This is a genomic window from Pedobacter flavus, assembly GCF_036324285.1.
Taxonomy (GTDB): domain Bacteria; phylum Bacteroidota; class Bacteroidia; order Sphingobacteriales; family Sphingobacteriaceae; genus Pedobacter; species Pedobacter flavus.
In genome coordinates this window covers 656,249-771,591 of record NZ_JAZDQU010000001.1, presented here as the reverse complement: position 1 = coordinate 771,591, position 115,343 = coordinate 656,249, and the positions used below count along the sequence as shown (strand labels likewise).

Sequence of the window (115,343 nt, the reverse complement as noted above, 5' to 3'; positions counted from 1 at the left end):
TCGAGGTGAATTTAATGGCGTTGGATAATAAATTCTTTAAAATTTGGTCCAACCTTAATCTATCTGTCTCAATAACTGGATTTACCAAATCATCAATTTTCAATTCTAAATCAATCTTCTTATCATTTGTTAATGGTCTAAATACCTTCTCCAAAGAATTAACCACCTCGTTCAATTCTACAGGTTCAATCTCAATTTGCATTTTACCCGCCTCAATTTTAGATAAGTCTAAAATTTCATCTATTAAAGTCAGCAAGCCTTGTCCAGAGCTTTGAATAACAGAAGCATACTCTACATATTCCTTATCTAGTTCCTCATTATCTGCCATTAACCTACTCAACAACAGTATAGAATTTAATGGTGTTCTCAGTTCATGTGACATATTAGCTAGAAATTCCGACTTATATTTAGTACTTAACTCCAATTGCTCGGCTTTGGATTGAATTTCCTTGTTACGCTCAGAAATAATCAAATTTCTTTCCTCTAATAATTCTGAACGTTCTTCCAATTCCCTGTTTGCTTGCAATAATTCTTCTTGCTGCGCCCTTAACTCCTCCTCAGAAGATTGGATTTTATGCGTTTGAGCTTCAAGCTCTGCATTCATATTTTCTAAAACTGTATGTTGCGACTGAAGTGCGATAGTTTGCGCTCTCGTTTCTTCTAAAAGCTCTTGCAAGCGCGCTCTATTTTGAGCTACATTTATACCTAAACCAATTAATTCTGAAGTTTGAGAAAGGAAATCAATCTGATTTTTTTCGAAAGGTTTAATAGATCCCAATTCCATAACCCCCATTGGTTTTCCATTTCTTAAAATTGGAATTATAATTACGTTTTCAGGGACAACTGCTCCTAATCCATAATTTATTTTAAGTTCTTCTACTGGCAGCTCTTTAATTATCTTTATTTCATTCAAAACAAAACTTTGACCAACAATGCCTTCTCCAATTTTAATTTTTTGAGGCAATACATTTAAATCGGCCGCTATAAATCCTTCTAAATTAAGGTCTTCTTTTTCATCTGCTAGATACATTGCTGCCACTTCGGCTCCTGTATGTTTTGTTAGACTAGATAATGCATCTACAATTAAGTGGTTTAATGCTTTTTCGCCAACTAATGCTTGATTAATTTCTGCAATACCCGTTTGCATCCATTCTTTATCGGCAATTAATCCGAATGAATATTGTAGCGATTCTGCCATGTCATTTAATGTACCCTCTAAACTTCCAAGTAAGTCAGAATCTCCTTCATCGAGCCTTATGTCATAACTTCCTTGAGCAATTCTTTTTGCAATTTTATCTACCGCTTCAATTCTGTTTGCGATTTCTTCATTTTTACGCTTTAAGGCATTTTGCAATTCTATTCTTTTAGAAGCATCAGTAGTTACTTTATTATAAAAATATATGGTGATTATAAACGATAATAAAGCGACAAAGATTATTAGATATGGCGTAAGTTTTGCAAACCTATCCATTGCTTCTGTTCTGGATTTCAACAAGGCAAACTCAATATCATTCATTTCATCCATTATCCGATGTGCCTCATCCATTAATTTCTTCCCTTCAAATAGATGATTAGAAGTTATTTCCAGGTTTTTCTTTTTGGTTTCAACGCCTATTTCCAGATAATGAAATCGCTCATTAATTACCTTTTGCAAATCATAAGTTAATTTTAAAAGCGATTCATTGTCTTGAACAAGACCTCTAATATCACTCATGGATTGTTTAATTCTACTCTTAGCTTGATTATAAGGATCTAAAAACGTTTCAACGCCCGACAACAAATACCCTCTTTGCCCAGTTTCTGCGTCTCTAATTGAAGAATATATCTCGTTCAAATTATTTAAAACATCATTACTGTGCTTAACCATATTTGCATTCTTCAATAAATTTTGAATGCTGATATATGAAGAAATAGATGAAATTGCCAAAAAGAAAATGGATATTCCAAGTCCTATTCTAATATTTTTCTTTATTGAATCTGAACTCATTGTTAGAATTTAAAATGATTAATCGTTTTCTAAAACGGGGATAATAAAATAAAACTCAGCGCCTTCACCAGATTTGCTTCTAACGCCTATTTCGCCATTGTGGCGATTTATAATTTCTGAAGAAATATATAGCCCAATTCCTAAGCCTTGGAAATGGACTGAAGTTTCATCTACACGATAAAACTTATCGAAAACCTTCGATAGTTGGTCTTCAGATATTCCTATTCCAAAATCTTTAACTGAAACATGAAGCTTATTGTTTTCTATAAAAGATTTAATCTCAATTTTATGCTGCCCAGGAGAGTACTTAATGGCATTGGTAATAAAATTAATTAACACCTGCTCTATCCTCATCTCATCCCCATATACTAAGCCTTTCGAAGAAATGTCGACAATAAATTGGTAATGCGGATTATTGTGTTGCAATACTTCAATTACATTTTCTAAAAGTTTTGCGATATCAAAATACTTCTTCACAAACACCATTTTTCCAGATTCCATTTTAGATATATCTAATAAATCTGTAATTAAATCGTTGAGTTTACTTAACTGTTGATTTGCTTTTTCAATATGCTTTTTTAAAATCGCTGGATTTCCTTTATCTATACTTCTTTCGACCAATTGAATATAGCCTTTAACACTCGTCAGAGGGGTTTTGAGTTCGTGACTGGCTATACTGATAAATTCATCCTTTTTGTGCTCTGCTTTCTTGCGTATTTCTATTTCTTCTAAAAGTTTTTCTTGCATTTCGTTAAGCTTTCTACTTTGCTCGTAGATTCTATAAAACGTCTTTACTTTTAATAAGATGATATTAATATCCGCGGGTTTGGTAATGTAGTCTAACCCACCCGAAGAATATCCTTTAGTAATAAATTTTGTGTCGGTATTGGCGGCCGACAGGAAAATAATGGCTGTGTCTTTTGTTTTACTAATACCTGATAATGCTTCGGCTACTTCAAAACCATCCATTCCGGGCATCTGAACATCAAGTATGATTAATACATATTCCTGTATTAAAACCTTTTTTAGTGCCTCTTCTCCAGAAGAAGCTGTATCTACTTCAAATCCATGCTTTTCTAATACCTTTTTTAGTGATATTAAATTATCAGGGGTGTCATCAACTATTAATATCATGGATTTCTAATTAGTTTTCAAATGTGTTACCTTCAGTTAATTGGCCTGTTTCGAGTCCTTTTTTAAACCAAAACATCCTTTGTTCAGATGTGCCATGGGTAAAATTATCAGGCATTACTTCTCTTCCTGCATTCTGTTGCAGCTTATCATCACCAATTGCATTTGCGGCGTTCAATGCTTCTTCAAAATCTCCTGGATCTAATTTAAAAAGCTTTAATTTTTGAACATGATGAGCCCATATCCCTGCAAAAAAATCTGCCTGAAGTTCTAATTTAACAGAATGCTTATTATAATCAACTTCAGATAACCGACTTCGTGCTTGAGCTATTTTATCTGTAGTTCCTAATAGATTTTGAACATGGTGACCAACTTCATGTGCGATTACATAGGCTTGAGCAAAATCGCCCTGAGCGCCAAACCTAGAACTCAACTCTTCAAAAAATGATAGGTCGATATAAATCCTATAATCTGCCGGACAATAAAAAGGGCCTACCGCAGCGCTAGCGCCACCGCAGGCCGATTGTACCTGACCAGTGAATAGTGTTAATTTTGGTTGTTGATAAGTAATACCTTGACTCGCGAATAAGTCGGACCATACTATCTCCGTGGACTCCAATATGCCACTTACAAACTGTTTATCTTTATCTTCTGTTCCGTTGTTTGGTTCTTGAACGGTAGAATTTTGAATAGGAATATCTCCTAAAAAGGAAGTAAAATCTTGTCCGAAAATTAACCCTAAAATGATGATGACAACCCCTAAGCCACCACCGATTGCTAATCCCCCTCCTCGTCTATCATCTACATTATTACTTCCTTTTCCAAACCATTGCATAAACAGAACAATTAATCCTAGTTTAGATACTCAAGAGCTAAATTTATTCTCTTTTTTAACTCTTCAGCACCAATTACACTTGCAATATCGAAAACACCAGGACCAAACTTACCGCCTACCAACATAATCCTTAAAGGCAACATTAACTCTCCTGTTTTTAGGGAAAGTTTTAATGCTAAATCTTTAAATAAGTTTTCATACTCCAAGGAGGTTAATTCCTTATTTATTTCCTCTATAAATTGTTTGTAAAAGTTTGTTTTGTTTATGTCCCATTTTCCACTAACAGCAGAAAAATCGATATTACTAGGTGTAACAAAGAAGAAGCTAGATTGTTTTATAAAATCTGGCAACAAATTACATCTGTCTTTAATTAAATTAATTACGCTAATAATTTTCGATTTAGATTCCGTAATTCCTTGCTCTTTTAATTGTTGGTTTACCAATTCAAACAATTGATCAACATCCGTTATTTGTATCCATTGGTGATTATACCACTTTGCTTTTTCGAAGTCGAATTTTGCACCTGCCTTACTTACTCTTTCTATATCAAAATTTTTCACCAACTCTTCTAAGTCGAAAATTTCCTGTTCCGTACCAGCATTCCATCCCAACATAGCCAGCATATTTACAAACGCCTCTGGAAGAAATCCCATTTCTTTAAATCCTGTAGTTAAAGAGCCAGAAGCTGGGTCTTCCCAATTCATTGCAAAAACTGGAAAGCCTAATCTATCTCCATCTCGCTTACTAAGTTTACCATTTCCGTCGGGTTTTAAAATAAGTGGCAAATGAGCCCATTGAGGCATTTCATCTTCCCAACCTAAATATTTCCACAATAAAATATGTATTGGTGCACTTGGCAACCATTCTTCTCCCCTAAAAACATGGGAAATTTTCATGGCATAATCATCTACCACTACCGCCAAATGATAAGTTGGCATTCCGTCTGCTTTTAATAAAACTTTATCGTCTACAATATTTGTTTCAAATTTTACCTCTCCACGAATTAAATCATTAAACTCTACTTGCTCGTGCTCCGGAATAAAGATTCTTACAACATAAGGCTTACCTTCACTTAACCATTCGCTAACTTCAGAAGCACTCATAGTAAGGCTATTTCTCATTTTTAGCCTAGATTTCTGATTATAAACAAAATTAGGTTCTACTTTTCTAATTGCATCTAATTCTTCTGGGGTATCAAAAGCATAATAAGCGTGCCCAGCTTCAATCAATTGTTTTGCATATTGCAAATAATAAGGCTTTCTTTCACTTTGCCTATATGGACCAAACTCACCGGGATTTTCTGGACTTTCATCTGGTGTTAAACCACACCATTTTAAGCAATCCATAATATATTGTTCAGCTCCTTCTACAAACCTAGTTTGGTCTGTATCTTCAATTCTTAATACAAATGTACCATTGTGCTGTTTTGCAAAAAGATAATTAAACAATGCTGTTCTTACACCCCCTAAATGTAATCCGCCCGTAGGGCTCGGCGCAAATCTTACTCTTACTTTCTTTTCCATATTTGAATTCTCTATTACCTTTAATCCCGACTAAATCAGAAATTTAAATAGAGTTTAATACAAAGATAGATTTTTTACGGTTTTTACATTTGGTAATCGTAATTTGGCAATACAAAGTATGAATCCATATCAGAATAAACGAAATAGAAAGATCTTTTTAGCCATAATTGCCGCGGTAATTGGTGTGGCTTCTATTTTTTACACCAATTTCTTCGTTCAAAAGATGGAAAAACAAGAAGAGGTTCAATTTCAATTATGGGTTGAAATGGCAGAACAGCGAATGCAAATGGGCGAAGTTCCGCAGCTCGAAAATGTATTTTCTACCATTAAGAAAAACTCCAAACTAGATGTAATTGTAACACAAAAAGATGGTACTATTTTAACTTGGGATGGATTAGATACCACAAAAACTTTCTATAGTATAAACAACGATCCAAAAATCACCTATGATTCTCTTTATTTTGAGAAGCAATTGGTTAAAATGAAGAAACAACATCCTCCCAGAGAGTTAACAGGGATAGATGGCGATACTTTGTTAGCTTATTATAAAGACTCATTTATTCTTACCCAATTAAGGATATTCCCTTATATCCAATTGGGGGTTATTCTACTGTTTATTTTAAGCGCATATATCTCATTTAATTCTGCCAAACAATTAGAACAAGACCAAGTTTGGGTTGGATTAGCAAAAGAAACCGCCCACCAGTTGGGAACGCCCATTTCTTCGTTAATGGCATGGGTAGAATTAATAAAATCTAGGTATAATGCCGAAGGTGATCCACTAATTACTGAAATGGAAAATGATGTTCAAAGATTAGAGATAATTGCCGATAGATTTTCGAAAATTGGTTCTAAACCCATATTGGAAGACCACAATATTGCTGATGTAATTAAACACTTTGTTGGATATTATAAACTTAGAACTTCCGACAAAATAAGTTTTAGAATTAAAGGCGACGACCATGTTAGGGCGATGTTAAATATTCCTCTGTTTGATTGGGTAATAGAAAACTTGCTTAAAAATGCGGCAAATGCAATAGAAAATGATGGTATTATCACCATAAAAATAACAGAACTCCTAAGCCGAGAACAAGTAATTATCGACATTAGTGATACAGGTACTGGAATCCCTAAAAGTAAATGGGAAACTATTTTTGAACCCGGCTTTACCACCAAGAAAAGAGGCTGGGGATTAGGCCTTTCTTTAACAAAAAGAATTGTAGAAAAATACCATAACGGACAAATTTTTGTAAAGGAGTCTGAAATAAATAAAGGAACTACATTTAGAATAATATTAAAAAGCAGTCTACACTATGAACCCACCCATGCCCCACGAACAATCCAGCTGGAGTAATAACTATGTTAGTCTAGTTAAATCAGATGTTTTAAATACGCTTGAAAATCAGGCTACAGAATTTCCTGCATTTATTAAATCTATTGCTCATTTAGAAAATTACGCTTATGCACATAATAAATGGACAATAAAAGAGATGTTAGGCCATATAATTGATGTAGAGCGCGTATTTGCTTACAGAGCGCTTTGTATAGCCAGAAATGAAAAAGAAAACCTTCCGTCTATGGACGAAGATAATTATGTACTTGCAACAGATTTTTCACGTCGGACATTAATAGATCTATGCGAAGAATTTGAAGCCTTAAGAAAAGCTAATATGTATTTATTTAAGTCTTTTAATGATGAGGTCCTAAATAATATAGGAATTGCAGGCAATAATTCTATAAGTGTTAGGACTTTGATTTTTGTTAGTGCTGGTCATGTTATTCACCACATTAACATAATTAAAGAAAGATATTTAAATGCCTAATGTTTATTAAAACAAAAAAGGAGGTGAAAATTCACCTCCTTTTTTGTTTTATTTCTTTACCTTAATTGGTAGCATCACTTGTGTCTTATCCCAAGCGATATATAAATTAGCACCTTCTGGCGATTCTGTAAAAGTCATGGACAAAGCCTCCACCGGATTATCTAAATTTTGTACTGGAACGTCTGTCCTTAAATAATCCAATTTAGAATCATACGTAAACGCGCCCCATCTATCTATTCTCTTGTTTAAAATTAAAGTCCATTTAGTTGGATTAGGAATTGCAAAAAAGCTATAAGTACCCGCTTCTACAGTTTTTCCATTAATTTCAACAGGCTGATAAAATTTAATTTCCGTGTTTTCATTTGCTCCAAGTCGCCAAACCACATCAAATTTTTGCATTACTCCAAACACTTCACGTTCCTTTTTTTGAGGGCGTGAATAAACAATTTTTATTTTTGGAGTAGAATTATCATCGATATTAACATTAGGCGCTCTCAACGGAAAGTATAATATATCAGCAGGACTTGCGTCTAACTTGCTGTATTTAATTTCTAGAGGAGCCTGCGCAAAAGTACTATGCATGCATAGCATTGCTAATAACCCGATTAATAATTTTTTCATAATTTAAAGTTTAGTCTCTTTGAACAACTTTTCCAAGAAATGTTCCACCAAAAATCAGCCCTAAAATTCCGCCAAAAATTATCCAAAGGATATTAAAAGTAATGCTAATAGTTACCAGCATTCCTGCAAATAATCCTATTACATAATATAACCAGTTGTAGTTTTTCTCTGTATTTTCCATAATATATTCTGAAAATCAAAGTTAAGATTTATTTTTCTAACAATGAATTTTTGAAGTTAAAGCATTGAATATAATAATATCATCTTAATACACTTTGAATTTAGATAGCCTAAAAGTCTAAATCTCTTAGGCTATCTTTTTTATTTTTTTGTTTTTAAAGTTGTTTCAAATAATTTATAAATACGCTTATATTCATCTGTCCAGCTCGATGGTTCAGTAAAACCATGCGGCTCTACCGGATATACTGCCAATTCCCAATTGTCTTTTCCAAGTTCGATTAGTTTTTGAGACAATCTTATAATATCAGAGAAAGTAACGTTATCATCTACTACTCCATGAGCCATTAATAAATTTCCTTTTAACCCATTGGCGAAATTAATAGGCGACGATCTTTGATAAGCTAAATTATCAGTTACAGGTTCATTTAAAATATTTGAAGTATATCCATGATTATAATGAGCCCAATCTGTTACTGATCTTAATGCAGCTCCAGAAGCAAATACATCTGGTTCATTAAACATGGCCATTAAAGTAATAAATCCGCCGTATGATCCGCCATAAATACCCACATTTTTAGGGTTTACACCATATTTATCAACCAACATTTTTACACCATCAACATGATCCGATAAATCTTTCCCTCCCATATGTCTGTAAATACCTGTTCTATGATCGCGACCATATCCAGAACTTCCAGTATAGTCTATATCAATTACTGTGTATCCGTTATCGGCTAACAGATTGTGGAACATATATTCTCTAAAATAAGTGCTCCACCAATAATGAACATTCTGCAAGTAACCAGCTCCATGTACAAATACAACTGCTGGTCTGCTTGGATGAGGATTCGCTGCAAGATATACTCTAGCATAAACATCGCTTCCAAATCTATTTTTAAAGCTTACCATTTCAGGTTCACGCCAAGCATAGCTGTCGAATTCTTTGGTGGTAGATTGAGTGATTTTCTTAGCCACAGCATTAGCTTTGTTTTCCTGGATGTATAACTCTCCAGGCTTATTCATATATGAATAGTTTATAGCTAACCATTTTTCGTCAGGAGAGATAGTTACTTCATTACCGCCTTTCATGCTGGTAATTTGCTCCATATTTCCTCCATCAACCTTTAATTTATAAAAATGAGTTATTCCAGGATGCTCTTTGTTTGCTGTGATAAAAAATGTCTTTTTATCTTTTGATAGCTGAACGCGCTGAACTTCCCAATTTCCAGAAGTTAATTGCTTCTTTTCCTTTGTTACAACATTATAAACATATAAATGTGCATATCCTGTTGCTTCACTTCTATAATAAAATTTCTGACCATCAATCCAAGTGATTGCCCCATTCGCAACTGGTCCGCCTACCCATGCATCATCTCTTCTTCTATCAATTAATGATAACTTCCCTGTTTCTCCATCTAATTGAAGTATCCAAATGTCTTTGTTATCAACTGATCTTACATTTACAATACCCGCAGAACCATTTTCATTCCAGCTTACCGAAGAAAAACTAACATTTCTCAATTCATTTTTCTTTTGTCTTTCAGCTAATTGTGCAGGATAGTCTTTAACGTAATCAGGTAAATCTCTAATTCCTGGAATGTCTTCAACACGAATTTTGTATAAACTATCTTTAGCAACATTATAAACAAAGTTTTCTGAAGTAGAAGGCGTTTCTCCAACATTTGTTCTGCCATTAATATTTTCTACATATCCAGAACGAGTAACATAATTAGGAACGATTATATTTCTATTTCCAGTTGCTGGAGTAATTAATCTAAATGTTAAATACTTTCCATCAGGGCTCATCGCAATAGATGTTAAAGTTTTATCGTCTGTATAAATTGGCGTAATAACTTTTCCTGGAGTCATATTTCCAAACATCCCTCTAAACGCAGGTCTTTGTGGAGCCGCTTTTTTAAAATAATCAAACAATTCTAATTGTTGTTTATTTAACCATTTATCTTGTTCGGAAGTTTGAACTGCGCCTGATCTTGGGTTCGCAGAAGATCGTTTTCCTCTAATTATATTGGTTAATTGACTTAAAGCACCCGTCTTATGATCTAACATAAAAAAGTTATCGCCCCTTTGGAATAAAATTTCCCCGGTAGGCATAAATCTAGGATTCGACTCGCGCTCTAAAGTACTAAACAATTGGATTTCAGATTTACCTTTTGGAACAAGAAATAAATCTCCATTCTTCTCATAAACGCCAATAGACCCATCTTTATTGAAAATTATTGTTGGGTTATTGGTTGGCGTTTCAGTATAAACTACTGGTGTTGTTTCGCCAACATTCACTTTATAAGTCTGGTCGCGCTCCTTACCTTCCGGATTCCAAGTAAATAGTACACTTTTACTATCTGGAGTCCAGCTAAAATTTGATGGTGATATACCCATCCATTTAGGATCGCGCATTATTTTTTCAACGGTTAAAGGCGCTAGTTGTTGTGCATTAACATAAGAAGTTAATAACAACAGTGCAAAAAATATTCTTTTCATTTTATTATTAATTTGATGTACCAGAGGCTGTTCCACCTTTTTTACTTTCTACATTAATTGTGTATTTAGACCCGCCTTTTACAATCCATCGTACGGTTACATTTCCATTCCCAGGGATATTACTTACCTTGATGTTAGCTGGATCAGTCTTTTGCTCTGTAGTTATATTTAAATCTTTATTGGTTACAATCATAGCTGCAATTGGAGTACCCCCGCTTATTGAAACAATGTTTGGAACTTCAATATTGTATTTTAAATCTTGACTAGAGTGAGTAGGAATAATTCTCTCATTAAAAACCATTGCCGTAACTTCTTTTAAGCCTCCGCCAATATCCTTAACTTCTATTTGATCTACTCTTAGTTTAGGGGTATGGTACGCATGGTAAACACTAAATGCCATATTTCTATGCGCATCACTCTCTAATAAAAAGCCTGGATGTAACCTATTAAACGTTTTTTTGAACCCGCCAATCTCAATTTCACCATAGGTTGGATGATTATAAGTTTTCCAATCCACAAACGCATCTTTCATTAATAAATCTCTATCAAAATCGTATGGTGTACGCTGATCTGTTACATTTTTTGCATAATACAAATAATCAGTCCACAATTCATTAGAGAATGTATAAATACCTCTTCCTCCATAAAACCAGTCTAATTCTCCACCAAACACAGAATATAAGTCTTTATAAACTACAATATATCTATACCCTGGCATCATTTCTTCCCCTTTTTTACCCAATGCATCATAAACTCTAATATCTTGAGCATTATATGTCTCTACATCCTCAATTGCACCGGGGCCTCTTAAAATCATTCCGCCATTGTTATGGTAAGATTGTCCTGCAGCGATATTTGGATGTTTCATCACGAAATCTGCTACTGCTCTGTTTTCTGGGATAGAAAATGGATATTTATAAGCACCGCCTTGAATTGTATTTGGTTGCCAATTCCAACCCCAATCTCTATTTGGATCATAAGCACCTTCACCATCTTCATTTACAAATCCATCGCCATCGTTATCAATGCCTTCTTGACCTAACAACTCATAATCTCCTTTTTCACCTTGTCCTACCAAAATCATTCTTCTTGGATCAGTTGGGTCTACTTTATATCTTCCATTAGGGTTTTTTCTTCTCATAGTTGTGATATGTCCGTCGCCATCTAAATCGTCGAACCCATCTTCATTCATTAACCCATCTCTGTCGTTATCAATCGGAATCATTCCAGATCTTGGCGAGTTAGCCGTATTTCCTTTATGGAAAAAATTGTCTCTCGCATCCGGGTTAATTGTAGGGGCTATATAAAAAGTTTTATCCGCTAAAAGCTCTTGTACGTATTTATTGCCCGCATTAAACATTTCTACTAAATACCAAGCTGTATACATGGCAAATTCACTGCCTTGGATTTCATTACTATGAATGTTTCCATCTATATACATAGCAGGCTTTTTGTCTGCATTGCCCTTTTTTAAATCCGAAATAGTTAACACCCATAAATCTTTTCCTTGAAATGATTTACCCATACTTTCTAACTTTACTAAGTCTGGATGAGCCGCAGCCAATTTTTTAACAATATCTGTTATGCCTGCATAATCATAATATCTATTCCAACTTACGGTAACTTTAGGGTTTGGCGGACTACCTGCCGCTGCCAATATATTTTCAGGTTTCTGTGCAATTGCTTGCGATGTAATTAATGCACATCCAACTGCAGCTATTATATTTTTTAATCTCATGATAAATTCGCTTATAAATTAACTTCTATTGATTTACTACCAGATGATGGACTTCCCGCTTGTATTGCGAATTTTCCAGATCCTCTAACTAACCAGCTCAACTCTACATAACCCTTACCAGGTATTCCATCGAGTGTTTCCGCCTTTTTACCACTAATTATCGTTTGATTATTTGAAACTGTTGCTTTAACAGCTACTTTCTTTAAGAAATAACTTCTTTCACCAACTTTCGAAAGCGTAGGTAATGTTCCTGCATTCATAACTTTTACAGTAACCCTAGTAAGGCCTTCTCCTACTTTTTCTGTTTTTAGTGCAACTAAGTCAATTTTTGGCGCCATGTTTGCCAACTCCACCATAAAATTAGTGTGCTTGCTAACAATATCATTTACCATTGAATAAGGGGGATTATTCATAACAAATGGATCTATTCCTCCCACTTCTACTTCTTGACCAGGAAAATCTGGATGATTTACTTTTTTCCATTCAACAAATGTTCCTTGAATATTGTTAGAAGCTGCCCATCTTAAATAAGCGGCACCTAGATTATCATTTGTAAATGCTTTTTCGTTCTTTTCTGCATCTGGTTTAACTTTCGGAACCCACCATCCTGGTGTACTTAAGCTTAATCTGCCATAATGAAAATATGCCCATTGCGAAAAATCTCCATTTTCTGCTTGCGTTCTTGGCGCATCTTTATAACCTGTAATTTTATTATATCTTTCAGAAACTAGTGCATTTGCCTTAACATCTGCATCATACCACCCAGTTATAATTCTTTTAGAAAGTGCTGATGGATTAAAAGTTACTGGTGTAGATAAATTATTCATCGGTCCGAATGTAACTACCGCATAAACATTAAATAATTCGAACATTTCATCTAATAACGCTCTGTTTTCTTTTTCAGATACAGCATATTCTCCTGCGCCAGGTCCAAAATTCTTATAGTTATAAGAGAAGTTCTTATTAAAATGAATTCCGCCTTCGCCATCTTCATTAAACGATCCATCCTTGTCATTATCTATTCCCTCTCTAAATAATAAATATTTTCCAGTATCTCCCTTGGTTGGATCTGCCAAGACTAATGTTCTAGCATCATCTGGATTTAATTTATATTTCCCTGTAGGATCAACTACTCTTATCCAAGAAATTTTGTTGTCTCCATTTAAATCCTCAAACCCATCTTCATTCATTTTTCCATCTCTATCGTCGTCTGTAGGACGAGCATTCCCACTACGTTCAAATTTTAACTTAGCAAAATATTGTGCAGTAGCATCCGGACTCATATTAGGAAAAACATAGAAAGTATGTTTATCTAACAATTTTTTCACGCTATCTACTTTACTAGCTAATAATTGTTCCGCAAAACCTATTGCCATTTCAACGCCTAGAAGATGTGTTCCTTCAACCCCTCCTACTACGGCAATGGCTTGCTTTTCAGAAGTTTTTCCAGTACCAAGCGTAAGCATCCAAACTTTATTACCTCCTTCGGTTTCTATTAAAGTTTTTGCGGTGGCTAAATTTGGATAAGCCTTAGTTAAAGCTGATATCCGTTCAGATAAACGAGCATTACTACTATAATCTTGCTGATTTTGAGCCCATACAGAGCCGCATAACATCATCAAAACCCCAGTAGCTAGATTGTGAATTTTCATATAAGTTGGTTTATTTAAACCGCAATTTATATAAATTTCAAAGGATTTTAAATAACTGTATTTTAAAAGGTTATATAAATGTTACATCTTACCTGATAACTTCACCCAAATTATCAATATTTACCTGCTCTAACTCTAAATAATCTTGAGTAATTGCCGCAAATTCTCTTCTGGCAATTATTCTTTCAGCATTCAATTCGCCGTTAAATTTATAGGTTGATTGCCATTTCTTCTTAATTTCGGAAAGTAAACTCTCCGCAGATTTATTTCTGGTATAAGCGATGAGCTCAACTGTTTTCTTTATGGATAATTCTACCGCTTCATGGTCTTCTATCCAAATTTTGGCTTTATAGAAATAAGCTTTTAATGGTTCAGAAATTTCTTTTAACGAAACCGGTTTATCCCCTTCAAAATATGCCCCATTTTCATTTATACTAAGTTTTAAAATCCCCGTTTGTACTATATTCTGTATCGCTCTCCAATTATTATCACTTTCAAAAACATCTGAAATTGCAATTATAGGCGACTTAAACCCTAGCATTTCTCCTTGAACAGGCTTCAGTTTTGTAGAAGAAACTTTAACCTTAAAAAATGGTGCATAAGCTGCAATTACACCTGCTGCTCTCGCAATATCCATGTTTACGTCTTCAAAATTTAATAAAACTAAATTTTCATCTGTTTCAGGAATAAAATCTTTAAGAAGGCTATAATTAGATACTCCATCAACAAAATATCCGGCTACTGATGTTCTATACTTATTATCTTCATAATTTAATTTCTTGGAAACTGTTTTCGGACTATATTTTAATAATGCTGATAAATCTTCCTTAATACCATACAACAAAACTTCCGCGCGTACTGACCTCCCGTCTTTTAGCTTAATGTTCCATCCACTTCCTGATCGATCTACCTTGATCCAATTCACAGAATTGAGTACTTTCAAATTTTCAACAGAATCTAAAAGGCTTGGAATATTCTGATTATCTATATTTTTATTCTTATTAGTGTCTAGAATTCCTTTTACTAACCACGAGTTTAAACTCAGATCTTTTATTAAATCTTGGGCCGATAAATTATTTAAAATAATTGTTGAAACGCCAGACTTAGCCGCTTGAGTAGCTGCAGCTAGGGTAAATTGATCATTCCCTAATACCACAATCTGGGTTTTTAGGTTTTGAGCCTTCACAACATTAAAAACCAGTAAAAAGCAGAAGGAAATCAATAATCTTTTCATTTGTATATATTTGTATAAAAGCAAATTGCTCTTTATAAATTAATTATTTGCTATTGAGCCCCTCATTTAACCTAATTTAACAGCTTATATTTTATGATAGCCCGAATATTTGCAGCTCAAAATTCTAACAAATATAATTTACGTACAACTAATTCTAAAGAGCGAATTTTAAAGTTAGAAAAGCTAAAAAAGGAAATAAAATCGCAAGAAGATTCTATTTACAAAGCGCTGAGTAAAGATTTAAGAAAATCTTATTTTGAAGCTGCATTAACAGAAATTTATTTTGTTTATGGAGAAATAGATCATGCTATTAAAAATTTATCGGCTTGGATGCGCCCTAAATCTGCCGCTAGATTTCTACCCAATATCCTCGCCAAAAACAAATTATATTATGAGCCCAAGGGAAGCACCTTAATTATTGCGCCTTGGAATTACCCCTTCCAACTGGTAATGGGGCCATTGGTGTCTGCTATTGCCGCAGGTAATACGGTAATTGTTAAACCTTCAGAATTTAGCAAATACACCTCAGAGGTAATGCAACAAATCATAAATAATGTATTTAACGAAAATGAAGTTGCTTGCGTTTTAGGAGACGTTGAGGTTTCTACTGAATTACTCGGTTTACCTTTCGACCATATTTTTTTCACAGGAAGCACTCAAGTTGGAAAAATAGTTATGGAAGCCGCTGCCAAAAATTTAACCAGTTGCACTTTAGAGCTCGGGGGTAAATCGCCAGTGGTAATTACAGAAAATGCCGATATTGAAACCGCAGCCCATAAAATTGCTTGGGGAAAACTTATGAATGCAGGTCAAACTTGTATTGCGCCAGATTATGTGCTAATTCATGAATCACAGAAAGATTCATTTATAGGCGCTTATAAAAAATTCACCAAAGAAATGTTTTATAATGGCGACAATATTAACACAGCTGTTTATGGTAAAATAATAAATGAAAAAAACTTCGATAGATTGGTAGATTTATTAAATGAAGCCGTTGACGGAGGTGCTCGGGTTGACTATGGTGGTAAATTTCAAAAATCTGATTTAACGTTTCAACCAACCATTGTAACACAACTTAACGACCATCATAAATTATCTAAAGAAGAAATATTCGGCCCAATTTTACCCATTTACACCTACAAAACGTTAGAAGAGGCTGTAACAAAAATTAATAATCAACCCAAACCATTAGCCGCCTATTTCTTTTCTCAAAAAACTAAAGAAATAAATTACTTAATTAAATATACCTCTGCGGGTGGTACTTGTGTAAACGACGTATTATTACATATTTCGAACCCAAATGTGCCATTTGGTGGGATTGGTCCAAGCGGAATGGGTAGTTCGCATGGTGTTTATGGCTTTAAAGCCTTTTCACATGAAAGAACGGTTATGTTCCAATCAAATATTCATTTAACAAAAATGATTTATCCCCCATATTTGGGTAAAGAATGGCTGTTAAAATTATTAAAGAAGCTTTATTAAAATGTTAAACGATATGGATTTAGAACATTTAAAATACCCTATAGGCAAATTTAATATGCCAATAACCTTAGAAAAAGAGGTTATTGATGCCTGGATTAAAGATATTTCTGAACTTCCTACAATATTGAAAAAATTAGTTGCGGGCCTAAGCGAAAATGAATTTACATTAACATATCGCCCTCAGGGCTGGACAATTGGCCAGATAATTCATCATTTGGCAGACAGCCATATGAATGCTTTTATAAGAATAAAATTAGCCTTAACTGAAGAAAACCCTGTAATAAAGCCTTATTTTGAAGAAAAATGGGCCAATTTGCCAGACGTAAGCTTATGTAATGCTAATTATTCTATCCAAATTTTAGAAGGCCTTCATGCAAGATGGGCGATCTTGCTAAATTCATTATCTCCAGACGATTTAAATCGTACCTTCTATCATCCAGAACATGAATTAAATTTCCCAATTATTAATATTATCGGCATGTATGCCTGGCATAGTAAACATCATACAGAACATATAAAAATCGCATTAAAAAATAAGCCCTAACTTTTAAGATAGGGCTTATTTTAACCTTTTACTATTTCTTAGAGATTGTTTCTTTTACCTCTCCGCAATCGTACATCATACTGCCATAATATGGGTTCTGAACCGCTTTTACTTCATTTAACCAACTAGATTTTACCATTGGACAATATTGTAAGTAAATTTCAGAACTATTCATTTTTAATCCTTTAACCAATTTAATCATAGCATAAGAAACTGTTTTAAACGACTCTCTTTGATCTTTTAAAACATTATTGCTTGAAATTGGAGTTGCTCCTTTAATTAGTTCTGCAGATTGTTCATCCCAAAGTTTTTTCTGTTCACCTTTCAATTCAGCAGCAGGAAAAGCTTTTACAGCTTCCAAAAATTCTTTTGCATCAACCACTGCTTTATCTTTTTTATCATCTGCTAACGCATTCTTGGTTACCATATAATGATTAAGAATTTTATTGAACGCTGGCTTTGCATTTTTCTGTGCAAAAGCAGTTGTTATTCCAAATACTGTAAATAAGGCTACAGCAACCATTTTAATTGTTTTCATTGTTTGTTGATTATTTTAATGCATTAAAAAAATTAAACTCCGCCCTAATCATTAGAGCATCTTTACTAAATCTATTTGTCATACCACCAGCAATTTGAAACTTATACCCCAAATCTATCCTGGTTTTACTGTTAATAATAAACTGAACAGCAGGTGCTAAATCTAAATAACCTTTTCCGTTATCAACAGAAGTTTTTCCAAAAGCCTCAACATATAAATTAAAATTGGGCTGTTTATAGTTTTTATAAACAAATGGAAGTAATAAATATCCTGTTGATAAGCTATAATTTATATACTCTGAAGGCGTTTCTGCGGTATTAAACAATTTATCTTGACCATTAAAAGGCGCAGAGTAAGAAAGATTGGCTGATATAGCTAATTTATGAATCAATTGAGTAGCAACTACACCAAGCTGAGCTCCGCTATTATCGCCATCTAAATTTAAATCCATCGAATTTATTTTTCTGTCGCTATAACTTGCTTTAGCAAAAGCAGCCATTCTAAAATGGTTTTGAACTTCATCTATTGATAAAAATCTATACTTCGCGTATAAACTAAATCCATCAAACTGAAAGTTCTTATCCAGGTTAGAAAAATAAAACTGAGCATGAGACATTAAATTTTTATGATGTCCAATCATTATTTCAGGACTCAACCTATAATTTGAAGGGCCTGTCATAATCTCATTTGTGATTCTTACTCCAATTGCTTTTGATGGCATATTACTTGCTGGCTCTGAATAAGGATATAATTCTTGAGCATTGGCAATATGTGATAAACCAACTGCGATAATAGCAGTTAACAATATTCTACGTAGCATAATTTAAAATTAAATGCTTAAATGATAAACTCTAGTTTTTTTACCGTTCACCATTCCAGAACCAGTAACATATGCATCAGATTTTACCTGCTTAGCTTTTTTCTTAAAGTTAGCTGGCGATAAAAAATTCTTATCGATAACCTTCGCCGTAACTTCTCCATTTAGCTTTTTACTTTTCAAATTCTCAAACCTGTATACCTTGCCGTCTGTAATTAATTGCCCTTTTTCGTCCACTTCTGCATTTTTAAATACAAAATTGGCTGCTAAATTTCCTACAGAAAAACCAGCATCTTCTACCTTAGCAGAAATTAAATCAATATTTACTGATTGCCCTTTTTTAAAAGTTACATCAAATTGATTTTTGTTTAAGTCAACTTTAATTTGATCAATAAAGTCTAGTGTTCTTAATGATGTTTCTGTTGCCTGTGTACACATTGAACAGGTTAAACCATTAATTTGGATTGCAGCAGAAGTAATATTTTGTGCGTTAGTTTTTAATGCGCCAAAAACCAATAAAAAGCTTAATATTTTTATAAATTTCATGATATTCAAAAATTAAGATTAATAAATAAACCGTTCTCTTTTGAGAAAAAGGATTAATCTTAAATTCTGAAAACACAATTTACCACATAAATGTCGTTAGGCGGGACCCTGGGGGCGGTGTTTACCGTTAAAACAGCGTTGGGGTGATTAATTAGCGGATTTACAAACGATGTAATTGCCCAATCAGGAAGTAAAAACTCGTATACTGCTTTCTGGAAATTAATTTTAAATGATGCTTGATGATCATCTGAAACTTTAACTTCTAAAAGTTCAGTTTTACAACAACCATCATCAATGTTTTTATTTGCCAGTCCAGCGCACATTTTACACGGCTTAGCTGGTGCGTACAACGAAACTGAAGCTAACTTTCCATGACAATAATGCATATTAAAGGCCAATCCAGCCATACTAACCAAATAAATGATTAACATTATACGCGTTATGTTATGCTTTAACTTCATTATCCTGCAAAGTTATTATTAATTAACTATGCTTTACAAACAATTCTTGTAATTTGAATCTCATTAATTTCTGTTAAATTCGAATTTATTAATATAAAATCATGAAACTCTTTTTTTCTATCCTCCTGTCGGCATTAACAATCACTGTTTCTGCACAAAAAAAAGTAAAAACTTATTATGTAAGTATTGAAACCAATAAAGGAGCAAGTATTGTAAAACTCTATAATGAAACACCACAACATCGAGATAATTTTTTAAAACTTACGCGTGAAGGTTTTTATAACGGAACACTCTTCCACAGAGTTATTAAAAACTTTATGATCCAAGGTGGAGATCCAAACTCTAAAACTGCAGATACATCAGCTTCCTTAGGTAGTGGCGATGTAGGTTATAGAGTTCCTGCTGAGTTTAATGAAAATCTTTTCCATAAAAAGGGGGTATTAGCTGCTGCGCGCGATAATAATCCAGAAAAAGCTTCAAGCGGTGCTCAATTTTATTTGGTTCAAGGAAAAGTGTTTACCGACAGCACCTTAAACGCCTTGGAGACCAATAGATTGAAATTTAAAATTCCTGAATACCAACGAGAAATTTATAAAACATTAGGAGGTACCCCTCATTTAGATAGAAATTACACCGTTTATGGAGAAGTGGTTAAAGGCATTGAAATGATAGATAAAGTTGCTGAATCGCCAACAAAAAAAGGCGACAGACCTATTGAAGATGTAAAAATGACCGTTAGAGAGCTTAAAAAAAGAGAAGTTAGAAAATTGGAAAAAGAACTTCAATTAACTGCTAAAAACAACAATAAAAAGCCTTAATTTCTCTAATTTTACCACATGAAGATCATTTCCTATAATATAAATGGCATACGCTCTGCTAGTACAAAAAATTTATTTGGCTGGTTGCAAGCGACTAATGCCGATATGGTTTGTTTTCAAGAACTGAAAGCCCAGCCAGATCAAATACCGGAAATTATAGCCTTAGTAGAAAATTTAGGCTATCATCACTACTGGTATCCAGCGCAAAAAAAAGGGTATAGTGGCGTGGCAATTCTTACTAAGATTAAACCCATTCACGTTGAGTATGGTTGTGGTGAAGAATGGATTGATGCAGAAGGAAGAATAATTAGAGCCGATTTCGAAGACTTCTCGTTAATGAGCGTTTACATGCCTTCTGGCTCTAGTGGCGAAGACCGACAACAAAAGAAATTTGAATTTTTAGATTTCTTTCAGCCTTATATCTCAAATTTAAAAACTCAGTATCCCAATTTAATTGTGAGTGGCGACTATAATATTTGTCACACCGAAATTGATATTCATAATCCCAAATCAAATGCTAAATCTTCTGGTTTTTTACCTGAAGAACGCGCCTGGATAGATTTATTCATAAAAAATGGCTTCATAGATACTTTCAGGCATTTTAATAAAGACCCACACCATTACACATGGTGGAGCTTTAGATTTGGCGCAAGAAGTAAGAATTTAGGTTGGCGTATTGATTATCAAATGGCGACTAAAGAAATGGAAGACAGGCTAAAAAATGTTAGAATTTTACCAGATGCTGTACATTCTGATCATTGTCCTGTTTTATTAGAACTCAAATAAATATGCTGCTCTTTAAAAATATTAAATCCTTAGTAGGTGTACATACGGCTCAAACTTCCCTATTAAGAGGGGCAGAAATGAAAAATTTGCCTTTCCTAAGTAACGCTTGGTTGGCCATTGAAAATGGAAAGATCAAGGCGTTTGGAGAGATGAGCAATATGCCTTCAGAACAAAATTTTGAAGAGGTTATAAATGCAGAAGGTAAGTTTATTTTACCTACTTGGTGCGATAGTCATACCCATATCGTTTTTGCAGCTCCACGGGAAGAGGAGTTTGAGATGAAAATAAAAGGGAAAAGTTATGAAGAAATTGCTGCTGCAGGAGGAGGAATATTAAATTCTGCGAAAAAGCTTCAAATCGCAACCGAAGACGAGTTATACCATTCTGCAAGTAAACGATTAATAGATTTAATAAGATTAGGTACTGGGAGTATTGAAATTAAAAGCGGTTATGGTTTAACTACCGATGCCGAATTAAAAATGTTAAGGGTAATTAAACGCCTAAAAAACACTTTTCCTATTCCTATAAAAGCAACTTTTTTAGCTGCGCATGCCTATCCAGCAGAATTTAAAAACAATCACGAAGGCTATATTCAGCTTATAATAGACGAAATGTTGCCTAAAATAGCTGAAGAAAAATTAGCCGATTATATTGATGTTTTTTGTGAAAAAGGGTTTTTCTCTAATGAAGAAACGGAGCGCATTTTAAATGCAGGATTAAAGTATGGACTTAAGCCAAAAATCCATGTAAATCAATTATCAATTTCGGGCGGCGTACAGATTGGTGTAAAAAAACATGCTGTTTCTGTAGATCATTTAGAAGAAATGGATAACGACGCTATTAATTGCCTAGGACAGAGTAATACCATTGGTACTATTCTCCCTTCATGTTCATTTTATCTAGGCATTCCGTTTGCTAATGCAAGGGGTTTAATAAACGCCAATGCCGCAATTGCTATTGCTTCCGATTTTAATCCGGGATCTACCCCATCAGGTAATATGAATTTTGTGGTTTCGTTAGCCTGTATAAAACTTAAATTATTTCCTGAAGAGGCAATTAATGCTGCAACAATTAATGGAGCAGCTGCTTTAGAATTACAAAATGAAGTAGGAAGCATTGCAATAGGAAAATGCGCTAATTTAATTTTAACAAAAGAAATTCCATCATTAGCATTTATTCCTTACAGCTTTGGTCAGCCTCAAATTGATGCTGTATTCATTAACGGAAAAATTTACAATGGATAATTTAAAAATATTTAACGCTAAAGATATTGACGCCCTAATTTCTAAAAGAAATGGTGAAACTAAACTTGGCGAAACTATTGGATTATTTAATAAAATTCAAGATTTACATCAGTCTAACGCAAAATACATCCTACTAGGAATACCTGAAGATATAGGCGTAAAAGCAAATTATGGAATTGGAGGGACTCATACTGCATGGCCAGCTTTTTTAAGTGCATTTTTAAACGTTCAGGCAAACGATTTCTTGCCAACCGAACAAGTTGCCCTGTTGGGCGAAATAATGCCTCCTGAGGGCGTCAATGGCTCGGCTGAGGGCCTAAGGATTATAGTAGAGCAAATAGACAATATTGTTTATCCTGTTATTAAATATATTGTTAGCGCAGGTAAGGTGCCTATAATTATTGGGGGCGGACACAACAATTCTTTCCCTAACTTAAAAGGGCTATCTCAAGCAGTAAATAAAGCAGTAAACGTGATTAATATTGATGCTCATGCAGATATTAGACCCGTTGAAGAAGGCCGACATAGCGGAAACGGATTTTCTGCAGCATTAAATGAGGGATTTATAAACAAGTATTGCATTTTTGGCCTTCACCAGAACTATAATAATCAATATACTTTAAACCAAATTAATAATCATCCAAATATTAGCGCTGTATTTTTCGACAACCTATTAAAAGATAATTTGGATATTCCTACCGCTTGGCAAGACTTCACTCAAAATTTATATTCGCCATGTGCTTTAGAATTAGATCTAGACTGCATCTCAAATGTGCTTTCTAGCGCTATAACGCCTACTGGTTTTAGCTTAAACGAAATCAGGAAAATCATTCTTCAAAACAAAATAAAATTCTCTTATTTTCATGTGTGTGAAGGCGCATCAAAATTAGATAATGGCAGAAATGATGCAGGTATAGGAAAAACTATTTCCTATTTAATTAGTGACTTCATCAAAAATCAGAGCCAATTACATTAAAAAAAGAAGGTTTTATCGGGCGTTATGCAAGCATCTAATTTAACATCAAACTTAGATGTCTCCATAAATTTAGGGTATGGAGACGACTCCAAGCATAATCCAATTTTCTTGTTTACTTTATTATGCGCGAAAAACCGATCATAGAACCCTTTCCCATACCCAACACGATTACCAACTTCATCAAAAGCTAATAATGGAACAATAACCAAATCTATTGTTCCTGTATAAACTTCCCCGCCTTCGGGCTCCAAAATATTATACTTGTTTTTCTTTAAAACTGTCTCTTCTGTAAAGACATAACTTATCATTTCAAACGTTTCAAAATCTGATTTTGGGATCAGTATTTTAATACTAGGGTGATTAGATTTCAACCAATTAATTAATAGAAATGTATCTGGCTCTCTTTTTTCTAAGATGGGAATAAAAATATGAATCGTTTTTACCTCGCCCAAATCCAATTTTTGGAAATTAACTAGGAGCTGATGGTTTAAGCGTTCAAACGCTGAATCTGAAAGTAGCGTTCGATTTTTTAAAGCCTGTTTACGAATTTCTGCTTTAAGCATATTTTTAAAGTTGAGTTCTAAAATAGGCAAATTCATTATAAATGAAAAGGCTTCGGGAACCACTCCGAAGCCTTTTTCAACCTAAACCTAAACTAAACTATGAAAACTCTTATTTAACTCTTTCTACATATTCCCCTGTTCTGGTATCAACTTTAACTTTATCGTCTTGATTGATAAACATTGGAACTTTTATTTCAACACCAGTTTCAACTGTTGCATATTTTAATGCATTGGTTGATGTATCGCCTTTAACTGCAGGCTCTGTATAAGTTATTACTAATTCAACATGCGAAGGTATTTGAGCCATAATTGGTTCATCACTCTCAAAAGCAACGATCACATTCATTCCTTCTTTTAAGAAACGAACTGGATCTCCAAATAATGTTTTTGGAATATTAAATTGCTCATAAGTAGTGTTGTCCATAACTACCAAAAACTCTCCATCTTCATAAAGATATTGGTAATCATTAGTCTCAACGCGGCAAATTTCAACCTCTTCATCTGTTCTGAAACGATATTCAACCAATTTATTGGTTTTAACGTTACGCATACGCGCTTGATAGAACGCACGTAAGTTTCCAGGGGTACGGTGTAAAAATTCTTCAACACTTACCAACTCGCCGTTAAAGCGAAGAATATTTCCTGATTTTACGTCTGATGCTTTTGCCATTTTTACGATCAATTTTGCCTTTATTATAAGGCGTTATTTGATGGTGCAAAGGTAAAAACAATTTTTAAATTATACAATAGTTTTTTTTGAGATTTTAAAAACCTCATTCTAAACCACAATAGAGGGCTTATGATCTAAAATATTTATAAAATTGTGACAAAAGTAATACTCGTGTTCTTGGTTAGATGCAACAACAATCAGCTTATTTTTACCAAAGTCTTCGATAAGTTTTTGATACCACTCTATTCCTTGTAAGTCTAAATTTGCCGTAGGTTCGTCCAACAAAAGTAGGGGGGTATTTTCGAAACAGGCCAATGCCAATCTGGTTCTTTGGCGCATTCCTGAAGAAAAATATTTTATGGCTTTGTTCTTCGCTTTTTCTAACCCTAATAATTCAGGCAAATCATCAATAGATAAGCCCGGCATTAATTTTTTAAAACTAAAATGAAAACTTAAACATTCTAATAAAGTAAATTCCTCTATTAAATCTATATAAGGGGCAGTAAAACTAACTTGTTGATATAAATCCTCAACTTTTAAACGGCCATTATTATAAGAAATATTACCCTCCGAAAGACTCATATTACCAGAAATAACACTCAATAAAGTAGACTTTCCAGATCCATTTGGCCCTAATACAGCAATTTTATCAACCGCATTAAACTCAAATGAAAGATCTCTAAAAATCCATTCTTTATTAAATCTACGACCACATTTTTCGAGGGTAATTTGCATAATTAACCAGAAGTTCCAAATCCTCTAATAACGCCTCTATTTGAATTACGGATAAAATCGACAATTTCATCCCTAATTTCTGTCGGTTGAAATTCTGCTTCAATTATATCTAAAGCCTTGGTTACATTATTGTGTTTTACAAATAGAACGCGATAAATTTCTTGTATTTCGTTAATTTCTTCAGGAGAAAACCCTTTTCTTCTTAAACCTACAGAGTTTATCCCTACGTACGCCAAAGGCTCTCTAGCTGCTTTTACATAAGGAGGGACGTCCTTTCTTACAAGCGAACCACCAGTAACAAAAGCATGCGATCCTACGTGTACAAATTGATGTATAGCAACTAATCCCGCCAACACAACATTGTCTCCAATTATAACGTGTCCGGCAAGTGTTGTACTATTACTAAAAATACAATTATTTCCTACTACACAATCATGAGCAATATGCGTATAGGCTTGCAACAAACAATTGCTTCCAACAACAGTTTTATACCTGTCCTTGGTGCCTCTATTGATGGTACAACATTCTCTAATTATGGTATTGTCGCCAATTTCAGCTGTCGTTACTTCGCCATCGAATTTTAAATCTTGAGGAACGGCAGAAATTACAGAACCAGGAAAAATTCTACAATTCTTTCCAATTCTAGCGCCATCCATTATAGTAACATTAGATCCTATCCAAGTTCCTTCGCCAATTACTACGTCTTTATGAATTACGGCAAAAGGCTCTACCACTACAGTATCAGCTATTTTTGCTTGGGGATGTATATATGCAAGTGGTTGTATCATAATGTTAATCGTTATCTTTTACTTTTGTTATTTGAGCCATCATTTCTGCTTCAACCACTACCTTATCACCTACCATACCTATACCTTTCATCTGGGCAATTCCTCTTCTAATTGGCTCCATTAAATCGCACCTAAAAATTAAAGTGTCGCCAGGCAATACTTGAGCTCTAAATCGAACGTTATCTATCTTCAAGAAATAAGTTAAATAATTACTAGGGTCTGGAACACCGCTTAAAACCAAAATTCCGCCTACTTGCGCCATTGATTCTATTTGAATAACGCCCGGAAATACTGGAGCTCCAGGGAAATGTCCTTTAAAAAACTCTTCGTTCATGGTTACGTTTTTCACGCCCACAACATGGTTTTTACTTAATTCTAAAATTTTATCAACAAACAAAAACGGTTGTCTATGAGGCAAAATTTCCATTATTTGTTGAGTGTCTAATAATGGTTTTACAGTTGGGTCGTAAACCTTAACCGTTTTCTTGCTTTTCTCTTTACGTATAGCTGCTTTAATTTTCTTTGCAAATGCAACGTTTGCCGCATGGCCAGGTCTTGCCGCCATAATATGGCCCTTTAAATGCATTCCAACTAAAGCTAAGTCGCCAATCATGTCTAATAGCTTGTGGCGAGCTGGCTCATTTTGATAACGTAACTCCATATTATTTAATATACCTTGTGGCGCAACCGCGATGGCTTCTCTATTAAATATTTTTGCTAAGTGATCTAATTCTGCTTGTTCAACTTCTTTATCAACAATTACAATGGCATTATTTAAATCGCCACCTTTAATAAGGTTGTTCTTAAGTTGATATTCTAATTCATGTAAAAAACAAAATGTTCTACATGAAGCAATTTCTTTTTTAAACTCCGAAATAGTAGATATTCCGGCATGCTGACTACCCAAAACTGGCGAATTATAGTCGATCATACAAGTAAATCTATAATCGTCTAGAGGCATGCCTACAATTTCTACGCTTCTTTCAGGCTCCAAATAAGTGATGTTATGAGGAATAGAAAAATACTCTCTTTCTGCATCTTGAATTTGAATACCCACTGTTTCTATCGCTTCTACAAAAAGAATAGAGCTTCCGTCCATAATTGGCGTTTCTGGCCCGTTTAATTTTATTAAAACGTTATCTAAGTCCATCCCCACCAACGAAGCCATTACGTGCTCAACTGTACTTACACTTGCTCCATTTTGTGTGATTGTAGTTCCTCTTGCAGTATCTGTAACGTTATCGCAATCGGCATCAATTATAGGACTTCCAGGCAAATCTATACGCTGAAACTTAAATCCATGGTTTTCTGGTGCCGGACAAAATGTTAAAGTTACATTAACACCGGTGTGTAACCCCACTCCATCTACTGAAATTTCTGATTTAATGGTTTTCTGTTTCGTATTCATAATTCCTATTTTTTTCCTTTCAGCAACTCTTCTAGTTGTTTTATTTTTTCTTCAAGGGCTTCTATTCTTGCGTTAGTTGAAGGTAGTTTTTTAAAATATACTGACGATTTCATCCAATCTCTCAAAGGCTGAGCAGGGCTTCCTTGCCACTGTTTGTTTTCTTCTAATATGGAGGATTGAATTCCTGCCTGAGCTCCAATTTGTGTTCCTTTTGCAAGTGTAAGGTGTCCGGCAATTCCCACCTGTCCACCAATTACAGAATTGTTTCCAACTTTTGTGCTTCCAGAAACGCCAGATTGTGCCGCCATTACTGTATTTTCTCCCACCTCTACATTGTGCGCAATCTGAATTAAATTATCAATTTTTGCTCCTTTTCTAATGATTGTAGAACCCATTGTAGCTCTATCAATAGTTGTATTTGCACCAATTTCAACGTCATCTTCTATTATCACATTACCAATTTGGGCAATTTTGTGGTAAGTTCCGTTTGCTTGGGGAGCAAAGCCAAATCCATCGCTTCCGATTACTGTATTTGAATGGACGATTACGCGATTTCCAATTTCAGAATTTTTATAAATTTTTACGCCTGGATTAAAAATACAATCGTTCCCTACAACAGTATCTGCGCTAATGGTACAAGAAGAATAAACTTTAGTTCTTTCTCCAATAACTACATTTTCAGATATGGTAACAAATGGACCTATATATACTGAATCGCCTAGTTTTGCCGACTCATGCACAAAACTTAATGGATGAACACCTATATAATCATTGTGTCGGTTAATGGCCTCATCATATTTTTCCAATAAAATTGAAAAAGCACTATAAGGGTCATCAACTTTTATTAAGGTAGGTTTAAACGTTTGAGTGGGTTTAAAATCTTTAGAAATAATTACAACAGAAGCATTACTTGTATACAAATGATGCTCGTATTTTGGGTTGGAAATAAAACACAAAGAGCCTTCCTTTCCTCCTTCGATTTTAGAAAGTTCGTATACGACGGCATTTTCGTCGCCTTCAATTGTTCCGTTTAAGAATTGGTTTATCTGCTGAGCAGTAAATTGCATAGGACAAAGTTATCGGTTAATTTGGTAAGAACAAATAAACGACGGTTCTATATTCTTTACGCGGTTCAATTCTTAATACCATAAATGAAAATTAAGATAAAGTTATCTATTTGTTAATTAATCGCGGTAATATGTTCCCAAAATGTTTAATAAATATAACATTTTTTACATTTCTAAAACCTTTTAAGGCACTTTAAATATCTTTTTACATAGAAAATTGTGCTCGTTTGCGAATAAGGATTGTTGCATTATGCTTAATGTATATTCCTTAAAATTTCAACTAAAAAGCTGCCAATTAGACGGTTTAAAGCTTTCATCAATTTTCATTTTCAAAAATTGTAACGACGCTAAATTCGTTTTACGCAGAATCTCATTATTTATTAAGAGGCAGCCATCAAAAAGAGATTTAAACTCGAATTTATTAATTCCACTTTTCTTTATCCAAACTTCTATAATGAATGGCTTCAGCAATATGCTCTATTTCAATTTCTATGGATTGTTCTAAGTCGGCAATTGTTCTAGAGACTTTTAAAATTCTATCGTATGCCCTAGCAGATAACCCTAATTTTTCCATAGCATCTTTTATTAAAGCTTGCGCTTTGTCATTAATTAAACAGATGTTTCTGACTTGGTTTGAACTCATTTCTGCATTTGAGTGTACTTGCTCAAATTCCTTAAACCGTTGAATTTGTAATTCTCTTGCTTTAATAACCCGTTCTCGAATTGCCAAACTGGATTCAATATTTTGATTATCAGCAAGTGCTTCAAAGTTTACAGGAGTTACTTCTACATGTAAATCAATTCTATCTAGTAGTGGTCCTGAAATTCGGCTTATGTATTTTTGAACGATACCAGGCAAACAAATACAATCCTTTTCTGGATGATTAAAAAAACCACAAGGACATGGGTTCATTGATGCAATCAACATAAAACTTGACGGATAATCAATTGAAAACTTTGCTCTACTTATAGACACTTTTCTATCTTCTAGTGGCTGTCGCAATACCTCTAATACCGTTCGTTTAAATTCAGGTAATTCGTCTAAAAATAAGACCCCGTTATGTGCTAATGAAATTTCTCCTGGCATAGGGTGGGTGCCTCCTCCAACTAAAGCTACATCAGAAACCGTATGGTGTGGACTACGAAAGGGTCTTTCTGTAATTATTGCAGTAGATTCTGGGATTTTTCCTGCTACCGAATGTATTTTAGTAGTTTCTAAAGCTTCTAGTAAGTTAAGTGGCGGCAATATAGTTGGAAGCCTTTTTGCTAACATAGTTTTACCTGCACCCGGCGGCCCTATTAAAATGGCATTATGACCTCCTGCCGCAGCAATTTCTAATGCTCTTTTTATATTTTCCTGGCCTTTTACATCAGAAAAATCAAACTCATATAACGCTGCTTTTTTAAGAAATTCAGCCCTTATGTCAACTTTTATTGGTTCAAATATTTGCGTTTTTTTTAATAACCCAACAACCTCCAATAAAGAAGTCATCCCATACACTTTTAGTCCTTCTGCTATTCCTGCTTCCCTAGCATTCGCCATAGGCAAAATAAACCCCTTAAATCCAGAATCATATGCATGCATAGCAATAGGCAAAGCGCCTTTTATAGGGTGTATTCCGCCATCTAGCGACAATTCTCCCATAATAAAATAAGATTCAACATCTGCACCTTCTAATTGACCTGAAGCCGCTAAAATTCCAATTGCAATGGGTAAATCATACGCTGAGCCCTCCTTTTTTATGTCGGCCGGCGCCAAATTGAGTACTATCTTTTGCTTAGGCATTCTTAATCCAGACACCGTTATTGCGCTTTCCACTCGCCTTAAACTCTCTTTAACCGCATTGTCTGGCAAACCAACCATATAGTATTTAGTTCCTTTGCCTACTGTGGCCTCAATTGTTATTGTTCGGGCCTCAACGCCATGCACCGCTCCTCCAAATGTTTTTACAAGCACCGTTCATTTTTTTCTTAAAATTAACAAGACTTATTATTAAAGATTAAAAAGTATGGTTGAATAAAAACCAATAAAAAAGGCATAAAAAAACCCCTCAGAAATTCTGAGGGGTCATTTTAATTATTTATAAAGTTGATTAAACATCCATTTAAATGTTCCGTGTGTTTGAGATCTAAAGGTAATCTTTGGACCAAAAGCATACAGCTTGCCTTTTCCAACATTAGCTTCAAACGCCGTTATACCATCTTTTAAATAGTTTTGGCCCCAAGCCCATCCACTTCTTAATGGAGTTGATGTAGAAAACCAAGATAATGGCTTAATTGTTCCTTTGTTTATTGCCGCAGGCGATAATTTAAAGACAGGGCTATTGTCAAAATAAACATCAGTATTTGCATCCAACCCCCAGTTCGCTGTTTGCGATTGATCTACGCTTACGCTCAATACACTACCTGGTACATAATATTTTTCACTAGGTAATCTTCTTTCTTCTCCATTTACCATTTCTACAATAGCATTTGAAACAGGAAGTTGTAAATGAGCCGCTAAGTTAGTTGCGCTTCCTATGGCAACCACTTTACCTCCAGCCTCTAAAAATGCCTTGATTTGAGGAATAGATTTATCTTGTGATACTCTTCCTAATCTACTTCTAAATTCTGCCGGAATGGTTTCTGGAGCAGGACCAAAGTTTCTTGAAGGAGTTGCTGTAGCTGCAGCTGAATAAGCAGGGATTGACCCGTCCATAAAGATAATTACGTCAAATTTTGATTTTAAATTTCCTGCATCAATATCTGGCGCATAAATTATAGTCGCGTCAAAATTATGTTTCTCCATTATGAATCTTATCCAACCCGAATCCATTGAGCCTCCGTAAACATCCCAAACCGCAATTCTAGAAGGATTAATCTTTATAGCATTAGCTGGTTTTGCTCCCGCAATTATTTTCATTCCATATTTAGAATTAGAAAGTATAGTTTTAGAAGTAGGGGTGGCTGGAACATAAAAACCTCCATTTATTGGGTTTCTAAAAACTTCAACTCCCTTTTTCAACAATTCATTAACTACTGTAAAGCTTACGTTTGCTTCAGCATTTAATAAATATCCCGATCCGCTAGGTAGGGCAGGAGTGGTTAATTCTAACAACTGTCCGTCTGGATTTTTAACAAATGGCCCTGTAAAATCTTCCATTATTCTGTCGAATTTCACATTCATTAAGTAAGCTAAAGTCCATCCCGCAGCATCATAAGGTGCAGTAGGTGCCGCGCCTTCATATTTAAAATCGTTCGGATGGTCTTGAGGCTCGAACATGTCTAAAACATGTGGTCTAAATGCCTGAGATGTTGATACAATATAGCTTCCAGATGGGTATTTTTTATTGTTTACTGTAAATTCTGATGTTGCTTTATGAACTACTATTCCTGTTCTAATTAATGAGTTTAAAAAATGAACTGCAGATGGAAAATCAGGCTGATCTGCCGATATAATATAACCGCGAGGATCTCTTAATTCAGGCGCTTTCATTACTGTATCGAAATACTTCATGCTCATCTGAACTCTTCCCCCCGGATTATTGGCACTTCCTGCTTTCGCTGCTTCATTTATAGCATCGATTTTCTTAGGTGATAATGCCCATGTGTCTCTTTTACCTTTCTCAATTGAATTTAAGCCCATTTTATAAATGTTAAACAATAATTCATCGCTATAACGTTGAGCATAACTCAATACCGCATAATTTAGAGATATTGAATAGTCTATTGAATTTTGGAAATGCCATTTTTTTGGTAAAACCGGATTTGGCGAATCACCATTAGGTAATAATCTAGAAGGTACCAATGGAATTTCTGAAGGAGTTGGACTACCCGTAATTTCGGTTAATAATCCAATCATATTGTGAAAATAAGTAGTTGTTCTTAATCCACCATTATACCAAGTAGAGAATACAGAACCATTTCTTTGTGTGTATCCTGGCTTGTCTTCTGCGTTCATTCTATTGTGCATAGCTGCACCAACCGCGTCAATACTTGTCATTACCAACGGATCAAAAACATAATTATATGGATCTCTGTATGGAGGACCTGCTACAACTGTTCCAGCAGGACCCGTTTGGTGGTGGTTATACATGATTTGAGGTATCCACTCTACATATAATTGGCGAGCCATATTCTGCGTCTCTTTCAAATTAAGCATGAAAAAGTCTCTATTATTATCATGACCTGCATATTTTTGATACATTCTTGGAGGGCTGCTAATTGATCTCTTTTTTGGATCTGCTTCTCTCATGTACCAATTGCTTATTAATTCCATCCCATCTGGGTTAGCATGAGTTAATAACACAATTACATTATCCAATATGTTTTTAGTCTCTGTATCTTGTTTACTGGCTAAAGTATAAGCTAGTTGAATTAATTGATGAGCCCCAACCGTTTCGTTTGCATGCAATCCGCCATCAATCCATACTACTGCTTTTCCTTGTGCCGCTAATTCTTTTGCTTGATTGGGTGTTAATCCTTCCGCGCGAGCTAGTTTCTGCGAAATTTCTTTATATTTTGCTAAGTTTTTATGGTTTTCAGGCGAAGTAACAATCAGCATGTATTGCGATCTACCCTCTTCTGTTTTTCCAATATCAACAAGTTTTACCCTGTCAGACGAATTAGCAATTTTCTTAAAATAAGCCTCAGTTTGGGTATAATTGGCAAGATTATAATCATCTCCGATGTTAAATCCAAAATGTTCTTTAGGAGTTGGCACCTGGGCAAACAATTGCGCAGAGAAAAACATTGCTGTGCTAAAGCACGCAATCTTCAGTAAGTTTTTAAACTTCATAAGATTTAGAATAGTTATATGGTTTCAAATATAAAAGAGTTCTAGCTTTTTTTATGGCTGTGGTAAATTTGTTACGTGGAACTTCTTAATTTATAAATAAATATACATAAACATATACTATTGGCGCACTCAATAATAGTCCGTCAAATCTATCTAATAATCCGCCATGTCCAGGTAATAAACTGCCCGAATCTTTTGTATCGAAACTTCTTTTTAACATAGACTCTACTAAATCGCCTAATGTGCCAAAAGTAGAAATTATAATGGCCATACCTAGCCAACCCAATAAGGGTAATTGGTGAAACTGTTGACTAAATATATAGGCAACCAACATAGAAGTTAATATTCCTCCAAAGAAACCTTCCCATGATTTTTTTGGCGAATGGCGCTCAAAAAGCTTTCTTTTTCCAAACTTAACGCCAAATAAATAAGCGCCTGTGTCATTAGCCCATAACATGCATAAAAATCCTAATGGAAGTTTCCAATTAAAATCCCCTCCGTTAAATAAAAATCCTAATGCATGGAAAAAAATAAAAGGAATGGTTATAAAAATGAAACCTACAAATGTGTAAGAAATATTTCCGAAAGGAATTTTAGACTTTTTATATAGTTCAGTTATAAATACAGAAAAAACAATTGGAATAATTAGTAAAAGATATTTTAAGTCGAATTTTATATAAAAAAATAAGGCGCTTAGTCCAAAAACTAATACCGCAGCAATTAAACCAATAATAATATGAGGTCTTATTCCTGCTTTCTTTATTAGTTTGTAAAACTCAAATAAGGTTGCGGTACTCAATAGTAAATAAAATACGGAAAATACTTTGTCTCCTAATAAAAGCGAACCAACCATTATTATTAGAAAGAAAAAACCGGTAATAGCTCTGGTTTTCATTTGTTTATTGGATGTTATTGGTTAGTAAATACTGATTAGCGTTATCTACATCCTCCGGACTAACCATAACTTCTAATCTGCCAATATTATAGGCGCTAATTTTTTTATTTAATACCACAGCTGGAATTCCGGCTTCAATTAATCCCTGTTTCAATACTTCCGCAGAAAATTCATTATCTGTTTTATAAATCACTATCCACTGCTGCTCCATTTTTATTCGCCTTTAATTTTATATAATACAATATCACTCCTGTTGCTAAAAAACTCAATAAATATCCTATCCAGTTAAATTCTAGTTCAGATGTAGATTGGTCCAAAGGTAGGCCTTTACGGTCCAAATCCCATGCAATAATTACTGCCTCAGCATTATTTATAAAGTGGGCAAAAATTGCATACCACAAGTTTTTCGTCCAATAATAAAGATACCCAAATCCTGCACCCAATAATAACCGAGGAAAAAATCCAAGAAATTGGAAGTGAATAGCACTAAATATAATTGCAGTTAACCATATCGATATATGAGGATTTTTAAACATTCTGCCAAAAGTCCTTTGCAGACCACCTCTAAACATTAATTCTTCGCCAACTGCAGGTGCCACTGCAACTACAATTAAATTAACCCAAATATCCCATGAACTTTTAATATCCAAAAGTAAATAGGTGGTGCGCATGGCTTCTTTTTCTGCCCTTCGCATCCATTCTTCTAAAGAACTTAAAAATTCAGGCAGGTGTAAGTTCTGATTAAACTCTATTACCCATTCCATAAATGGCGTAGAGGCAATCATTAATATTAAAACCAAAAAACTGGTTTTTAAACTTAAGGGTTTGAAGGAATAAAACCCATTCACTGGAATTTTTTCTATCCAAGCAAGCGCTAAGGCAGGAACTAAAAATGTGCCTATACTGGTAGAAATAAACAATAAAATTTTAAAACTATTGGCGCTTAATTCTGTTGGAATACCGGTTAAAACATCATTAATAACAGGCTGTCCATAAATTCCAAATATTATACAAATAGCTAAAATTCCAAAAATGACCGCTCCGGTTAAGGATAATCCAAGTAAAGCCAAAATTTGCATTGGTGGACTGAGCTCTTCCTTTTTAAAACGTATTTGGTTCATTATTTGTAACTTTGTATTTATATAAAGCTGTAAGTTATAAAATGTCTGTAAAGATAGGAAATATAGATTTGGGTTCATTCCCATTATTACTCGCTCCAATGGAAGATGTGAGCGATCCGCCGTTTAGATATGTATGCAAAAAAAATGGTGCAGACATGATGTACACGGAGTTTATCTCGTCGGAGGGTTTAATAAGAGATGCAGCAAAAAGTAAACAAAAATTAGACATTTTTGAATACGAAAGACCAATTGGCATTCAAATTTTCGGTAGCGAAATTGAATCCATGCGCGAAGCAACAGAAATAGCAAGTCTTGCTGGCCCAGACTTAATTGATATAAATTATGGTTGTCCGGTGAAAAATGTGGCGTGCAAAGGAGCGGGGGCAAGTTTGTTGCAGGATATAGATAAGATGGTAAAAATGACCGATGCGGTTGTAAAAGCCACTAAATTACCTGTAACCGTTAAAACAAGATTAGGGTGGGACGATAACACTAAAAATGTTGAAGAAGTTGCAGAAAGACTTCAAGATGTTGGTATTCAGGCTTTAACGATTCATGGAAGAACACGAGCTCAACTTTATAAAGGAAACGCCGATTGGACCTTAATTAGGGAAATTAAGCGTAATCCAAGAATTAAAATTCCAATTTTTGGAAATGGTGATGTAGATAGTCCAGAAAAAGCGGCCGCTTGGAGAATGGAATATGAAGTTGATGGAATAATGGTAGGTAGAGCGTCTATTGGTTATCCTTGGATATTTAGAGAAATAAAACATTATTTCGAAACAGGAACGCATTTGGCTCCTCCAACATTAGAAGAGAGAATTGATGCTTGTAGAACGCATTTTGAAAAATCTTTACAATGGAAAGGCCCTAAATTAGGTGTTTTAGAAATGAGAAGACATTATGCCAATTACTTTAAAGGTTTTCCTGATTTTAAACAATATAGAATGTTATTAGTACAGGAGGATAATATTGAGGTAATTTATGAGTTATTAGAAAAAATAGCAGAAATATATAAGTATAACTATCCAACAGAAGCTATAGCTTATTAAGAATTGAGGTAAAAAATGGTATCAGCAATATCAGAAGGAATAAAAATATCTATTGAAACTATGTTTCAAGAACAATATTCTAATGCCGAAAATGACCATTTTATGTTTGCTTATAAAATTAATATTGAAAATTTGACAGATTTTCCAGTACAATTGATGAGTAGAAAGTGGTTTATCTTTGATTCAATTGGTGAAACAAGGATTGTTGAAGGAGAAGGAGTAGTGGGGCTAAAACCAATTTTAACCCCAAATGAATCTTATACTTATGTTTCTGGTTGCCAACTTAAATCTGAAATAGGCTCAATGAGAGGTAAATACTCCATGCTAAATCTTCACACTGAACGCTTATTTGATGTTGAAATTCCTGAATTTGAATTAATAGTTCCTTTTAAACTCAATTAATCCTGAGATCTTCCAAACAACATACTAGCATAGTATAAAAGGTTTCCTAAAGCGCCTAAAGCTGCTACTACATAGGTCATTGCCGCCCAACGTAAAGCATCATTTGCTTGTACAATTTCACCATTTGTAACCATAACATTCGGATTGGTTTTTAGCCAAGCCATTGCTCTGTTGCTTGCGTCAAACTCTACTGGTAAAGTTATTAAACTGAAAATAGTAATTATCGCTAATCCAATTACGCCTATTCCTAAAACAATTGTATTTCCTGTAAATCCAATTAACAATACACCAATTAAAATTACCCATTGAAGCAAATTAGATGAAATACTCACTATTGGTACCATTTCTGTTCTTAGTTGCAACCAATTGTAAGATTTAGCTTGTTGAATGGCATGACCACATTCGTGTGCTGCAACTGCGGCGGCCGCAACACTTCTTCCAAAATAAACATCTGTACTTAAGTTTACGGTCTTATTTGCAGGATTATAATGGTCTGATAATTGACCCTCTGTATTCATAACTTTAACATCATAAATACCATTATCGTGTAACATTTTCTCAGCAATTTCTTTCCCCGAAAGGCCATTGTTCAATTGCATTTCAGAATATTTGGCAAATTTGCTTTTAAAGCGCATTTGTACAAAAATGCTGATTATGAAAATTATAATAATAAATAGAAAATATATGCTCATTTCTTAAATTAATTTCTTTTATTTTCATAAATCAAAAAGCATACCTATTTCACTGTATCATTAATTTTTTACAATTTATAAATGAATCTATCCTATTCTTACTGGGAAAAAAAACAATTCTTTAACTACGACGCTGTCATAATTGGAAGCGGAATAGTAGGTTTAAACGCTGCAATTGAATTAAAAAAACTTCATCCAACGTTTAAAATTGCCATTTTAGAAGCTGGATTTTTACCCACAGGCGCAAGCACAAAAAATGCCGGTTTTGCGTGTTTTGGAAGCGTTTCAGAGCTTAATGAACAAGAAAATAATTTGGGTACACAAGCCCTGTATAATCTTGTTAAGAAAAGATGGAGTGGCTTAAAAAAACTTAGATCGTTATTAGGAGATAATAATATTGATTACAAAAATGAAGGCGGGTATGAATTATTCAAAGATTTTGAACTGGAAAAAAGTAAAAAATCCATTGAAAAAATAGATCATTTCAATTCCTTAATAAAAGACATAACAGGTGTATCAAATACTTTTGAATTAGATAATTCAGAAATTAAACAATTTGGATTTAAAGGTATTAGCACGCTGATAAAAAATAATTGCGAAGCTTCAATTGATACCGGAAAAATGATGTTTCAATTAATATTATTAGCGAAAGCTCATCAAATTTCAATCTTCAACAATTGTAAAGTAGAAAAAATCCAACAAAATGAAGTTGATTGTGATCTTTTAACCAATCATGGTCAATTTAAAGCTAATAAAGTTTTGGTTTGCACCAACGCATTTACCAAATCACTTCTTCCAAAATTAAATGTTGTTCCTGGCAGAGGTCAAGTTATAGTTACTAAACCCATTAAAAATCTTAAAATAAAAGGAACTTTCCATTATGATGAAGGTTTTTATTATTTCAGAAATATGGATCACCGCATCCTCCTTGGGGGTGGTAGAAATTTAGACTTTGAAAATGAAACTACTACAGTTTTCTCTAATACTTCTAAAATAATAACTGCATTAGAAACTCTATTAAGTGAAATAATTATTCCAGATACTCCTTTCGAAATAGAACATCAATGGAGTGGTATAATGGCGTTTGGAGATAAAATTGACCCTATAATAGAACAAATATCTCCTTCTGTTTATTGCGCGGTTAGATGTAATGGTATGGGGGTTGCAATTGGGTCTCAAACAGGTGCAGATTTAGCGCATTTAGTAAATAAGCATATTTAATTGATTAATTTTAGAGGATGGATAATAATATTTTAGGTTTTCTGGTTATCGGTATATTAGTTGTAATTATTGGTGTATTAGTTTATTTAGTCCAGAAAAAATTTAATGGAGGCGTACAAAATACTGATATTCTAACCATTGCAAACGAAGAACATTCAAAAGCAATACAATACGAAAGAGAAGAAAAATTAAGATTAGAAGATCTAATAATAGATTTAAGACATGCATTACAAGAAGAAAAACTAAATGTAATTAGGGCTCAATCGCATTTAACTGCTCAACAAGATAAACTTAAAGAACAAGAAGCACATATTTTAGAACTTAAATCAAAGCTAACGCTAGAATTTGAAAACATTGCCAATAGACTGTTAGAAGAAAAATCAAAAAGTTTTTCTGTACACACTAAAGAAAATATGGATGCTTTATTAAATCCATTAAAAGAAAATATTAAAAATTTTGAGGAAAAAGTAGATAAAGTCTATAAGTCGGAATCAGCTGAAAGAAGCAAATTAGAAGGCGCTTTGAAAGAAATGATGGAACAGACTAAGAGAATTCAATCAGATGCTAATAACCTCACTAAAGCCCTAAAAGGAGACAATAAAAAGCAAGGCAATTGGGGTGAAGTAATATTAGAGAGAGTTTTAGAGAATTCTGGCTTAGAAAAAGATAGAGAATATAGAATTCAAGCTAGTCATACTGATGAATCAGGCAGCAGATTACAGCCTGATGTTATAATAGATTTACCTGATGCAAAAAATATAGTTATTGATTCTAAGCTTTCTTTAGTAGCTTACGAAAGATGGGTTAATAGTACAGATGAGGTAGAAAAAGCTGTATATATTAAACAACATATACAATCTATTAAAAGCCATATTGATGGTCTTTCTGTTAAAAAATATCATAATTTACTTGGCATTAATTCGCCCGACTTTGTTCTATTATTTATGCCAATTGAATCGAGTTTTAGTATTACCGTTCAAAATGACCAAAACTTATTCTCCTATGCGTGGGATAAAAAAGTTGTTATTGTTAGTCCAACAACCCTTCTTGCAACATTAAGAACCATTGCTAGTATTTGGAAGGTAGACCGACAAAACAAACATGTTTACGAAATAGCTGCAGAAGCAGGCAACTTATATGATAAGTTTGTAGGCTTTTTAAAAGATATGGAAACCGTAAGCATAAATTTAGAAAGAGCTAATAAATCGCATCAAGAAGCACTTAAAAAGCTACATACGGGCTCTGGAAATATTACAGGTAAGATTGAAAAAATCAAAAAATTAGGGGCCACTGCAAATAAACAAATAGACCCCTTATACTTAGAAAATAATGATTAGTTATTTGCCTTAAAAGCATTCCAACCCTGTGCTTTTAATTCATGAACAACATTAGATTTTGAAATCATATTTAAACCTCTACTTTTCTCTGTTATATGTCCAATGATAGAAATATCTACATCATTTTTAATTTTTTCATAATCTGATTGTTTAATAGTAAATAACAATTCATAATCTTCTCCACCATTTAGTGCACATACTGTAGGATCTAAACCTAACTCCCTAGCTGTTTCGTAAGTCATAGGGTCTATAGGTAATTTATCTTCATAAATAGTACATCCTTTATCACTTTCCGTACAGATATGGAATAATTCTGAAGCTAAACCATCAGAAACATCAATCATAGATGTAGGTAATACTTTAATTTGATCTAAAATAGCAACAATATCTCTTCTAGCTTCAGGTTTTAATTGTCTTTCTATTATGTAATCTTTACCTTCTAAATCTGGTTGTATTTGAGGATTTTCTAGAAAAATTTGCTTTTCTCTTTCTAATATTTGCAAACCAACATATGCCCCACCTAAATCACCCGAAACACAAATTAAATCGCCTTCATTAGCACCATTTCTATAACAAATACTATCTTTTTCTGCATAACCTATACTCGTTATACCTATAATCAAACCTTGTTTACTTGAAGATGTATCTCCACCAATTAAATCAATATTATATTTATTACATGCTAATTCAATCCCTTTATATATCTCTTCTACGGCTTCTAATGGGAATTTGCTAGATAATCCTATCGACACTATAATTTGAGTTGGTACACCATTCATGGCGCATATATCGCTTAAATTCACTTGCACTGCTTTAAAACCCAAATGCATTAGTGGGACATAAGCTAAATCGAAATGAATTCCCTCTAACAATAAATCTGAAGATATTAATACTTGCTTATCTTTAAAATCTAAAACAGCTGCATCATCACCAACACCTTTTATACTGGATTCATGTTTTATTTTAAAATTTTGAGTTAAATGTTTTATTAATCCAAATTCTCCTAATTGAGAAACATCTGTACGCTCTTTATTTTCAAACATATATCTTTAATTTTTTATCAATTTTAAAATAGTTTCAATTTCAGGATCTTTCTTTATTATATCATCCTCTAAAGAATGTTCTACGTAAATATCAGGAATAATACTTCTTCCATCATATTCACTTTGTGCATTTGGAACTATTTTATATAATCCAAATTTAAGCTTTAAACCCGAATAAGGGAGGGTTAAAGTCGGAATAATACCTGCAGATATTTTATTAAATCCACCACCACCTTCTGATCCTACAAAAATACCTCTATTTATACCCTTAAGATTGGCAGCCAGCAAAGTAGCTGCAGAAAAACTTAACCCATTGGTTATTATATATAAATTCCCTTTAAAGTTATTTTTATTAGGTTTAGATATATTTAGTTCATTAATCTTCACTAAATATCTATCCTCCTTTTTATTTATAAATAATTGATTATAAATCCATTGAAATGGAATTGATAGTTTACTTTTTAAATTATCATCACTAAAAATAAATCTACCTTTAGCTTCTACAGTACTTAAATATTTAAAATTAGTAGCTGTTAAATAGGAAAATAATTTTCTACTATCATTTAAATTTCCTCCACCATTATCTCTTAAATCTAAAATCAAATTTTTTATTTCAGACGCCTTAATTTCTTTGAATGTTTCATCAAAGAATTTATCAAAATTTGAATGTTTAAAAGAGAAACTTTTTACTTTCAAATATCCAATTCTAAAGTTTGAATCTAATAACTTATAATCTAATAAATATTGATTATTTTCATCTAAACCCTTATATTTTAAATATTTGAATGTTTGGGTATTTACAATCTGATTTTTAGTTTCAGAACTATTTTTAAGATAATTTTTTGCAACTAAATCAGATTTTCTAATTAAAATATTCTTTATTTCCTTTCCATTTGAAATATCTAAGAGAAGAGAATCTTTTTCACTATAAATTGAATAATACCAATTAGAAAAATTTCTATTTAAAATAGAATATTTATAGGTCATATTATATCCATCAGCAGAAATATAACTGTTTAAATTCTTAATTATTTCTGAGGTTGGAATATTATTAATGGCCAATATTTCATCACCAGATTTTATTAAAGTATCTACTATTTTAAATCCTTTAAAAAATAGCTTATCATTTTTAACTATAAAACTATAGTTATTTAAAATCCTTTCATTTCCAATTCTTTCAATAGAATATTGATCTGATTTTCTAATAGATGGAATTAATAATTTAGTATGTCCGCATTTTATAGAAGCAATTATAGGTGCTAATTTTAAATAGAAATCCTTTGTATTTAATGGTTCATTAATTACCGTTTTTAAACTATCTATTTTAAAATTTAAATTTTCAGGAGTAATGTACCAATTAATTCCTGGGTGCTTTTTTTCTAAATTTTTAAAAACAAAATCTATATCCTTTCTTAAATCTTCTGGACTATGAAATTGGGCAGATATTTTATAATTATATTTTGATTTTGTTATACATGAACTAAATAAAATAATAATTATAAACAATAAATATCTACTGTAACCATACATCTAAAGACCTAATTTAGCAGAAATTTCAAGCATTCTTTCAATAGGTTTTCTTGCTTGATTAATAATGTTTTCGGGTACTATAATCTCTGGAATTTCATTCTTTAGACATAGATATAATTTTTCTAAAGTATTTCTTTTCATATAAGCACAATCATTACATGCACAATTATTATTGGGTGGTGCAGGAATAAATACTTTTCCAGGATTTGCTTTTTCCATTTGATGAATTATTCCACTTTCAGTAGCTACAATAAATTCTTTAGCATCATTATTTATAGTATATTTTAATAATCCAGTTGTAGATCCAATATAATCCGCCATTTGTAATACCGATTCTTCACATTCTGGATGTGCAATAAATTTAGCATTTGGATGTCTTTCTTTTAATTTAGTAATTTTCTCTCTCGAAAAAATTTCATGTACCATACATGCACCATTCCATAAAACTAAATCTCTACCTGTTTTTTTTGCTACCCAAGCACCTAAATTTTTATCAGGTCCAAAAATAATTTTCTGATCTTTTGGTAAACTTTCAACTATTTGGACCGCATTTGTACTTGTACATACTATATCACTTAAAGCTTTTAATTCTGCTGTACAATTTACATAGGTAATTACTACATGATCAGGATAATTTTCTTTAAATTTTTTAAATAAATGAGGCGGACAACTATCAGCTAAAGAACATCCAGCTTTTAAATCTGGTAATAAGACTTTTTTAGATGGGGATAAAATTTTTGCTGTTTCTGCCATAAAATGAACGCCAGCAAATACAATTATAGATGCATCTGTTCTTGCAGCTTCTTGAGACAATCCTAAACTATCTCCAATATAATCTGCAATATCTTGAATATCAGGTTCTTGATAATAATGAGCTAGAACAATTGCATTTTTACTTTTCTTTAATTTTTCAATTTCAGCAAAGAGGTCTAATGTAGGATCAATTTTTTCATCAATATATCCTTTCATTTTTAACTCTTCTGTATAATCCGTTTTCAACATCTCTATAATTGATAATTTATTATTTTAAATATTTATTTATTGTTTATTAGGGTGTTAATAATGTGTATAATTTCTATACAAAAAATTTGTTCTAACAATTTATCAATACTTTATTAACAATTTATCAATATTATATTGATTTATAAACCTGTTTTTCAATTAAATGTATTTACAAGTTTTTTTTGTTAAGAGTAAAATGTTAATTCTTTTAGTAACCCTAAAAAGTTAATTACTTATGCAAAGTTGGTTAAAAATTAATTAAAAGATTGTGGTAAGTTGGCATTTTGACTTAGATTTAAACATTCAAATTTTTTTATTCATTTTATTTGTACAAAATATTAACACTTTTTAGTGTGTTATTAACACCATAATAAACAAATGAGGTCTACAGATTTTTTAGTTATAGGTTCGGGAATTGCGGGTTTAAGTTTTGCACTTAAGGCAGCTAAGCATGGGAAAGTATTAATTATTACCAAATCTAATGAAGATGAAAGTAATACTAAATATGCACAAGGGGGAGTTGCTGTGGTGGTTGATAAAGACGATTCATTTGATAAGCATATAGAAGATACTTTAATTGCTGGTGATGGTTTGTGTGATAAAAAAATTGTAGAGCTGGTGGTTAATGAAGGGCCTAAGAGAATTCAAGAGATTATAGATTATGGTATAAATTTCGATAAGGACGATTTTGGTGTATACGATTTAGCTAAAGAGGGTGGTCACTCTGAGCATAGAGTTCTACATTATAAAGATATTACTGGTTATGAAATTGAGCGTGTTTTATTAGATCAAATTCATGCTAATCCTAATATTGAAATTTTAACGCATTATTTTTGTTTAGAATTAATAACACAGCACCATTTAGGCAAACTTGTTGATAAAAAATCTGATAATATTTCTTGTTATGGTGTTTATGCTTTTAATACTGAAAAGAATGATGTTGAAAAGATTTTATCTCCTAAAATAATTATGGCTTCTGGTGGTGCAGGGCATGTTTATGCTGCTACAACTAACCCAGTTATTGCTACAGGAGATGGTATGGCAATGGTTTATAGGGCTAAAGGTAAAATTAGAAATATGGAGTTTATTCAATTTCATCCAACTGCTTTATATAATCCAGGTGAATATCCTTCTTTTTTAATTTCGGAAGCTGTAAGAGGTTTTGGTGGTGTGCTTCGTAGGAAGGATGGCTCAGAATTTATGCAAATCTACGATGAAAGAGGTTCATTGGCACCACGAGATATTACGGCTAGGGCTATAGATGCAGAAATGAAATTATCTGGTGATGAATTTGTGTATTTAGATATTACCATGCGCTCTAAAGCAGATATTTTGCGCCATTTTCCTAATATTTATGCTAAATGTTTATCTATTGGTATAGACATTACAAAAGATTATATACCGGTTACACCAGCTGCTCATTATATGTGTGGTGGTATTTTGGTTGATGAATATGGTAGATCTTCAATTAAAAATTTATATGCTTGTGGTGAGTGTTCTTCAACGGGTTTACACGGTGCTAATAGGTTAGCTTCAAATTCACTTTTAGAGGCTACTGTTTTTGCTCATCGAATTTATGAAGCTTGTTTAAATGATGAAGCTTTTACTGTTGATAATAATTTAATTCCTGATTGGGACTCTCATGGGGTTGCTCAAATTAATGAAGAAATTTTAGTTACGCACAACTTACGTGAAACTCAAAAAATTATGGGTGATTATGTAGGTATTGTAAGGTCAGATTTTAGGCTTGATAGGGCTAGACGTCGATTATTTTTATTGTATGAAGAGACAGAAAGTTTCTATAAAATGAATAAAGTTTCTGTAAAACTATGTGAATTAAGAAATGTAATTCAAGTTGCTTATATGATTATTAAATCGGCCATGCTTAGAAAGGAAAGTAGGGGATTGCATTTTACTACCGATTATCCAAACCACGCTCAAGAACTTAAAGATACTTTAATATAAATTATGCCTGTTATTTTACCTGTTAAGGGTGTTTACCCTACTATTGGAAATGAATGTTTTATTGCCGAAAACGCTACAATTGTAGGCGATACCGTTATTGGAAATAATTGTTCAATTTGGTTTAATGCCGTTGTTAGAGGCGATGTAAACAGTATAAGAATTGGAAATGAAACCAATATTCAGGATGGAGCTGTAATTCATGCTACTTATGAAAAAGCATCAACTACAATTGGAAATAGAGTTTCTGTAGGCCATAATGCATTGGTTCATGGCTGTATAATTGATGATCATGTTTTAGTTGGCATGGGTGCAATTATTATGGATAATGCACATGTAGAATCGTTTTGTATTATAGCAGCCGGCTCTGTAGTTTTAGAGAAAACGGTTTGTGAATCAGGTTATTTATATGCTGGCACCCCTGCTAAAAAGATTAAGCCTTTAACAGAAGATCAAATTAATTTATTAAAGAAATTGCCTGATAATTATAATTTATACGCGAGTTGGTTTAATTAATTTTTGGAATATTTATAACTTCTTTTACTTCCCAATTAGGTCTAATTGTAAAGCCTCGTGGGTCGAACCAAATAGTTTCAGGCTGGTTGAAACTTTTTAATATTCCTGTATCCCATTTTTTATTAAGGTTTTCATCGTAAATTATTCGGATATAATATTTACCGACTCTTATTTGGTTATAAATTATAGTAGTATCATTTGTTATATAGTCTGATTTGATTAATTCTTTATCTGCATTTATCATTTCAACTATATAGCCTTTGTTTAAGCTGTCAGTGGTTTTGTAAGTTATGTCTATTCGCCCATAATCTTTATTGAGTCCGCGCTCAAACTTTTTAATGGTTCCTTTATTATTATAATTATAAATTGACTTAAAAGCACCTTCATTTATGAGAAGCTCGTATTTCGCTTTTTCTTTCCATGGATAAGAAATATTTACGCGAGTGGGATTTAATGTATCATAATTAGTTTTATAATTAGTGATGGTTAACGAATCTTCTTTTAATACTAATTTATCCTTGTTGATTGCTACAATGGGCAAATCGAATGTTAAGATTAAGTCTGTGTTTGGATGCAATAGAAAGTCGTTTAAGAGGTTAAATTTAGGTGTTAAAGTACTCGAATAGGTATCTCTTTTTGCTCGAAGCAAGTTAACGGTTTGTAATATAGTGTCCTGTTCTTTTATAGCTACTTTAATAGAATCAAATGCAATTTCCTTAACCCAAATTTTAGCTGTATCTATTGTTTTATTGAATAGAACGATTTTAGTATCGTTTAGATCTTTTGGATCTATAATATTTATAGACGGTTTATTTATTGTTCTATTAAACGTAAGGAAAATGGTTCCATCGTTATTTATTTTTCTATCTATATTCCTAAATAGGATAGGAGCTTCTTTAAATATTTTAAGATTTATATTTTCTTGATTTTTATTTAATGTAATTGCGGAATTTAAAAAACCAATTTCTTCTACGCCTTGTTGATATAACCTATCTGCGTTATTATCTTGTAAAGCATATATTTTATATTTGTCTTCTCTTAAATTATTTAGCCCAAATCTTCCTGCTGTATCAGTTTTTGTAAATATTATAGGTTTCTTTTTACCAAATAGACTGTCTTGTTTTTCAGGTAATACAAATACTAATATTTCTTTTTCAGGTAAGGCAGTTGTTGCGCTGATTACTTTTCCAGAAATACTTAATGAATCTAGTTCATCGCCCGTTGCAAAAACATAAGTAAAGTTTTTTAATACGTTAGTTTCATTAACATCTGCAATAGCATTCCCAAAGTTTATTGTATATGTTGTGTTTGGAAGTAAGGGTTCTTGAAAAGTTAATTCTAATTCTTTTCCTTTTTGTTTTAATACAGGAATATTTTCGATCTCCGGAGAATAAGTTATTTCTTTGAATTCATTTTGAAGTTTGAAATATTCGTCGAATAAAAAAGTGATTTTTTTAGAATTGAAATTCGTGGTTAAATTTTTTGGATTTACGTTTAACAATTTTGGTGGATCTACATCTTTTGGTCCGCCAGTAGGTGGCTGAACACTTGCACATCCATTAAACAACATAACCATTACGATGAACACCATTCCCCACCCGCTTTGACGCGATTTAAGGCGATTTAAGACATTTTCTTCTGTTTTTGAAGAAAACCATTGTCGACCGACAGATCGTTGATTCTGTGAGTCCTTTTTGTGGCTAGGTTTAATCGCGTTGAAATTTAACATAATATGTTGATTTTCAATTATTTATACTTTTATTTCGACAAATGTACCATTAGAACAGAGATATCTGAAGGCGAAACCCCCGAAATTCTACTTGCTTGACCTAAAGTACGCGGTTTTATTCTATTTAATTTTTCTCTAGCTTCTTTTGAAAGAGAATTTAAAATTGAGTAATCAAAATCTGGACGAATATTTCTGTCTTCCATTTTTTGCATTTTAGCAATTATTTCTTTTTCTTTTTCAAAGTAGCTTTCGTATTTAATTTTTATTTCTGCTTGCTCTATGGTTTCTTGGTCATAATTATTTAGAAATTGATTTAAATTATCACTAATACTTCTAAGATTATTTATTCCAACCTGTGGCCTGCCTAATAGATTAATATATTTTACACTTTGATTTATTTCTGCAGAACCTTGATTGGTTAGCATTTCATTTGCTTCTTGCATAGTAATGCTATGTTTCTTACAGAAATTTATAATTTCATCTGCTTCGCTCACTTTTCTCTGAACTCTTTCTAATCTTTCGTCAGTTATTAATCCTAATTCGTGCGCAATAGGGGATAGCCTGATATCTGCATTATCTTGTCGCAATAATAATCTATGTTCGGCTCTAGAAGTAAACATTCTATACGGCTCTTCTGTTCCTTTAGTTACAAGATCGTCTATTAATACGCCAATATAGCTTTCAGATCTTTTTAAAATTAATTCATGTTTATCATTAATTTTTTGATGAGCATTTATTCCTGCTATAAAACCTTGACTAGCGGCTTCCTCATATCCAGTAGTTCCATTTATTTGACCTGCAAAATATAAGTTTTGGATAAGTTTGGTTTCTAGTGTTAACGATAATTGTTGTGGTGGAAAGTAATCATATTCTATTGCATAACCAGGCCTAAACATTTTAACTTTTTCAAATCCTGGTATTAATTTTAAAGCTTCATATTGTATTTGTTCTGGAAGAGAAGTTGAAAATCCATTCACATAAATTTCACATGTATTCCATCCTTCTGGTTCTACAAAAATTTGGTGTCTATCTCTTTCTGCAAACCTGTTTATTTTATCTTCAATTGAAGGGCAGTACCTCGGGCCTAAACCTTTTATTCGGCCAGTGAACATTGGCGATTGTTCAAATCCTTCTTTTAGTTTTTCATGAACTTCATGGTTGGTATAAGTTATCCAACAGCATCTTTTTTCTGTAGGTAGTTCAACGTCGGTATATGAAAATTTTCCAGGATTTTCATCGCCCCATTGTTCTTCCATTTTAGAATAATCTAACGATCTTCCATCTACTCTAGGAGGGGTTCCAGTTTTCATTCTTCCTGCTTCAAAACCTAGTTCTACTAATTGCTCGGTTATTCCTGTTGCTGCTCTTTCTGCCGCTCTTCCTCCACCTAATTTTTTTTCACCAATATGGATAACGCCATTTAAAAAAGTACCATTAGTTAATATAACGCTCTTTGCATTTATTTCCATGCCAAGGGAAGTTTTCACGCCAGTAACCACATTATCTTTTACTATAACAGAGGAAACCATGTCCTGCCAAAAGTCTATGTTTTGTGTTTTTTCTAGGGCCAATCTCCAGGTTTCAGAAAACCTTTTTCTATCAATTTGTGCTCTCGGACTCCACATAGCGGGTCCTTTTGATAGGTTTAGCATTCTAAATTGAATGGTAGTTTTGTCCGAAATTATCCCCGAATAACCACCCATTGCGTCAATTTCTCTAACAATTTGACCTTTTGCTACGCCGCCCATCGCTGGGTTGCAACTCATTTGCGCTATGGTTTCCATGTTCATGGTTATGAGCAAAACTTTTGAGCCTAAATTGGCCGCTGCCGCTGCCGCCTCACAGCCCGCATGACCTGCGCCTACCACTATTACATCGTATGTATTAAACATTTTTATTTTTCCTTTCCACGTGGAACATTAATTTTTTATGCGATTTAAGGCCGTTAATTTGGCCCTGTATTGCGCTATATTGTTGTATATATTTGGCAGATATATTAGATTAATTTTCTTGTTTTTCTAATAAAAATATCCATCTTTCTTCTAGCTCTTGTAGCTTCTTTTTGCCAAGTTCTAGAGAATTAATTAATTCATTTAACTTTTCTAATTCTGCTGGAGGATTAGAAATTTCTGCTGTTATTTTTTCGTTTTCTAACCCAATTTTATTTATGCTTTCTTCAATTTCTTCTAACTCTTTTTTCTCAGCATATGTTAATTTTTGAGTTGTATTTTTTACTCTAGTGTCTGATTTTTGTCCAGCTTTTTCTTCTTCCAAAAGCTCATTTCTATATTCAGAATAGTTGCCATTAAAAATATTTACCTTGCCGTTTCCTTCTAAAATAAATAACTGATCACTCATTTTATCGAGTAAATATCTGTCGTGAGAAACAAGAATTAACACCCCTCCAAAATTTTCTAAAAAGTCTTCTAAAACATTTAAAGTGTCAATGTCTAAATCGTTAGTAGGCTCATCCAATATTAAAAAATTTGGATTCTGCATGAGTACCCTCATTAGTTGTAATCTCTTTTTTTCTCCTCCACTTAATCGCTCAACTAAGCCGTGTTGTTTCTTCGGTGGAAACAAAAATAAAGTAAGAAGGGCAGAAGCAGATATAGTTTGGCCATCCGCCATTTGTATAAATTCTGCTTGAGATTTTACAACATCTATTACTCTTTCTTTAGGGTCAAAATTTAATCCGCCTTGTTTGTAGTATCCATAAACGGTTGTTTCGCCAATGTCTACTGTACCAGAATCAGGGGCCAAATTATTCGTGATAATATTTAATAAGGTCGATTTTCCTGTCCCATTTTTACCCGCAAGTCCAATTCTATCGCCCTTTTTAAAAGTGTACGAAAAGTTATTAAGGATGTTTTTTCCTTCAAATGATTTCGATACCCCATTAAGCTCTAAAATTTTGCTACCCTGTCTGCTCATCTTTACATTTAATGTAACCTTTTGATTGTCAGACCTTTGCTTGGTTTTGTCCTCTAAATCATAAAACGCGTCAATCCTAGATTTAGATTTAGTTGTTCTTGCTGCAGGCATTCTGCGCATCCATTCTAATTCCTTTTTAAGAAGATTCTTGTTTTTTTGAAATACAGCATCGTCAATGGCTTCTCTTTCAGCTTTCTTCTCTAAATAATAAGCGTAATTACCTTTGTAATTAAATACTTTTCCTTTGTCTAATTCAATTATTTGATTACAAACGTTGTCTAAAAAATATCTATCGTGGGTTACTAATAATATGGTTTTGTTTCCTGTAGTAAGTAGTTTTTCTAACCATTCTATTGTGTCAATATCTAGGTGATTGGTTGGCTCATCTAAAATATACATATCAGGATCTTCAATTAACAATTTTGCTAATGCTAACCTTTTTTTCTGTCCACCAGATAGTGTGCTAATCTTTTGTTGTAAATGTTCAATTCCCATTCTACTAAGAATGGTTTTTATTTGATGCTCGTATTCCCAAGCATCGTTTTCTGTTAAGGCGGTATATAAATTGCCTAATTTAGTTTCATCTGGATGTTCAGATTCAATTAATTCTTCATATTCTCTAATAAGCTGTTGCTTCATATTGTCCATGGAGAATATGAAGTCGCTAATAGTAGAGCCTTCTTCAAATTTTGGATCTTGGTCTAGTATGCCAATTCTAGTGTCTTTATTTTTAACAATTTTACCCTCTAAAGGTTCAAATTTGCCAGCTAATAATTTCAATAAGGTGCTTTTTCCTGCACCATTTATTCCAACTAGCGCAACTCTTTCACCTGATTGTATGCCTACCGTTAAATTTTTAAATAACCATTCGTTATGGTAAGAATGCCCGACATTCTCTGCCGCTATTAAAGTGCTCAAGGATATATTTTTTAGATTGTTATAACGTGCAAAAATACGTATTTAATCTTTTCCTATTGAAATCTCTCTGTAAACCTTTTAAGGGGCTTAAAACGGGGAGAGATTAATTAAACATAATTTAACTAAAAAACCCCTTATGTCATCCAACATAAGGGGTTTATAACTAAACTAAACTAAAACTAAACTAAATATGGTTCTCTTAAATGTATTATTTTCCTAAATTTTGTAAATCGTTCTCATCTAAAATTGAAGCGTATCTTGTATTTTTTGAACTGAATGAGATAGATTCAGAATCAAATTTGTTTAAATTAATGCTTGCTAAATTTTGAACGCTAGATCTATAGTTTAAAGACGATCCTTCTAAGTATAGAACTGAATTTCCATTCATTTTTGTAGACAATTCAATTGTATTTAAATTTAAAGCGGCTTTTGAGTTGTTTTTTAAGTTAATATCTAAGCCTAAAGCACTTATTTTACCAATATTGCTGATACTCGCATCGTCTGAAGCAGTAATTTTTGAAAGTTTTTTAAAATTTACTACTACGGTTAAAGTTTCGTCATCATAAGAACTGATGTTTAAAACGCCATCTTTAGTTTGTACTAAAGCATTGTTTTCGTAATAATTATTGTAAACCTGTACTTTTTCTTCGTTAGACTGCACTAAAATGATTTCAACATTTCCAGAAACATTTAGGGCGTTAAAATTTTTTACTTCTTTTAATACAGTTACTTTATTTGATGCAGATGCAGTTGTTAAAGTTAAAGCTGTTAGAGCAATTGCGATGATTGATTTTATAGAAGTTTTCATATTGTTATTTTTAATATTTTTTTGTGATTGTTTGTATATATGACCATGAAAACAATAAAAGGTTTCATTGAAAATCAGGGTATTATACCATCCAAATAGGTTTATCGACGAACAGCCATTTTTTTTAGACGAAAAAAATTGATTGTCGACGAATGCCTATTAGAATATTAAAAAACGAATGTTCGCTTATAAGAAATGAGATAATTCAGAAAGACTTTGGTCTTCTGCTTGGGTCATTAAAGCTTTGTCTTTTGGTGATTTATCTAAATGACCCATTAAATGCAATGCGCCATGAATCATAACTCTATGTAGTTCTGTTTCGGGTTGAATAGAAAGTTTATCCGCATTGTCTTTTATTCTATCTATGCTGATAAATATATCCCCAAATATATGGTTTGTATTAGAAATGGGATTATTGTCAAATGTAATTACATCAGTGTAAGTATCATGATTTAGATACTGCTGATTCATTTTTAAAAGATATTCATCTGAGCATATTATATAATTTAAGTCTTTTATTGCATAGCCTTTGTTTGTGGCAATATGCGTTATCCAGGCCCTTAATTTTGCTTTATGCTTAACTATATAGTCGGTTTCTTCTGAAAAGAAGTGGATTTTTGATGAAGACATTTTGTAGTTGTTTTTAAAACTATTTAATAAGAGTTATCTTTTTTGAAATAAAATCCCCCAAATTTAAGTGTATTTTTTCAATTAGGTTATCTGCAGGTTACCTTGGCGTTGATAATTCTATTGTAAATTAAATAAAACGATGTTTTGGAGAAAGGCTATCTATGTCTCATTTATTTCAACAATAGATGAGTGAGCGGGGACAGATTTATAGGGCTAAAAAGCTTATTTGTGAAAAAAAGAGCAAAAAAAAACCCCGAAATCTCGGGGTTTTGCACTGATTAAAAATAATTATAATACTTGTACTTGAACGGCATTTAATCCTTTTCTGCCGTTTTCTACTGCATAAGTTACTTTATCATTTTCTCTGATTTCATCAATTAAACCAGTTTGGTGTACGAAAATGTCTTCACCACCATCTGCTGGTACGATAAAACCAAATCCTTTTGTTGCGTTGTAAAACTTTACTGTTCCTTCTAACATTGTAAATAAAAATTAAGACTGCAAGTTACAATAATATATTGATATTCAGTTTTTTTATTTTAAAATATTATAGCTTTTAAGATTAATAGCGCTAAAAATAATTTAAAATTATTTACGCCCAATTAAATAAATTTCCACTTCCGAAGCATGAGGCCTCCCTAAAGTAGTCCCAGGGATTACTTTAAAGAGATTTTTTATATAAACATCAGCAATTCCCTGTAGGAGTTTTTTCCTAGAAGCTTCAGCATCTTTTAATACACCATAAACTTTATTAATTTTTATATTTCCTCGCTCATCAATAATTGCTGTAAACAAATAATCAAACTTTTTATAAGACTTATTTATGGTGATTTTATATTTAGGCTCCATGTATAAGCTGGAGTGATTTTTCCCGTCAACTTTGCTCACTTTATTTTCAACAGACGCAGAAACTGTATTTACTTTTGGTATAAATTGTACAATGTTGCGTGCAGCAAATGGAACTTTCTCGCCTGTTTTTGGGTCTAATTTCTGAATAAGTTCATTTATAAAAAGGGTATCTTTTTTGGTAGGCTTTTGTAAAGCAATGGGGTTGGTTTTTAGTTTATTAAAAATATAGTCTCTAGAGTAAAAAGTCATGTTTACATCAGATAAATAGCCTTGCTTTACTTCGTTATTTCTTACTTCTAATCGTTGAAAGACCAAACTATCTTGATGTATTGATTTAACCCTGAAAAACTCAAAAACCATGTTAAATACGTTATCGTGGTCGTGTAAAATCGGGAAGGTATGCCACCTTGCTCTTTCAGAACTAAATGCCATAACAGAGTCGTTTGACTGAAAGTTTAATATCCATAACGGCTCTAATTGAAACCCCGAAGTGTCAAACGACAAACCATTGCTAAAACGGCGTTTAACTTCAAAGTATTCTTTGTTTTTGATGGTTGTAAAATCGGGTACTGCTATTGTGTCTTCTTTCCGGTCGCTATTATTCTCTGAACAGCTTATTAAAAAAAGACTAATAAAAATTGTAGCAAAAAATGGAATTCGTTTTAACTTCATCTTAATTTTTCTTTAATAGGATAACGTTTGCAACTTTTCGTTCGCCTTCATGATCCCATTTTTTATTATCTGAAGGATAATTTACTACCCCATTTTCCTGATTATTATTTAACCAAAGGGTAGTAGAACCGCCGCCGTCTAAGTTTAAAGCATCTTCAGAACCCAACCATTTCATTAATAAAGTTAGCTCGTTTAAGCTCATTCCAGCACTATTTTCGTGTCTGCCATCAACAGTTAAAAGGATTACGTTCCCATTTTTTTTAACACCAACGACTGTTCTTGGGTGTCTTGCTGTAGTAAATGAGCTCTTATCTAATGCTTCAACTGAGTTTTTATAGATTAATAGCGGTCCCGAAACCATAATGTCACTTTCTTTTAATTCCTCTTCCCAAGTCAAAGTATTATCCCATTTTTTTATAGCAAGTCTTCCTTTATCAATAGTTATGGCCGCCTGCTGATGCCTTGCGCGTTGATTATTATCTAATTTATTTGAATTTATAAGTTGACCATTTGCTCGAATATAGTCAACAGAACCTCCATTTTTTATATCGAAAAATGTCCCATTTATAGCTAAAAGCGCATTGTTTTTTATTCCAAATTCACTGGTTTTATATAAAGTGCCTGAATCTGCGCCTAAACTCAGTTTAACCTTTTTTCCTTTGTTTTTAATTTCTACAAAACTTATGTATTGGTTGGCATTAAACAAGGAATTATTACTAAAATGATAGGTTTTTAAACGAGTATGGGGTGCAATTTTTTGAGTTTTCCATTTTGCATTAACTATATTAAGCGAGTCTATAGATTGAGCAACAGCTAATCCAACAAAAAACAGTAGAATATTAAACGTTAAGACAAGTTTTTTCATTTTTTTAAAATATCTGCTAAAGATAACTTTACAAGAATAAATTTTATAAATGATTAATATTAATTATTAAAAAACTATGATTTTAAGCTATAATTGTAATTCAATAACGATATAGTTTATGTGGATAAAGTATAAGTATCCGTTGTTTTTTATGTTGTCTTCAATTTTTTTGATGACTTCCTGTTCAAAAACACTTTATGTTTCTAAAAATTTAAAGCAAATGATTGAAAAATCAGACACTTTAAATAAATATCAAGCGGGTTTTGCACTATATGACCCTCAAATGGGTAAATATATTTACACTAAGGATTTACATAAATATTATACGCCCGCCAGCAATACAAAGCTTTATACTTTTTATGCGAGTTTAAAAATGCTCCCTGAATTTATTCCTGCTTTAAAATATGTTAAAAGAGAAGATTCACTCATTTTTTGGGGTACAGGAGATCCTTCATTTTTGCAAGGAAAATTAAAAGGGAAGGAAGCTTTTAATTTTTTGAAAGAGGCGCCTGAGAAATTATTCTTTTCGCCAACACGTTATACAAGTTCGTTTTATGGAGCAGGATGGCAATGGGATGACTATAATGATTATTATCAGCCAGAGATAACTGAATTACCATTGATGGACAATATGGTGACGGTAAGAAATGTGAACAGTAAGATTCAAATTCAACCTAAAATATTTGCAAAAGATTTTATGGCTGATTCATCGAATAAAAGGCCATTTAAAATCGTAAGGGATTTTGATCAAAATATTTTTAATTATCCAAGCGATCCCTCAGCCCCAATTTCTCCAAATTTCACTCAACAAATCCCTTATAAGACGAGCACTGTTACAACGCTAAATATATTACAAGACACTTTAAATAAAGAGGTAGGCATTATTAATTTACCGCTACCTAAAGAGGCAAAAGCCCTAAAAGGGATGTCCAGGGATAGTATTTTAAAAGAAATGATGTTGCCTAGTGATAATTTTATAGCCGAACATTTATTGTTGCTCTGCGCAGATCAATTGGGAACAGAATTAAATACAGCTAAAGCGATAGATTATGCACTAAAAAACTATTTAAATGATTTACCAGATAAACCTATTTGGGTAGATGGGTCTGGATTAAGTCGTTATAACTTGTTTACGCCGGCTGATAATATTCATATTTTAAAAAAAATTATGGAGTTATACCCTAATGTGGATGAGCTGTTTGCTTTACTTCCGGCAGGAGGATATAGCGGAACATTAAAAAATGCTTATCCTGCAACAAAAAACCCTTGGGTATTTGGTAAAACCGGGACAGTTTCTAATACACATAATCAGAGCGGATATATTAAAACAAAAAGTGGCAAAATATTACTTTATTCCTTTATGAATAATAATTTTGTGCTACCAACATCTGAAATTCGAAAGCAGATGGGTAAGATCGTAACCTACATACATGAAAAATATTAAAATTCTCATTTTTGTTGTCCTGGCTTATTTGCCATTTCAAATATTTGCCCAAGATTTAATTGTTTATAACAGTAAATATTTATCTAAACCAGATTCAACTTTGGTGTTTATGCCTAAAGGAAAATCAAAGGCAGATCAATTACCGTTGGTGTTTATGCTGCATGGGTATAGCGGAACTTATAAACAATGGGACGCTATTTCAAATGCACAAAATTATGCCAATGAGTATGGTTTTATTGTGGTTTTGCCTGATGGATTGTATAATTCATGGTATTTAAATAGTCCATTATTAGAGAAAAGTCAGTACGAAAAATTTTTTATTGAAGAGTTATTTCAAGACATCATTGCAAAATATACACCTAACCAAAATAATATATTTATAACTGGATTGAGTATGGGCGGACATGGCGCATTAAGTATATTTTTGAACAATTTGGATAAATTTAAAAGTGGCGGAAGTACTAGTGGCGCGGTAGATTTAAGAACTTTAGGTAGTAAATACGGTATTGATGTTTTACTTGGGAAAAACGCTTCAGAAGAATTATTGAATTCTTTTTCTGTTATAGAAAATGTAAAAAAATTAGCTGGAACAGATAGGACATTCATTTTTGACTGCGGTACAGAAGACCAGTTTTATAAAATGAACAATGAACTTAAGATGCTGTGTGACCAATTAAAGATAAAAGCAACGTATATTAGTCAGCCAGGAGGTCATAATAGAGCTTATTGGGCAAAATCTATTAGGCAACAAATGAACTTCTTTAAAACGCTTATTTAAGCATCTATAATCCATTTAAAATGAAAAAAGTATTATTAGTAGTTATCGCTTTATTTTTTGTCCAATTTTCGTTTGCTCAAAAATTAACCGTTTATATTGTAAGACATGCCGAAAAAGACATGTCGAATACTACATTAAAAGATCCAGAATTATCGTTTGAGGGAAAGCAAAGAGCTTTAGAATTAAATCGTATTTTGAAGGGCAAAGGCATAAATGACATTTTTAGCACCAATTATATTAGAACAAGAAATACAGCTGGTCCATTAAGAGATTATAGAGGGTTGCCTTTACATTTATACGATGCTACTAAACCTGCAGATTTGGTTAAAACCATTAAAACGGAATATGACGGTAAAACCTTATTAATAGTAGGCCATTCTAATACAGTTTTAGAACTTATCGAAGCTTTTGGGGGTAAAAAACCTTTTGAAGAAATTCCTGAAACGGTTTATGATAATTTATTTAAGCTAACTATAAATGGCGATAAAATATCGGTGAGCACTTCTAAATACGGTAAAAAATCGATTGAAGAAAATTAGAGTTTTTCGAAAGGAATATCCATTAAGGGATAATTTTTCCAACCGATAAAATCAAAATGCCACCACTCATTTTCTAAGACCTTAAAACCATTACTTTCCATAATTTGAATCAGCGTAGTCCTGTTTTTTCGGGCTATGGCTGATACAGGTTCATAATCTGCGGCCGCAGCAGCTTTAAAACTGTCGTAAGGCGTAGGCATAATCAATTCTTTGCCTGTTTTTAAGTCAATTAAGGTTAAATCTATAGCGCATCCTCTATTGTGCTTTGAGCCAAATTTTGGGTCAGCTACAAAATTTTTGTCCTTACTTTCATTGTAGAAGGCTATAGTGATGCTATAAGGCCTGTAGGCATCAAATATTTTTAGTCCTAATCCTTTTTCTTTTAGCTTTTTTTGGATTATTAGGAGTCTTTCTGCAACAGGTTTTCTGGCAAATGCTCTAGCCTGCTTATACATCTCTCTTCCCATAAAGTTGTCCTTAGTGGCATATTTTATATCAAGAACAAGGTCTGGTATAAACTTTTTTAAATCTACTAAGGTTGTATTTGGATTCGTTTTTATAGATTTTAAATAGATTTCAGGCCCTTCAACATACAAGCCATACGGATTTTGAGAGGTTTGAAACCCAAATAAAATTAGAGAAGCAGTTAAACTTAAAAAAAGGCCTATTTTTCTCATCTTGAGGACACCATTAATAGTTCTAAATCTTTAAATGGCAAATTGTAAAGTGATGCAATATCTTTATTAGTTATATGTCCTTGATAGATATATAATGCATCTCTTATTCCTGCATTATTCCACACCACATTGTTTAATCCACCCATTTCACCAATGTCTAATAAGATAGGACAAAAGATGTTAGTAAGAGCATAAGATGCGGTTCTTGGGACTCTTGAAGCAATATTTGGCACGCAATAATGAATCACATCATATTTTCTAAATACAGGATGGGTATGATTTGTGATTTCGGAGGTTTCGAAACACCCACCTTGATCAATACTGACATCAATAACTACAGAGTTAGATTTCATTTTGCTTACTGTTTCTTCAGAAACAACACAAGGGCTTCTGCCGTGTTCTGCTCTAATGGCGCCTATAACAACGTCGCAACGTGTAATAGCTTTTTGCATTACGATGGGCTGCATTACGGAAGTAAAAATGCGGCTATTTCCTAAATTATTTTGAAGTCTGCGTAATCTAAAAATAGAATTGTCAAATACTTTAACTTCTGCACCTAAAGCCAAGGCGGTTCTAGCGGCATATTCCCCTACTGTGCCTGCCCCCAAGATAACAACTTCTGTAGGCGGCACACCCGTAAATCCACCCAACATAAGACCTTTGCCTCCGGTTACATTACTAAGGTATTCTGCAGCAATTAAAATAGATGTTGAACCAACAATTTCACCCATGGCCCTAACAACACTTAAAACATTTCCTTCGTCGCGTAGATTTTCGAAGCACAAAGCATTAACTTTTTTCTTCATTAACGCTTTTAAGTAAACATCCTTCATGGTACTAAATTGTACCGAAGAAATTAGCGTTTGCTTGGCATGAAGTAATTCTATTTCTTCTAAAGTAGGTGGAGCGATTTTAACTATCACATCGCTCTGAAATACTTCTTTTTTATCAAATGATATAATGGCGCCTTGTTCAGAATAATCTTGATCTGTGAAATTTGCGCCAATTCCAGCTTCTGATTCTATTATAATCTTATGACCATTATGTATTAACAATCCTACGGATAAAGGGGTTAAAGCTATTCTATTTTCTTGAAAGGAGATCTCTTTTGGAATGCCAATTGTTAAGCTGTTCTTTTTTCGTTGCACTTCTAACAACGACTCTTGTGGCTGCATTAAACCTTTTTGTGCTATTGCAGCTATTCCATCGCGTAAACCTTTTGACATGACTTAGAATATTTTAGTTATATGAAGTTAAGCATAAAAAATATAACCGATGTTTTTTGAAGAGAAATACCTTTAAGATGAGGTTTTTATAAACTCAAATGTTCTTGAATGTTCGCCAGTAATTGTAATTTTTACCTCAACATAGGTGTCGGGGAGCAACGGTTTAACTTTTTCTGCCCATTCAACAAAACAAATACCTTCTCCAAAAAAGTATTCTTCATAACCTATATCGTATGCTTCATTTAAGTTTTTAATCCTATAAAAATCGAAATGATAAATTGGCCCTTTATCTCCAAGATATTCGTTTACAATAGAAAATGTGGGGCTGCTAACTACATCTAATACACCTAATAAATCGCATACAGATTTAATAAAAGTTGTTTTTCCTGCGCCCATTTGCCCTTCTATAACAAAAAAAGATGCTTCTGGAGCAAATTCAATTAATTTCTTCGCTACCTCTGGTAGTTCGCTTGGGTTTTGAATGTTTAATTTCAATTTATTTATTTGAATAAGTTACAACTGGGATAAGCATTTCTTCTAAACTAATTCCTCCATGTTGGAAAGTATCATTATAATAATTAGCAAATTGATTGAAATTGTTTTGATACACGAAATACTTATCTTCTTTAGCAAAAATATAATTTGAACTGATGTTAATTTTCGGAAGATGAGCTTCATGTGGATTCTTTATTAAAAAAACTTCTTTCGAATTAAAGTTCAAATTTCTGCCCTGTTTATATCTTAAATTGGTGTTTGTAGATCTATCCCCAATTACTTTACTCGGACTTTTAACCCTGATGGTTCCATGGTCGGTCGTTAAAATTACTTTAACTTTTTTCTGCGCTAACTTTTTAAGTAAATCTAAAAGAGGAGAATGCTCAAACCACGACAAGGTTAATGACCTGTATGCAGCGTCGTCATTAGCCAGTTCCTTTATCATTTGCATATCAGTTCTAGCGTGACTCAGCATATCAACAAAATTATAGACTAATGCGTTAAAATTGTTTTGCATAAGGTTGTTAAACTGATCACAAATTTCTTTTCCTTGATCGAAGGTTAGGATTTTATGATAGCTAAACCTACATTCCTTTTTCAGTGTTCTTTTTATTTGTTCCGATAGAAAAAACTCCTCATGTAAATTTTTACCACCTTCATCATCATCATTTTGCCAGTGTTTTGGATACTTTTTTTCCATTTCTAAAGGCATTAATCCTGAAAAAATAGAATTTCTAGCATATTGGGTTGCTGTAGGTAAAATGCTAGTATAAGTGTCTTCTTCTTCCAATTTAAAGTACTCCAACATTAAGGGATGAATAACTTTCCATTGGTCGTATCGTAAATTGTCAATTAAAATAAAAAATACAGGCGTTTGGTTATTGATTAATGGAAACACTTTTTTGCGCAAAAGCTGATCAGAAAACAATGGAATATCTGAAGTAGATTTATCCATCCAATGCATATAGTGCTCTTCAATAAATTTTGAAAACTGCGCATTGGCTTCTGCTTTTTGCATGGTTAATATTTCATGCATTTGTGGGTCGTCTAATTTTTCTAATTCTAGCTCCCAAAAAATCAACTTTTTATAAACCTCAACCCACTCATTATAATTTAGATTATTGTTAAGTGTGACGCCTAATTTCCTGAAATCTTGTTGATAAGCCATCGAGGTTTTTTCGCCTACTAATCGCTTGTTATCAATTAACTTTTTTATGGTTAATAATACCTGTTTCGGATTTACAGGTTTAATTAAATAATCATCAATCTTGGAACCTATTGCGTCCTCCATTAAATTTTCTTCTTCACTTTTAGTGATTAAAACAACAGGGATATCGGAACGAATATTTTTTATAGCAGAAAGCGTTTCAATGCCACCCATTCCAGGCATATTTTCATCAAGAAAAACAAGATCAAAATTATCCTTACTAAACGCTTCTAACGCATCGTTACCATTTGTGAATGTGGTTACGGCATATCCTTTTTCATTTAGTAATAATATATGTGGTTTCAACAAATCTATTTCGTCGTCGGCCCAAAGTATTCTCGTTTCTTGCATTTTTTAATAGCTAATTATTTTAAACAACCGCTAAGTTTTTTTGTGTGAATAAAAATAACAATTTTTGTACTACTCACTTATCTTATTATTGTGAATAAAAAGAAAATTATAAACGATCCGGTTTATGGTTTCATAACCATACCAACAGAACTAATCTATGATTTAGTTTCCCACCCTTATTTTCAACGCCTAAGATACATTAAACAACTAGGAATGTCTCATTTAGTTTACCCGGGGGCTATTCATACTAGATTTCATCATGCTTTAGGCGCTATGCACTTAATGGGGTTGGCATTGGATGTTTTAAAGAGTAAGGGGATTGCCATTACGGCCGAAGAAGAAGAGGCAGCTCAAATAGCTATTTTATTACATGATATTGGGCATGGACCGTTTAGCCATGCGTTAGAACACACCTTGGTAGAAGGTATTCATCACGAGGCTATTTCTAATCAAATGATGAGAGATTTAAACGCACAGTTTAAAGGGGCTTTAAATACAGCAATAGAAATTTTTGAAGGTAAACACCCTAAGAAATTTTTGCAACAATTAATATGCGGACAACTCGATTTGGATAGGTTAGATTATTTAAATAGAGACAGTTATTTTACTGGGGTAAGCGAAGGTGTTGTGAGTTTTGACCGAATAATTAAAATGTTTAATGTTTTTGAAGGTCAGTTGGTTATAGAAGAAAAGGGGATATATTCTGTTGAGAATTTTTTGATATCGCGCCGTTTAATGTATTGGCAGGTTTATTTGCACAAAACAAGTACTTCTGCTGAAGAATTAATGGTTAAAATCTTAGAGAGAGCAAAATTTATTGCATTGAGTGGCGAAGAAATATTTGGCTCACCTGCGCTTCTTCATTTCTTAAAGGAAGAAGTAACGCCAGAGCAATTTTTCACCAATCCAAATCATTTATATCAATTCTCGCAATTAGACGATCAGGATATTCATGCTGCGGTTAAAGTATGGGCATCACATTCCGATAAAATTTTATCTATGCTTTGTAAGATGATTATTTCTAGGAATTTATACAAAGTAGAAATGACCAATACAAAGCCAGATGCTCAGCGTATAGAGCAATTAAAACACAATATTGCGTCTGCTTTTGGAATTACTATTGAAGATGCAGATTATTTTGTTTTTTCTAATAAAATCACCAATAGAGCTTATAATGGCGATGTGGGAAATATTTTTGTTTTGAAAAAGAACAATGAAACTTTAGATATTGCAAAAGCATCTGATTTAAATAATTTACAGTCGTTAGATAAAGCAGTAACTAAGCATGTTCTATATTATGCAAAGGTATAATTGAGGTTATTCTGAAGCTAATTTTTGCATCATAGAAACGAATTTTTTATTGGAATAATCTGCCGCCCCTGTCCCTCTATAAACAATTCTGTTTTGTTTATCAATTACGACAGTTGTAGGCAGTGTTCCGTCGAAAATATAGTCAGGGATTGATGAGGTTATATTATAAACCGGAAGATCCATTTTGCGCTTAGCTAGAAAATTTTCGGCTTTGCGCAACTTATTATCAGCATCGATGGTAATAAAAACAATATTTTCATTGGATTTAAATTGGTCGTACAATTTTTGGATATAAGGCATTTCTGCAATACATGGCGGACACCAGGTGGCCCAAAAATTAATAAAAATCACTTTCCCTTTTTGAGACTCTAAATTAAAATTTTGTCCTTTCGAATTTCTATAAGTAATAGCTTCTGAGAGCACTAAAGGTTGTTCAATGGGTTGTTTTGGCGATAATATACCGATATTAATTAATGCCGTTAAAACCAAAGCTTTTGCTGATGGAACAAAAAGCATCAATCCTGCGAAAACAATTAATAATACATTGATAATATTTCCCCATTTTTTATTCTTTTTATTTTCCATATCAGCTTTAAAATGATTTTAGGTCAAATTTAACATTAATAAGACACAAAGTTGGTCACATAATAGACACAATAACAGCAGTTTATTGCGTATCTTTGCAAAATTAATGGAATATCAAGTTCATACTTTTTTAAATGGAATAAGGCTTTTATTTGTCCCTAGTGCTTCTGCAATTTCTCATGCTTGTTTCTTGGTTAAGGCAGGAAGTAGACATGAAAGACCCGAAGATTTAGGTGTAGCTCATTTTATTGAGCATATGCTTTTTAAAAAGACAAAAAAGAGAAATACGAATCAAATTCTAAACAGATTAGAAAGTGTAGGAGCAGATTTAAATGCTTATACCACAAAAGAATATACTTGTTTGCACGCGTCTTTTTTAAAGCCGTTTTTAGATAGGACATTAGAGTTATTTCAAGATGTTTCCTTTAATTCTGTATTCCCTGAAGATGAAATTATTAAAGAAAAGGGTGTTGTTTTAGACGAATTGGCATCTTATCAGGACCAACCGGAAGAAGCAATTTATGATGATTTTGAAGATTTATTGTTTAGTAATCATCCGCTTGGGCATAATATTTTAGGTACAATAAACTCTGTAAAGGCATTTAAAAAAGAGAATTTAGAGCGTTTTATAAAGGAAAATTATAGAACCAATGAAATGATTATTGCTGTATCGGGCAACTATTCATTTAAAAGAGTAGTGGCGATTGCCGATAAATATTACGGCAGTTTACCCGCAAATGAAGGCATAAGACATATACCACAAAAACATACATCAGAAAGCACCAATATTTTATCATTAAAGCCAATTTCTCAGGCACACATTGTTTTGGGCACTTCGGCTTATGATATTTACGATAATAAAAAACCAGGACTTTTATTGTTGAACAATATGTTGGGTGGAAATAGCATGAGCTCTATTTTAAACCTGGAAATAAGGGAAAAGCACGGTATAGCTTATACAATAGAATCTGCTTATTCGCCGCTTAGTGATACAGGGTTATTTACCGTTTACTTTGGTACAGAGCGCGAAAAAGTAGATAAAGCCTTAAAATTAATTTATAAAGAGTTTAAAAAACTTAAAAGTCAAAAACTATCTGAAGTACAGCTTAAGAAGGCTAAAAGAAAATTTATTGGTCAAATTGCCTTAGGCGAAGAAAACAGAATGGGGTTATTAGTTTCTATGGCAAAAAGCTTAATGGATCATGATGTAATTGATTCATTAGAAGAAGTTTTTAAGAAAATAGAAGCGGTTTCTAATATAGAGTTGTTAGAAATTGCAAATGAAATTTTGGATGAAGATCGTCAAACTAGGCTTATCTTTTCTCCTATTGATTAACATTTTTGTATTTTTGTAAGTCGTAAATGGCTTCTTTAAATCCAATTATTTAACACATAAAATGAAATTACCTATTGTAGCATACGGTGATCCGGTATTAAAAAAGAAATGTTCTGATATTGATAAAGATTATCCAAATCTTTCTCAAATAATTGAGAACATGTATGAGACAATGTATAATGCAAGTGGTGTTGGTCTTGCTGCTCCACAAGTTGGTTTACCAATTAGACTATTTGTAGTAGATACACAGGGTTTTGAAGATGAAAAGCCATTTAAAAAGACTTTAATTAATGCTCAAATTCTTGAGGAAAAAGGTGAAGAATGGGCTTTTAACGAAGGATGTTTAAGTATTCCAGACATTCGTGAAGATGTTTGGAGAAAGCCTAATGTTCTAATTCGTTATTTTGACGAAAACTGGAAACTTCATGAAGAAGAAATTACTGGGATGGCTGCGCGTGTGATTCAGCACGAATACGACCATATTGAAGGTAAATTGTTTACAGATAGATTGCCTTTGTTGCGTAAAACGATGTTAAAAAGCAAATTGGACTCTATTTCTAAAGGCAAGGTGAATACAGATTATAAAATGAAATTCCCAGCGATTAACAAGAAAAGAAGCTAAATTCTATTAATTTTCCTTCCTGTTTTTATCTCCATTCATTATAGATTGGATTAATTTGCCCCAAGCAAACGGATTTAATAGCGGATTGGTTTGGACCATGTTTTTGTTTACCGCCCTATTATGCTCAAATCGGTTATTCATATTGGCGATTTCGCCAGCATCTAAAGGCAACGTTAAACTGGCATTTCTGAGGTTTTGAGGTAATAGGTTTTTACGTGCAATTTCCAAATCATCATCCGCAATTTTCATGTTTAAAAAATTGTGAGTGAATTCTTCTACCGTTGCCCACGGATAAACTCTAACCGCTTGAATAACATATATTTCTGATTTCATTTTTATCATTAATGTATGCTTATTGTCGGTATTGTTTTCTGGAACAACAGCGGTTTGGGGTTTGTATCCAATCGCAGTAAACGTTAATGTATCTCCAGGTTTTGCAATAAAAGAAAAATAACCTTGATAATTTGCAGAATAAACAAGTTTATTGCCACTATTTGAAATAGTTACATAGGGAACAACGTTATTGCTGTCGGCATCATGAATAATGCCTGAAACCTGAATCAAATTACTTTGAATTCGGTTTACTTGACCAAACACGTTTAAACCAATTGTTAATAAAGCTAATACGATTATATATCTCATTACTAAATTAAGTCTCTATGTTGAAATGCATCAACTATAGTTACAAAACTACTTCTAAAAGGCCTATAGAATAGTTAAATTGTGTTAAACTATGACGGGTCTGTTAAATTTACAGCTATTACAGAATTAATTTCTGGAACAGCTTTTTTTATGGCTTCTTCAATACCTGCTTTCATAGTCATATAGCTCATTTTGCAAGCGCCACAATTTCCTAGCAAACGTAATTTCACCACATTATCTGAGGTAATCTCTTCAATAGCCACATCGCCACCATCGGCCTTTAAATAAGGTCTAATTGTATCTAAAGCGTTTTCAACTGCTACAGTGAGGTTCATTTTATTTTTAATTATTTATTAAATATACAAATATTTTAAGTTATTCCCCAGCATTTCTAATGGCCACTTGTTGAGCCACTTTTCCTGCGATGTCTAAAAATGCTTTTCCTTGAATAGAATCTGGCATTAATGCTACCGGATTTCCTTTGTCGCCACCTTCTGTGATGGTCTCCATTAATGGGATTTCTCCTAAAAATGGCACATTAAAGGTTTCAGCAAGCTTTTTACCTCCGTCTTTTCCAAATATATAATATTTATTTTCTGGTAATTCTGGTGGGGTAAAATAAGACATGTTTTCTACAACACCTAGGATAGGAACATTCATTCCTGGCATTTGAAACATTAATAACCCTTTTCTCGTATCTGCTAATGCAATTTCTTGTGGAGTTGTAACAATAACTGCACCTGCAATTGGATAACCCTGAGTAATAGTAATATGGATATCTCCCGTTCCTGGAGGTAAATCCACAATTAAATAATCTAATGCACCCCAATCGGCATCATTAAACAATTGTTTTATTGCGCTAGAAGCCATGGGGCCTCTCCACGGAACTGGTTGATTTGGATCTGCAAAAAAGCCAAGAGACAAAACCTTTACGCCATATTTTTCGGGAGGTAAAATTACTACTTTACCATTTTCTAACTCCTTGGCACCTGGTTTTTCATCTTGAAGATCGAACATCATTGGAATGGATGGCCCATATATGTCGGCATCTAAAATTCCAACTTTAGCGCCATTTGAAGCTAAACTTACAGCTAAATTTCCCGCTACAGTCGATTTTCCTACCCCTCCTTTTCCAGAAGAAACTAAGATTATATTTTTAATTTCAGCCAAATTTGACTGATTTAAAGATTGAGTTACTTTCGCAGTAACTTGAATGTTAATATTTGCGTCGGCATCAACAAAATGTTTTACAGCATTTATACAGGCATTTTTAAGCATATCTTTCATTGGACATGCAGGTGTGGTAAGTTCCAGTGTGAAATTAATTTCACGACCATTTATTACCAAATCTTTGATCATATTTAAAGAAACCAAATCTTTCTTTAAATCTGGATCTTCAACGTTGCTTAAAGCACTTAAAACTTGTTCTGATGTTATGTTCATTTCCCCAAAATTAACAAAACTAAAGGATTTAATAGATTGGTTATTGGGTTTTTGAGTAATTTTAACACGAAACTAACATTTAACTGTTAAGTTTAAAGAATTTATTGAATATGCGTTTTAGAAATATAGAGATACCGCCAAAGTATATAAAAATTTTTGCCTGGATTGTAGGTGGCGTTTTCGCCCTATTCTTTATTGCCGCAATAGTGGTTTATTTTAAAAGAGAGGCATTATTAAAGGCGGCGTTAAATAAGGGCATTTCAAAAGCAAAAAATGAATATGGGTTAAATGTTACCATTAAAAAGGCAGGATTTTCTGGACTATCTACTGTTAACTTTCAAGAAATAACTGTTGTGCCTTTTGAGAGAGATACGCTAAGTTCTATAAAAAGGTTAAGTGTTGGTGTTAAGCTGTTTCCTTTATTATTTGGTAATGTGAAGTTGTCTGAAATTAATTTGGAAAACGGACTTTTAAATGTTGTATTTAGAGATAGCACTTCAAATCTTGATTTTTTAAAACGTAAAAAAGCAAAGACTAATTCAAACAAGAAAGTTGAATTGAGCGATTTAGCGCATAATTTTATGAATCAAATTTTATATAAAATCCCCGACGACATGGAGATTAAAAATTTGGTTTTTAAGTTAAATGATAACGATTCGGCCCATGTTAAACTAAATTTAGTTTCTGCAATCATAGATAACGGGGAGCTGAACTCAACTATACTTGTGAATGATAATTATGCTAAATGGCATTTAAATGGCGACTTAGACCCAGGAAGTCAGAAATTAGAAATTAAACTTTTTGCAGATAATAAAGCGGTTGAATTACCCTATATAAACAACAAATTTAACGGTACTTTTAGTTTCGATACGGTTTATACCAAGCTAGAGAAGGCTAGGTATAAAAGTGGAGATTATGTTATTTCGGGGTCTTGGGCAATTAAAAATCTAAAAATTAATCAACAGAAACTCACAACAAAGGATATAATTTTTCCAGACACCAAAATTGAAGCAGATGTTTTTGTGGGGCCTAATTATATTGGATTAGATAGTACCTCAAAAATCATTGTTAATAAGGCTGTTTTTACACCATTTATTAAATACACTTTAAATCCGAGCAAAATTTATGAGTTTAAATTTCGAATTGATGAACAGCCTGCTCAAGAGATTATTAATTCATTTCCTGTTGGGTTGTTTGAATCGGTAGATGGGATGCAGGTTCAAGGCAATATAAAATATAATCTGGAATTTCTTCTGGATGAAAAAATGCCTGATAGCGTTAAATTTATTTCAACCATAACACCTGTTAATTTTAAAATTTTAAAGTGGGGAAAAACAGATCTTCAATACCTTAATAGCAATTTTATTTATACGCCTTTTGAGTTCGGAAAGCCTATGAGAAGCATAATGATTGGGCCAATGAACCCAAATTATGTGCCGATAGGTGAAATTTCAGACAATTTTAAAAATGCCATATTAACTTCAGAAGACCCTTCATTTTTTAGACACAACGGTTTTGTTGAAGAGGCTATAAGAACATCGATTGCGGTTAATTTTAAAGAGAAAAAATTTAAAAGAGGAGGAAGTACGATTTCAATGCAGCTTGTGAAAAATGCATTTTTAAGCAGACACAAAGCATTGTCGCGTAAAGCCGAAGAAATTTTAATTGTTTGGTTAATAGAATACAACAAATTAGTCTCTAAACAAAGAATGTTGGAGGTTTACTTAAATATTATTGAAATGGGTTATAATGTCTATGGCATAGGGGAAGCATCGCGACATTATTTTGGTAAATCACCAGCTGAATTAACCCAAGGAGAAGGCATATTTTTAGCGAGCATCGTTCCTAAACCTAAAGCCTCACTGTATAAATTTAATAGCGATGGATCATTAAAACCTTATATGTTAGGTTATTTTAATTCTATTGGAAATTTAATGTCGAGGAGAGGTTTTACATCTGCAGATTCCACTGGGTATGGGTTTTATTCTGTTAGACTTAAAGAAGGATTACGCTATTTATTACCTAAAGATAGTGCCGCTATAGACACTTTGGCAACTGAAGATGAAGAGGGTTTGCTGCCCTTATTAATGCAAGATAATTCCAAAAAGCTATTCGATAAATTATTTCCATCTACCAACGATACGCTTAAAAAACAACCCGCTACAGCAGATACAACAAAGACTAGGAAACAAATTAGACAAGAACGTAGGCAGGAGCGAAAAGGCGGAGGCTAAAAATTTAAAATATAAATTATGAATACCATACAAATTGAGGATAAAAACTTCGAATTAATGATAGAATCGGATCCAATTAAAAAAAGGATTCTTTTGTTGGCCATACAAATTGGTGTAGATTATGAAGATAAATGCCCAATATTTATTGGTGTATTAAATGGTAGCTTTTTGTTTATTGGCGACTTAATGAAGGATATTACTATTGGCTGTGAAATAGAATTTGTAAAAGTTTCTTCTTATGAAGGCGATCAGTCTACAGGAAATGTAAAACAATTAATAGGGCTTCCAAAGAATATTAAGGGAAGGGATATTATATTGGTAGAAGACATAGTTGATACGGGCAAAACGTTAAACTTTTTAATACAAGTAATAGAAAAGGAGCAACCAAAATCTATTAATATTTGTACACTTCTTCATAAACCTAATGCAACCGTAACGTCTGTGCCAGTGTTAAAATATGTTGGTTTTGAAATCCCTAATGATTTTGTTGTAGGTTATGGGTTAGATTACAAGGGCTTAGGGAGAAATATACAAGGTATTTATAGGGCAATTGGAAAAACAGAATAATTCTCATCTTTCATAAATTTTTAAGAACTTTACGGGTTAATAATATTACACATGACAATTCACAAAGAGGGATATACCACCATCGCATTAACAGTCTTATTTATTTTTATTTTAAACGCATTTATTGATTATAAATTCGGAGACTTAGCGGTGTTGCGCTGGATATTTTATGTTCTTACTTTTGCTTTGTTTGTTATTGTTTTACAATTTTTTAGAAACCCTAAAAGAGAATTTAATAGAAACGATGCAGCGGTGATAAGTCCTGCTGATGGAAAAGTTGTTGTAATTGAAGAAACTGAAGAAGGCGAATATTTTAAAGACAAAAGATTACAAGTTTCTATTTTTATGTCGCCTATAAATGTTCATATCAATAGATATCCTGTATCTGGAACGGTTAAATTTTTTAAATATCATCCTGGAAAATATTTGGCTGCTTGGAACCCAAAATCGTCTACAGAAAATGAGAGAACTACTACTGTAGTTGAAACGGCAAATGGAACACCTGTTTTATTTAGACAAATTGCAGGGGCATTGGCCAGAAGAATTGTTTGGTATGTGAAAGAAGACGATAAAGCTACTCAGACCCAAGAATTTGGATTTATAAAATTTGGATCTAGAGTAGATTTATTTTTCCCAATCGGGACAAAAGTAAAAGTAGAATTAGGACAAGTTGTAAAAGGCGGAATCACTGAAATAGCCGATTTAGTTTAAAAACTAAATCAGCTCTTTTAACGCGATTTCAAAAGCCTTTTCAGAAATGCCTGTCCATTTATCTGTTGTACTTCTAACGCGCTCTAGCGCGGTCTTAATAGTCTTAGAGGCGTCATTAAATACTGCTTCGTCAGACATGTCGACGTGGTTGCCCATTAAATAAGCAAATACCCTAGCCATTCCACAATTAGAAATAAAATCTGGTATAACTGCTAAATTTTTATCGGCATACTCCATAATTGGACCAAAGAAAATTTCAGGATCTGCGAATGGAACGTTTGCGCCACAAGCAATAACCTCTAATCCATTGGCAACCATTTGATCAACTTCGTGATTTTGAACTAATCTAGAAGCTGCGGCAGGAATAAATATTTCTGCTTTAGTATTCCAAATTTCCTTATTTATCTCTTCAAACGACATTAAGTTGTCTGCTACTAATGTGTTGTTCGATCTATTATTAAATAAGACAGTAATTTCTTCAAAGCTATATCCTTCTGTATTGATTACTCCACCAACACGGTCTATAATTCCTACAATTTTAGCGCCATTTTGTGCTAAGAAATACGCGGCAGCAGCGCCCACATTTCCCCATCCTTGAATAATTGCGCGTTTGCCTGATATATTACTTCCCCATAAATTATAGAAGTGCTTTACAGATTCGGCTACGCCATAACCCGTAATCATATCGGCAATTCTATATTTTTTGTCTACATCTGGCGAAAATTTTTCGTTTTCAATAATTTTTGAAACGCCATATCTTAACTGACCAATTTGTTGAATTCTTTCATTCTCACGCGCCTGAAAGTGCCCATTAATTACCCCTTCTTGAGGATGCCAAACTCCTTGGTTTTCTGTGAAAGGAATAACTTCATGAATTTCATCAACATTTAAGTCTCCACCTGTACCATAATAATGTTTAAGCAATGGAGTTACAGCTTTAAACCAACGTTTTAGTACTTCTTTTTTTCTAGGGTCTGCTGGGTCAAAATTAATCCCCGATTTTGCGCCACCAATATTCGGTCCAGAAACGGTAAATTTCACTTCCATTGTTTTGGCCAATGATTCTACCTCTCTTTTATCTAATCCTTTACGCATTCTTGTGCCGCCACCTGCTGCTCCACCTCTCAAAGAATTTATTACTACCCATCCTTCTGCTTCTGATTCCTTGTCTTTCCATTCAAAAACAATTTCAGGGCGTTTTTCTTCGTATTTTTTCAGTAAATCTTTCATTATTTAAAGTTTGGTTACATATAAACAAAAAAACCTCCCCAACTTGCATTGAGAAGGCTAATATTTTTTGAAGAGTAATTAAACTCTTTTAGATTTGATACGAGCTGCTTTACCAGTAAGTGCGCGAAGATAAAATAATTTAGATCTTCTAACTTTTCCATAGCTATTAACTTCTACCTTTTCAATGTTAGGTGAGTTAACAGGAAAAATACGCTCAACACCAACGCCGTTAGACATTTTACGAACTGTAAAAGTTTCGTTTGCGCCAGAGCTGTTACGTTGTAATACAACGCCTTGGTAAATTTGAATACGTTCTTTATTTCCTTCGCGGATTTTATAGTGTACGCTCACTGTATCTCCAGATTTGAATGCAGGAAATTCACTTGTATTAATTGCCTGTTCTTCAACAAATTTTACTAAATCCATGATATTAAGGTGTTAAGCCGATTTTTTTATCTTTAAAATCGGACTGCAATATTAGGAATTTTTTTCCAAAAATAAAAGGGAATTTTATTTTTTTCCACATTCTTTTAGAATTCCACATTTTAAAGCTTTTAGAATGCTCAAAATTTGAAGATTTGAGCGTAATTCTTACTGTTTTTATTTTAATAAATCAGGACGTCTTTTTTCTGTGCGCTTTAATGCTTCTTCATGCCTCCATTCACTAATTTTTGCTTCATGACCGCTCAATAGTATTTCTGGTATTTTATTTCCGCGCCAATCCGCAGGTCTAGTATACACTGGGGCATCTAGTAATCCTGCCATAAAACTATCTGATAATGCCGATGTTTCATCGTTTAAAACACCTGGTATTAATCTTATTACCGCATCAACTACCACTGCTGCGGGTAATTCTCCACCACTTAACACAAAATCACCAATAGATATTTCTTGGGTTACAAATAGATCTCTTATTCGTTGGTCTATTCCTTTGTAATGACCGCATAAAATCATTATGTTTTCTTTCAATGAAAGGGTGTTGGCAATAGATTGATTAAAGGTTTCTCCATCTGGCGTCATAAAAATAACCGCATCATACTTTCTTTCTGATTGAAGTTTTTCAATGCAAGCTGCAAAGGGCTCAATACTTAAAACCATGCCACTACCACCCCCATAAGGATAATCGTCTACACTTTTTTGCTTATTAGTGGCATAATCCCGTAGGTTATGAACATGTATTTCAGCTTTTCCCTTTTGTTGTGCTCTTTGTAAAATAGAATGCGCAAAAGGACTTTCTAATAATTGTGGGAGCACGGTTATAATATCAAAACGCATTTAACAAAGATAAGTCAAATTTATAGATACTGTAAATTGATTTTGAGTTCAGTTAATCTATGTCTTCCAATACAAATAGTTGTTCTACAGCTACGCCAAATACTTTTGCGATTTTTAGTGAAAGTATGGTCGACGGAACGTATTTGCCAGATTCAATTGTGTTTATTGTTTGTCTGGAAACATTTATTAATTCTGCGAGTTCTGCTTGCGTTATATTTTTAATCGCCCTATGTACTCTTATGTTATTTAACATACTCGTCCTCTCTTCTCAATTGATATAAACTAAACTGAAATTTAATGATGAAAACAATCAATATGGTGAATATATTGTAAAATATTACCCCCAAAAATGTAGTTCCATAGAAACAAAGACTAATCACTACTAGGATTAGGTAACTTATTAATACCGACCATTGCCAAGATTTTAATCGTAAGTATGAAATGTATTCATCTTCGTTTTTTTCTTTTGAAAAAGCAATGACTAGCAAGCTTAAGATCACGCCAATTAGGGCTAGTTCATTGGTTAAATTGTAATCATTAAAGTCTAGAAGCCCCTGATTTTTGTTCGTGTAAAGTTGAAATCCAGGAATTTTAAATTCTTTAAATATTACTGCCGTTCCTAATGCTGCAAATACTAAAAGGGAAATCCAACCTATCACCTTGTAATAACTTGGAAGTAAAAGTTTGTTTGACATAATGTAAAGTTTGTTTGACAAATATAGGTTTAAAAATTTATTTGTCAAGTTTGTTTTACATTTTTTTTAATAACTTCTAAAGAAAACCGCCTAAGCGATATGGAAACGAAGAAATAAATAAGATTATTTATCCAGATAAAGGTCTATAAGACCATCAGGTAATTCAACATATAAGACATTTTCTTCGTCGTCAATTTCCAGAATAAAATCTTCATTTAAAGGGAATAGAATTTCTTTTTCTTTGTATAAAACTGTTGCTACAAATTGCTGTGGATATTCTATAACCTCTAGTATTTCACCAATTTCACCATGATTTTCATCTGAGACTAAAAAGCCCTTAAGGTCTTTAAATTCGAACTCATCGTCTTCTCTAACAGGCATTTTGGTTAATGGTAAATAAGCTTTTTTCTTAACTAATTTTTGGGCGTCATCAATATGCTCTATATCGTCAAAATAAAAAAGAGCCGTACTGTTTGGATAGACTTTTAATTTTGAGACAAAGAAAGGCACTAATTTTCCATTGATATCCACAAAAAGTACATCTAGCTCTAAATCTTCATAGTTTTCGAATTCGAAAAACAATTGAATTTCACCTTTCAGCCCCTTAGTTTTTGTAAAATAACCAATATAAAATGCCTCTTCTTGTTTCATGTTGTTGTAAATGCTTTAAAATAAAAATAGCGCACCGAAACGGATGCGCTATAGTATAAGATTCTTATAAGATTAAGCTTCTTCAGTTGCGTCAGCAGCAGGAGTTTCGTTTTCCGCTACAGGTGCATCTTCAGCTACAGGAGCGTCTTCTGCAACAACTTCTTCTTCTGCTACTTCTTCAGCAGGAGGAGTGTTTTTTGCTGCAATTGCTGCTGCTCTTTCTTCTTTTTTCTTAGCTTCTGCTGCTAATGCAGCTTTTTTAGCTTCAGCTTTAGAAGAACTTAAGTTTTCTTTTTTGTTTTGAACTGATCCTGATTTGTTCTCTAACCAAGCTTCAAATTTAGCGTCTGCTTGTTCTTGAGTTAAAGCACCTTTTTTAACACCACCTTGTAAGTGTTTTTTGTAAAGGATTCCTTTGTAAGAAAGAATAGCGCGACAAGTATCTGTAGGTTGTGCACCTTTGTTAACCCAGTCTAAAGCTTTTTCGAAGTTGATATCGATGGTTGCTGGATTGGTGTTTGGATTATAAGAACCTAAACGCTCAATAAATTTACCATCTCTTGGAGAGCGAGAATCCGCTACTACCACATGGTAAAAAGGTTTGCTCTTTTTACCAAATCTTTGCAATCTGATTTTAGTTGCCATTTAATTTTTAATTTATGTATTCAACATAGTTCCCGGAGCTTCATGCTGCGGGGCTGCAAAGTTAATCATAATCCTTATTAATTAAAAGTATTTTTAATAAAGTTTTTTGCTGAGTAATTTACTATCAGCAGTTTGTATCTTTGAATCATGAAGAGAATTGCTGTTGATATGGATGAAGTTATTGCTGATCCATTAAAGAAATTTATAGAATTATATCATAGAGATTACGGAATTGGACTAGATTTAGTTATAGAACCTGGAAATGAAATTCACCAACAGGTGCCACACCATGTAAAAGATAAGTGGTTAGAGTATATTAACGAACCCGGTTTTTTTAGGGATTTAGAGGTAATACCAGGAAGTGTTGAAGCGTTAAGTCTTCTGCAATCTAAATATGATGTTTATATCGTTTCTGCAGCTACAGAGTTTAGAAATTCTTTGATAGATAAATGGGACTGGTTGGCAACGCATTTCCCTTTTATCGGCTGGCAAAACCAGGTTTTTTGTGGTAAAAAGATTGTTGATGTGGATATTATGATCGACGATAGGATTAAAAATTTTGCTAACTTTAAGGGAAGACCATTATTGTTTACTTCTCCTCATAATGCTTTAATAACCCATTATGAGCGTGTAAATAATTGGCAAGAAGTTTTAGATAAATTAATGTAAAATAAAAATGATAACAACGACGACAAATTCGGTAGAAGGGCATAAAGTAGTTAAATACTTAGGAATAGTAACCGGTGAGACAATTATTGGCGCTAATATTTTTAGAGATTTTTTCGCTGGGATTAGAGATATTATTGGCGGTAGATCGGGCTCTTATGAGCAGGTGCTTAGAGAAGCAAAAGATACTTCTTTAATGGAAATGCAACAGCAAGCTATGGCTAGAGGCGCTAATGCAATTATTGGAATCGATTTAGATTACGAAACATTAGGTGCCGATGGCGGTATGTTAATGGTAACCGCCAGCGGTACTGCAGTTTATATAGAATCCTTATAAGGATAAAATATTTACTAATCTAAGCCATGCTGGACTTACTTGATTTATGTCGAGGTGTTTTATGGCTTGAGAAAATGGGGTGTAGGCAATGTCTTTGTGTATTTGGCCAACCATAACACCAGACTTGCCATGCACTAATCCTTCTATTGCCGCCACGCCTAATCTGCTGGCAAGAACTCTGTCCATACAACTTGGTTTGCCTCCGCGCTGAATATGTCCCAGAATAGATATTCGAATGTCGTAAGCCGGAAATTTTTCTTTTAATAAATTACCTACACTAAAAGCCCCACCTTCTATATCCCCCTCGGCAACAATTATTATTTTAGAAAATTTATTTTTTCTTCCACCTTCTAGTTTTTTCACTAAATCATCTAATCCCACAGAAGATTCAGGAATTAAAATGCCCTCAGCCCCAACACCAATACCGCTTCTTAAAGCAATTAAACCAGAATCTCTGCCCATTACTTCTACAATAAATAACCTATCATGTGATTCGGCCGTGTCTCTTATTTTATCTACGGCATCTACCACAGTGTTTATTGCAGTGTCATAGCCTATAGTGAAATCTGTACCTGCTAAATCATTATCAATAGTTCCTGGCAGCCCAATTATAGGGATATTATACTCTTCTTCAAATATATGTGCACCAGTAAAAGTACCATCTCCACCAATAACCACAAGGGCATCTATGTTGTTTTGTTTAATGTTTTTATAAGCAATAGCTCTGCCTTCAGCAGTTCTAAAGCTTTCACATCTCGCTGTTTTTAAAATGGTTCCGCCTCGCTGAATGATGTTTGCAACCGATTTTCTGTCCATTAACATAAAATCGTTTACAATAAGGCCTTCATATCCTCTTATATAACCATAAACATTCATGTCATAATAAATTCCTGCGCGAACTACAGCGCGGATAGCGGCATTCATTCCTGGGGCATCCCCTCCTGAAGTTAATACCCCAATATTTTTAATCTTTTGCATGTCTATCTGTTTGAAAACTCAACTAATCCTTTTTCTAAATAGGCCAAATATTTGTCTACGTTAAATTCAGCTCCAATTGGAGGCGAAATAAGTGGTTGCTCATTTAAGTCTAAAAGCACATAATAAGGTTGTGCAATAGTTTGAAAACGAGAAGCTTGTAGATGCATAAATTTTCTACCGATAGTATTAACTTGTTTTTTTATAACATCAGAATAAAAATGTTCTGATTCTGGTAATGGTGTTCTATCGTCGGTATAAAGAGAAATTACAACATATTTTTCTTTTAACAATTGTAAAACTCTTGGGTCTGGCCATACCCTAGCTTCCATTTCTCTGCAATTTACACATCCATGTCCAGTGAAATCCAAAAATATAGGCTTGTTTACTTCTTTAGCATAAGCTAAACCTTCTTCGTAATCAAAAAAACCATCAATTCCATGAGGAATTTCAGCTATTTCCGAATATTTTTTGGTTTTCTTGGCCTCTGCTTTAACCTCACCTCCTTGTAATACTACATAATCTTGAGTATGCATTGGAGGTAACAATCCACTGATCACTTTTAAAGGAGCGCCCCATAATCCAGGAACCATATAAACGCCGAATGAGAAAGCGGCTATTGCGAAAAATAAGCGAGGTGTAGAAATAAATTTCAAATCGCTATCGTGTGAAAATTTCAGTTTTCCTAAAAGATAAAAACCAATTAAAAAGGCAATCACAATCCAAATTGACAAGAAAACTTCTCTATCTAAAATACCCCAATGGTAAACTAAATCTGCGGTAGATAGAAATTTCATCGCCAATGCGATCTCTAAAAATCCTAAAACAACTTTTACAGAATTTAACCATCCGCCAGATTTTGGTAAAGAAGTTAACCAACTTGGAAAGATTGCAAATACAGTGAATATTAATGCCAAGGCTAATGAAAAACCAAACATAGCAACTATTGGCGCCATTAAATCGTTTTCAATACTTACCAATACACCACCAATTATAGGACCAGTACAAGAAAAGGAAACAACCGTTAATGTTGCGGCCATAAAAAATATACCGGTTAAACCTTTAGAATCTGATTTTGCATCTAGTTTATTTACAAAATTATTTGGGAGATTTATTTCAAATGCGCCTAAAAATGAAATACCGAAGATTAATAATATTAAAAAGATGAAAATATTAAAAAATGCATCTGTAGATAGTTGGTTTAAAGCACTTGCGCCCCAAATTAAAGTAATAATTAATCCAATAGACACATAAATTACAATGATAGAAAGGCCATAAATTATGGCTCCTTGGATGCCTTTTCCTTTAGTTTCTGCTCTTTTAGTGAAAAAACTGACAGTTAAAGGTACCATTGGATAAATACAAGGCATTAAAAAAGCTATAAATCCGCCCCCTAACCCCAATAAAAAAATCAACCATAATGATGAAGAAGTTGACTCATCTTTTGGATTAACTTCATTTGTTTTGGCGGTATCAATTGACGTAGAATCCTGTGTGCTTTGATTAGCCAAATCTTCTTCACTACCTATTTCCGTAAAAATAACTTCTTCCTCAGCTAGAGTGTCTTGTACGGTTGTTTCTTGAATAAACTTTGCAGCCAAAGTATTTGGAATAAAGAAGGTTCCAAATAATGCGAATAGGCTAATAAGAAATAATTTTTTCATTAAATTTTATAGGTTGAAGCGTGGTTATTTATTTACAAAAATAGAATTTTATTTGTAGTCACTATAACCAGATTTAGCTAATTGTTAATTTTTATATTTTAAGTTAATTTAAAATAAGGTTTCATAAAAAAAGCAGCCTAAGCTGCTTTTAATTATTTTACTGCTATGGTAAAGTTTACCTCGTCTGGCGGTAAGCACTTAGATTCATCACATACTGCAAACTCAATAGTTCCTTTTACAGTTGCGGTATTGCCTTTTAATGCTAATTTTTGTTTGAAAATTACCGACTTAGCAAAATAAGTAACATTCATTTTGAAATTTTTATCGTAAATAGTAATTCCTTGTGGTTCTGTAGTTTTACCTACCGTTTTATACTCAGCACTTGGCTTAAAAGTTATTGTAGTTTTTTGGGGTCCATTTGGCTTTAAGTTTTGTGAGTATAAATGCCAACCATCTTCTAAAGTCGCTTTTAACTGGATTTCAACTTCATTTGCATTAAGTCTTTTTGCGCCATAAGCCCACTTAATGGGTTTTTCTAATTGAGAAAAAGCAGCAGATGCTGTGAAAAGCATTAGGGTAAAAGCTAAAATTAATTTTTTCATGTTTAATCTATTATAAATTCTAATTCTTTAAATCCAAAAACCGAAATCTTATCGTCTAAATTTAGCATTAAATTACCTTGTTCATTAATCCCTACAATAGTTCCTAACTTTTCTTCGCCATTTATACGAAACAAAGAAGGTAGTTTGTATTTGAATAGATGAGCTAAATAATCGGTGGTCAAAAGTTCCAATTTATTCGACCTTAACTTTAAATATTCGACTTCTATATGTTTACAAATTTCATTTAAAACTTGTAAAATATTGACACGTTGTTGTAAAATTAATTGAAGGGAAGACGCCTTGGTTTTTAACTCTTCTTGAAAAATGGATTGGTTAATATTTAATCCAATGCCTATAATGCTATGTTTTATGTGGTGGCCTGACAATATGTTTTCAATTAAAACGCCACCTATTTTTTTATTTTCATAATAAATATCGTTTGGCCATTTTATAGTAGCATTAATTCCAAAAGCATCTCTTAAAGCACGGTTTATGCCATTAGAAATCGCGATATTTAAGTAAAACTGATGCATTGCAGGCAGGAAGTGTGGTTTTAGATACAAGCTAAAAGTTAAGTTTTTTCCAGTCTCAGATAGCCATTTACTATTAAGTTGACCTCTTCCAGCAAATTGTTCGTCTGCCATAATTACAGTACCTTCGGTTAATGGCTCGGAATTTGCCAAACATTGCTTAAGGAAGTTATTAGTTGAATCTACACTAGATAATTTGATAAAATTTTGACCAATAAATAGTGTTGAAATTGTGTTATTTTGCAAGAGTGGATAATGTAATGGTCCTAAATCAAAATTAATAATTATTAATGGTAAAAAAGAAGATTCTAAACCTATCAACTCGTTTGTCAGAAATTGCCATTCATGGGATACAGGAAAAAAAGGGTAACGACATCGTTAGACTAGATCTTAGGCAAATAAATAGTTCGGTTTCCGATTATTTTGTAATTTGTAGTGCAGATTCGTCTACACAAGTTAAGGCAATAGCAGATAGCGTTGAGAAGGAAATATATTCAGCATTGCAAATTGACCCTATTTTTAAGGAGGGATTAGAGAATGCAGATTGGATTATTTTGGATTATTTTGATGTTGTAGTACATATTTTTAAAACTGAAAAAAGAAATTTTTATGGTATCGAAGAGCTTTGGGGAGATGCAGAGTCTAAATCATTTCAAAGCGCTTAATGAACCTAAATTAGATTAATAATGGAAGAAAAAAAGAAACCAACCATGAAGCCAAGACAGCAGAGAAAAGCTCCATTGGTTCCTAAAAAGCCTCAGACGCCGCAAAAATTTAATATTTTTTGGGTTTATGCAGCAATTATTGGAGGTATAATAATAGCAAGTTATATTTTTAATGCAGATACATCTAAAGAGGTAAATTATGATGTTTTTGTTAAAGAAATGCTCCAAAAAGGAGATGTTAAAAAGATCGTAGCTTATAAAAGTGCAGATTTAGCCCGTGCAGATGTATATATAAAGGAAGATCGTTTAAATGATCCTAAGTATAGTTCGTTTAAGAAACAAGGAAATTTTGCTGGAGCAGAATCTCCAACTATGTATTTTACGTCACCATCTTTAGATATTATTCAAAAACAATTGGCCGAAGATCAAAAAGACATGCCTCAAAAGGTTAATTTGTCGTTTAAATCTACAGAAAGTGCTTGGGGGAATCTATTAACTATATTATTACCAGTTATTTTAATCATAGTATTCTGGATATTTATGATGAGAAGAATGGGCGGCGGCGGTGGCGGCGGCGGCCAAATTTTTAATATTGGTAAGTCAAAAGCCCAACTTTTCGATAAAGAGAGCCAAGTTAATATTACATTTAATGATGTAGCAGGATTAGAAGAAGCGAAGCAGGAAGTAATGGAAATTGTTGATTTCCTTAAAAATCCAAAGAAATACACAAATTTAGGAGGTAAAATTCCTAAAGGAGCATTATTAGTGGGTTCGCCAGGTACAGGTAAGACTTTGTTGGCAAAAGCCGTTGCAGGTGAAGCACAAGTTCCATTTTTCTCGATGTCGGGTTCAGATTTTGTTGAGATGTTTGTTGGAGTGGGTGCTTCTAGAGTAAGAGATTTATTTAAACAAGCTAAAGATAAAGCACCTTGTATAATTTTTATTGATGAGGTGGATGCAATTGGTAGAGCAAGAGGAAAAAATAGCGTGATGGGAGGAAATGATGAGCGTGAAAACACATTGAATCAGTTGTTGGTAGAGATGGATGGATTTGGTACAGATTCTGGTATTATTATCCTTGCTGCAACAAACCGCCCAGATGTTTTAGATTCTGCCCTATTAAGACCAGGCCGATTTGATAGACAAATTTCTATTGATAAACCAGATTTATTAGGAAGAGAACAAATTTTTAAAGTTCACTTAAAACCAATTAAAACTGCAGGTGAGGTAGACGCGAAGAAATTGTCGGCACAAACGCCTGGATTTGCTGGTGCAGAAATTGCAAATGTTTGTAATGAAGCGGCACTTATCGCTGCTCGTAGAAATAAGGATTTTGTGGATATGCAAGATTTTCAAGACGCTATTGACCGTGTAATTGGTGGTCTTGAAAAGAAAAATAAAATTATATCACCAGAAGAGAAGAAAATTGTAGCCTATCACGAAGCAGGTCACGCAATTGCAGGCTGGTTTTTAGAACATGCGGATCCATTAGTAAAAGTAAGTATTGTTCCAAGAGGTGTTGCTGCGCTAGGTTATGCTCAATATCTTCCCAAAGAACAATTCCTTTACACAACTGAACAGTTAATAGACGGTATGTGTATGACAATGGGCGGTAGAGTAGCTGAAGATATTATCTTTGGTAAAATATCTACGGGTGCGCAGAACGATTTAGAGCGTATCACAAAGCTTTCTTATGCTATGGTTACTATTTATGGTATGAATAAGAATGTGGGTCAGGTTTCTTTCCACGACCCTCAGAATGAATATAATTTCAATAAACCTTATTCTGATAAAACAGCTGAATTAATAGATACTGAAGTTCGTGATTTAATAAATGATGTTTATGCTAAAACAAAAACCTTACTTACAGAAAAAAGAGATGGGTTAGAAAAATTAGCTCAGAAATTATTAGAAAAGGAAATCTTATTCCAGTCTGATTTAGAAGAAATTCTAGGTAAGCGCCCATTCGAAACGCGTACCACTTACGATGAGTTTGTAAATGGTACAGGCGATCAAAAACCAGCTGCAGAAGGTTTGGTTCATGATGGTGTAGGAGAAAATACTGATTTAGCTAACGAATCTTTAACTAAAGAAGATTAACGTTTTATATAATTTAAATTAATGCCCCAACTGGGGCATTAATTTTTTACGGCCATGAAAGATACAATAACTACTAAGGAACTCATTTTAAAAAAAATTAGGAAAGCCTTGCTTGAAAAAAGGGAAAATCCACACCCCAATTTGGAAGACACCCCTCTATATGTTAAAAATGATTCAGAATTAGAGTTTCTGTTTGCCGAGCAATTAACAGCTGTTTCTGGAAAGTTTGTTTATTGCGAAAATGGAATAGAATTGATGGAAAATTTGCTCGAATTAGCAGAAAGAAACGAATGGAAAAAGATATTTTGCTGGGAACCAGAATTGCAGGATATACTTTCTAAGTACGAATTTCCATTTCTAAAATCATCTAAAGACTTTGAACTGGCCGATGTGGGAATTACGCTTTGTGAAGCGTTAATAGCAAGAAATGGATCAGTTTTATTAAGTAATAAAAACCAATCGGGAAGAAGATTGAGTATTTATCCTCATCAACATGTTGTAATTGCCAAAACTTCACAACTAGTTTTAGATTTAAAAGACGGTCTGAAAGTTATTAAAGATAAATATGGCGCTCAAATACCATCTATGATTTCAAACATTACTGGGCCCAGTAGAACGGCTGATATTGAGAAAACGTTAGTGCTCGGTGCCCATGGGCCGAAAGATTTATTTGTTTTCTTAGTAGACGATTTAAGTTAGTATTTTAAATATCAAAATAATCTCCTTACTTTAATCAAAATTAATTTATAAATTTAGACCGAATACCAATAACGTTTTTAGTTTAAATAATGACTTCTAATAAAAATTTGAACACTATAATAATAGGAACAGGATGTTATATACCAAATAACATTGTTAAAGGGGAGGCTTTTATCAATCATAAATTTTTCGATTCCGGAGAGATTATTGATAAACCTAATGCTGAAATTATAGAAAAATTTTCAGAAATCACAGAGATTGTCGAGAGGCGGTATATATGTGATCATATGGTAAATAGCGATATGGGGACAATTGCTGCTAAAAACGCAATTGAAGACGCTAATATTGATAAAGAAACTATAGATCAAATTATTTTTGCACATAATTTTGGGGATACTCGAGCAAAAACCAACCGTGTTGAGATGATTCCAAGTTTGGCCGCAAAAGTAAAAGCTGAATTGAATATTGAAAATCCTGATTGTGTTGCATACGACATAGCTTTTGGTTGTCCAGGATGGGTTCAAGGTGTAATTCAAGCTCATTATATGATACGCTGTGGTGAAGCCAAGCGTGTTTTGGTTATTGGATCAGAAACCTTATCTAGAAATATAGATCCTCATGATAGGGACAGTATGATATTTGCTGATGGTGCTGGAGCGGTGATTTTTGAAGCCGAAGATAGTGCCGAAGAAAGAGGCATTATTTCTCATAAATCACAGACATATGCGGTTAAATACGGTGCTTTATTAACCATGGGAGAAAGTAGTAACCATTCAGATAAATGCGGTAATCTTTATTTAAAAATGAATGGTAGAAAGTTATACGAGTTTGCTGTAGTTCAAGTCCCTCAGGTGGTTAAAATGGCGATAGACAAGGCTGGTATAACTCCTGATCAGATTAAAACTGTATTTATTCATCAAGCAAACGGAAAGATGGATCATGCAATTATGAAACGTCTATTTAAACTCTATGGATTAAACGAAGTTCCTGAAGGGTTGGTGCCTATGACTATTCAATGGTTAGGAAATAGTTCTGTTGCTACTATTCCTACTTTAATTGACTTAGTGAGAAAAGGGAAAGTTGAAGGTTATGACGTAAATAAGGGTGATTATACGGTTTTTGCATCTGTTGGTGCTGGAATGCATATTAATGCAGTAGTTTATCAGTTTTAAATTTCCTGATCCTCTTCTAATTTTAATATGAAAGACTGAATAGGGATGTTTACTGCATTTGTAAAGGCGTAGATTTGAATTAAACTCGGACATCCTTTATCATTTTCCCACGCAGAATAAGTGGCTCTACTCACAAATATTAGGGCCGCAATTTCATGTTGTTTTTTGCCAGTCAGTTTCCTAATGCCTCGCAATGTTTTACCTATTTTTATCCTCATACCTTTCCTCCCGCTTTAACAAAGGTACAATGTAAATTTAAGGCAGCTTTAATAATGGAGTTTTTCTAAATGAATTAGAGTAATTTCAATAGAAACGCTTGTTTTTAGGATAAATTCGTATAGAAAGATTTTAAATTAAAGCATAAAAAAGGGAAGACTTTATTAAGTCTTCCCTTTGGAATATTAATTAAGCTAATTATTAATTAGCCTTTGAATGATTCTTCAACTTCAGTTGCTAAAACCTCGTCAACTAGAATTCTACCGCAATATTCACAAACAATGATTTTTTTACGTTGTCTGATTTCTAATTGTCTTTGAGGAGGAATTTGATTGAAGCAACCAGCGCATGAATCTCTAGCAATTGTAGCTACAGCTAAGCCGTTTCCTGCATTTTTTCTTAGCTTATGGAAAGCTACTAATAAACGCTCTTCGATTCCTTTTTCCGCTTTTTTAGATTTATTTAAAAGCTGATCTTCTTCTTTTTCAGTTTCAGAAGTAATTACTTCTAATTCTTGCTTTTTATGTTCAAGATCTTTCTTTCTTAACTCTAAATCTTCAATAGTTTTATTGTATAATTCAGTTTTAGAATTTAATTCGAATCCGAATTCTTTAATTTTTTTCTCACAAACTTGGATGTCTAAATTTTGAATTTCGATCTCTTTTGTAAGCGCATCGTATTCTCTATTGTTTTTAACATCTTTTAATTGAGCGTCATATTTCTTAATAAGTGCATTTGCCTCATTAATTTGGTTTTTACGATTAGCAATCGAATCTTCAAGATCTTCTAATTCCCCTTTGATTTTCTGGATTCTGGTTTCCAATCCAAGAACATCATCCTCTAGATCTGAAACTTCCATCGGAAGCTCTCCTCTAATTTGGCGGATCTTATCAATTTTTGAATAGATGAGCTGAAGCTCGTCTAATGATCTTAACTTTTGTTCAACGGTTTGTTCCATCAAATGAAATAATTTATGGGGTTTGTAATATGCTCTGTTTTACGGACTGCAAAGTTACGAAATTTTTCATTAATAATTTCAATCAATAAATCGATCGTAAATTGTTCAGTTTCAAAGTGTCCAATATCTGCAATCATGATTTTGCCATCTGCATCGAAAAATTCATGATATTTATAATCGGCCGTTATAAATACATCAGCTCCTGCTTTTATCGCATCATTTAATAAAAAACCACCCGCACCACCACAAACAGCAATTCGATAGGTCATTTTTTTAATGGGTTTGGTATGTCTGATTACCGTGCAATTCATCGTTTCCTTCAAAATTTCTAGGAAATTATGGGTCTCAACTGGATATGCGAGTTCGCCAATCATGCCAGAGCCAACATTTTGAAGGCTATTTTTTAAAGGATAGATCTCATAAGCCACTTCTTCATAAGAATGTGTTTCAAATAAAGTTGAGATGATTTTTCTTTCGTCTTGTACTTTGTAGATTAACTCAATTTTTTCTTCTTCAACACTCGTTCTAAAGCCTGGGTTTCCAATAGTAGGATTGGTGTTTTCGTTTCCATTAAATGTGCCTATTCCTTGGGTAGAAAAGCTACACTCACTGTAGTTGCTTATCTCTCCAGCACCTACATTAAAAAGGGCATTTCTTATTCCTTCAGCTTCTACCGTTGGTGCATAAGTAACAAATTTTCTTAGTAAATTTTGTTTTGGCGCTAGAATTCGAGTGTTTTCTAATCCAATTTTTCTACAAATCATTGAATTTACGCCATTCTGAACATGGTCTAGGTTCGTATGAATTGCATATAATGCAATATTGTTTTGGATAGCTTTTATAACTACTCTTGAAACGTAACTTTTATTGTTGAATTTTTTTAAGCCCTTAAAAACGATAGGATGATGGCTAATAATTAGATTGTAGCCTAAACGAATGGCTTCGTCTACTACGGCTTCGGTGCAGTCTAACGATACAATAGCGCCTGTAATTTCTTCATCGCCATTTCCAACAATTAAACCAGAATTATCATAATCTTCTTGATAATTTAATGGGGCATAATTTTCTAAATGCTGAATAATTAGATTGAGTTTCATGCCCTAAAATAAGAAAAACCTTGAGTTTTTGTGCTCAAGGTTTCTAATTTGTTTGGTTTAAAATTTCATATTGCCCATCCTTATTAACTGGAGGCTTTCAAAAACCATTTTTTGGTTATATTCAAATGTTAGTGTTTTATAGTTTACCAAATCAATAATGGTTCCTATGAAACATAACCCTAAGGTTACAAAATAAAGGATACCCATGCCAATTTGGCCCAATAGAAAACGAGGTAAGCCGGGTACAAAAAAGCCCAACACAGCAAAAAGTATCATGTCATCAGGATTCTTTCGCTTGCTCGCATATACCATTAAAAAGTTTTTTAACTCTTGCTCATCTAATCCTGCTGTGCTAGATTGTAAGTATCCAAACTCTTCGGGACTTATTCCCGGAAGGTTCATAAAGGGTGATGAATGATACATAATTATAAATCTTAATTAGCTATTTTAAAGTATTTTATTCTGATTAGCGTAATTATCCGGCAAATTAACACTATTAAAGCCGGTACACCAAACCAATGTGCATTAAAACTTTCTTTAATATTTCCTTTTAGTATCCATGAAATAGATCTTCCAATACCACAACCTGGACACCAATCAATGCCTAGATTCACTAATGGACATAGGCTAAAGTGATGATTATTAGGGTTCGATGTCCATAAAAGCAATATAGCAACGATCCAAAAACACAATTCAAAAGAAAAAACACTGAACGTTTTCATGCTGTTTGTTATTAGGATGATTTTTTTATGATTTTGTTACAAACCATTCATTTATTCTACCTTTGTATTGTGAATATTCGTGATCTCGTAAATCGTTATAAAACTGATAGTTCAGTTCTCCAACTCGCACAAGCAGCAAATCTAACAAAATCTCGTGTTCATGCTAGAGGTTTAGTGGGTTCTTCAGACGTTTTTGTTGCAATAGCGACTTATTTTTTAATGCACAAACCCCAATTGTTTGTATTGCCCGATAGAGAAAGTGCAGCTTATTTTTTGTCAGATTTGGAACAAATTCTGGAATCTCAGGATCAAACTTTTGTTTTTCCATCGTCTTATAGAAAAAGTTTTGAGTTTACCCAACCCGATACAGCGAATGTATTAGCTAGAGCTGAAGTTTTAACGGCCCTAAATCACGATAATTCTTATGGAAAGTTAATTGTTACTTATCCTGAAGCACTTGCTGAAAAAGTAATCGATAGAGATGTTTTGGAAAAAAACACTTTAGAAATTGCAGTAAATTCTAAGCTTAGTATCGATTTTATCAATGAATTTTTAACGGAGTATGATTTCGAAAGAGCAGAATTTGTTTATTCTCCTGGACAATTTAGTATTAGAGGTGGGATAGTAGATATATTTTCTTTTAGTCACGATTTACCTTATAGGATTGAGTTTTTTGGAGATATAATAGAAAGTATTAGAACGTTTGAAATAGAAACACAGCTCTCAGTAGATTCAGTTAAAGAATTAACCATTGTTCCGAATGTTCAATCTAAATATTTAACAGCAAACAATATTAACTTGTTGGAGTACATTAGACCCGATACTCAAATATGGATTAAGGATGTGGAGTTTACTTTAGATGTGCTTAAATCGGGCTACGCTAAAGCAAATGAACTGTGGGACGGATTAAGTAAGGAGATAAAACAAGCAAATCCAGAGTGGTTAGACCCAAAGTTTTCTTTTACTGACGATAAATATTTTGCTGATTTACTTCATGAGTTTAATGTTATTGAATTTGGAAAGCAGTTTTTCTATAAAACGGATCATGTAGTCCAATTTAACACAAAACCTCAACCATCTTTTAATAAGGATTTTAATCTGCTAATTCATAATTTTAAGGAGAATGAGAAGGCTGGAATTCATAATTTTATATTCACTAATTCTCCAAAACAAACGGAGCGACTATACGCTATTTTAGATGACATAGATAAATCCGTTCTGTTTACGCCAATAAATAGTGCGCTAAGAGAAGGTTTTTTAGACCCTCAACAGCATGTCGCATTTTATACAGATCATCAAATTTTTGATCGTTTTTATAAGTATCAACTTAAGAAAGGATATCAACGTAGTCAAGCTATAACCCTAAAAGATCTTAGGGAGTTAAAGCCTGGAGATTATGTTACCCATATAGATCATGGGATCGGTAAATATGCAGGCTTAGAAAAGGTAGATGTGAATGGGAAAATGCAGGAAATGATTAGGTTGGTTTATGCCGATAATGATTTGCTGTATGTTAATATAAATTCTTTAAATAGAATTGCAAAGTATAGCGGCAAGGAAGGTACCCCGCCCAAAATGAATAAACTGGGTACTGAAACCTGGGATAAACTAAAGAAAAGCACCAAAAAGAAGGTAAAGGATATTGCGCGCGATTTAATCAAGCTTTATGCGCTTAGAAAAGCTCAGGTTGGAACTGCATTTGCGCCCGACGGTTATTTAGAAACGGAGTTAGAGGCTTCGTTTATTTATGAAGATACGGCAGATCAGATGAAGGCTACTGCCGATGTAAAAAGGGATATGGAAGCACCACATCCAATGGATCGATTAATTTGTGGAGATGTAGGTTTTGGAAAGACAGAGATAGCCATTAGAGCGGCATTTAAAGCGGTTGCAAATGGCAAACAAGCTGCAGTTTTAGTGCCTACCACAATTTTAGCCTTGCAGCATTTCAAAACTTTTTCTGAACGATTGAAGGATTTTCCAGTAAAAGTAGATTACATCAATAGATTTAAAACCAACAAACAAATTAAGGAAACCCTAGCTAAAACAGCTGAAGGTAAGGTAGATATTATTATAGGAACACATAGGTTGTTGAGTAAGGATGTTGTTTTTAAAGATTTGGGAATCATGATAATTGATGAGGAACAAAAATTTGGGGTTAGTGCAAAAGAAAAATTAAGAGCAATGAGGGTAAATGTAGATACCTTAACGCTAACCGCTACTCCAATTCCTCGAACATTACATTTTTCTTTAATGGGTGCAAGAGATTTATCTATTATGAGTACGCCTCCACCAAATAGGCAGGCTGTAAATACAGAATTGCATGTTTTTAACGATAAACTTATCCAAGATGCAGTTCAATTTGAACTAGATAGAGGTGGTCAGGTTTTCTTTATTCACAATAGGGTAAGTGATTTGATGCAGTTGGGTGGGTTAATTCATAGATTAGTGCCTAAGGCAAGAATTGGTATTGCACATGGGCAATTGGATGGAGACGCATTAGAAGATGTTATGTTGAGCTTTATTAATGGCGAGAAAGATGTTTTAGTGGCTACAACTATTATTGAGGCAGGACTAGATATACCAAATGCAAATACAATTATTATTAACCATGCGCATATGTTTGGTTTAAGCGATTTACACCAAATGAGAGGAAGAGTTGGTAGAAGTAATAAAAAGGCCTTCTGTTATTTGCTTAGTCCGCCGTTATCTACCTTAACAAATGAATCAAGAAAGAGATTAAGTGCAATTGAGGAGTTTTCTGATTTGGGTAGTGGTTTTAATATCGCTATGCGCGATTTGGATATTCGAGGAAGTGGAAATTTATTGGGAGCAGAGCAGAGTGGATTTATTGCGGAGATTGGATTTGATATGTATCATAAAATTTTAGACGAAGCTATACAAGAATTAAAAGACGATGAATTTAAAACGCTGTTTAAAGACGAAGCGCCTCGTCCTTTTGTAAGTTTTACCCAAGTAGATACAGATTTAGAGATGTTTATACCCGACGGTTATGTAACGAATATAACTGAACGTTATAATTTATATACAGAATTAAGCAAAATTGAATCTGAAACAGAATTAGCAGCATTTAGAAAGGGATTAATTGATAGATTTGGGCCATTGCCAAACCCGGTAGACACCATGTTTTCTGTGTTAAAATTACAGTGGGTAGGTAAAAAACTTGGGTTCGAAAAGTTGAGTTACAAAAAGAACGTTTTGAGAGGATATTTTATATCAAATAAGCAGTCTCCATATTTTGATTCTGATCAGTTTAATAAGATTTTATTATTTGCTCAAAATCACCCTAGAATTTGCAATTTAAAAGAAGTTAAAAACACCTTACGAATTGCTTTTGATCATGTGAATACGGTAGAAGAAGCGATTCAATTATTAAATATGGTAGAAAGTCACAATTAATGGAGGTGTTTGATTCTTCGATATTAAAGACGTTGGTGGTATTGAAAATGCCTTTTGGTAAATACAAAGGCACTTTGATATGTAATTTGCCAGAATCTTATTTATTATGGTTTAGAGAAAAAGGGTTCCCTGCGGGCAAACTAGGAGAATGCCTTGCTTTAATGTTAGAAATAAGAATAAACGGATTAGAATATTTATTGAAGCCATTAAAAGGGTAGATTATCTACCCATTTTTGGCATATTTTTCATCAATTGAGCTGCTGCTGCAGGGTTAGAGAACTGTTTCATTACTTTTCTCATGTCCTCAAACTGCTTGATTAGCTTACTTACTTCTTCTAATTTAGTGCCCGATCCTTTTGCTATTCTCAACCTTCTGCTTTGTTGAATGCTATCAGGATTTGCTTTTTCAAATGGAGTCATAGAGTTAATTATGGCTTCAATATTTTTGAAAGCATCATCATCTATGTCAACATTTTTCATCATTTTGCCAACTCCAGGAATCATTCCCATCAAATCTTTCATATTCCCCATCTTTTTAATTTGCTGGATTTGGTTATAGAAATCGTTGAAGTCGAATTTATTTTTACGGATTTTTTTCTGAAGTTCAGCAGCTTCTTTTTCGTCAAATTGTTGTTGTGCACGTTCTACTAAGGAAACAACATCCCCCATACCTAAAATACGAGAGGCCATTCTGTCTGGATAGAATACATCTAATGCATCCATTTTCTCTCCAGTACCAATAAATTTGATGGGTTTGTTTACAACAGATTTAATAGATAAAGCCGCACCACCTCTTGTATCACCATCTAATTTGGTTAAAACTACACCAGTAAAGTCTAATCTATCATTAAAAACTTTGGCTGTATTTACAGCATCCTGTCCAGTCATTGCATCCACCACAAAAAGAATTTCGTGCGGATTAGTTTTAGCTTTTACTTCGGAGATTTCGGCCATTAAGCTTTCGTCAATAGAAAGTCTACCCGCCGTATCTATAATAATTACGTTGTTATTGTTTTTCTTACCCTCAGCAATACCTTCTTGAGCGATTCCAACTGGGTCCTTACTTTCTGTATTTGCATAAACAGGAACTCCCACTTGTTCGGCCAATACTTTTAGCTGTTCTACCGCAGCTGGACGATAAACGTCTCCAGCTACCAGTAAGGGCTTTTTGCCTTTAGATTTTAAATAATTTGCTAATTTTCCAGTAAAAGTGGTTTTACCCGCACCATTTAATCCGGCAATTAAAATAATTGTTGGATTAGATTTTAGGTCAAGTTCCGAAGCTTCACCGCCCATTAAAGCAGTTAATTCATCGTTCATAATCTTGGTCAACAATTGACCAGGAGAAACTGATGTAAGTACGTTTGAACCTAAAGCTTTAGCTTTTACTTCGTCTGTAAAAGTTTTAGCAGTTTTATAATTTACGTCGGCATCTAATAATGCTTTGCGGATTTCTTTTAAAGTTTCAGCAACGTTAATTTCAGTAATTGTACCTTGTCCTTTTAAAACTTTAAATGCGCGGTCTAATTTATCCTGTAAATTCTCAAACATATTTTATAACAATTATTAAAGCGTAAATGTACGAATTTTAAATTTTATTGAAGATTTTTTAGCATTATAGGCTTAGTTTTTAGCCTTAAATAAACATTTATTGATATGAGTTTTTAAAAAATAAAGGTGTTTGTTTCTACGTTTGATAATAGCAAAATATAATCAACAACTCGAATTGCCCTATTTAATTTAGAAATTAATATCCTGCCAGAAGGTTATAATCTTTGGTATTTCGAAAAAAAAAATTAGGCTCATGCAACGTTTTTAGAGAAATACTGTCTATAAAAGTACAAACATCTATCTATGAAAAACATTTATTTAACCATGGCTGGGGTATGCCTAGCCCTGTCCTCCTATGCCCAAATGGGAGCACAGCCACAGAAGAAAATTGCAGCCACACGAACCCAACAAGCACCAAAAATTGATGGGGTAATTGAAGAGGTTTGGGAAAAAGCAGCAATAGCCGATAAGTTTATTCAGTTACGACCTACACCTTATTTGCAAGAGTCAGAAAAAAACAAAACGCAAGCTCGGTTTTTATATGATGATGTAGCCATTTATGTTGCGGCAAAAATGTTCGAACATCCTGATAGCATAAAGCAAGAATTAGTGACGAGGGATAATATTGGAAACGCGGATTTTTTCGGGGTTATATTCGACACGTTTAAAGACGGAATAAATGGGACTGGATTTTTTGTAACCGCTGCGGGGGTGCAATTTGACGCAAAATATTCACAATCTGGTAACGAGGACCCTCGATTTAATGCGGTTTGGGAAAGTGCCGTAACAAAAGATAATGAAGGCTGGATCGTTGAAATGAAAATCCCTTATTCAGCCTTAAGGTTTAATTCGAAAGAAATTCAAGATTGGGGTGTAAATATAATTAGAAAAAGAGCTGGGGTTAATCAACAATTGTTTTGGAATCAAGTAGACCCAAAGCTCAATGGATTAATTAATCAATCGGGTGTTCTTACGGATTTAAAAGACATTAAGGCGCCTTTAAGATTGTCTTTTATGCCTTATGTATCTACATTCATTAGTCATTATCCTAATAATACGCCAGGTGTAAAAAACACAGTGGCATCAATCAATGGAGGTATGGATTTAAAGTATGGTATTAATCAGAGTTATACCTTAGATTTAACCTTAATCCCTGATTTTGGTCAGGTACAAAGTGATAATAGAATTTTGAATCTAACCCCATTTGAAGTTAGATTCGACGAAAATCGTCAGTTTTTTACGGAAGGAACAGAGCTTTTTAATAAAGGAGATTTGTTCTACTCTAGAAGGATTGGGAATTCGCCAAAATACTATCATAATATTGACCATCATTTAAAGCCAGGAGAAAAAATTAAGGCTTATCCAACTGAAAGTAAGTTGTTAAATGCCACAAAGATTTCGGGTAGAGGAGCAAAAGGGTTAGGTATTGGTTTTTTTAATGCAATTACAGATAAAATGCATGCCGAAATTGAAGACGGGAATGGAGGAACAAGAGTTATAGAAAATCAGCCTCTAACCAATTATAATGTAATTGTTTTAGATCAAAATTTAAAAAACAGTAGTAGTGTATCTGTTGTAAACACAAATGTAATAAGACAGGGAAGTGCTTATGATGCAAATACTACCGCATTCTTATTTCGTTTAAATAATAAAAGCCTTTCTTATGCTTTGAATGGGGATTTTAAGATGAGTTATATCACTAACCCAAATGGCAAGGGTGAGAGTGGATATAGTTATAAATTAAACACAGGGAAGCAAAGTGGTAACTTTATTTGGTTGTATACTTTAGATGTTGCTGATCAAAAATTTGATCCATCAGACATGGGTTATTATACCAATAACAATTTTTTAAATCACTATGCAGAGTTCAATTATAATGTAGTGGATCCTGGAAAATGGTATAATCAAATGCAGTCTTGGATAGGTATGCAATATTCTCAAACGTTTAAAGGAAGTAAATACCAAAGTTTTGATGTGTTTTCTGGTTATTATGTAGAGTTCAAGAATTTTTGGAATATGCAATTCATATATGAGTTTAGTGACGAAGGAAATGACTATTACGAATCGAGAGGAAGAGGAATGTACATCGTGCCATCGCTAAACAACGTTGGACTATTTTTTAATTCAAACAGAGCAAAGGCGTATTCTTTAGGTGGTAATATTAAATATACGCCAAGGAAGGATTTTGGGGGCAGATCATATAATTTCTATGTCTATAATAATTTAAGATTGAACGATAAAGTTTCTTTTGGATTATCTGCTACATTTAATCCGGGTAGAGATTTAGTTAACTGGGTAACAAATGATGCGACCAGATCAATTTTCTCTAAATACGATAGAAATACAGTAGAAAGTATTTTTAATACGAAATACACTTTTAATAATAAAATGGGATTATCTGCAAGGGTAAGACATTATTGGTCTGATAGAAGAAACAACGATTTTTACCAATTAAATTCAAATGGTAGATTGGATGCGTACAACGGACCAACCCTAAATAATACCAATCGTAACTACAATGTATTTAATATTGATTTAATTTATTCATGGGTATTCGCCCCAGGGAGTGAGTTAAGTGTGGCGTATAAAAATTCGGCAGAAACCAATGAATATCAATACAGAAAAGGATACTTTAAAAACTTCGACAATACTTTAAGTTCACCTCAAAATAATAGCTTGTCTATAAAGTTATTATACTATTTAGATTATTTAGACTTAAAAAAGAAGAAGAAATAAATTAACGAGGAAAAACAACAACAAAACCCATTGCAAGCGTTTGGCTGGCCTGGATTTTAAGATCAGTATCACGGTCGTAAAGCCCAACGCCTGTAAGGGTTACGTTTAAATAGCGATTAACTTTTGCCGTTATGGTAATATCTAATCTATGATCAATATGCCCTAAGTTGTCATAAGGAATAAACATATTATATTTAGCTTTTAGGTTCGTGTTTTCCATTACATCTTTATCGTAGTTGGTTACCACCTGAAAAGCCAGGTCATTTTTAAAATTATCACCATGTTTAACCCCAAAGTTTTTAGGGTTAGTTTTATAAAGTTCTTTGTCTAAAACAAAGGTTTGACGAGCAGTACCTGTACCTATCCTGGTAGAGAAATATTTGTTTGGTCTATATTCGAAACCCAAACTTTCTGTTAAATAACCTGGCGACATAAACCTTGAGGTTAAAGTAGCTACTTCACTTCCTTTAGAGTCTTTAGAATAGGCATATCCATTATCAAATTGCGATTCAAAGTTAATAGAAGCAAAGAAATACCAATTTTTAGATAATTGAACGGCAGCTTTATTATCTAAATAAATTCTGTCTGTTGTTTTCTTTTGAAGTTGCCCACGGTTTCTAATCTTTCCGTACTGAAGGATTAGCTCCCTTGCATAACTATAATTGTCTTTTTTGTATTCAGATTTATGATTAATTAGTCCGCCAATAGCTAAACTATTTACTCCGCCCCCTTTCCAATTATCACTAAACGATGCCTGGTTTAAGTTTATACCAACAGAGCTTTTGGAAGTCCAGTAATTTATTTTTGCACCTACAACTTGGGTTGAAGTAGAAATGGGCTCAAAAACAAGAGGTATAGTTCTAGTTGGTAGCGGATTTCTAATTAAATCTAATGTGTAGTTCTCTGTTTTTATATTTAAACTGTCTTTTTTTTGCGCAACAGCAGAAAAGTAGAATGCTACAAATAGAAATGCTAAGACAATTTTCTTCATTAATACAAATTAAAGGAAAATCAATGAATATACTAAATTAGTGAAGCGGATTTTAATTTTACTATACTTAAAACAAAATTATTCGAGTTTAAAATCTAATTTTTATAATGAAGAGATGATTTACATTTTTCGATCTACATCTTCATTTATAGGCAAAATGGGCAGTCTAAAGGCTGCTGGAGAACGTTTATAAGAAGCATAACTATTTTTTATAAAAACAATTAATGCATAATCAGTTGAGTTAAGAATAAAGTTGTAAGTGGGCCTGTATTGGCTCATAAAATCAGACAACTCCGGCTCCTTAATGTTTAAGACTCTAGCCACTAAATCGGGTCTGAATTTATAATCAATAAGTTTTTCTTTATAATCCCTTTCTAGAATTTTTTGAAGATAGCGCGCATTTTTACCTTGTTTACTAAGTAAATTATAAATAGCATTGATACTTAGCCCGACAGTTGCATTTCTGATAGAAAAAACTTCCTTAGCTAATCCTTTATCTAATGTTTGTTTATACTCTTTCACATTTCGTAAATATTCGGCCTGTGGATCAAGTGATTTTGAAGTGATTTCTACTTTTTCAATTTGAATAGCTAGCGGAATTAATTGAAAATAAATGGCGGCTTCTCCGTTATAAACAATTGTATCTAATCCATAACCTTCTCTAGCGGCATAAATAACATCGCCTTTGGAGGCTTTTATAGTGAATTCGCCTTTAGAATTATTATAAATCCCCTCTTCGGTTTTTTCGTTATAAATATAGACTTGGGCTAAACGTAATTTTGTGTTTTTGTTTAGAACAAAGCCCTGAACCGTTTGAGCATAGGGTGTTAAAGCAGTAAAAAGAAATATTAAAAATAAACTTATACGTGGCATTACAACAAATCTAAGATTTTAGAATTCTAGATTTTAACGGATTAACATTATTTAACCACTTTTAGTTTTTGGCCAATCTTTATGTCGTTTCCAACGAGATTGTTCAACTGTTTAATTTCTTCAACGGTTAGATTGTATTTTTTAGAAATGCTAAATAAAGTATCGCCTTTGCCTACTTCGTGAATTATGGTATTGTTGTTGTTTTGAGGTCCGTTAGTAGGATTAAATTTTTTATTCTCTAATGGAATATTTTTATTTATTTCTGCAAAAACACGATTTTCTCTACTAAATTTTTCAGTTTCAGATTCAGGAGAATCATATTGATAAAGCTTGTATTTTTCGATGATACCCGTTAATAGTTCTGGATATTTCGGATTGGTTGCATATCCAGCCTGTTTAAGACCTATTGCCCAGTTTTTGTAATCATTTCTATCTAATTCAAATAAGGCGCTATATCTTTTTCTCTTTAAAAAAACACTATGATCTTTAAAAGACTCCTGAGCATTCTTGTAAACCCTAAAGCAATCATTTTTTTGATCATCATCTTTGTAATATACTTTTCCAGTCCAATCTGAAGTACATTTTATTCCAAAATGATTATTGGCATATTTAGCTAAAGAACTATTCCCATTTCCAGATTCAAGTAATCCCTGAGCCAAAATAATACTCGCTGGAATTCCATTGTTTTTCATTTGTGAAATGGCTACATCTTTATATAAATTTATATAAGATAGAGCAGTATGATTTACATCATCATCGCCAGTTCTTTTTGCGTTTTTCTCTATTTTCTTATTGTTTTTTGAGAATTTTCTACTTCCACACGCCGAGAATAGAGTTAAAGCCAATATGCAAAGTAAAATGTTTTTCATTAGTATTTTAATTTCTGACCTGGTTTAAGTAATGTAGATTTAAGATTGTTTTTAGATTTAAGATGCTGAACTGTAGTATTCAGTTTTTTAGCAATAACGCTTAAATTATCATTGCTTTTTACAGTATATATTTTGCTCGAAAGAGGTTTTTTGTCTGGTAAAGTTGAACTTTTTGATAACGAATCGGTAATTTTTTCAACGTTTGCTAATGAAACTCCTTCTGGATATTCATCGTATAAATAAAGTTGATTTTTCTTAATAATATTAATTACCTGATTAGCCCAATATTTACTAGCGGCATATCCACCTCTATGGATCCCTCTAATCCATGAATTATAATCGTATGTATTTAAACTCGTGAATAATTTATTATAAACACTTTTACTGTTTAAATATTCGATAAAATGAGAAAACGAATCGCTTATGGTTTCGTAATCCTTATAAGACGATTTAATCTCCGTATTGCTGTTTTTGCCTTTTATTCCAAAATGGTTGTTTAAATATCGCGCAACTTTACTCTTTCCTGCGGCAGACTCATGAATAGCGATGCCCAAAATAACACTAGCTGGAATATTATGCTCACGCATTAATTGTTTTGCTATGGGTAAATGATTGTTTATATATTCATTTGCGTCTTGTGCTTTGCCAAGAAATGGCATTAGCAAGAATAAAATCATGAATATAAATAGCCTCATACCTATTTTTTTCTAATTATAAATAGACCATCCCGAACGGGTAAAATTAGCTTTTCAACCCGCTGATCTTCATTAATTTTATTATTAAAGTTATTAATATTTTTTGTATCAGTGTCTTTAGCTTCCGCCAAAATTTTTCCGCTCCACAATACGTTATCAACAATTATTAATCCGCCAGGTCTAACCTTATCAAAAATTAAATCGTAATAATTGCCATTATTCTTTTTATCTGCATCAATAAAAACCAAATCCCAAGTTTTATTAATATCCTTTGCAATCGACATTGCGTCGCCAATTAAATAATTAATTTTCTCCGAATAGGCAGATTCTTCAAAATATCCTCTTACTCTTTCTTCCAGCTCTTCGTTTATATCTATAGTGGTTATTTGCCCATTTTCATCAAGCCCTTCTGCCAAACATAAAGTAGCATAACCTGTAAACGTTCCAATTTCTAGTATATTTTTTGGATTTAACATTTTACTTAAAAAACTAAGCACTCGTCCTTGAAAATGACCACTTAGCATTCTGGGCATCAACACATGAAGTTGAGTTTCTCTATCAATTTTCTTTAATAATGCAGGTTCAGTTTCGCAATATTTGACAAGCAATTCTTCTAATTCCATGTTTTTTTAAGGTTGTTGATTCATAAAATGTTGCAAAATAATTGTCGCTGATATGGTATCAACTAAGCCTTTATTTGCTCTATCTTGCTTTTTTAATCCGCTTTCTAAAATGGTTTGGTGAGCCATTTTTGAGGTAAATCTTTCATCTACCCAATGAATAGGGATATTAGGGAAGGTTTTTTTAAGTGTTCTGGAAAAGCCAACTACATGTTGGGCGCTTTCGGATGGACTACCGTCTAATTGTTTCGGATCGCCTATAACGAAGGCCTCCACCATTTCGGTGTCCAAATATTTTTTAATGAACGGAATAATATCCTTTGGATGAACCGTATTTAATCCGGTTGCAATAATTTTTAAAGGGTCGGTAACTGCAATACCGACCCTTTTAGTGCCATAATCAAAAGCTAGTATTCTTCCCATAATTTCTGTAAATATAAGATTTTGAAAATTGACCTTATTATTTCAGAATTCTGCGGGTTAATTTCTGCTATAGATTTACGCCACTAAATAGCCATTGGTTGTGTTTTTCAATGATTTTTCTAATCATTTATATTAAACTATACGATTATTAACTAACCAGCGGCTCTTTTCATTTCGTCTGATGCACTACCGCCAGAACGACTTATAGATTTTAGTTTCTTTCCGAAATTATAGCTGAATCCAAAATTTATACTTCTAGAATCTCTCTTAATTTTAAAATACTCGTGTGCAGTTGGGAAATCAGTGTCTCCTTCCATTGCTTGGGTGTAAAACACATCACGAGCACTTAATTTAAATGTTCCTTTTCCTTTTAATATAGTTTTAGCTAAGCCTAAAGAAACCTGTCCAGTTGGTCTTAAAACTTCCTGCAAATCGTTTCTTGCTTTTGAAGTGTAAAATCCTGAAACCTCTAAATAAACGTCCTTGTTTATGCGGAATGAGTTATTAATATTGGTGTGAAGTTGGTTAATTGTACTTGAATAATCCAATCCACGGTAACCTTTTAACTCTTTATGATTAAAGACAGATTGTCCTGTAAACGACCACCACTTATTTATTGGTAATTGAGCAGAGACAGAAATTCCGTAATTATACATTTTACCTACGTTTCCTTCAGCATATGCAAGAATATCATCCTCTTTTTCAAAGAATAGTTGTGAAAAATAGTTTTTTGTATCTGAGAAAGATAATGAAGTAATTAATATTCCTTTCCAAGAATGGGTTAAATCTATATTCCAGCTATGTTGCGGCAAGAAGAACGGATTTCCTTGAATATGCGTGTATTTATTTACGATGTAAACAAATGGATTTAATTTTTGATAAGCTGGGCGATCAATTCTCTTTCCAGCGTTAATAGATAAACTGCTAACAGAATCTATCTGATAACTAATATAAGTTGATGGGAAAAAGTCGTTGTAAGCGCGAGAAAAAGTTGAGTCTGCTCTTAATGCGTTTCCTTTTTGATGACCTTTATAATATGTGTTTTCATATCTTAAACCTAGCTGGGCCGATAATTTTTCTCTTTTATATTCAACACTACTATAAGCGGAGTTTATAAATTCGTTGTATAGAAAGTGATTACTTTTATTGTAATCTGGCACCCAGTTTTTGCCATCTAATAAGGTATATGCTGCTTTATTATCTGTTTTGGTAGTTGATGTTTTATAGCCTGCTTCAAATTTTGTTTGATCATTTAAATTTGCCACGTAATCTACTTTAGCAGCATAAATATTTAAATTAGAATTTATCTTCCCAGCATTTGAACTTAAAATGGAAATGGCAGCTCCTGTTACTTGATTGTCGAAATTTTGTCTATCCTTTATTTCATAGCCAAGCATATCAAAATCGGCCGAAATTTTTTGATTTTTATTGATTTGGTGACTTCCATAAAGCTGTATTCCAAAATGATTTAGTTCGTAATTGTTGCCGCTGTTCGTAAGTAAAGTAGAGTCTATATTTCCGTTTGGTCTTAACCAATTAGAATAATTTTCACCTGTACCTTTCATTGATCTCAACGCGCCATTAAAAGATGCGCCCAATGTTGTATTGTCGTTAACGAGATAATCGGTCCCAATTTTTAAGGTGTTTTGTTTATTGTTATTGGTTAAATAAGAGTCCTGATCTAATGATGCTTTTACACTGCCTGAATTTGTAAAATAGGTTCTGTAGGCATATAAATCAGTGAAATTTTTGTTGAAAGCTAGATTGTAGTTCAGGTAATTATTGAACTTTCCTTTTTTATAATTTAGATTAAAGGCATTTGCATTTTTATGGTATTTACCTTGACCATAATTAATGCTCAAATTACCATTAATTCCATCCTGGTTATTTTTTTTCGTTTTTATATTTATAATTCCAGCGTTTCCACTTGCATCGTATTTAGCTGAGGGCGATGTGATTAATTCAATTTGATTAACTTGTGAAGAATTCATAGAAGACAATAAATTCGTTAATTCTGTCCCAGAAATATAGGTGGGCTTATCGTCGATTAAAATTAGCACCTTAGGTTTTCCCTGTAAGGTTATGGCGCCATTTTTATCAATAGAAACACCCGGAGATTTTTCTAAAACTTCTAACACTGAAGTTCCAGCATTTGTGATGTTGGCGTCAACATTGATTAAAGTTTTGCCTTGACTCCTTTGTATAAGTTGTTTTTTAGAAACAAAGCTCACTTCGTTTATCTCAGTTGTTTTAGATTGTAAAAAAACATTTAGAAACTTAGTTTCTGCAGGAAATTCAAAGTGAGATTTTTCGCTGTTTTTAAAATTTAAAGCTGTTACTTCGACCGAATATTTACCTGTTTCTGAAGAACTGAAATTGGCACTTCCGTTAACATTAGTAATTAAGGTTTGAGTAGGTTGCGTTGCTTCATTTTTGAAGATTTTTATTGACGCATTTTCAATAAAATTTTGATTTTCATCGATTACCCTGATGGTGATGTTGTGTGATGTGTTTTGGGCGGTAGATAGATGTGGGGCTAGATAAGCGATGATAAAAATTATCAGGTAGTTTTTCATGGTTTTGTATTATTTATTATTTTCTGTAGAATGCTATTCAATGTATTTATGTCGTGTGTTGATATATCAGTTAATGCAATTTCTCTGTTCTTAAGCGCAATTTTATGTACGTCGGACGTGATTTTCTTACCTAAGTCAGTTATTTTTAAAATGGTCCTTCTTCTGTCGGATGGATGTTGAGAAGTAGTTAAGTACTCGCTTTTCTCTAAATGTTGAATTATTCTCGTAATGGATGCATTATCTTTATACAATACATCACTAAGTTGTTTTTGGCTTAATTCAGGGTTTTCTAAAGCGGTTTTAAGTACTAACCATTGATCTACTGTGATGCTAAATCCATGCTTCTTAAGTTGGTTAGACGCGTACTGATGATACGATCTAAATGCTTTGTCTAGAATGTATAAAACATTGTTTTCTAATTTATCCATGATGCAAATATAATAATTGATATATCAATCATTGACATATCAACTAAAAAGTTACATTTATTTTTATTATTGAAATTGGTATTGTTTTTTTAATTTGCGGGATGCGATTTAAAGAGATAATAGGGCAAGCTGAAATAAAACATCAACTGATAAAATCGGTGAAAGAAAGCCGAGTAAGTCACGCTCAATTGTTTTTATCTCCTCCAGGAAGTGGGGCCATTTTATTGGCTATTGCATATGCTCAATTTATTAATTGTACCGATAAATTGGATGATGATAGCTGCGGCGTATGTACTTCATGTAGAAAATATGCTAAGTATATACATCCAGATTTGCATTTTTCATATCCATTTTTCACATCTAAAGATGTGAAAACTTCAACAGATGTAATTGAAGAATGGCGGGATATGTTATTAGAAGAGCCTTATTTTGATTTAGATTTTTGGCGTTCAAAATTAAATTCTGAAAACAAACAAATAAATATTAATATAGCTGAGTGCCACGACATAATAAAAAGGTTAAGTCACAAAGCTTTTGAGGCAGATACAAAGGTTTTAATAATGTGGCTTCCTGAATATTTGGATAAGGAAGGCAATGCATTATTAAAAATAATTGAAGAACCACCTCCAAAGACATTATTTATTCTAGTTGCACAAAATCTGGATCAAATTCTTCCGACTATTTTGAGTAGAACCCAACTATTAAAAATCCCTGGATTACCAAATCATGAGATTGAGCAATATTTAATGGATAAGGCATTATTGAATAGTCAGCAGGCCATAGAATATAGTTTTTTGGCGGATGGTAATTTATTGGAAGCTAAGCGATTATTAGAGGAAACAGAACCCGAACATGCAAAATATTTTATAGATTGGTTGCGCTTAAGTAATTCAGGAGATTATTTAAGTCTGATTAATTTTTCTGAAACATTAGCTGGAATGGGAAGAGAACCTCAAAAGAACTTCTTAAAATATGGGATAAGCTTTTTAAGAGAGTGTGGATTGATCATGAACGATGCCTTGGTTTTAGTGAAATTACCACCCTATTCATTAGAAGTGGCAAGAAATTTTTCTAAAAAAGTTTTAAATCAACCTATGTTAGAAGCACTAGTTACAGAATTAGAAAAGGCTCATTATCATGTTGAGCGGAATGCAAATCCTAAAATTCTATTTTTAGATGTATCTTTACAATTAGTTAATATAATAAAATTTAAAAATATCCCTCTTGGGACTCAATATATATAGTAATTATGGGATGTGGAAGTTGTTCTACAGGTGGAGGTTGTGCGCCGGCAGGATGTAAAAGCAATGGATCTTGCATGACGGGAGGTTGCCAAAAAATGGAAGTACATGATTGGCTAGGTAATTTAGATATGCCTTCTAACTATGTACCTTTTAATGTAATTGAAGTAAAATTTAAAGGTTCCCGAAAAGAATTTTTTGTGAACCATGACAATATATACCTAGAAATAGGCGAATTAGTTGCTGTAGAAGGTTCTACAGGAGGTTATGACATCGGGCATGTTTCTTTAACTGGCGAGTTGGTTCGTGTTCAAATGAAGAGAAGAAAAACCCATATTGATCAAGTAACCAGAAAAGTTTATCGTAAGGCAAGCGAAGCGGATGTAGAAAAATGGAAACAAGCTAAAGCATTAGAATGGGAAACCATGCACAAAGCGAGAACCTTGGCCCTTGATCTAAAACTTTCTATGAAAATAAGCGATGTTGACTATCAGGGAGATAAAACAAAAGCTACATTTTTTTATACAGCAGAAGGACGGGTAGATTTTAGGGAACTTATTAAAAAAATGGCAGAAAGTTTCCGGGTAAGAATAGAAATGCGCCAAATTGGAATGCGTCAAGAAGCAGGTAGATTAGGTGGAATTGGTTCTTGTGGAAGAGAATTATGCTGTTCTACCTGGTTAACTAACTTTAAAACAGTATCAACTGCCGCTGCTAGATATCAAAACCTGTCTTTAAACACTTTAAAATTAGCCGGACAATGCGGTAAATTAAAATGCTGTTTAAATTATGAACTCGACACTTATTTAGACGCGCTAAAAGAAATTCCAGATAGAATAGATAACCTGCAAACAGAAGTAGGCGTAGCTCGATTACAAAAAACAGATATATTTAAAAAAATAATGTGGTTTAGTTATCCAAGTATGGAAGATTGGATCCCATTAAAAGTTGATCGAGTTAAAGAAATAATGGCCATGAACAAATTGGGTAAAAAGCCATTAAACTTAAAAGAAGAAGCGGTTCAATTAAAAGCAACTGTTCCAGCTGAAAGGTCTAATGATTATGAAAATGTTGTAGGTCAGGATAGTTTAACTCGATTAGACGAAAAGAAAAATAAAAAGAAACCTCAGCATAAAAATAAAAATCAACAAAAATGGAAAGACGATAAAAACAAGGTAAAACAACCTGTTGCCAATGTTTCTCCTATACCAGTTGTAAAAACAGATGCTGCAGCTACTAATGCGCCTTCTAAGCCTAATCCAAAAAACAAGAACAGGAACAATAGAAATAGGAACGCAAAAAATAGATCCAATGAGCAGAAATCTTCATCAGATCAGAAATAAAATCCTAATAATTCTAATTGGTATTATTTTATTAGGATGTGATTCCAATACTGTAGTAATTAATCAATTCCATTTGCCGAACAACAATTGGACTTATTTAAATAAAATTTACACAGTATTTGAGCCAAAAGAAGACCAGCGTTACAATTTATATTTATCTGTTCGTATTACTGCAGAATATAAATATTCGAATTTGTTTATCTTATTTAAGATAAAGGATAAGACAGGCAAAGAAGTAATTAGGAGATATACTTATAAAATGGCGGATTCTGAAGGGCAATGGATGGGTAGTGGATCTGGAAATATTTATGCATATAAATTACCACTGTTAACCAATAGGAGCTTTCCAAGCGAAAAGATATTGTTATCAATAGAACAAAACATGAAAGATAATCCGTTAAAGGGGGTAACCGATGTGGGGATTATTATTGAAAAAGAAGATTAATAAAAATGATGAAACGTATTTCTATAACCATTTGCCTACTAGTTATGGCGCTTCAGGTGTTTTCATCTGAAATTAAATTTCAGGAAAACCCAAAATGGGAATCAGTACTTAAAAAAGCCAAAGAAGAAAATAAACTAATATTCTTCAATGCATATACAACATGGTGTACATTTTGTAAAAAGATGGACGCCGAAGTTTATACTAATGATGATGTAGCAACTTATTACAACGATAAATTTATCAATGTAAAATACAATATGGAAGCTGGCGAAGGTATAATGCTAGCCATTAAATACAATGTTAGATCTTATCCTGCCTCTTTATATATTGATGGTGATGGGAATGTAGTTCATAAATCTCTAGGATTTATAGAATCTCCAGTTTTTTTAGAAAACGGTAAAGTGGCAAATAATCCAGATTTGCGATGGAGCGGAGTTCGCGAGAAAGCATTGAAAATGAGTCCGAAAGACTTTTTTGAATTTGGTGCTTCAGCAGTTAAAAATGGAGATCAAGACTATGATTTAATTGCTCGAGAATACCTATCTAAACACCCAGATGTATTAGCAGATAAGCATTTATTAGATATTATTGTTCAAACGGTTAACGTATTGCCGAACGATAAAATGTTGAAACTTTTAGTAAATAATAAAGAGCAAGTTATAAAAGTGGGCGGATATGATCCAGGTGAATTTGAAATAAGATTAACAGGACTAGCGGTTTCTTATGCGATAGAAGCATCAACCAATGTTATAACTGGAGATCAAGATTTGGCAAAGTTTAATGAGTTGTTAAATTCATATATTCCAGAAAAGGCATATTTTACTTCAAATTACTATACCATAGAATATTATTTGCGCAGAAATTTAGAAGATGAGGCTTATCCAATTTATGCTAAATTTTTAGAAAATAAAGACCAAAAATCTTCATTCAACGAATTGTCGAATATGGTAATTGCATTTGCTTCAAATTTCCCGAAAGAAGATCAATTACAAAAGTCGTTTTCTGCCATTGAGAATTATCCAATTAAGGAAGCAAAAGACACAGATAATTTCCAAAAGAACTTAGTTCGTGTTTTAGTTTATTTAAAACTGCACGATGAGGCTAATTTTAAGATCTACGCAAATAAAATAATCCAAGATCCTAATGCGCCTAAGGAGTTAAAAAGTCAATTAGAAAACACGCTTGATCAAATAGAATCAGAAGAGGGGCAATAATTGCTCTAAGGCCATTCCTCTTGAACCTTTAATAAGTACTAAAGCGTTTTTAATTGGATGTTGTTTTAAATAATTTTCTGCCTCTATTTTAGTTCTGAAAAATTTTGCGTCTGGCAGCAATTCTTTATAAAATTGTTCGCCAATAAATAGCGTTTCGTTAAAATTTGCTTTAAGTGCGCTGGCAATAATAGAACGATGATTTTCTGCTGATTCATCGCCTAATTCAAACATATCGCCTAATATGGCTACTTTAAAGGGATGGCTTTGTGCCATTAAATTTAAAATAGCTGCATGCATACTACTTGGGTTTGCATTATAGAAATCGCAAATCACAGTGTTAAACGGCGTGTTTTTTATTTGAGATCTATTATTTGTAGGGATATAATTAGAAAGTGAATTTACTATTTCCTTTGGTTCAATTTTAAAATACCAGCCGATATATGCTGCGGCAATGATATTCTCAAAATTATAATCTCCGGTTATATGCATTTGAAAATCATATGCTACTTCCCCGAAATTTAATTTTACTTTAATGAAAGGATTGGTCTCGATTAATTCTCCTAATAAATTTGATGGATTATCGCCATAAAACTCCTTGGTAGCAGGATATTTTTCAGCCATTTCCATGAGCACCCCATTATTTCTGTTCACAAAAATTACCCCATTATTTGATGATAAATATTTGTAAAGTTCAGCTTTTCCGAGCTTTACCCCTTCAAACCCACCAAACCCTTCTAAATGTGCTTTTCCAATATTTGTTATTAATCCATGCGTAGGAAGTGCGATATTACATAATGCTGTAATTTCTTGTTGGTGGTTGGCCCCCATTTCTATAATGGCAATTTCTACATCATTCGTTATAGATAAAATAGACAAAGGAACGCCAATATGATTATTTAAATTTCCTTCAGTAGCGAAAGTCTTAAATTTAGCAGATAAAACCTTATTTATTAATTCCTTTGTAGTGGTTTTACCATTACTGCCTGTTAAACCAATAACTGGTATATTTAATTTGGAGCGATGAAACCTAGCTAAATCTTGTAATGTGGTTAAAACATCATCCACCAATAAAGTATTTGGTGAAGTATTGAATTCGGGATTATCTATAATGGCATATGAAGCCCCCATAGACAATGCACTTTCGCTAAAAGTATTGCCATCAAAATTATCTCCTTTTAAAGCAAAAAACAGGCAATCCTTACTTATTTTACGGGTATCAGTACAAATATGACTGGATTTTAAATAGATATTGTAAAGGGCTTCAATGGTTATCATTGCAGGATAAATAATTAATTGTTAAAATTACATTTTGAAATACACTTTTCGGCCTATAAAATTTAATTTATGAAAAAGCTTCTACTTTTAGGGTTTCTGATATTTTTAAAATCATCGCTCCTTGCGCAATCGCCATCACCCTCTTCTTTCTTAGGGTATGAATTGGGGTCTAAATTTACACCACATTATAAAGTAGTAAGCTATTTTAAAACCGTATCTGAGAATCATAATCATATTAAATACATTAATTATGGTAAGACTTATGAAAATAGGGATTTAATTGCGGTTGTAATTTCATCGCCAGAAAATATCGCCCGATTAGAAGAAATAAAGAAAAATAATCAGCAATTAACTGTTTTTGGCAATTCTTCTGCCAGTACAGACCAACCTGCAATAGTTTGGTTAAGCTATAATGTACATGGTAACGAAGCAAGTTCTACAGAATCTGCCATGAAAATGCTGCATACGTTAGCTAACCCAACCGAGCAAATTAAAAATTGGTTAAAAAATACAATCGTAATAATAGACCCTTGTTTAAATCCAGACGGTAGAGATAGATATGTAAGCTACTTTAACAGTTCAACTTCAAAACTTACCAACCCTAATACTATAAGTAGAGAACATAGCGAACCTTGGCCTGGAGGAAGGTCCAATCATTATTATTTCGATTTAAATAGAGACTGGGCATGGCAAAGTCAAATTGAATCGCAAAACCGAATTAAATTATACAATGAGTGGATGCCACAGGTACATGTTGATTTTCATGAACAGGGGTATAACGATCCCTACTATTTTGCGCCTGCCGCAGAACCTATACATGCCGACATTACCCCTTGGCAACGAGAGTTTCAGGAAATAGTTGGTAAAAATAACGCTAAATATTTTGATCAGAATGGGTGGTTATATTTTACTAAAGAGCGTTTCGATTTATTATATCCTGCTTATGGCGATACCTATCCTATGTATAATGGTGCCATTGGTATGACCTATGAACAAGGGGGTGGCGCAGCTGCTGGATTAGCAGTAGTTATGGAGAACGGAGAATTACTTACCTTGAAAGATAGGTTGGAACATCATTTTACGAGTGGATTGGCCACCATAGAAACCGCATCATTAAACAGCAAAAGATTAGTGACAGAATTTAAAAAGTTTTTCCAACAACCATCAAATAGAAAGTATAAAACCTATGTGGTACAAGCTGCTCACGAAGAGAGAATGGCTAAGCTCATATCTTTATTAGATAATAACCAAATAGAGTATGCCTTTGGAGGCGATAAAATGTATTCAGCTTATAGCTTTCAATCGGGCAAACAAGAACAAGTTAAAATCAATAGAAATGATTTGGTTATAAACCTAAATCAGAGAAAAGCAATGCTGGCTAATGTTTTGTTTGAACCATCAACCTTTGTTTCTGACAGCAACACCTACGACATAACCGCATGGGCATTGCCATTTGCTTATAACTTGCCAGCATTTGCATTAACAGAATCTGTTAAAGGAAAATATGAAGGGTTAGAAATTAAAAGGCCAAACTTAGACTTTGCAGATAGAGCATACGCGTGGATTTTTAATTGGAACTCTATCAGCGATTCTAAATTATTAAGTGCGTTATTTGAAGCTGGAGTAAAGGTTAGAAAAGCAGATCAATCTTTTACATTATCGGGTAAAGAATTTGGGCCTGGTACCTTATTAATATATAGAGCAGATAATATTCGATTGTTGAGTTCTCAGTCGGGATTAGTTTCAAATATTTTTAAACAATATAATAAGGTATATACTCCAGTTCAAACGGGGCAAGTAGAAAAGGGAAAAGATTTAGGGTCTAACGCCTATAGATTAATGTCGGAACCTAAAATAGCATTAGCTTCTGGATCTGAAGTTTCTTCCTTAAATATGGGTGAGATTTGGCATTTCTTAGAAGAAGAGATGAACTATCCTATATCATTAGTAAATATAAACCAAATAGGTAATCTGGATGTAAATGAAATTAACACCTTAATATTACCTAATGGAAGATATGGTGATCAGATACATGAAAAACTTTTGCCATGGATAAAAAGTGGCGGACGATTAATTGTTTTTGAAACGGCAATTCAATCATTTATTAACAAAAAGCCATTTGAAATCGCGAAAAAGGAAATAACATTAGAGAAGCCACAGCCACCTGTAGATTTAAACTACGCGCATTTAAATACTGAAAACAATTCAAATTCAATACCTGGCGCCATATTTAAACTGCATATTGACACAAAGAACCCTATAAACTTAGGGCTAGGTGAAAGCTATTACACCTTAAAAACCAACTCTAGCCTTTACAATTTATTGGGCAGAGGTTATAATTCTGCGGTTTTAAGGAAGGATGGCTATGTATCAGGAGTAGCAGGAAGTGGCGTAATGAAAACTTTGCAAGACGGAATGTTAATTGGTCAGGAATCAATAGAAAGGGGCCAAATTATATATTTTGGGGTAAATCCTTTGTTCAGATCTTTTTGGGAGGCGGGTAAACAAATGTTTGTCAATACCTTGTGGATGGTAGATTAGATCACAAAAAAACAGTCTTCACAATTATTTTTTAATAATTTAGTTAAAGAAATGTTAAAAAAAATTTGTTTGTAATATTTTTTACACCTAGATTTAACGATTAAATAATTATTAACTAACCTAAATTTATTAATTTATGAAAAAACTTATACTAAGTTTATTCGTTCTTGTGTTTGTTGCATTCAATGCACTAGCACAGGATCGCGTCATAACTGGTACAGTTACTTCAACGGACAACAGTCCGATTCCTGGAGCAAGTGTAAAGGTTGAAGGCGCGGCAGGAGGTGCGGCTACAGACGCAAGCGGTAAATACACCATCCGTGTTTCTGCAGATGCAAAAGCATTAACCATCACATCTGTTGGTTATACTCCTCAAACAGTAACTATCGGTGCTCGTACCGTAATTAATGTTAAATTAGAGAGTGATACTCAAAGTATCGATCAAGTTGTTATCACTGGTGCTTACGGTACTAAAGTAGCTCCAAGATCAGCAACTTCGAATTCACAAAACTTAGCTGGTGACAAATTGAACACTGTAAACGCTACAAACTTAAACAACGCTATGGCGGGTAAAGTTGCGGGTGTTCAGATTCGTTCACAATCTACTGCTGCATTAGGTAGAAATACTGATATCAGATTACGTGGTGGTAGCGGTTTTGGAACTGGTACAGGTGTACTTTATGTTGTTGACGGAACTATTTTACCTAACGCAGATGATCTTAACTTAGATGATGTTGAAGACTTAACAGTATTGCAAGGTCCAGCAGCAGCAGCTATTTTAGGTTCTCAAGCAGCTAACGGTGCAATCTTAATTACTACTAAAAAAGGTAGAAAAGGATCAGGTACTGGTTTATCAGTTAATTTAAATACTACAGTAGAATCTATCGCTAGAATGATGGATTTCCAAGATGTATTTGCTGGAGGTGCTAATCCAAACTTACAAACTTATACTTGGAATGCTTCACAACCAGTTGAGTGGCAAGCTTTAAACGGAAAAAAATTCCATAACTATAGCGATGACTCAAGTTGGGGTCCAAAAATGGATGGTTCGGAGTATATTCCTTGGTATGCTTGGTATCCAGGTTCTCAGTATTCATACAAAACAGCATCATTAACTCCACAACCAGATAACGCAAGAGATTTCTTCGAAACTGGTATTACAGCTAATAATACTATTGCGTATTCAAATTCTGGTGACAACTATACTTTCAGAATGAACTATGGTAACCAATATACTAACGGTTTGGTTCCAACAACTTCATTAGCTAAAAACACTTTACAGTTAAATGCATCTTATGATGTTTCAAAACAATTTACAATTGCAGCTAACTGGACTTATGTTAATACTAAATTAAACGGAGAGATTAACGATGGTTATTCTAACTCAACTACTGGTGGTTTCAACCAATGGATGCACCGTGATTTAGATATGGGCATTATGAAAGAATTAAGAGGTTTAACTGCTCCAGGTGGTTACGGTGGTCGTCCTATCTATGGTAGCTGGAACCACGCGGATCCAGGATCATACAACCCTGCTAATCCACTTGCATTTTACGGTGCAAACTATTGGTATAACTTCTATACTTACCAAGATTTAATTGATGTTCAAAACAACAGAGATAGATTATATGGTAACTTAGCATTAAGTTATAAAATTACTCCAGATTTAAAAATCACTGGTACTTATCGTAAACAACAAAACACTGTTTGGGGTGAAAGCATTAGAACTTCTGATTTAGAATTTAGTGCAAACCAAACTGGTGAAAAAGCTTCTTACTCAACTTCTCAATCTTATTCAAACAGAGAGAACTATGAGTTTGTAGCAAACTATTCTAAAAAAATAAAAGATTTTACTGTTGATGCAATGGCGGGTATGGACTTCTTCACTGCTCAAAGTAAAGCAAATGGCGCTAGTACAGTTGCTGGAGCACAAGGTCTTACTATTCCTGATGTTTACAGAATTGCTAACTCGTTCCAAACTCCTTCAGTTTCTAACTCACGTTCAAAAGAGCGTTACCGTGCAGTTTTCGCTAGAGCACAGTTTGGTTACAAAAACTTATTATTCTTAGAAGGAACTATTCGTAACGATTATTTTGCTTCGTTACCAGTTGAAAGAAATGACGTATTGTCAAAATCATTCGGTGGTTCATTCGTTTTCTCTGATTTAATTAACAAAAACAACCAAATGCCTTGGTTAAGCGAAGCTAAAATCAGAGGTTCATGGGGTGAGATTCCTCAAACCATTGGTAACTACGTTTATCCAGGATTCTCTTATGGAATCAGTGCTAATAAATGGAGTGATTATATGTTAATGAGTACTCCTGATCAATTAGTAGATCCGCAAATTACTGGTGCAGTTGCTACTTCTAAAGATTTAGGTATCGACTTTAAATTGTTAAACAGAAGATTAAACTTCTCTGCTACTTACTGGGATAAAACTGAGAAAGGATTCCCTAGATCAGTTAGTGTAAACGCTGCTAGTGGTTTCTCTTCTATCTTAACTAACGTAGGTAGAATTGAAAAAGAAGGTCTAGAGTTCCAATTAGGTGGTACACCAATCAGAACTCCAAACTTTACTTGGACAGCTAATGCAACTTATGCAAACTTATTAAACAATAAAATTGTTGAGATCAGTGATAAATATAACATCACTCGTTTCGCAATCGCTAACTCTTCATTCGGAAACTTACCTCAAACTTATCATGAGAAAGGTCAACAATGGGGTATTATGTACGGTAGAGGTATAACTAGAAACGCTGACGGTGTTCCAGTTGTAGATGCTAACGGTTATTATGTAACTGGTACATTCAAATATTGGGGAGCTGTTGAACCTAAACATACAGGAGGTTTACAAAACAACTTCACTATCATGAATGCATTTGATATTTCTGCAAACATTGACTGGCAAGTTGGTGGTAAATTCGCTTCATTATCACAAGCTTTCGGTAGCTATAGTGGTTTAACTGAAAGAACTGCTGTACTTAACGATAAAGGTGTTAATGTTCGTGAATCTGTTGCTAATGGTGGTGGTGTAAGAGTAGTAGGTGTTACTGCTGCAGGTGTTGCTTCTGATAAATATGTTCCAGTACAAACTTACTATGTGAATATGTTTAATAGAGCTACAATTGATGACTATGTACACGATTTAACTTTTGTTAAATTACGTGAAGTAGCTATCGGTTACAGAATCCCAGTAGCGAAATTAGGTCTTGCTAAAGTTGTTAGCAGCGCTTCATTTGCAATTACTGCTAGAAACCCAGTTATCATTTATTCTACAACAAAAGATTTCGATCCTGCTGAGATTTCAGGAACAAATGGTGAGTCAGGACAATTTCCTTCAACTAGAGGATTTGGTTTTAACTTAAGAGTAGGATTCTAATTGTGGGAAACATTAAATAATTAAATTTATGAAAA

General features: G+C 33.2%; 110 protein-coding genes (2 of these 110 running past the window's edge). 39 read left to right on the top strand and 71 right to left on the bottom strand.

What is annotated here, in order from left to right; translation table 11 throughout:
* The 4 genes in view from VRU49_RS03585 to gltX are tightly spaced (at most 18 nt apart) and all read right to left on the bottom strand, a layout consistent with a single transcriptional unit that may run on beyond the window.
* A protein-coding gene (locus tag VRU49_RS03585; RefSeq protein WP_330145411.1) for a response regulator crosses the window boundary here: on the bottom strand, positions 1 to 1,987 show its 5' portion. The gene continues 1,559 nt to the left of window position 1, outside the view; 1,987 of the gene's 3,546 nt are visible here — the first part of the coding sequence; it begins with the start codon at positions 1,985 to 1,987; the stop codon falls past the left edge of the window.
* Positions 1,988 to 2,005: 18 nt separating this feature from the next.
* On the bottom strand, positions 2,006 to 3,121 hold the full coding sequence (locus VRU49_RS03580; protein WP_330145410.1) for an ATP-binding response regulator: 1,116 nt from the start codon (positions 3,119 to 3,121) through the stop codon (positions 2,006 to 2,008).
* 10 nt (positions 3,122 to 3,131) lie between these two features.
* Positions 3,132 to 3,953 carry a KPN_02809 family neutral zinc metallopeptidase gene (ypfJ, locus tag VRU49_RS03575; protein ID WP_330145409.1) on the bottom strand — a complete coding sequence of 274 codons (822 nt, stop codon included), beginning with the start codon at positions 3,951 to 3,953 and terminating at the stop codon, positions 3,132 to 3,134.
* A gap of 17 nt (positions 3,954 to 3,970) precedes the next feature.
* Complete coding sequence (gltX, locus tag VRU49_RS03570; protein WP_330145408.1) at positions 3,971 to 5,476, bottom strand: glutamate--tRNA ligase; 1,506 nt, start codon at positions 5,474 to 5,476, stop codon at positions 3,971 to 3,973.
* 118 nt (positions 5,477 to 5,594) lie between these two features.
* On the opposite strand from gltX, the gene VRU49_RS03565 reads away from it, so the two are divergent.
* Together VRU49_RS03565 and VRU49_RS03560 are read left to right on the top strand one after the other, a co-directional pair.
* Positions 5,595 to 6,830, top strand: coding sequence for a sensor histidine kinase (locus VRU49_RS03565; protein WP_330145407.1), 1,236 nt, complete (start codon positions 5,595 to 5,597; stop codon positions 6,828 to 6,830).
* Positions 6,790 to 7,299: a DinB family protein gene (locus tag VRU49_RS03560; protein ID WP_330145406.1), complete on the top strand. Its 510-nt coding sequence runs from the start codon at positions 6,790 to 6,792 to the stop codon at positions 7,297 to 7,299. The genes VRU49_RS03565 and VRU49_RS03560 overlap by 41 nt, the downstream gene beginning before the upstream one ends.
* A 48-nt stretch (positions 7,300 to 7,347) precedes the next feature.
* On the opposite strand, the gene VRU49_RS03555 is transcribed toward VRU49_RS03560, so the two are convergent.
* From VRU49_RS03555 to VRU49_RS03530, 6 genes are all read right to left on the bottom strand, one after another.
* A complete protein-coding gene (locus VRU49_RS03555; RefSeq protein WP_330145405.1) occupies positions 7,348 to 7,920 on the bottom strand; it encodes a DUF2911 domain-containing protein in 573 nt (190 codons plus the stop codon).
* Positions 7,921 to 7,930: 10 nt separating this feature from the next.
* Positions 7,931 to 8,101 (bottom strand): hypothetical protein, encoded by a 171-nt coding sequence (locus tag VRU49_RS03550; protein WP_330145404.1) that lies wholly within the window; start codon positions 8,099 to 8,101, stop codon positions 7,931 to 7,933.
* A 140-nt stretch (positions 8,102 to 8,241) separates the two neighbouring features.
* A complete protein-coding gene (locus VRU49_RS03545) occupies positions 8,242 to 10,599 on the bottom strand; it encodes a S9 family peptidase (protein ID WP_330145403.1) in 2,358 nt (785 codons plus the stop codon).
* A 7-nt stretch (positions 10,600 to 10,606) separates the two neighbouring features.
* Positions 10,607 to 12,337 (bottom strand): M14 family metallopeptidase, encoded by a 1,731-nt coding sequence (locus tag VRU49_RS03540; protein WP_330145402.1) that lies wholly within the window; start codon positions 12,335 to 12,337, stop codon positions 10,607 to 10,609.
* Positions 12,338 to 12,348: 11 nt separating this feature from the next.
* Positions 12,349 to 13,989: a M14 family metallopeptidase gene (locus tag VRU49_RS03535; RefSeq protein WP_330145401.1), complete on the bottom strand. Its 1,641-nt coding sequence runs from the start codon at positions 13,987 to 13,989 to the stop codon at positions 12,349 to 12,351.
* 88 nt (positions 13,990 to 14,077) lie between these two features.
* Entirely contained in the window at positions 14,078 to 15,223 is a 1,146-nt protein-coding gene (locus VRU49_RS03530; RefSeq protein WP_330145400.1) for a hypothetical protein, read from the bottom strand.
* 93 nt (positions 15,224 to 15,316) lie between these two features.
* On the opposite strand from VRU49_RS03530, the gene VRU49_RS03525 reads away from it, so the two are divergent.
* Together VRU49_RS03525 and VRU49_RS03520 are read left to right on the top strand one after the other, a co-directional pair.
* Positions 15,317 to 16,705 (top strand): aldehyde dehydrogenase family protein, encoded by a 1,389-nt coding sequence (locus VRU49_RS03525; protein WP_330145399.1) that lies wholly within the window; start codon positions 15,317 to 15,319, stop codon positions 16,703 to 16,705.
* 1 nt (position 16,706) lies between these two features.
* Complete coding sequence (locus tag VRU49_RS03520; protein WP_330145398.1) at positions 16,707 to 17,249, top strand: YfiT family bacillithiol transferase; 543 nt, start codon at positions 16,707 to 16,709, stop codon at positions 17,247 to 17,249.
* A gap of 31 nt (positions 17,250 to 17,280) precedes the next feature.
* On the opposite strand, the gene VRU49_RS03515 is transcribed toward VRU49_RS03520, so the two are convergent.
* The 4 genes from VRU49_RS03515 to VRU49_RS03500 are packed head-to-tail and all read right to left on the bottom strand — an operon-like array spanning position 17,281 to position 19,611.
* Positions 17,281 to 17,787: a DUF3347 domain-containing protein gene (locus VRU49_RS03515; RefSeq protein ID WP_330145397.1), complete on the bottom strand. Its 507-nt coding sequence runs from the start codon at positions 17,785 to 17,787 to the stop codon at positions 17,281 to 17,283.
* A 10-nt stretch (positions 17,788 to 17,797) separates the two neighbouring features.
* Positions 17,798 to 18,607: a hypothetical protein gene (locus tag VRU49_RS03510; RefSeq protein ID WP_330145396.1), complete on the bottom strand. Its 810-nt coding sequence runs from the start codon at positions 18,605 to 18,607 to the stop codon at positions 17,798 to 17,800.
* Between the two features lie 9 nt (positions 18,608 to 18,616).
* Positions 18,617 to 19,150: a heavy-metal-associated domain-containing protein gene (locus VRU49_RS03505; protein WP_330145395.1), complete on the bottom strand. Its 534-nt coding sequence runs from the start codon at positions 19,148 to 19,150 to the stop codon at positions 18,617 to 18,619.
* Positions 19,151 to 19,209: 59 nt separating this feature from the next.
* On the bottom strand, positions 19,210 to 19,611 hold the full coding sequence (locus tag VRU49_RS03500) for an HYC_CC_PP family protein (RefSeq protein ID WP_488803430.1): 402 nt from the start codon (positions 19,609 to 19,611) through the stop codon (positions 19,210 to 19,212).
* A gap of 101 nt (positions 19,612 to 19,712) precedes the next feature.
* On the opposite strand from VRU49_RS03500, the gene VRU49_RS03495 reads away from it, so the two are divergent.
* Genes VRU49_RS03495 through VRU49_RS03480 form a run of 4 tightly spaced genes read left to right on the top strand, consistent with a single transcriptional unit; the run spans position 19,713 to position 23,435 of the window.
* Positions 19,713 to 20,429, top strand: coding sequence for a peptidylprolyl isomerase (locus tag VRU49_RS03495; protein ID WP_330145393.1), 717 nt, complete (start codon positions 19,713 to 19,715; stop codon positions 20,427 to 20,429).
* Positions 20,430 to 20,447: 18 nt separating this feature from the next.
* Positions 20,448 to 21,215 carry an exodeoxyribonuclease III gene (locus VRU49_RS03490; protein WP_330145392.1) on the top strand — a complete coding sequence of 256 codons (768 nt, stop codon included), beginning with the start codon at positions 20,448 to 20,450 and terminating at the stop codon, positions 21,213 to 21,215.
* Positions 21,216 to 21,217: 2 nt separating this feature from the next.
* Positions 21,218 to 22,459, top strand: a complete 1,242-nt coding sequence (gene hutI / locus VRU49_RS03485) for an imidazolonepropionase (RefSeq protein WP_330145391.1) — start codon at positions 21,218 to 21,220, stop codon at positions 22,457 to 22,459.
* The gene (locus VRU49_RS03480) at positions 22,452 to 23,435 is read left to right on the top strand and encodes a formimidoylglutamase (RefSeq protein ID WP_330145390.1); all 984 of its coding nucleotides are present in this window, start codon (positions 22,452 to 22,454) and stop codon (positions 23,433 to 23,435) included. Before hutI ends, VRU49_RS03480 begins: the two co-directional genes overlap by 8 nt.
* Here VRU49_RS03480 and VRU49_RS03475 read toward each other — a convergent pair.
* The 11 genes from VRU49_RS03475 to VRU49_RS03425 form a co-directional block, all read right to left on the bottom strand.
* A complete protein-coding gene (locus tag VRU49_RS03475) occupies positions 23,432 to 23,998 on the bottom strand; it encodes a 5-formyltetrahydrofolate cyclo-ligase (RefSeq protein ID WP_330145389.1) in 567 nt (188 codons plus the stop codon). The two genes, VRU49_RS03480 and VRU49_RS03475, sit on opposite strands and share 4 nt — an antisense overlap.
* 109 nt (positions 23,999 to 24,107) lie before the next feature.
* Positions 24,108 to 24,668, bottom strand: a complete 561-nt coding sequence (gene efp / locus VRU49_RS03470) for an elongation factor P (RefSeq protein WP_330145388.1) — start codon at positions 24,666 to 24,668, stop codon at positions 24,108 to 24,110.
* A 108-nt stretch (positions 24,669 to 24,776) separates the two neighbouring features.
* On the bottom strand, positions 24,777 to 25,403 hold the full coding sequence (locus tag VRU49_RS03465; RefSeq protein WP_330145387.1) for an ABC transporter ATP-binding protein: 627 nt from the start codon (positions 25,401 to 25,403) through the stop codon (positions 24,777 to 24,779).
* Between the two features lie 2 nt (positions 25,404 to 25,405).
* Complete coding sequence (gene lpxA / locus VRU49_RS03460; protein ID WP_330145386.1) at positions 25,406 to 26,191, bottom strand: acyl-ACP--UDP-N-acetylglucosamine O-acyltransferase; 786 nt, start codon at positions 26,189 to 26,191, stop codon at positions 25,406 to 25,408.
* Between the two features lie 4 nt (positions 26,192 to 26,195).
* Positions 26,196 to 27,599: a bifunctional UDP-3-O-[3-hydroxymyristoyl] N-acetylglucosamine deacetylase/3-hydroxyacyl-ACP dehydratase gene (locus VRU49_RS03455; RefSeq protein ID WP_330145385.1), complete on the bottom strand. Its 1,404-nt coding sequence runs from the start codon at positions 27,597 to 27,599 to the stop codon at positions 26,196 to 26,198.
* A 5-nt stretch (positions 27,600 to 27,604) separates the two neighbouring features.
* Entirely contained in the window at positions 27,605 to 28,666 is a 1,062-nt protein-coding gene (lpxD, locus tag VRU49_RS03450; protein WP_330145384.1) for a UDP-3-O-(3-hydroxymyristoyl)glucosamine N-acyltransferase, read from the bottom strand.
* Between the two features lie 421 nt (positions 28,667 to 29,087).
* Positions 29,088 to 30,623 carry a YifB family Mg chelatase-like AAA ATPase gene (locus VRU49_RS03445; protein ID WP_330145383.1) on the bottom strand — a complete coding sequence of 512 codons (1,536 nt, stop codon included), beginning with the start codon at positions 30,621 to 30,623 and terminating at the stop codon, positions 29,088 to 29,090.
* 120 nt (positions 30,624 to 30,743) lie between these two features.
* Positions 30,744 to 33,443, bottom strand: coding sequence for a M14 family metallopeptidase (locus VRU49_RS03440; RefSeq protein ID WP_330145382.1), 2,700 nt, complete (start codon positions 33,441 to 33,443; stop codon positions 30,744 to 30,746).
* 85 nt (positions 33,444 to 33,528) lie between these two features.
* Positions 33,529 to 34,338: a phosphatidate cytidylyltransferase gene (locus VRU49_RS03435; RefSeq protein WP_330145381.1), complete on the bottom strand. Its 810-nt coding sequence runs from the start codon at positions 34,336 to 34,338 to the stop codon at positions 33,529 to 33,531.
* A gap of 4 nt (positions 34,339 to 34,342) precedes the next feature.
* Positions 34,343 to 34,549: a putative signal transducing protein gene (locus VRU49_RS03430; protein WP_330145380.1), complete on the bottom strand. Its 207-nt coding sequence runs from the start codon at positions 34,547 to 34,549 to the stop codon at positions 34,343 to 34,345.
* Positions 34,521 to 35,459: a CPBP family intramembrane glutamic endopeptidase gene (locus VRU49_RS03425; RefSeq protein ID WP_330145379.1), complete on the bottom strand. Its 939-nt coding sequence runs from the start codon at positions 35,457 to 35,459 to the stop codon at positions 34,521 to 34,523. Before VRU49_RS03425 ends, VRU49_RS03430 begins: the two co-directional genes overlap by 29 nt.
* 41 nt (positions 35,460 to 35,500) lie before the next feature.
* On the opposite strand from VRU49_RS03425, the gene dusB reads away from it, so the two are divergent.
* Both dusB and apaG read left to right on the top strand, forming a co-directional pair.
* Positions 35,501 to 36,511, top strand: coding sequence for a tRNA dihydrouridine synthase DusB (gene dusB / locus VRU49_RS03420; protein ID WP_330145378.1), 1,011 nt, complete (start codon positions 35,501 to 35,503; stop codon positions 36,509 to 36,511).
* A 15-nt stretch (positions 36,512 to 36,526) separates the two neighbouring features.
* A complete protein-coding gene (gene apaG / locus VRU49_RS03415) occupies positions 36,527 to 36,913 on the top strand; it encodes a Co2+/Mg2+ efflux protein ApaG (protein ID WP_330145377.1) in 387 nt (128 codons plus the stop codon).
* On the opposite strand, the gene VRU49_RS03410 is transcribed toward apaG, so the two are convergent.
* A complete protein-coding gene (locus VRU49_RS03410; RefSeq protein ID WP_330145376.1) occupies positions 36,910 to 37,605 on the bottom strand; it encodes a zinc metallopeptidase in 696 nt (231 codons plus the stop codon). The genes apaG and VRU49_RS03410 overlap by 4 nt on opposite strands.
* 81 nt (positions 37,606 to 37,686) lie before the next feature.
* On the opposite strand from VRU49_RS03410, the gene VRU49_RS03405 reads away from it, so the two are divergent.
* Both VRU49_RS03405 and VRU49_RS03400 read left to right on the top strand, forming a co-directional pair.
* Complete coding sequence (locus VRU49_RS03405) at positions 37,687 to 38,826, top strand: NAD(P)/FAD-dependent oxidoreductase (protein WP_330145375.1); 1,140 nt, start codon at positions 37,687 to 37,689, stop codon at positions 38,824 to 38,826.
* 17 nt (positions 38,827 to 38,843) lie between these two features.
* Entirely contained in the window at positions 38,844 to 40,163 is a 1,320-nt protein-coding gene (locus VRU49_RS03400; protein ID WP_330145374.1) for a DNA recombination protein RmuC, read from the top strand.
* Here VRU49_RS03400 and thiL read toward each other — a convergent pair.
* The 3 genes from thiL to nadA are packed head-to-tail and all read right to left on the bottom strand — an operon-like array spanning position 40,160 to position 43,738.
* A complete protein-coding gene (thiL, locus tag VRU49_RS03395; protein ID WP_330145373.1) occupies positions 40,160 to 41,206 on the bottom strand; it encodes a thiamine-phosphate kinase in 1,047 nt (348 codons plus the stop codon). The two genes, VRU49_RS03400 and thiL, sit on opposite strands and share 4 nt — an antisense overlap.
* A gap of 6 nt (positions 41,207 to 41,212) precedes the next feature.
* On the bottom strand, positions 41,213 to 42,736 hold the full coding sequence (locus VRU49_RS03390) for a S41 family peptidase (protein WP_330145372.1): 1,524 nt from the start codon (positions 42,734 to 42,736) through the stop codon (positions 41,213 to 41,215).
* Positions 42,737 to 43,738, bottom strand: a complete 1,002-nt coding sequence (gene nadA, locus VRU49_RS03385; protein WP_330145371.1) for a quinolinate synthase NadA — start codon at positions 43,736 to 43,738, stop codon at positions 42,737 to 42,739.
* Between the two features lie 378 nt (positions 43,739 to 44,116).
* On the opposite strand from nadA, the gene nadB reads away from it, so the two are divergent.
* Entirely contained in the window at positions 44,117 to 45,703 is a 1,587-nt protein-coding gene (gene nadB, locus VRU49_RS03380; RefSeq protein WP_330145370.1) for an L-aspartate oxidase, read from the top strand.
* Positions 45,704 to 45,706: 3 nt separating this feature from the next.
* Positions 45,707 to 46,216, top strand: coding sequence for a gamma carbonic anhydrase family protein (locus tag VRU49_RS03375; RefSeq protein ID WP_330145369.1), 510 nt, complete (start codon positions 45,707 to 45,709; stop codon positions 46,214 to 46,216).
* Here VRU49_RS03375 and VRU49_RS03370 read toward each other — a convergent pair.
* The 8 genes from VRU49_RS03370 to VRU49_RS03335 form a co-directional block, all read right to left on the bottom strand.
* Positions 46,209 to 47,945, bottom strand: coding sequence for an Ig-like domain-containing domain (locus VRU49_RS03370; RefSeq protein ID WP_330145368.1), 1,737 nt, complete (start codon positions 47,943 to 47,945; stop codon positions 46,209 to 46,211). The two genes, VRU49_RS03375 and VRU49_RS03370, sit on opposite strands and share 8 nt — an antisense overlap.
* Before the next feature lie 29 nt (positions 47,946 to 47,974).
* A complete protein-coding gene (gene mnmG / locus VRU49_RS03365) occupies positions 47,975 to 49,837 on the bottom strand; it encodes a tRNA uridine-5-carboxymethylaminomethyl(34) synthesis enzyme MnmG (protein WP_431311594.1) in 1,863 nt (620 codons plus the stop codon).
* A gap of 109 nt (positions 49,838 to 49,946) precedes the next feature.
* Entirely contained in the window at positions 49,947 to 51,797 is a 1,851-nt protein-coding gene (locus tag VRU49_RS03360; RefSeq protein WP_330145367.1) for an ABC-F family ATP-binding cassette domain-containing protein, read from the bottom strand.
* A 208-nt stretch (positions 51,798 to 52,005) separates the two neighbouring features.
* A complete protein-coding gene (locus tag VRU49_RS03355; protein WP_330145366.1) occupies positions 52,006 to 52,605 on the bottom strand; it encodes a GIN domain-containing protein in 600 nt (199 codons plus the stop codon).
* Positions 52,606 to 52,791: 186 nt separating this feature from the next.
* Positions 52,792 to 53,235, bottom strand: coding sequence for an rRNA maturation RNase YbeY (gene ybeY, locus VRU49_RS03350; RefSeq protein ID WP_330145365.1), 444 nt, complete (start codon positions 53,233 to 53,235; stop codon positions 52,792 to 52,794).
* Between the two features lie 288 nt (positions 53,236 to 53,523).
* On the bottom strand, positions 53,524 to 53,715 hold the full coding sequence (locus VRU49_RS03345; protein WP_330145364.1) for a cold-shock protein: 192 nt from the start codon (positions 53,713 to 53,715) through the stop codon (positions 53,524 to 53,526).
* Positions 53,716 to 53,823: 108 nt separating this feature from the next.
* Positions 53,824 to 54,756, bottom strand: coding sequence for a hypothetical protein (locus tag VRU49_RS03340; RefSeq protein ID WP_330145363.1), 933 nt, complete (start codon positions 54,754 to 54,756; stop codon positions 53,824 to 53,826).
* Position 54,757: 1 nt separating this feature from the next.
* Positions 54,758 to 55,621 (bottom strand): phosphodiester glycosidase family protein, encoded by an 864-nt coding sequence (locus VRU49_RS03335; RefSeq protein ID WP_330145362.1) that lies wholly within the window; start codon positions 55,619 to 55,621, stop codon positions 54,758 to 54,760.
* Positions 55,622 to 55,739: 118 nt separating this feature from the next.
* Between VRU49_RS03335 and VRU49_RS03330 the strand changes: the two genes are divergently transcribed.
* From VRU49_RS03330 to VRU49_RS03320, 3 genes are read left to right on the top strand one after another with little or no spacing between them, the layout of a single operon-like run.
* The gene (locus VRU49_RS03330; protein ID WP_330145361.1) at positions 55,740 to 57,065 is read left to right on the top strand and encodes a D-alanyl-D-alanine carboxypeptidase; all 1,326 of its coding nucleotides are present in this window, start codon (positions 55,740 to 55,742) and stop codon (positions 57,063 to 57,065) included.
* Positions 57,052 to 57,843 carry an alpha/beta hydrolase gene (locus VRU49_RS03325; protein ID WP_330145360.1) on the top strand — a complete coding sequence of 264 codons (792 nt, stop codon included), beginning with the start codon at positions 57,052 to 57,054 and terminating at the stop codon, positions 57,841 to 57,843. Before VRU49_RS03330 ends, VRU49_RS03325 begins: the two co-directional genes overlap by 14 nt.
* A gap of 20 nt (positions 57,844 to 57,863) precedes the next feature.
* Positions 57,864 to 58,382, top strand: a complete 519-nt coding sequence (locus tag VRU49_RS03320) for a SixA phosphatase family protein (RefSeq protein WP_330145359.1) — start codon at positions 57,864 to 57,866, stop codon at positions 58,380 to 58,382.
* On the opposite strand, the gene VRU49_RS03315 is transcribed toward VRU49_RS03320, so the two are convergent.
* From VRU49_RS03315 to porX, 4 genes are all read right to left on the bottom strand, one after another.
* Complete coding sequence (locus VRU49_RS03315) at positions 58,379 to 59,059, bottom strand: M15 family metallopeptidase (protein WP_330145358.1); 681 nt, start codon at positions 59,057 to 59,059, stop codon at positions 58,379 to 58,381. The two genes, VRU49_RS03320 and VRU49_RS03315, sit on opposite strands and share 4 nt — an antisense overlap.
* Positions 59,056 to 60,285 (bottom strand): alanine dehydrogenase, encoded by a 1,230-nt coding sequence (locus VRU49_RS03310; protein WP_330145357.1) that lies wholly within the window; start codon positions 60,283 to 60,285, stop codon positions 59,056 to 59,058. Before VRU49_RS03310 ends, VRU49_RS03315 begins: the two co-directional genes overlap by 4 nt.
* A 72-nt stretch (positions 60,286 to 60,357) precedes the next feature.
* A complete protein-coding gene (tsaE, locus tag VRU49_RS03305; RefSeq protein WP_330145356.1) occupies positions 60,358 to 60,780 on the bottom strand; it encodes a tRNA (adenosine(37)-N6)-threonylcarbamoyltransferase complex ATPase subunit type 1 TsaE in 423 nt (140 codons plus the stop codon).
* Position 60,781: 1 nt separating this feature from the next.
* The gene (porX, locus tag VRU49_RS03300) at positions 60,782 to 62,338 is read right to left on the bottom strand and encodes a T9SS response regulator signal transducer PorX (protein WP_330145355.1); all 1,557 of its coding nucleotides are present in this window, start codon (positions 62,336 to 62,338) and stop codon (positions 60,782 to 60,784) included.
* A gap of 90 nt (positions 62,339 to 62,428) precedes the next feature.
* On the opposite strand from porX, the gene VRU49_RS03295 reads away from it, so the two are divergent.
* On the top strand, positions 62,429 to 63,649 hold the full coding sequence (locus tag VRU49_RS03295; RefSeq protein WP_330145354.1) for an HD domain-containing protein: 1,221 nt from the start codon (positions 62,429 to 62,431) through the stop codon (positions 63,647 to 63,649).
* Positions 63,650 to 63,655: 6 nt separating this feature from the next.
* Here VRU49_RS03295 and VRU49_RS03290 read toward each other — a convergent pair whose 3' ends face one another.
* Positions 63,656 to 64,234 (bottom strand): TlpA family protein disulfide reductase, encoded by a 579-nt coding sequence (locus tag VRU49_RS03290; protein ID WP_330145353.1) that lies wholly within the window; start codon positions 64,232 to 64,234, stop codon positions 63,656 to 63,658.
* Positions 64,235 to 64,340: 106 nt separating this feature from the next.
* Here VRU49_RS03290 and VRU49_RS03285 point away from each other — a divergent pair, with 106 nt between their 5' ends.
* Both VRU49_RS03285 and def read left to right on the top strand, forming a co-directional pair.
* The gene (locus tag VRU49_RS03285; protein WP_330145352.1) at positions 64,341 to 65,570 is read left to right on the top strand and encodes a M16 family metallopeptidase; all 1,230 of its coding nucleotides are present in this window, start codon (positions 64,341 to 64,343) and stop codon (positions 65,568 to 65,570) included.
* A gap of 61 nt (positions 65,571 to 65,631) precedes the next feature.
* On the top strand, positions 65,632 to 66,192 hold the full coding sequence (gene def / locus VRU49_RS03280) for a peptide deformylase (protein WP_330145351.1): 561 nt from the start codon (positions 65,632 to 65,634) through the stop codon (positions 66,190 to 66,192).
* 6 nt (positions 66,193 to 66,198) lie between these two features.
* On the opposite strand, the gene VRU49_RS03275 is transcribed toward def, so the two are convergent.
* From VRU49_RS03275 to VRU49_RS03265, 3 genes are all read right to left on the bottom strand, one after another.
* Complete coding sequence (locus tag VRU49_RS03275; RefSeq protein WP_330145350.1) at positions 66,199 to 66,834, bottom strand: carboxypeptidase-like regulatory domain-containing protein; 636 nt, start codon at positions 66,832 to 66,834, stop codon at positions 66,199 to 66,201.
* 89 nt (positions 66,835 to 66,923) lie between these two features.
* A complete protein-coding gene (locus tag VRU49_RS03270) occupies positions 66,924 to 67,169 on the bottom strand; it encodes a NifU family protein (RefSeq protein ID WP_330145349.1) in 246 nt (81 codons plus the stop codon).
* A gap of 40 nt (positions 67,170 to 67,209) precedes the next feature.
* Positions 67,210 to 68,277 carry an Mrp/NBP35 family ATP-binding protein gene (locus VRU49_RS03265; protein ID WP_330145348.1) on the bottom strand — a complete coding sequence of 356 codons (1,068 nt, stop codon included), beginning with the start codon at positions 68,275 to 68,277 and terminating at the stop codon, positions 67,210 to 67,212.
* 110 nt (positions 68,278 to 68,387) lie between these two features.
* On the opposite strand from VRU49_RS03265, the gene VRU49_RS03260 reads away from it, so the two are divergent.
* The 3 genes from VRU49_RS03260 to VRU49_RS03250 are packed head-to-tail and all read left to right on the top strand — an operon-like array spanning position 68,388 to position 71,789.
* Complete coding sequence (locus tag VRU49_RS03260; RefSeq protein WP_330145347.1) at positions 68,388 to 70,511, top strand: biosynthetic peptidoglycan transglycosylase; 2,124 nt, start codon at positions 68,388 to 68,390, stop codon at positions 70,509 to 70,511.
* Between the two features lie 18 nt (positions 70,512 to 70,529).
* Positions 70,530 to 71,078 (top strand): hypoxanthine phosphoribosyltransferase, encoded by a 549-nt coding sequence (gene hpt, locus VRU49_RS03255; RefSeq protein WP_330145346.1) that lies wholly within the window; start codon positions 70,530 to 70,532, stop codon positions 71,076 to 71,078.
* 51 nt (positions 71,079 to 71,129) lie between these two features.
* The gene (locus VRU49_RS03250) at positions 71,130 to 71,789 is read left to right on the top strand and encodes a phosphatidylserine decarboxylase family protein (protein ID WP_330145345.1); all 660 of its coding nucleotides are present in this window, start codon (positions 71,130 to 71,132) and stop codon (positions 71,787 to 71,789) included.
* A gap of 3 nt (positions 71,790 to 71,792) precedes the next feature.
* Here VRU49_RS03250 and VRU49_RS03245 read toward each other — a convergent pair whose 3' ends face one another.
* The 7 genes from VRU49_RS03245 to VRU49_RS03215 all read right to left on the bottom strand — a co-directional run bounded on the left by VRU49_RS03245 (position 71,793) and on the right by VRU49_RS03215 (position 76,285).
* Positions 71,793 to 73,019 carry a Glu/Leu/Phe/Val dehydrogenase dimerization domain-containing protein gene (locus VRU49_RS03245; RefSeq protein WP_330145344.1) on the bottom strand — a complete coding sequence of 409 codons (1,227 nt, stop codon included), beginning with the start codon at positions 73,017 to 73,019 and terminating at the stop codon, positions 71,793 to 71,795.
* Positions 73,020 to 73,097: 78 nt separating this feature from the next.
* Complete coding sequence (gene rplS / locus VRU49_RS03240; protein ID WP_348527780.1) at positions 73,098 to 73,445, bottom strand: 50S ribosomal protein L19; 348 nt, start codon at positions 73,443 to 73,445, stop codon at positions 73,098 to 73,100.
* 174 nt (positions 73,446 to 73,619) lie between these two features.
* On the bottom strand, positions 73,620 to 74,294 hold the full coding sequence (gene trmD, locus VRU49_RS03235; protein WP_330145343.1) for a tRNA (guanosine(37)-N1)-methyltransferase TrmD: 675 nt from the start codon (positions 74,292 to 74,294) through the stop codon (positions 73,620 to 73,622).
* 52 nt (positions 74,295 to 74,346) lie between these two features.
* Entirely contained in the window at positions 74,347 to 74,547 is a 201-nt protein-coding gene (locus VRU49_RS03230) for a helix-turn-helix transcriptional regulator (RefSeq protein ID WP_330145342.1), read from the bottom strand.
* Complete coding sequence (locus tag VRU49_RS03225) at positions 74,537 to 74,989, bottom strand: hypothetical protein (protein WP_330145341.1); 453 nt, start codon at positions 74,987 to 74,989, stop codon at positions 74,537 to 74,539. Before VRU49_RS03225 ends, VRU49_RS03230 begins: the two co-directional genes overlap by 11 nt.
* Positions 74,990 to 75,112: 123 nt before the next feature.
* Complete coding sequence (rimM, locus tag VRU49_RS03220) at positions 75,113 to 75,640, bottom strand: ribosome maturation factor RimM (RefSeq protein ID WP_330145340.1); 528 nt, start codon at positions 75,638 to 75,640, stop codon at positions 75,113 to 75,115.
* Positions 75,641 to 75,712: 72 nt separating this feature from the next.
* A complete protein-coding gene (locus VRU49_RS03215) occupies positions 75,713 to 76,285 on the bottom strand; it encodes a 30S ribosomal protein S16 (protein ID WP_330145339.1) in 573 nt (190 codons plus the stop codon).
* A gap of 147 nt (positions 76,286 to 76,432) precedes the next feature.
* Between VRU49_RS03215 and VRU49_RS03210 the strand changes: the two genes are divergently transcribed.
* Positions 76,433 to 76,954, top strand: coding sequence for a 5' nucleotidase, NT5C type (locus VRU49_RS03210; RefSeq protein ID WP_330145338.1), 522 nt, complete (start codon positions 76,433 to 76,435; stop codon positions 76,952 to 76,954).
* 7 nt (positions 76,955 to 76,961) lie between these two features.
* Positions 76,962 to 77,288, top strand: a complete 327-nt coding sequence (locus VRU49_RS03205) for a heavy metal-binding domain-containing protein (RefSeq protein ID WP_330145337.1) — start codon at positions 76,962 to 76,964, stop codon at positions 77,286 to 77,288.
* Here the strand turns inward: VRU49_RS03205 and pfkA are convergent.
* From pfkA to VRU49_RS03185, 4 genes are all read right to left on the bottom strand, one after another.
* Complete coding sequence (pfkA, locus tag VRU49_RS03200) at positions 77,283 to 78,266, bottom strand: 6-phosphofructokinase (protein WP_330145336.1); 984 nt, start codon at positions 78,264 to 78,266, stop codon at positions 77,283 to 77,285. The two genes, VRU49_RS03205 and pfkA, sit on opposite strands and share 6 nt — an antisense overlap.
* A 2-nt stretch (positions 78,267 to 78,268) precedes the next feature.
* Positions 78,269 to 79,927: a protein-disulfide reductase DsbD family protein gene (locus tag VRU49_RS03195; RefSeq protein WP_330145335.1), complete on the bottom strand. Its 1,659-nt coding sequence runs from the start codon at positions 79,925 to 79,927 to the stop codon at positions 78,269 to 78,271.
* 152 nt (positions 79,928 to 80,079) lie between these two features.
* The gene (locus tag VRU49_RS03190; protein ID WP_330145334.1) at positions 80,080 to 80,529 is read right to left on the bottom strand and encodes a protein-disulfide reductase DsbD N-terminal domain-containing protein; all 450 of its coding nucleotides are present in this window, start codon (positions 80,527 to 80,529) and stop codon (positions 80,080 to 80,082) included.
* A gap of 2 nt (positions 80,530 to 80,531) precedes the next feature.
* Positions 80,532 to 81,305, bottom strand: a complete 774-nt coding sequence (locus VRU49_RS03185) for a biotin--[acetyl-CoA-carboxylase] ligase (protein WP_330145333.1) — start codon at positions 81,303 to 81,305, stop codon at positions 80,532 to 80,534.
* A gap of 44 nt (positions 81,306 to 81,349) precedes the next feature.
* Here VRU49_RS03185 and rsfS point away from each other — a divergent pair, with 44 nt between their 5' ends.
* The 4 genes from rsfS (at position 81,350) to VRU49_RS03165 (ending at position 85,695) form a co-directional block, all read left to right on the top strand.
* The gene (rsfS, locus tag VRU49_RS03180) at positions 81,350 to 81,724 is read left to right on the top strand and encodes a ribosome silencing factor (protein ID WP_330145332.1); all 375 of its coding nucleotides are present in this window, start codon (positions 81,350 to 81,352) and stop codon (positions 81,722 to 81,724) included.
* A gap of 21 nt (positions 81,725 to 81,745) precedes the next feature.
* Positions 81,746 to 83,824 carry an ATP-dependent zinc metalloprotease FtsH gene (ftsH, locus tag VRU49_RS03175; protein WP_330145331.1) on the top strand — a complete coding sequence of 693 codons (2,079 nt, stop codon included), beginning with the start codon at positions 81,746 to 81,748 and terminating at the stop codon, positions 83,822 to 83,824.
* A 54-nt stretch (positions 83,825 to 83,878) separates the two neighbouring features.
* Positions 83,879 to 84,523: a LutC/YkgG family protein gene (locus VRU49_RS03170; protein ID WP_330145330.1), complete on the top strand. Its 645-nt coding sequence runs from the start codon at positions 83,879 to 83,881 to the stop codon at positions 84,521 to 84,523.
* Positions 84,524 to 84,612: 89 nt separating this feature from the next.
* Positions 84,613 to 85,695, top strand: a complete 1,083-nt coding sequence (locus tag VRU49_RS03165) for a 3-oxoacyl-ACP synthase III family protein (protein WP_330145329.1) — start codon at positions 84,613 to 84,615, stop codon at positions 85,693 to 85,695.
* On the opposite strand, the gene VRU49_RS03160 is transcribed toward VRU49_RS03165, so the two are convergent.
* The 5 genes from VRU49_RS03160 to VRU49_RS03140 all read right to left on the bottom strand — a co-directional run bounded on the left by VRU49_RS03160 (position 85,692) and on the right by VRU49_RS03140 (position 88,688).
* Complete coding sequence (locus tag VRU49_RS03160; protein WP_330145328.1) at positions 85,692 to 85,913, bottom strand: helix-turn-helix transcriptional regulator; 222 nt, start codon at positions 85,911 to 85,913, stop codon at positions 85,692 to 85,694. The genes VRU49_RS03165 and VRU49_RS03160 overlap by 4 nt on opposite strands.
* A gap of 203 nt (positions 85,914 to 86,116) precedes the next feature.
* Positions 86,117 to 86,869, bottom strand: coding sequence for a zinc ribbon domain-containing protein (locus tag VRU49_RS03155; protein ID WP_330145327.1), 753 nt, complete (start codon positions 86,867 to 86,869; stop codon positions 86,117 to 86,119).
* Positions 86,869 to 87,966 (bottom strand): Nif3-like dinuclear metal center hexameric protein, encoded by a 1,098-nt coding sequence (locus tag VRU49_RS03150; protein ID WP_330145326.1) that lies wholly within the window; start codon positions 87,964 to 87,966, stop codon positions 86,869 to 86,871. The genes VRU49_RS03155 and VRU49_RS03150 overlap by 1 nt, the downstream gene beginning before the upstream one ends.
* Positions 87,967 to 88,023: 57 nt before the next feature.
* Entirely contained in the window at positions 88,024 to 88,389 is a 366-nt protein-coding gene (locus VRU49_RS03145) for a TM2 domain-containing protein (RefSeq protein WP_330145325.1), read from the bottom strand.
* A gap of 11 nt (positions 88,390 to 88,400) precedes the next feature.
* Positions 88,401 to 88,688: a DUF2752 domain-containing protein gene (locus VRU49_RS03140; RefSeq protein ID WP_330145324.1), complete on the bottom strand. Its 288-nt coding sequence runs from the start codon at positions 88,686 to 88,688 to the stop codon at positions 88,401 to 88,403.
* Between the two features lie 27 nt (positions 88,689 to 88,715).
* On the opposite strand from VRU49_RS03140, the gene mfd reads away from it, so the two are divergent.
* Positions 88,716 to 92,108 carry a transcription-repair coupling factor gene (gene mfd, locus VRU49_RS03135; RefSeq protein ID WP_431311593.1) on the top strand — a complete coding sequence of 1,131 codons (3,393 nt, stop codon included), beginning with the start codon at positions 88,716 to 88,718 and terminating at the stop codon, positions 92,106 to 92,108.
* Positions 92,108 to 92,326, top strand: a complete 219-nt coding sequence (locus VRU49_RS03130; RefSeq protein ID WP_330145323.1) for a DUF3820 family protein — start codon at positions 92,108 to 92,110, stop codon at positions 92,324 to 92,326. The genes mfd and VRU49_RS03130 overlap by 1 nt, the downstream gene beginning before the upstream one ends.
* A gap of 1 nt (position 92,327) precedes the next feature.
* Here VRU49_RS03130 and ffh read toward each other — a convergent pair whose 3' ends face one another.
* On the bottom strand, positions 92,328 to 93,659 hold the full coding sequence (gene ffh, locus VRU49_RS03125; protein ID WP_330145322.1) for a signal recognition particle protein: 1,332 nt from the start codon (positions 93,657 to 93,659) through the stop codon (positions 92,328 to 92,330).
* 303 nt (positions 93,660 to 93,962) lie between these two features.
* On the opposite strand from ffh, the gene VRU49_RS03120 reads away from it, so the two are divergent.
* Positions 93,963 to 96,395 carry a DUF5916 domain-containing protein gene (locus tag VRU49_RS03120; RefSeq protein WP_330145321.1) on the top strand — a complete coding sequence of 811 codons (2,433 nt, stop codon included), beginning with the start codon at positions 93,963 to 93,965 and terminating at the stop codon, positions 96,393 to 96,395.
* Position 96,396: 1 nt separating this feature from the next.
* Here VRU49_RS03120 and VRU49_RS03115 read toward each other — a convergent pair whose 3' ends face one another.
* The 8 genes from VRU49_RS03115 to VRU49_RS03080 all read right to left on the bottom strand — a co-directional run bounded on the left by VRU49_RS03115 (position 96,397) and on the right by VRU49_RS03080 (position 103,870).
* Positions 96,397 to 97,386, bottom strand: coding sequence for a DUF3078 domain-containing protein (locus VRU49_RS03115; protein ID WP_330145320.1), 990 nt, complete (start codon positions 97,384 to 97,386; stop codon positions 96,397 to 96,399).
* A gap of 120 nt (positions 97,387 to 97,506) precedes the next feature.
* The gene (locus VRU49_RS03110; RefSeq protein ID WP_330145319.1) at positions 97,507 to 98,259 is read right to left on the bottom strand and encodes a hypothetical protein; all 753 of its coding nucleotides are present in this window, start codon (positions 98,257 to 98,259) and stop codon (positions 97,507 to 97,509) included.
* Between the two features lie 47 nt (positions 98,260 to 98,306).
* On the bottom strand, positions 98,307 to 99,128 hold the full coding sequence (locus tag VRU49_RS03105; RefSeq protein ID WP_330145318.1) for a glucosaminidase domain-containing protein: 822 nt from the start codon (positions 99,126 to 99,128) through the stop codon (positions 98,307 to 98,309).
* Positions 99,128 to 99,787, bottom strand: coding sequence for a glucosaminidase domain-containing protein (locus tag VRU49_RS03100; RefSeq protein ID WP_330145317.1), 660 nt, complete (start codon positions 99,785 to 99,787; stop codon positions 99,128 to 99,130). Before VRU49_RS03100 ends, VRU49_RS03105 begins: the two co-directional genes overlap by 1 nt.
* Positions 99,788 to 99,825: 38 nt before the next feature.
* A complete protein-coding gene (locus VRU49_RS03095; protein WP_330145316.1) occupies positions 99,826 to 100,446 on the bottom strand; it encodes an O-methyltransferase in 621 nt (206 codons plus the stop codon).
* Positions 100,447 to 100,452: 6 nt separating this feature from the next.
* Entirely contained in the window at positions 100,453 to 100,866 is a 414-nt protein-coding gene (gene ruvX / locus VRU49_RS03090) for a Holliday junction resolvase RuvX (protein WP_330145315.1), read from the bottom strand.
* Positions 100,867 to 101,018: 152 nt separating this feature from the next.
* Complete coding sequence (locus tag VRU49_RS03085; protein WP_330145314.1) at positions 101,019 to 103,442, bottom strand: TonB-dependent receptor domain-containing protein; 2,424 nt, start codon at positions 103,440 to 103,442, stop codon at positions 101,019 to 101,021.
* The gene (locus VRU49_RS03080; RefSeq protein WP_330145313.1) at positions 103,439 to 103,870 is read right to left on the bottom strand and encodes a MarR family winged helix-turn-helix transcriptional regulator; all 432 of its coding nucleotides are present in this window, start codon (positions 103,868 to 103,870) and stop codon (positions 103,439 to 103,441) included. The genes VRU49_RS03085 and VRU49_RS03080 overlap by 4 nt, the downstream gene beginning before the upstream one ends.
* Before the next feature lie 101 nt (positions 103,871 to 103,971).
* On the opposite strand from VRU49_RS03080, the gene VRU49_RS03075 reads away from it, so the two are divergent.
* From VRU49_RS03075 to VRU49_RS03060, 4 genes are read left to right on the top strand one after another with little or no spacing between them, the layout of a single operon-like run.
* Entirely contained in the window at positions 103,972 to 105,114 is a 1,143-nt protein-coding gene (locus VRU49_RS03075) for a DNA polymerase III subunit (protein WP_330145312.1), read from the top strand.
* A gap of 5 nt (positions 105,115 to 105,119) precedes the next feature.
* Positions 105,120 to 106,454 (top strand): PSP1 domain-containing protein, encoded by a 1,335-nt coding sequence (locus VRU49_RS03070; protein WP_330145311.1) that lies wholly within the window; start codon positions 105,120 to 105,122, stop codon positions 106,452 to 106,454.
* Positions 106,423 to 106,899, top strand: a complete 477-nt coding sequence (locus VRU49_RS03065) for a gliding motility lipoprotein GldH (RefSeq protein WP_330145310.1) — start codon at positions 106,423 to 106,425, stop codon at positions 106,897 to 106,899. The genes VRU49_RS03070 and VRU49_RS03065 overlap by 32 nt, the downstream gene beginning before the upstream one ends.
* 5 nt (positions 106,900 to 106,904) lie before the next feature.
* Complete coding sequence (locus VRU49_RS03060) at positions 106,905 to 108,113, top strand: thioredoxin family protein (RefSeq protein WP_330145309.1); 1,209 nt, start codon at positions 106,905 to 106,907, stop codon at positions 108,111 to 108,113.
* Here the strand turns inward: VRU49_RS03060 and VRU49_RS03055 are convergent.
* A complete protein-coding gene (locus VRU49_RS03055) occupies positions 108,096 to 109,388 on the bottom strand; it encodes a UDP-N-acetylmuramoyl-tripeptide--D-alanyl-D-alanine ligase (protein WP_330145308.1) in 1,293 nt (430 codons plus the stop codon). The two genes, VRU49_RS03060 and VRU49_RS03055, sit on opposite strands and share 18 nt — an antisense overlap.
* Before the next feature lie 69 nt (positions 109,389 to 109,457).
* Here VRU49_RS03055 and VRU49_RS03050 point away from each other — a divergent pair, with 69 nt between their 5' ends.
* The 3 genes from VRU49_RS03050 to VRU49_RS03040 all read left to right on the top strand — a co-directional run.
* Positions 109,458 to 111,929, top strand: coding sequence for a M14 family metallopeptidase (locus tag VRU49_RS03050; protein ID WP_330145307.1), 2,472 nt, complete (start codon positions 109,458 to 109,460; stop codon positions 111,927 to 111,929).
* A gap of 136 nt (positions 111,930 to 112,065) precedes the next feature.
* Positions 112,066 to 115,308, top strand: coding sequence for a SusC/RagA family TonB-linked outer membrane protein (locus tag VRU49_RS03045; protein ID WP_330145306.1), 3,243 nt, complete (start codon positions 112,066 to 112,068; stop codon positions 115,306 to 115,308).
* A gap of 28 nt (positions 115,309 to 115,336) precedes the next feature.
* Positions 115,337 to 115,343, top strand: the 5' portion of a protein-coding gene (locus VRU49_RS03040; protein ID WP_330145305.1) for a SusD/RagB family nutrient-binding outer membrane lipoprotein. 1,421 nt of this gene lie beyond the right edge of the window; only the first 7 of its 1,428 coding nucleotides appear in the window; it begins with the start codon at positions 115,337 to 115,339; its stop codon lies off the right edge, out of view.

Bases quoted from the DNA above. Each gene is read 5' to 3' on its own strand.
- dusB (WP_330145378.1), top strand. From the start codon at position 35,501: ATGTCTGTAAAGATAGGAAATATAGATTTGGGTTCATTCCCATTATTA.
- VRU49_RS03560 (WP_330145406.1), top strand. From the start codon at position 6,790: ATGAACCCACCCATGCCCCACGAACAATCCAGCTGGAGTAATAACTAT.
- VRU49_RS03115 (WP_330145320.1), bottom strand. From the start codon at position 97,386: ATGAAGAAAATTGTCTTAGCATTTCTATTTGTAGCATTCTACTTTTCT.
- VRU49_RS03065 (WP_330145310.1), top strand. From the start codon at position 106,423: ATGAGCAGAAATCTTCATCAGATCAGAAATAAAATCCTAATAATTCTA.
- VRU49_RS03315 (WP_330145358.1), bottom strand. From the start codon at position 59,059: ATGAGAAAAATAGGCCTTTTTTTAAGTTTAACTGCTTCTCTAATTTTA.
- VRU49_RS03540 (WP_330145402.1), bottom strand. From the start codon at position 12,337: ATGAGATTAAAAAATATAATAGCTGCAGTTGGATGTGCATTAATTACA.
- VRU49_RS03190 (WP_330145334.1), bottom strand. From the start codon at position 80,529: ATGAAAAAATTAATTTTAGCTTTTACCCTAATGCTTTTCACAGCATCT.
- VRU49_RS03440 (WP_330145382.1), bottom strand. From the start codon at position 33,443: ATGAAGTTTAAAAACTTACTGAAGATTGCGTGCTTTAGCACAGCAATG.
- VRU49_RS03455 (WP_330145385.1), bottom strand. From the start codon at position 27,599: ATGAATACGAAACAGAAAACCATTAAATCAGAAATTTCAGTAGATGGA.
- mnmG (WP_431311594.1), bottom strand. From the start codon at position 49,837: ATGTTTAATACATACGATGTAATAGTGGTAGGCGCAGGTCATGCGGGC.
- porX (WP_330145355.1), bottom strand. From the start codon at position 62,338: ATGCAAGAAACGAGAATACTTTGGGCCGACGACGAAATAGATTTGTTG.
- VRU49_RS03270 (WP_330145349.1), bottom strand. From the start codon at position 67,169: ATGAACCTCACTGTAGCAGTTGAAAACGCTTTAGATACAATTAGACCT.
- VRU49_RS03510 (WP_330145396.1), bottom strand. From the start codon at position 18,607: ATGCTACGTAGAATATTGTTAACTGCTATTATCGCAGTTGGTTTATCA.
- pfkA (WP_330145336.1), bottom strand. From the start codon at position 78,266: ATGCAAAAGATTAAAAATATTGGGGTATTAACTTCAGGAGGGGATGCC.
- VRU49_RS03500 (WP_488803430.1), bottom strand. From the start codon at position 19,611: ATGAAGTTAAAGCATAACATAACGCGTATAATGTTAATCATTTATTTG.
- VRU49_RS03195 (WP_330145335.1), bottom strand. From the start codon at position 79,927: ATGAAAAAATTATTTCTTATTAGCCTATTCGCATTATTTGGAACCTTC.
- VRU49_RS03340 (WP_330145363.1), bottom strand. From the start codon at position 54,756: ATGAAGTTAAAACGAATTCCATTTTTTGCTACAATTTTTATTAGTCTT.
- lpxD (WP_330145384.1), bottom strand. From the start codon at position 28,666: ATGCAATTTACTGCTCAGCAGATAAACCAATTCTTAAACGGAACAATT.
- VRU49_RS03495 (WP_330145393.1), top strand. From the start codon at position 19,713: ATGAAACTCTTTTTTTCTATCCTCCTGTCGGCATTAACAATCACTGTT.
- VRU49_RS03290 (WP_330145353.1), bottom strand. From the start codon at position 64,234: ATGGAAAATAAAAAGAATAAAAAATGGGGAAATATTATCAATGTATTA.
- thiL (WP_330145373.1), bottom strand. From the start codon at position 41,206: ATGTTTGAAAATAAAGAGCGTACAGATGTTTCTCAATTAGGAGAATTT.
- VRU49_RS03390 (WP_330145372.1), bottom strand. From the start codon at position 42,736: ATGTATGGTTACAGTAGATATTTATTGTTTATAATTATTATTTTATTT.
- hpt (WP_330145346.1), top strand. From the start codon at position 70,530: ATGAATACCATACAAATTGAGGATAAAAACTTCGAATTAATGATAGAA.
- VRU49_RS03375 (WP_330145369.1), top strand. From the start codon at position 45,707: ATGCCTGTTATTTTACCTGTTAAGGGTGTTTACCCTACTATTGGAAAT.
- VRU49_RS03520 (WP_330145398.1), top strand. From the start codon at position 16,707: ATGTTAAACGATATGGATTTAGAACATTTAAAATACCCTATAGGCAAA.
- VRU49_RS03565 (WP_330145407.1), top strand. From the start codon at position 5,595: ATGAATCCATATCAGAATAAACGAAATAGAAAGATCTTTTTAGCCATA.
- VRU49_RS03275 (WP_330145350.1), bottom strand. From the start codon at position 66,834: ATGAGATATATAATCGTATTAGCTTTATTAACAATTGGTTTAAACGTG.
- efp (WP_330145388.1), bottom strand. From the start codon at position 24,668: ATGGCAAAAGCATCAGACGTAAAATCAGGAAATATTCTTCGCTTTAAC.
- VRU49_RS03465 (WP_330145387.1), bottom strand. From the start codon at position 25,403: ATGCAAATTACCCTCGAAAAATGTGGTCGTAGATTTAATAAAGAATGG.
- VRU49_RS03130 (WP_330145323.1), top strand. From the start codon at position 92,108: ATGGAGGTGTTTGATTCTTCGATATTAAAGACGTTGGTGGTATTGAAA.
- VRU49_RS03215 (WP_330145339.1), bottom strand. From the start codon at position 76,285: ATGGCAACTAAAATCAGATTGCAAAGATTTGGTAAAAAGAGCAAACCT.
- VRU49_RS03160 (WP_330145328.1), bottom strand. From the start codon at position 85,913: ATGAGGATAAAAATAGGTAAAACATTGCGAGGCATTAGGAAACTGACT.
- rplS (WP_348527780.1), bottom strand. From the start codon at position 73,445: ATGGATTTAGTAAAATTTGTTGAAGAACAGGCAATTAATACAAGTGAA.
- VRU49_RS03150 (WP_330145326.1), bottom strand. From the start codon at position 87,966: ATGAAACTCAATCTAATTATTCAGCATTTAGAAAATTATGCCCCATTA.
- VRU49_RS03260 (WP_330145347.1), top strand. From the start codon at position 68,388: ATGCGTTTTAGAAATATAGAGATACCGCCAAAGTATATAAAAATTTTT.
- ypfJ (WP_330145409.1), bottom strand. From the start codon at position 3,953: ATGCAATGGTTTGGAAAAGGAAGTAATAATGTAGATGATAGACGAGGA.
- VRU49_RS03545 (WP_330145403.1), bottom strand. From the start codon at position 10,599: ATGAAAAGAATATTTTTTGCACTGTTGTTATTAACTTCTTATGTTAAT.
- VRU49_RS03265 (WP_330145348.1), bottom strand. From the start codon at position 68,277: ATGAACATAACATCAGAACAAGTTTTAAGTGCTTTAAGCAACGTTGAA.
- VRU49_RS03480 (WP_330145390.1), top strand. From the start codon at position 22,452: ATGGATAATTTAAAAATATTTAACGCTAAAGATATTGACGCCCTAATT.
- VRU49_RS03555 (WP_330145405.1), bottom strand. From the start codon at position 7,920: ATGAAAAAATTATTAATCGGGTTATTAGCAATGCTATGCATGCATAGT.
- VRU49_RS03155 (WP_330145327.1), bottom strand. From the start codon at position 86,869: ATGGAACAAACCGTTGAACAAAAGTTAAGATCATTAGACGAGCTTCAG.
- rsfS (WP_330145332.1), top strand. From the start codon at position 81,350: ATGGTAAAAAAGAAGATTCTAAACCTATCAACTCGTTTGTCAGAAATT.
- VRU49_RS03205 (WP_330145337.1), top strand. From the start codon at position 76,962: ATGATAACAACGACGACAAATTCGGTAGAAGGGCATAAAGTAGTTAAA.
- VRU49_RS03095 (WP_330145316.1), bottom strand. From the start codon at position 100,446: ATGGAATTAGAAGAATTGCTTGTCAAATATTGCGAAACTGAACCTGCA.
- VRU49_RS03475 (WP_330145389.1), bottom strand. From the start codon at position 23,998: ATGCTTAAAGCAGAAATTCGTAAACAGGCTTTAAAAAATCGAACGCTA.
- VRU49_RS03225 (WP_330145341.1), bottom strand. From the start codon at position 74,989: ATGTCAAACAAACTTTTACTTCCAAGTTATTACAAGGTGATAGGTTGG.
- VRU49_RS03100 (WP_330145317.1), bottom strand. From the start codon at position 99,787: ATGCCATTTCTTGGCAAAGCACAAGACGCAAATGAATATATAAACAAT.
- VRU49_RS03230 (WP_330145342.1), bottom strand. From the start codon at position 74,547: ATGTTAAATAACATAAGAGTACATAGGGCGATTAAAAATATAACGCAA.
- VRU49_RS03425 (WP_330145379.1), bottom strand. From the start codon at position 35,459: ATGAACCAAATACGTTTTAAAAAGGAAGAGCTCAGTCCACCAATGCAA.
- mfd (WP_431311593.1), top strand. From the start codon at position 88,716: ATGATTTTGTTACAAACCATTCATTTATTCTACCTTTGTATTGTGAAT.
- VRU49_RS03435 (WP_330145381.1), bottom strand. From the start codon at position 34,338: ATGAAAACCAGAGCTATTACCGGTTTTTTCTTTCTAATAATAATGGTT.
- VRU49_RS03170 (WP_330145330.1), top strand. From the start codon at position 83,879: ATGAAAGATACAATAACTACTAAGGAACTCATTTTAAAAAAAATTAGG.
- trmD (WP_330145343.1), bottom strand. From the start codon at position 74,294: ATGCGTTTTGATATTATAACCGTGCTCCCACAATTATTAGAAAGTCCT.
- VRU49_RS03355 (WP_330145366.1), bottom strand. From the start codon at position 52,605: ATGAAAACTTCTATAAAATCAATCATCGCAATTGCTCTAACAGCTTTA.
- VRU49_RS03110 (WP_330145319.1), bottom strand. From the start codon at position 98,259: ATGCCACGTATAAGTTTATTTTTAATATTTCTTTTTACTGCTTTAACA.
- VRU49_RS03530 (WP_330145400.1), bottom strand. From the start codon at position 15,223: ATGAAAAGATTATTGATTTCCTTCTGCTTTTTACTGGTTTTTAATGTT.
- VRU49_RS03430 (WP_330145380.1), bottom strand. From the start codon at position 34,549: ATGGAGCAGCAGTGGATAGTGATTTATAAAACAGATAATGAATTTTCT.
- lpxA (WP_330145386.1), bottom strand. From the start codon at position 26,191: ATGATACAACCACTTGCATATATACATCCCCAAGCAAAAATAGCTGAT.
- VRU49_RS03400 (WP_330145374.1), top strand. From the start codon at position 38,844: ATGGATAATAATATTTTAGGTTTTCTGGTTATCGGTATATTAGTTGTA.
- VRU49_RS03505 (WP_330145395.1), bottom strand. From the start codon at position 19,150: ATGAAATTTATAAAAATATTAAGCTTTTTATTGGTTTTTGGCGCATTA.
- VRU49_RS03250 (WP_330145345.1), top strand. From the start codon at position 71,130: ATGACAATTCACAAAGAGGGATATACCACCATCGCATTAACAGTCTTA.
- VRU49_RS03075 (WP_330145312.1), top strand. From the start codon at position 103,972: ATGCGATTTAAAGAGATAATAGGGCAAGCTGAAATAAAACATCAACTG.
- VRU49_RS03245 (WP_330145344.1), bottom strand. From the start codon at position 73,019: ATGAAAGATTTACTGAAAAAATACGAAGAAAAACGCCCTGAAATTGTT.
- VRU49_RS03055 (WP_330145308.1), bottom strand. From the start codon at position 109,388: ATGATAACCATTGAAGCCCTTTACAATATCTATTTAAAATCCAGTCAT.
- VRU49_RS03285 (WP_330145352.1), top strand. From the start codon at position 64,341: ATGGAATATCAAGTTCATACTTTTTTAAATGGAATAAGGCTTTTATTT.
- VRU49_RS03330 (WP_330145361.1), top strand. From the start codon at position 55,740: ATGTGGATAAAGTATAAGTATCCGTTGTTTTTTATGTTGTCTTCAATT.
- VRU49_RS03310 (WP_330145357.1), bottom strand. From the start codon at position 60,285: ATGTCAAAAGGTTTACGCGATGGAATAGCTGCAATAGCACAAAAAGGT.
- VRU49_RS03535 (WP_330145401.1), bottom strand. From the start codon at position 13,989: ATGAAAATTCACAATCTAGCTACTGGGGTTTTGATGATGTTATGCGGC.
- apaG (WP_330145377.1), top strand. From the start codon at position 36,527: ATGGTATCAGCAATATCAGAAGGAATAAAAATATCTATTGAAACTATG.
- rimM (WP_330145340.1), bottom strand. From the start codon at position 75,640: ATGAAACAAGAAGAGGCATTTTATATTGGTTATTTTACAAAAACTAAG.
- VRU49_RS03335 (WP_330145362.1), bottom strand. From the start codon at position 55,621: ATGAAAAAACTTGTCTTAACGTTTAATATTCTACTGTTTTTTGTTGGA.
- nadA (WP_330145371.1), bottom strand. From the start codon at position 43,738: ATGTTGAAAACGGATTATACAGAAGAGTTAAAAATGAAAGGATATATT.
- def (WP_330145351.1), top strand. From the start codon at position 65,632: ATGAAATTACCTATTGTAGCATACGGTGATCCGGTATTAAAAAAGAAA.
- ybeY (WP_330145365.1), bottom strand. From the start codon at position 53,235: ATGTCTTCATCAAAAATCCACTTCTTTTCAGAAGAAACCGACTATATA.
- VRU49_RS03345 (WP_330145364.1), bottom strand. From the start codon at position 53,715: ATGTTAGAAGGAACAGTAAAGTTTTACAACGCAACAAAAGGATTTGGT.
- VRU49_RS03410 (WP_330145376.1), bottom strand. From the start codon at position 37,605: ATGAGCATATATTTTCTATTTATTATTATAATTTTCATAATCAGCATT.
- nadB (WP_330145370.1), top strand. From the start codon at position 44,117: ATGAGGTCTACAGATTTTTTAGTTATAGGTTCGGGAATTGCGGGTTTA.
- VRU49_RS03320 (WP_330145359.1), top strand. From the start codon at position 57,864: ATGAAAAAAGTATTATTAGTAGTTATCGCTTTATTTTTTGTCCAATTT.
- VRU49_RS03050 (WP_330145307.1), top strand. From the start codon at position 109,458: ATGAAAAAGCTTCTACTTTTAGGGTTTCTGATATTTTTAAAATCATCG.
- VRU49_RS03070 (WP_330145311.1), top strand. From the start codon at position 105,120: ATGGGATGTGGAAGTTGTTCTACAGGTGGAGGTTGTGCGCCGGCAGGA.
- VRU49_RS03145 (WP_330145325.1), bottom strand. From the start codon at position 88,389: ATGTATCATTCATCACCCTTTATGAACCTTCCGGGAATAAGTCCCGAA.
- VRU49_RS03550 (WP_330145404.1), bottom strand. From the start codon at position 8,101: ATGGAAAATACAGAGAAAAACTACAACTGGTTATATTATGTAATAGGA.
- VRU49_RS03525 (WP_330145399.1), top strand. From the start codon at position 15,317: ATGATAGCCCGAATATTTGCAGCTCAAAATTCTAACAAATATAATTTA.
- ffh (WP_330145322.1), bottom strand. From the start codon at position 93,659: ATGTTTGAGAATTTACAGGATAAATTAGACCGCGCATTTAAAGTTTTA.
- VRU49_RS03120 (WP_330145321.1), top strand. From the start codon at position 93,963: ATGAAAAACATTTATTTAACCATGGCTGGGGTATGCCTAGCCCTGTCC.
- VRU49_RS03490 (WP_330145392.1), top strand. From the start codon at position 20,448: ATGAAGATCATTTCCTATAATATAAATGGCATACGCTCTGCTAGTACA.
- gltX (WP_330145408.1), bottom strand. From the start codon at position 5,476: ATGGAAAAGAAAGTAAGAGTAAGATTTGCGCCGAGCCCTACGGGCGGA.
- VRU49_RS03045 (WP_330145306.1), top strand. From the start codon at position 112,066: ATGAAAAAACTTATACTAAGTTTATTCGTTCTTGTGTTTGTTGCATTC.
- VRU49_RS03580 (WP_330145410.1), bottom strand. From the start codon at position 3,121: ATGATATTAATAGTTGATGACACCCCTGATAATTTAATATCACTAAAA.
- VRU49_RS03210 (WP_330145338.1), top strand. From the start codon at position 76,433: ATGAAGAGAATTGCTGTTGATATGGATGAAGTTATTGCTGATCCATTA.
- VRU49_RS03325 (WP_330145360.1), top strand. From the start codon at position 57,052: ATGAAAAATATTAAAATTCTCATTTTTGTTGTCCTGGCTTATTTGCCA.
- VRU49_RS03515 (WP_330145397.1), bottom strand. From the start codon at position 17,787: ATGAAAACAATTAAAATGGTTGCTGTAGCCTTATTTACAGTATTTGGA.
- VRU49_RS03405 (WP_330145375.1), top strand. From the start codon at position 37,687: ATGAATCTATCCTATTCTTACTGGGAAAAAAAACAATTCTTTAACTAC.
- VRU49_RS03105 (WP_330145318.1), bottom strand. From the start codon at position 99,128: ATGAAAAACATTTTACTTTGCATATTGGCTTTAACTCTATTCTCGGCG.
- VRU49_RS03140 (WP_330145324.1), bottom strand. From the start codon at position 88,688: ATGAAAACGTTCAGTGTTTTTTCTTTTGAATTGTGTTTTTGGATCGTT.
- VRU49_RS03080 (WP_330145313.1), bottom strand. From the start codon at position 103,870: ATGGATAAATTAGAAAACAATGTTTTATACATTCTAGACAAAGCATTT.
- VRU49_RS03370 (WP_330145368.1), bottom strand. From the start codon at position 47,945: ATGTTAAATTTCAACGCGATTAAACCTAGCCACAAAAAGGACTCACAG.
- ruvX (WP_330145315.1), bottom strand. From the start codon at position 100,866: ATGGGAAGAATACTAGCTTTTGATTATGGCACTAAAAGGGTCGGTATT.
- VRU49_RS03165 (WP_330145329.1), top strand. From the start codon at position 84,613: ATGACTTCTAATAAAAATTTGAACACTATAATAATAGGAACAGGATGT.
- ftsH (WP_330145331.1), top strand. From the start codon at position 81,746: ATGGAAGAAAAAAAGAAACCAACCATGAAGCCAAGACAGCAGAGAAAA.
- VRU49_RS03060 (WP_330145309.1), top strand. From the start codon at position 106,905: ATGATGAAACGTATTTCTATAACCATTTGCCTACTAGTTATGGCGCTT.
- VRU49_RS03085 (WP_330145314.1), bottom strand. From the start codon at position 103,442: ATGAAAAACTACCTGATAATTTTTATCATCGCTTATCTAGCCCCACAT.
- hutI (WP_330145391.1), top strand. From the start codon at position 21,218: ATGCTGCTCTTTAAAAATATTAAATCCTTAGTAGGTGTACATACGGCT.